Source organism: Natronomonas gomsonensis, from assembly GCF_013391635.1.
Classification (GTDB): Archaea; Halobacteriota; Halobacteria; order Halobacteriales; family Haloarculaceae; genus Natronomonas; species Natronomonas gomsonensis_A.
The window spans coordinates 707,009-816,763 of sequence record NZ_JACAWU010000002.1; the positions used below are offsets into that span (position 1 = coordinate 707,009).

Annotated in this window: 113 protein-coding genes and 6 tRNA genes (2 of these 119 only partly in view); 60 read left to right on the forward strand and 59 right to left on the reverse strand. The window is 64.2% G+C overall.

The window, feature by feature from the left end:
* The 4 genes from HWX69_RS12085 to HWX69_RS12100 form a co-directional block, all read right to left on the reverse strand.
* Positions 1-449, reverse strand: the 5' portion of a protein-coding gene (locus HWX69_RS12085; RefSeq protein WP_178917353.1) for a nucleoside phosphorylase. The gene continues 376 nt to the left of window position 1, outside the view; only the first 449 of its 825 coding nucleotides appear in the window; its start codon is at positions 447-449; the stop codon falls past the left edge of the window.
* Complete coding sequence (gene cdd / locus HWX69_RS12090) at positions 446-838, reverse strand: cytidine deaminase (RefSeq protein WP_178917354.1); 393 nt, start codon at positions 836-838, stop codon at positions 446-448. The genes HWX69_RS12085 and cdd overlap by 4 nt, the downstream gene beginning before the upstream one ends.
* 55 nt (positions 839-893) lie before the next feature.
* Positions 894-2,249: a phosphopentomutase/phosphoglucosamine mutase gene (locus HWX69_RS12095; RefSeq protein WP_178917355.1), complete on the reverse strand. Its 1,356-nt coding sequence runs from the start codon at positions 2,247-2,249 to the stop codon at positions 894-896.
* A 168-nt stretch (positions 2,250-2,417) separates the two neighbouring features.
* Entirely contained in the window at positions 2,418-3,044 is a 627-nt protein-coding gene (locus HWX69_RS12100; protein ID WP_156708149.1) for an RAD55 family ATPase, read from the reverse strand.
* Positions 3,045-3,198: 154 nt separating this feature from the next.
* On the opposite strand from HWX69_RS12100, the gene pyrB reads away from it, so the two are divergent.
* From pyrB to HWX69_RS12115, 3 genes are all read left to right on the forward strand, one after another.
* Positions 3,199-4,101: an aspartate carbamoyltransferase gene (pyrB, locus tag HWX69_RS12105; protein ID WP_178917356.1), complete on the forward strand. Its 903-nt coding sequence runs from the start codon at positions 3,199-3,201 to the stop codon at positions 4,099-4,101.
* Entirely contained in the window at positions 4,098-4,559 is a 462-nt protein-coding gene (gene pyrI, locus HWX69_RS12110; RefSeq protein WP_156708147.1) for an aspartate carbamoyltransferase regulatory subunit, read from the forward strand. Before pyrB ends, pyrI begins: the two co-directional genes overlap by 4 nt.
* Before the next feature lie 198 nt (positions 4,560-4,757).
* Entirely contained in the window at positions 4,758-5,624 is an 867-nt protein-coding gene (locus HWX69_RS12115; RefSeq protein ID WP_178917357.1) for an alpha-amylase family protein, read from the forward strand.
* Here the strand turns inward: HWX69_RS12115 and HWX69_RS12120 are convergent, their stop codons facing one another.
* Positions 5,625-6,191 carry an NUDIX hydrolase gene (locus HWX69_RS12120; RefSeq protein ID WP_348643014.1) on the reverse strand — a complete coding sequence of 189 codons (567 nt, stop codon included), beginning with the start codon at positions 6,189-6,191 and terminating at the stop codon, positions 5,625-5,627.
* A 152-nt stretch (positions 6,192-6,343) separates the two neighbouring features.
* Between HWX69_RS12120 and HWX69_RS12125 the strand changes: the two genes are divergently transcribed.
* Together HWX69_RS12125 and HWX69_RS12130 are read left to right on the forward strand one after the other, a co-directional pair.
* Complete coding sequence (locus HWX69_RS12125; RefSeq protein ID WP_178917359.1) at positions 6,344-6,541, forward strand: DUF1918 domain-containing protein; 198 nt, start codon at positions 6,344-6,346, stop codon at positions 6,539-6,541.
* 4 nt (positions 6,542-6,545) lie between these two features.
* On the forward strand, positions 6,546-6,986 hold the full coding sequence (locus HWX69_RS12130) for an RNA-binding protein (RefSeq protein WP_178917360.1): 441 nt from the start codon (positions 6,546-6,548) through the stop codon (positions 6,984-6,986).
* On the opposite strand, the gene HWX69_RS12135 is transcribed toward HWX69_RS12130, so the two are convergent.
* On the reverse strand, positions 6,987-7,649 hold the full coding sequence (locus HWX69_RS12135; RefSeq protein WP_178917361.1) for a helix-turn-helix domain-containing protein: 663 nt from the start codon (positions 7,647-7,649) through the stop codon (positions 6,987-6,989).
* 87 nt (positions 7,650-7,736) lie between these two features.
* Here HWX69_RS12135 and HWX69_RS12140 point away from each other — a divergent pair, with 87 nt between their 5' ends.
* Both HWX69_RS12140 and HWX69_RS12145 read left to right on the forward strand, forming a co-directional pair.
* Complete coding sequence (locus tag HWX69_RS12140; RefSeq protein WP_178917362.1) at positions 7,737-9,374, forward strand: NADH-quinone oxidoreductase subunit D; 1,638 nt, start codon at positions 7,737-7,739, stop codon at positions 9,372-9,374.
* A gap of 42 nt (positions 9,375-9,416) precedes the next feature.
* On the forward strand, positions 9,417-10,295 hold the full coding sequence (locus tag HWX69_RS12145; protein WP_178917363.1) for a winged helix-turn-helix domain-containing protein: 879 nt from the start codon (positions 9,417-9,419) through the stop codon (positions 10,293-10,295).
* 1 nt (position 10,296) lies between these two features.
* On the opposite strand, the gene HWX69_RS12150 is transcribed toward HWX69_RS12145, so the two are convergent.
* The 3 genes from HWX69_RS12150 to HWX69_RS12160 all read right to left on the reverse strand — a co-directional run bounded on the left by HWX69_RS12150 (position 10,297) and on the right by HWX69_RS12160 (position 13,269).
* Positions 10,297-10,908: a sterol carrier protein gene (locus HWX69_RS12150; RefSeq protein WP_178917364.1), complete on the reverse strand. Its 612-nt coding sequence runs from the start codon at positions 10,906-10,908 to the stop codon at positions 10,297-10,299.
* A 149-nt stretch (positions 10,909-11,057) separates the two neighbouring features.
* Positions 11,058-12,353, reverse strand: coding sequence for a phosphoribosylamine--glycine ligase (purD, locus tag HWX69_RS12155; protein WP_178917365.1), 1,296 nt, complete (start codon positions 12,351-12,353; stop codon positions 11,058-11,060).
* Between the two features lie 136 nt (positions 12,354-12,489).
* On the reverse strand, positions 12,490-13,269 hold the full coding sequence (locus HWX69_RS12160) for a hypothetical protein (protein ID WP_178917366.1): 780 nt from the start codon (positions 13,267-13,269) through the stop codon (positions 12,490-12,492).
* A 139-nt stretch (positions 13,270-13,408) separates the two neighbouring features.
* Here HWX69_RS12160 and HWX69_RS12165 point away from each other — a divergent pair, with 139 nt between their 5' ends.
* Positions 13,409-15,514, forward strand: coding sequence for a thioredoxin domain-containing protein (locus tag HWX69_RS12165; RefSeq protein WP_178917367.1), 2,106 nt, complete (start codon positions 13,409-13,411; stop codon positions 15,512-15,514).
* 17 nt (positions 15,515-15,531) lie between these two features.
* On the opposite strand, the gene HWX69_RS12170 is transcribed toward HWX69_RS12165, so the two are convergent.
* Genes HWX69_RS12170 through HWX69_RS12180 form a run of 3 tightly spaced genes read right to left on the reverse strand, consistent with a single transcriptional unit; the run spans position 15,532 to position 18,145 of the window.
* Positions 15,532-15,903 (reverse strand): TlpA family protein disulfide reductase, encoded by a 372-nt coding sequence (locus tag HWX69_RS12170; protein ID WP_178917368.1) that lies wholly within the window; start codon positions 15,901-15,903, stop codon positions 15,532-15,534.
* Between the two features lie 55 nt (positions 15,904-15,958).
* Complete coding sequence (locus HWX69_RS12175) at positions 15,959-16,633, reverse strand: HD domain-containing protein (protein WP_178917369.1); 675 nt, start codon at positions 16,631-16,633, stop codon at positions 15,959-15,961.
* A gap of 36 nt (positions 16,634-16,669) precedes the next feature.
* Entirely contained in the window at positions 16,670-18,145 is a 1,476-nt protein-coding gene (locus tag HWX69_RS12180) for an HTTM domain-containing protein (protein ID WP_178917370.1), read from the reverse strand.
* 110 nt (positions 18,146-18,255) lie between these two features.
* Between HWX69_RS12180 and HWX69_RS12185 the strand changes: the two genes are divergently transcribed.
* Complete coding sequence (locus HWX69_RS12185; protein WP_178917371.1) at positions 18,256-19,236, forward strand: PLP-dependent cysteine synthase family protein; 981 nt, start codon at positions 18,256-18,258, stop codon at positions 19,234-19,236.
* Here the strand turns inward: HWX69_RS12185 and HWX69_RS12190 are convergent.
* The 5 genes from HWX69_RS12190 to cyaB all read right to left on the reverse strand — a co-directional run bounded on the left by HWX69_RS12190 (position 19,233) and on the right by cyaB (position 23,067).
* Positions 19,233-20,096 carry an alpha/beta fold hydrolase gene (locus tag HWX69_RS12190; RefSeq protein WP_178917372.1) on the reverse strand — a complete coding sequence of 288 codons (864 nt, stop codon included), beginning with the start codon at positions 20,094-20,096 and terminating at the stop codon, positions 19,233-19,235. The genes HWX69_RS12185 and HWX69_RS12190 overlap by 4 nt on opposite strands.
* Before the next feature lie 53 nt (positions 20,097-20,149).
* Positions 20,150-20,602 carry a DUF5804 family protein gene (locus tag HWX69_RS12195; RefSeq protein ID WP_178917373.1) on the reverse strand — a complete coding sequence of 151 codons (453 nt, stop codon included), beginning with the start codon at positions 20,600-20,602 and terminating at the stop codon, positions 20,150-20,152.
* 64 nt (positions 20,603-20,666) lie between these two features.
* Entirely contained in the window at positions 20,667-21,215 is a 549-nt protein-coding gene (locus tag HWX69_RS12200) for a hypothetical protein (protein ID WP_178917374.1), read from the reverse strand.
* A 40-nt stretch (positions 21,216-21,255) separates the two neighbouring features.
* Positions 21,256-22,461: a methionine adenosyltransferase gene (locus HWX69_RS12205; RefSeq protein WP_178917375.1), complete on the reverse strand. Its 1,206-nt coding sequence runs from the start codon at positions 22,459-22,461 to the stop codon at positions 21,256-21,258.
* A 72-nt stretch (positions 22,462-22,533) separates the two neighbouring features.
* Positions 22,534-23,067, reverse strand: coding sequence for a class IV adenylate cyclase (gene cyaB, locus HWX69_RS12210; RefSeq protein ID WP_178917376.1), 534 nt, complete (start codon positions 23,065-23,067; stop codon positions 22,534-22,536).
* Positions 23,068-23,160: 93 nt separating this feature from the next.
* Here cyaB and HWX69_RS12215 point away from each other — a divergent pair, with 93 nt between their 5' ends.
* Entirely contained in the window at positions 23,161-24,147 is a 987-nt protein-coding gene (locus HWX69_RS12215) for an FKBP-type peptidyl-prolyl cis-trans isomerase (protein WP_178917377.1), read from the forward strand.
* A gap of 69 nt (positions 24,148-24,216) precedes the next feature.
* On the opposite strand, the gene HWX69_RS12220 is transcribed toward HWX69_RS12215, so the two are convergent.
* Entirely contained in the window at positions 24,217-24,432 is a 216-nt protein-coding gene (locus HWX69_RS12220) for a hypothetical protein (protein ID WP_178917378.1), read from the reverse strand.
* Positions 24,433-24,491: 59 nt separating this feature from the next.
* Here HWX69_RS12220 and HWX69_RS12225 point away from each other — a divergent pair, with 59 nt between their 5' ends.
* Together HWX69_RS12225 and HWX69_RS12230 are read left to right on the forward strand one after the other, a co-directional pair.
* Positions 24,492-25,214 carry a hypothetical protein gene (locus HWX69_RS12225; RefSeq protein ID WP_178917379.1) on the forward strand — a complete coding sequence of 241 codons (723 nt, stop codon included), beginning with the start codon at positions 24,492-24,494 and terminating at the stop codon, positions 25,212-25,214.
* 40 nt (positions 25,215-25,254) lie between these two features.
* Positions 25,255-25,338 (forward strand) — tRNA-Ser (locus HWX69_RS12230).
* A 56-nt stretch (positions 25,339-25,394) separates the two neighbouring features.
* On the opposite strand, the gene aroC is transcribed toward HWX69_RS12230, so the two are convergent.
* Positions 25,395-26,582 carry a chorismate synthase gene (aroC, locus tag HWX69_RS12235; protein ID WP_178917380.1) on the reverse strand — a complete coding sequence of 396 codons (1,188 nt, stop codon included), beginning with the start codon at positions 26,580-26,582 and terminating at the stop codon, positions 25,395-25,397.
* Positions 26,583-26,669: 87 nt separating this feature from the next.
* Complete coding sequence (locus tag HWX69_RS18285) at positions 26,670-26,804, reverse strand: hypothetical protein (protein ID WP_281361573.1); 135 nt, start codon at positions 26,802-26,804, stop codon at positions 26,670-26,672.
* Positions 26,805-26,869: 65 nt separating this feature from the next.
* Between HWX69_RS18285 and HWX69_RS12240 the strand changes: the two genes are divergently transcribed.
* From HWX69_RS12240 to HWX69_RS12250, 3 genes are all read left to right on the forward strand, one after another.
* Complete coding sequence (locus HWX69_RS12240) at positions 26,870-27,904, forward strand: guanosine monophosphate reductase (RefSeq protein WP_178917381.1); 1,035 nt, start codon at positions 26,870-26,872, stop codon at positions 27,902-27,904.
* Between the two features lie 122 nt (positions 27,905-28,026).
* A complete protein-coding gene (locus tag HWX69_RS12245; RefSeq protein ID WP_178917382.1) occupies positions 28,027-29,217 on the forward strand; it encodes a thiolase domain-containing protein in 1,191 nt (396 codons plus the stop codon).
* Entirely contained in the window at positions 29,214-30,587 is a 1,374-nt protein-coding gene (locus HWX69_RS12250) for a zinc ribbon domain-containing protein (protein ID WP_178917383.1), read from the forward strand. Before HWX69_RS12245 ends, HWX69_RS12250 begins: the two co-directional genes overlap by 4 nt.
* Here HWX69_RS12250 and HWX69_RS12255 read toward each other — a convergent pair whose 3' ends face one another.
* Positions 30,588-31,142, reverse strand: a complete 555-nt coding sequence (locus tag HWX69_RS12255) for a hypothetical protein (RefSeq protein WP_178917384.1) — start codon at positions 31,140-31,142, stop codon at positions 30,588-30,590.
* 101 nt (positions 31,143-31,243) lie between these two features.
* Here HWX69_RS12255 and HWX69_RS12260 point away from each other — a divergent pair, with 101 nt between their 5' ends.
* The 7 genes from HWX69_RS12260 to HWX69_RS12290 all read left to right on the forward strand — a co-directional run bounded on the left by HWX69_RS12260 (position 31,244) and on the right by HWX69_RS12290 (position 38,663).
* On the forward strand, positions 31,244-31,720 hold the full coding sequence (locus HWX69_RS12260) for a YbaK/EbsC family protein (RefSeq protein WP_178917385.1): 477 nt from the start codon (positions 31,244-31,246) through the stop codon (positions 31,718-31,720).
* A gap of 96 nt (positions 31,721-31,816) precedes the next feature.
* Entirely contained in the window at positions 31,817-32,902 is a 1,086-nt protein-coding gene (locus HWX69_RS12265; protein WP_178917386.1) for a metal ABC transporter substrate-binding protein, read from the forward strand.
* Positions 32,899-33,639 (forward strand): metal ABC transporter ATP-binding protein, encoded by a 741-nt coding sequence (locus HWX69_RS12270; RefSeq protein ID WP_156708114.1) that lies wholly within the window; start codon positions 32,899-32,901, stop codon positions 33,637-33,639. The genes HWX69_RS12265 and HWX69_RS12270 overlap by 4 nt, the downstream gene beginning before the upstream one ends.
* Positions 33,639-34,676, forward strand: a complete 1,038-nt coding sequence (locus HWX69_RS12275; RefSeq protein WP_178917387.1) for a metal ABC transporter permease — start codon at positions 33,639-33,641, stop codon at positions 34,674-34,676. The genes HWX69_RS12270 and HWX69_RS12275 overlap by 1 nt, the downstream gene beginning before the upstream one ends.
* Positions 34,677-34,735: 59 nt before the next feature.
* The gene (locus HWX69_RS12280; protein WP_178917388.1) at positions 34,736-36,829 is read left to right on the forward strand and encodes an acetate--CoA ligase family protein; all 2,094 of its coding nucleotides are present in this window, start codon (positions 34,736-34,738) and stop codon (positions 36,827-36,829) included.
* Positions 36,826-37,884, forward strand: coding sequence for a phosphotransacetylase family protein (locus tag HWX69_RS12285; protein ID WP_178917389.1), 1,059 nt, complete (start codon positions 36,826-36,828; stop codon positions 37,882-37,884). The genes HWX69_RS12280 and HWX69_RS12285 overlap by 4 nt, the downstream gene beginning before the upstream one ends.
* Positions 37,885-37,946: 62 nt before the next feature.
* Entirely contained in the window at positions 37,947-38,663 is a 717-nt protein-coding gene (locus HWX69_RS12290; RefSeq protein ID WP_178917390.1) for a class I SAM-dependent methyltransferase, read from the forward strand.
* A gap of 185 nt (positions 38,664-38,848) precedes the next feature.
* On the opposite strand, the gene trxA is transcribed toward HWX69_RS12290, so the two are convergent.
* Positions 38,849-39,238, reverse strand: a complete 390-nt coding sequence (gene trxA / locus HWX69_RS12295; protein WP_178917391.1) for a thioredoxin — start codon at positions 39,236-39,238, stop codon at positions 38,849-38,851.
* 114 nt (positions 39,239-39,352) lie between these two features.
* On the opposite strand from trxA, the gene HWX69_RS12300 reads away from it, so the two are divergent.
* Positions 39,353-39,640 carry a PRC-barrel domain-containing protein gene (locus tag HWX69_RS12300; RefSeq protein ID WP_156710423.1) on the forward strand — a complete coding sequence of 96 codons (288 nt, stop codon included), beginning with the start codon at positions 39,353-39,355 and terminating at the stop codon, positions 39,638-39,640.
* Here the strand turns inward: HWX69_RS12300 and HWX69_RS12305 are convergent.
* Positions 39,637-41,097 (reverse strand): DHH family phosphoesterase, encoded by a 1,461-nt coding sequence (locus HWX69_RS12305; protein WP_178917392.1) that lies wholly within the window; start codon positions 41,095-41,097, stop codon positions 39,637-39,639. The two genes, HWX69_RS12300 and HWX69_RS12305, sit on opposite strands and share 4 nt — an antisense overlap.
* A 123-nt stretch (positions 41,098-41,220) precedes the next feature.
* On the opposite strand from HWX69_RS12305, the gene HWX69_RS12310 reads away from it, so the two are divergent.
* Positions 41,221-41,294 (forward strand) — tRNA-Lys (locus HWX69_RS12310).
* A 176-nt stretch (positions 41,295-41,470) separates the two neighbouring features.
* Here HWX69_RS12310 and HWX69_RS12315 read toward each other — a convergent pair.
* Both HWX69_RS12315 and guaB read right to left on the reverse strand, forming a co-directional pair.
* Positions 41,471-42,187: a class I SAM-dependent methyltransferase gene (locus tag HWX69_RS12315; protein WP_178917393.1), complete on the reverse strand. Its 717-nt coding sequence runs from the start codon at positions 42,185-42,187 to the stop codon at positions 41,471-41,473.
* A gap of 451 nt (positions 42,188-42,638) precedes the next feature.
* Positions 42,639-44,117 (reverse strand): IMP dehydrogenase, encoded by a 1,479-nt coding sequence (gene guaB, locus HWX69_RS12320; protein ID WP_178917394.1) that lies wholly within the window; start codon positions 44,115-44,117, stop codon positions 42,639-42,641.
* A 262-nt stretch (positions 44,118-44,379) separates the two neighbouring features.
* Between guaB and HWX69_RS12325 the strand changes: the two genes are divergently transcribed.
* From HWX69_RS12325 to HWX69_RS12335, 3 genes are read left to right on the forward strand one after another with little or no spacing between them, the layout of a single operon-like run.
* A complete protein-coding gene (locus HWX69_RS12325; protein ID WP_178917395.1) occupies positions 44,380-44,577 on the forward strand; it encodes a hypothetical protein in 198 nt (65 codons plus the stop codon).
* 3 nt (positions 44,578-44,580) lie between these two features.
* Entirely contained in the window at positions 44,581-45,492 is a 912-nt protein-coding gene (locus tag HWX69_RS12330; RefSeq protein WP_178917396.1) for a DUF5794 domain-containing protein, read from the forward strand.
* Positions 45,493-45,524: 32 nt separating this feature from the next.
* Complete coding sequence (locus HWX69_RS12335) at positions 45,525-45,749, forward strand: DUF5795 family protein (protein ID WP_178917397.1); 225 nt, start codon at positions 45,525-45,527, stop codon at positions 45,747-45,749.
* On the opposite strand, the gene HWX69_RS12340 is transcribed toward HWX69_RS12335, so the two are convergent.
* On the reverse strand, positions 45,746-46,072 hold the full coding sequence (locus HWX69_RS12340; protein ID WP_178917398.1) for a 2Fe-2S iron-sulfur cluster-binding protein: 327 nt from the start codon (positions 46,070-46,072) through the stop codon (positions 45,746-45,748). The genes HWX69_RS12335 and HWX69_RS12340 overlap by 4 nt on opposite strands.
* Before the next feature lie 81 nt (positions 46,073-46,153).
* On the opposite strand from HWX69_RS12340, the gene HWX69_RS12345 reads away from it, so the two are divergent.
* Both HWX69_RS12345 and HWX69_RS12350 read left to right on the forward strand, forming a co-directional pair.
* Positions 46,154-46,334 (forward strand) — tRNA-Trp (locus HWX69_RS12345).
* Between the two features lie 244 nt (positions 46,335-46,578).
* A complete protein-coding gene (locus tag HWX69_RS12350) occupies positions 46,579-47,139 on the forward strand; it encodes a hypothetical protein (protein WP_178917399.1) in 561 nt (186 codons plus the stop codon).
* A 182-nt stretch (positions 47,140-47,321) separates the two neighbouring features.
* Here the strand turns inward: HWX69_RS12350 and HWX69_RS12355 are convergent, their stop codons facing one another.
* The 5 genes from HWX69_RS12355 to rdfA form a co-directional block, all read right to left on the reverse strand.
* Entirely contained in the window at positions 47,322-48,677 is a 1,356-nt protein-coding gene (locus HWX69_RS12355) for an outer membrane protein assembly factor BamB family protein (RefSeq protein ID WP_178917400.1), read from the reverse strand.
* Between the two features lie 58 nt (positions 48,678-48,735).
* Complete coding sequence (locus HWX69_RS12360) at positions 48,736-49,890, reverse strand: pyridoxal phosphate-dependent aminotransferase (RefSeq protein WP_178917401.1); 1,155 nt, start codon at positions 49,888-49,890, stop codon at positions 48,736-48,738.
* Positions 49,891-49,942: 52 nt separating this feature from the next.
* Positions 49,943-50,290, reverse strand: a complete 348-nt coding sequence (locus HWX69_RS12365) for a hypothetical protein (protein WP_178917402.1) — start codon at positions 50,288-50,290, stop codon at positions 49,943-49,945.
* Between the two features lie 348 nt (positions 50,291-50,638).
* Entirely contained in the window at positions 50,639-52,579 is a 1,941-nt protein-coding gene (locus tag HWX69_RS12370; RefSeq protein WP_178917403.1) for an archaea-specific SMC-related protein, read from the reverse strand.
* 71 nt (positions 52,580-52,650) lie between these two features.
* Positions 52,651-53,277, reverse strand: coding sequence for a rod-determining factor RdfA (gene rdfA / locus HWX69_RS12375; protein WP_156708853.1), 627 nt, complete (start codon positions 53,275-53,277; stop codon positions 52,651-52,653).
* A gap of 238 nt (positions 53,278-53,515) precedes the next feature.
* Here rdfA and HWX69_RS12380 point away from each other — a divergent pair, with 238 nt between their 5' ends.
* The 9 genes from HWX69_RS12380 (at position 53,516) to HWX69_RS12420 (ending at position 61,627) form a co-directional block, all read left to right on the forward strand.
* Positions 53,516-53,692 (forward strand): DUF7560 family zinc ribbon protein, encoded by a 177-nt coding sequence (locus HWX69_RS12380; RefSeq protein WP_178917404.1) that lies wholly within the window; start codon positions 53,516-53,518, stop codon positions 53,690-53,692.
* Between the two features lie 191 nt (positions 53,693-53,883).
* A complete protein-coding gene (locus HWX69_RS12385; protein ID WP_178917405.1) occupies positions 53,884-54,519 on the forward strand; it encodes a helix-turn-helix domain-containing protein in 636 nt (211 codons plus the stop codon).
* Positions 54,520-54,608: 89 nt separating this feature from the next.
* The gene (locus tag HWX69_RS12390; protein ID WP_178917406.1) at positions 54,609-55,013 is read left to right on the forward strand and encodes a winged helix-turn-helix domain-containing protein; all 405 of its coding nucleotides are present in this window, start codon (positions 54,609-54,611) and stop codon (positions 55,011-55,013) included.
* A gap of 93 nt (positions 55,014-55,106) precedes the next feature.
* Positions 55,107-55,358, forward strand: coding sequence for a HalOD1 output domain-containing protein (locus HWX69_RS12395; RefSeq protein WP_156708856.1), 252 nt, complete (start codon positions 55,107-55,109; stop codon positions 55,356-55,358).
* Between the two features lie 87 nt (positions 55,359-55,445).
* Positions 55,446-55,865, forward strand: a complete 420-nt coding sequence (locus HWX69_RS12400; protein WP_178917407.1) for a universal stress protein — start codon at positions 55,446-55,448, stop codon at positions 55,863-55,865.
* Positions 55,866-56,125: 260 nt separating this feature from the next.
* On the forward strand, positions 56,126-58,135 hold the full coding sequence (locus HWX69_RS12405; RefSeq protein WP_178917408.1) for a hypothetical protein: 2,010 nt from the start codon (positions 56,126-56,128) through the stop codon (positions 58,133-58,135).
* Positions 58,122-58,925 (forward strand): hypothetical protein, encoded by an 804-nt coding sequence (locus tag HWX69_RS12410; protein ID WP_178917409.1) that lies wholly within the window; start codon positions 58,122-58,124, stop codon positions 58,923-58,925. Before HWX69_RS12405 ends, HWX69_RS12410 begins: the two co-directional genes overlap by 14 nt.
* A 69-nt stretch (positions 58,926-58,994) precedes the next feature.
* Complete coding sequence (locus tag HWX69_RS12415; RefSeq protein WP_178917410.1) at positions 58,995-60,104, forward strand: AI-2E family transporter; 1,110 nt, start codon at positions 58,995-58,997, stop codon at positions 60,102-60,104.
* Between the two features lie 137 nt (positions 60,105-60,241).
* Positions 60,242-61,627, forward strand: coding sequence for a sodium:calcium antiporter (locus HWX69_RS12420; protein ID WP_178917411.1), 1,386 nt, complete (start codon positions 60,242-60,244; stop codon positions 61,625-61,627).
* Here the strand turns inward: HWX69_RS12420 and HWX69_RS18290 are convergent, their stop codons facing one another.
* Positions 61,628-61,762 (reverse strand): DUF7128 family protein, encoded by a 135-nt coding sequence (locus tag HWX69_RS18290; protein ID WP_255453933.1) that lies wholly within the window; start codon positions 61,760-61,762, stop codon positions 61,628-61,630. It abuts the gene before it with no gap.
* An 87-nt stretch (positions 61,763-61,849) separates the two neighbouring features.
* On the opposite strand from HWX69_RS18290, the gene HWX69_RS12425 reads away from it, so the two are divergent.
* On the forward strand, positions 61,850-63,979 hold the full coding sequence (locus HWX69_RS12425) for an AAA family ATPase (protein WP_178917412.1): 2,130 nt from the start codon (positions 61,850-61,852) through the stop codon (positions 63,977-63,979).
* 27 nt (positions 63,980-64,006) lie between these two features.
* Here the strand turns inward: HWX69_RS12425 and HWX69_RS12430 are convergent, their stop codons facing one another.
* The 4 genes from HWX69_RS12430 to HWX69_RS12445 all read right to left on the reverse strand — a co-directional run bounded on the left by HWX69_RS12430 (position 64,007) and on the right by HWX69_RS12445 (position 70,594).
* Complete coding sequence (locus HWX69_RS12430) at positions 64,007-66,847, reverse strand: DEAD/DEAH box helicase (RefSeq protein ID WP_178917413.1); 2,841 nt, start codon at positions 66,845-66,847, stop codon at positions 64,007-64,009.
* Positions 66,848-67,010: 163 nt separating this feature from the next.
* Positions 67,011-67,745, reverse strand: coding sequence for a metallophosphoesterase (locus tag HWX69_RS12435; RefSeq protein ID WP_178917414.1), 735 nt, complete (start codon positions 67,743-67,745; stop codon positions 67,011-67,013).
* The gene (locus HWX69_RS12440; protein ID WP_178917415.1) at positions 67,746-69,320 is read right to left on the reverse strand and encodes a hypothetical protein; all 1,575 of its coding nucleotides are present in this window, start codon (positions 69,318-69,320) and stop codon (positions 67,746-67,748) included.
* Entirely contained in the window at positions 69,317-70,594 is a 1,278-nt protein-coding gene (locus HWX69_RS12445) for a Single-stranded DNA binding protein (RefSeq protein ID WP_178917416.1), read from the reverse strand. Before HWX69_RS12445 ends, HWX69_RS12440 begins: the two co-directional genes overlap by 4 nt.
* Before the next feature lie 176 nt (positions 70,595-70,770).
* Between HWX69_RS12445 and HWX69_RS12450 the strand changes: the two genes are divergently transcribed.
* Positions 70,771-71,274 carry a halocyanin domain-containing protein gene (locus HWX69_RS12450; protein WP_178917417.1) on the forward strand — a complete coding sequence of 168 codons (504 nt, stop codon included), beginning with the start codon at positions 70,771-70,773 and terminating at the stop codon, positions 71,272-71,274.
* Between the two features lie 54 nt (positions 71,275-71,328).
* Positions 71,329-71,916 (forward strand): uracil-DNA glycosylase family protein, encoded by a 588-nt coding sequence (locus HWX69_RS12455; protein WP_348643015.1) that lies wholly within the window; start codon positions 71,329-71,331, stop codon positions 71,914-71,916.
* Here the strand turns inward: HWX69_RS12455 and HWX69_RS12460 are convergent.
* Positions 71,913-72,809: a haloalkane dehalogenase gene (locus HWX69_RS12460; protein WP_178917418.1), complete on the reverse strand. Its 897-nt coding sequence runs from the start codon at positions 72,807-72,809 to the stop codon at positions 71,913-71,915. The genes HWX69_RS12455 and HWX69_RS12460 overlap by 4 nt on opposite strands.
* A 107-nt stretch (positions 72,810-72,916) precedes the next feature.
* On the opposite strand from HWX69_RS12460, the gene HWX69_RS12465 reads away from it, so the two are divergent.
* The 4 genes from HWX69_RS12465 to HWX69_RS12480 all read left to right on the forward strand — a co-directional run bounded on the left by HWX69_RS12465 (position 72,917) and on the right by HWX69_RS12480 (position 75,292).
* Entirely contained in the window at positions 72,917-73,525 is a 609-nt protein-coding gene (locus tag HWX69_RS12465) for a VOC family protein (RefSeq protein ID WP_178917419.1), read from the forward strand.
* 90 nt (positions 73,526-73,615) lie between these two features.
* Positions 73,616-73,927 carry a ubiquitin-like small modifier protein 1 gene (locus HWX69_RS12470; protein WP_178917420.1) on the forward strand — a complete coding sequence of 104 codons (312 nt, stop codon included), beginning with the start codon at positions 73,616-73,618 and terminating at the stop codon, positions 73,925-73,927.
* Entirely contained in the window at positions 73,924-74,967 is a 1,044-nt protein-coding gene (locus HWX69_RS12475) for an MBL fold metallo-hydrolase (protein ID WP_178917421.1), read from the forward strand. Before HWX69_RS12470 ends, HWX69_RS12475 begins: the two co-directional genes overlap by 4 nt.
* Before the next feature lie 64 nt (positions 74,968-75,031).
* Positions 75,032-75,292, forward strand: a complete 261-nt coding sequence (locus tag HWX69_RS12480; protein ID WP_156708870.1) for a helix-turn-helix transcriptional regulator — start codon at positions 75,032-75,034, stop codon at positions 75,290-75,292.
* 10 nt (positions 75,293-75,302) lie between these two features.
* Here HWX69_RS12480 and HWX69_RS12485 read toward each other — a convergent pair whose 3' ends face one another.
* The 4 genes from HWX69_RS12485 to tatA (HWX69_RS12500) all read right to left on the reverse strand — a co-directional run bounded on the left by HWX69_RS12485 (position 75,303) and on the right by tatA (HWX69_RS12500) (position 76,670).
* Positions 75,303-75,569 (reverse strand): hypothetical protein, encoded by a 267-nt coding sequence (locus tag HWX69_RS12485; RefSeq protein WP_178917422.1) that lies wholly within the window; start codon positions 75,567-75,569, stop codon positions 75,303-75,305.
* A gap of 288 nt (positions 75,570-75,857) precedes the next feature.
* Positions 75,858-75,931: transfer RNA gene (locus tag HWX69_RS12490), tRNA-Arg, on the reverse strand.
* Between the two features lie 51 nt (positions 75,932-75,982).
* Positions 75,983-76,333 (reverse strand): twin-arginine translocase TatA/TatE family subunit, encoded by a 351-nt coding sequence (tatA, locus tag HWX69_RS12495; RefSeq protein ID WP_178917423.1) that lies wholly within the window; start codon positions 76,331-76,333, stop codon positions 75,983-75,985.
* An 85-nt stretch (positions 76,334-76,418) separates the two neighbouring features.
* Complete coding sequence (tatA, locus tag HWX69_RS12500) at positions 76,419-76,670, reverse strand: twin-arginine translocase TatA/TatE family subunit (RefSeq protein WP_178917424.1); 252 nt, start codon at positions 76,668-76,670, stop codon at positions 76,419-76,421.
* Positions 76,671-76,768: 98 nt separating this feature from the next.
* Here tatA (HWX69_RS12500) and HWX69_RS12505 point away from each other — a divergent pair, with 98 nt between their 5' ends.
* The 3 genes from HWX69_RS12505 to HWX69_RS12515 all read left to right on the forward strand — a co-directional run bounded on the left by HWX69_RS12505 (position 76,769) and on the right by HWX69_RS12515 (position 79,442).
* Positions 76,769-77,248, forward strand: a complete 480-nt coding sequence (locus tag HWX69_RS12505; protein WP_178917425.1) for a redoxin domain-containing protein — start codon at positions 76,769-76,771, stop codon at positions 77,246-77,248.
* A gap of 41 nt (positions 77,249-77,289) precedes the next feature.
* Entirely contained in the window at positions 77,290-78,117 is an 828-nt protein-coding gene (locus tag HWX69_RS12510; RefSeq protein ID WP_178917426.1) for an HD domain-containing protein, read from the forward strand.
* A gap of 77 nt (positions 78,118-78,194) precedes the next feature.
* Complete coding sequence (locus HWX69_RS12515; protein WP_178917427.1) at positions 78,195-79,442, forward strand: MFS transporter; 1,248 nt, start codon at positions 78,195-78,197, stop codon at positions 79,440-79,442.
* Between the two features lie 15 nt (positions 79,443-79,457).
* Here HWX69_RS12515 and HWX69_RS12520 read toward each other — a convergent pair whose 3' ends face one another.
* The 11 genes from HWX69_RS12520 to HWX69_RS12570 form a co-directional block, all read right to left on the reverse strand.
* A complete protein-coding gene (locus HWX69_RS12520; RefSeq protein WP_178917428.1) occupies positions 79,458-80,042 on the reverse strand; it encodes a DUF7504 family protein in 585 nt (194 codons plus the stop codon).
* Complete coding sequence (locus HWX69_RS12525; RefSeq protein ID WP_178917429.1) at positions 80,039-80,641, reverse strand: response regulator; 603 nt, start codon at positions 80,639-80,641, stop codon at positions 80,039-80,041. Before HWX69_RS12525 ends, HWX69_RS12520 begins: the two co-directional genes overlap by 4 nt.
* 147 nt (positions 80,642-80,788) lie before the next feature.
* Positions 80,789-82,378 carry an invasin domain 3-containing protein gene (locus tag HWX69_RS12530; RefSeq protein ID WP_178917430.1) on the reverse strand — a complete coding sequence of 530 codons (1,590 nt, stop codon included), beginning with the start codon at positions 82,376-82,378 and terminating at the stop codon, positions 80,789-80,791.
* 4 nt (positions 82,379-82,382) lie between these two features.
* Entirely contained in the window at positions 82,383-84,407 is a 2,025-nt protein-coding gene (locus HWX69_RS12535) for a type II secretion system F family protein (RefSeq protein ID WP_178917431.1), read from the reverse strand.
* Positions 84,404-86,260, reverse strand: coding sequence for an ATPase, T2SS/T4P/T4SS family (locus HWX69_RS18380; protein ID WP_218644787.1), 1,857 nt, complete (start codon positions 86,258-86,260; stop codon positions 84,404-84,406). The genes HWX69_RS12535 and HWX69_RS18380 overlap by 4 nt, the downstream gene beginning before the upstream one ends.
* A 325-nt stretch (positions 86,261-86,585) precedes the next feature.
* Positions 86,586-87,014: a universal stress protein gene (locus tag HWX69_RS12545; RefSeq protein ID WP_178917433.1), complete on the reverse strand. Its 429-nt coding sequence runs from the start codon at positions 87,012-87,014 to the stop codon at positions 86,586-86,588.
* A 284-nt stretch (positions 87,015-87,298) separates the two neighbouring features.
* Positions 87,299-87,369, reverse strand: a tRNA-Gly gene (locus HWX69_RS12550).
* A 187-nt stretch (positions 87,370-87,556) separates the two neighbouring features.
* Positions 87,557-88,192, reverse strand: coding sequence for a class I SAM-dependent methyltransferase (locus tag HWX69_RS12555; RefSeq protein ID WP_178917434.1), 636 nt, complete (start codon positions 88,190-88,192; stop codon positions 87,557-87,559).
* 73 nt (positions 88,193-88,265) lie between these two features.
* Positions 88,266-90,362: a type II secretion system F family protein gene (locus tag HWX69_RS12560; protein WP_178917435.1), complete on the reverse strand. Its 2,097-nt coding sequence runs from the start codon at positions 90,360-90,362 to the stop codon at positions 88,266-88,268.
* The gene (locus tag HWX69_RS12565; protein ID WP_178917436.1) at positions 90,363-91,988 is read right to left on the reverse strand and encodes a type II/IV secretion system ATPase subunit; all 1,626 of its coding nucleotides are present in this window, start codon (positions 91,986-91,988) and stop codon (positions 90,363-90,365) included.
* Positions 91,989-92,100: 112 nt separating this feature from the next.
* A complete protein-coding gene (locus tag HWX69_RS12570) occupies positions 92,101-92,601 on the reverse strand; it encodes a DUF7549 family protein (RefSeq protein WP_178917437.1) in 501 nt (166 codons plus the stop codon).
* 140 nt (positions 92,602-92,741) lie between these two features.
* Between HWX69_RS12570 and HWX69_RS12575 the strand changes: the two genes are divergently transcribed.
* Positions 92,742-93,197: a DUF5793 family protein gene (locus HWX69_RS12575; RefSeq protein WP_178917438.1), complete on the forward strand. Its 456-nt coding sequence runs from the start codon at positions 92,742-92,744 to the stop codon at positions 93,195-93,197.
* Between the two features lie 43 nt (positions 93,198-93,240).
* On the opposite strand, the gene HWX69_RS12580 is transcribed toward HWX69_RS12575, so the two are convergent.
* Positions 93,241-93,891 (reverse strand): helix-turn-helix domain-containing protein, encoded by a 651-nt coding sequence (locus HWX69_RS12580; protein WP_178917439.1) that lies wholly within the window; start codon positions 93,889-93,891, stop codon positions 93,241-93,243.
* A 128-nt stretch (positions 93,892-94,019) separates the two neighbouring features.
* Between HWX69_RS12580 and HWX69_RS12585 the strand changes: the two genes are divergently transcribed.
* From HWX69_RS12585 to HWX69_RS12595, 3 genes are all read left to right on the forward strand, one after another.
* Positions 94,020-94,322 (forward strand): DUF5785 family protein, encoded by a 303-nt coding sequence (locus HWX69_RS12585; protein WP_178917440.1) that lies wholly within the window; start codon positions 94,020-94,022, stop codon positions 94,320-94,322.
* A 97-nt stretch (positions 94,323-94,419) separates the two neighbouring features.
* Positions 94,420-95,178 carry a GTP cyclohydrolase IIa gene (locus HWX69_RS12590; protein ID WP_178917441.1) on the forward strand — a complete coding sequence of 253 codons (759 nt, stop codon included), beginning with the start codon at positions 94,420-94,422 and terminating at the stop codon, positions 95,176-95,178.
* A gap of 175 nt (positions 95,179-95,353) precedes the next feature.
* Positions 95,354-96,592 (forward strand): ABC transporter substrate-binding protein, encoded by a 1,239-nt coding sequence (locus HWX69_RS12595; protein WP_178917442.1) that lies wholly within the window; start codon positions 95,354-95,356, stop codon positions 96,590-96,592.
* Between the two features lie 30 nt (positions 96,593-96,622).
* Here HWX69_RS12595 and HWX69_RS12600 read toward each other — a convergent pair whose 3' ends face one another.
* From HWX69_RS12600 to HWX69_RS12615, 4 genes are read right to left on the reverse strand one after another with little or no spacing between them, the layout of a single operon-like run.
* Positions 96,623-97,372 (reverse strand): ABC transporter ATP-binding protein, encoded by a 750-nt coding sequence (locus HWX69_RS12600; RefSeq protein ID WP_178917443.1) that lies wholly within the window; start codon positions 97,370-97,372, stop codon positions 96,623-96,625.
* Positions 97,369-98,226 (reverse strand): ABC transporter ATP-binding protein, encoded by an 858-nt coding sequence (locus HWX69_RS12605; RefSeq protein WP_178917444.1) that lies wholly within the window; start codon positions 98,224-98,226, stop codon positions 97,369-97,371. Before HWX69_RS12605 ends, HWX69_RS12600 begins: the two co-directional genes overlap by 4 nt.
* The gene (locus tag HWX69_RS12610; protein ID WP_178917445.1) at positions 98,219-99,520 is read right to left on the reverse strand and encodes a branched-chain amino acid ABC transporter permease; all 1,302 of its coding nucleotides are present in this window, start codon (positions 99,518-99,520) and stop codon (positions 98,219-98,221) included. Before HWX69_RS12610 ends, HWX69_RS12605 begins: the two co-directional genes overlap by 8 nt.
* Positions 99,517-100,659, reverse strand: a complete 1,143-nt coding sequence (locus tag HWX69_RS12615) for a branched-chain amino acid ABC transporter permease (protein WP_178917446.1) — start codon at positions 100,657-100,659, stop codon at positions 99,517-99,519. Before HWX69_RS12615 ends, HWX69_RS12610 begins: the two co-directional genes overlap by 4 nt.
* A 126-nt stretch (positions 100,660-100,785) precedes the next feature.
* Here HWX69_RS12615 and HWX69_RS12620 point away from each other — a divergent pair, with 126 nt between their 5' ends.
* The 5 genes from HWX69_RS12620 (at position 100,786) to HWX69_RS12640 (ending at position 104,001) form a co-directional block, all read left to right on the forward strand.
* Positions 100,786-101,976, forward strand: a complete 1,191-nt coding sequence (locus HWX69_RS12620; protein ID WP_178917447.1) for a phosphoglycerate kinase — start codon at positions 100,786-100,788, stop codon at positions 101,974-101,976.
* Complete coding sequence (locus tag HWX69_RS12625) at positions 101,973-102,479, forward strand: GNAT family N-acetyltransferase (protein WP_178917448.1); 507 nt, start codon at positions 101,973-101,975, stop codon at positions 102,477-102,479. The genes HWX69_RS12620 and HWX69_RS12625 overlap by 4 nt, the downstream gene beginning before the upstream one ends.
* 11 nt (positions 102,480-102,490) lie before the next feature.
* Positions 102,491-102,564, forward strand: a tRNA-Thr gene (locus HWX69_RS12630).
* A 239-nt stretch (positions 102,565-102,803) separates the two neighbouring features.
* Positions 102,804-103,529 carry a high-potential iron-sulfur protein gene (locus HWX69_RS18385; RefSeq protein WP_178917449.1) on the forward strand — a complete coding sequence of 242 codons (726 nt, stop codon included), beginning with the start codon at positions 102,804-102,806 and terminating at the stop codon, positions 103,527-103,529.
* A 265-nt stretch (positions 103,530-103,794) separates the two neighbouring features.
* Positions 103,795-104,001 (forward strand): hypothetical protein, encoded by a 207-nt coding sequence (locus HWX69_RS12640; protein WP_178917450.1) that lies wholly within the window; start codon positions 103,795-103,797, stop codon positions 103,999-104,001.
* A gap of 196 nt (positions 104,002-104,197) precedes the next feature.
* On the opposite strand, the gene HWX69_RS12645 is transcribed toward HWX69_RS12640, so the two are convergent.
* Positions 104,198-105,613: a two-component system sensor histidine kinase NtrB gene (locus HWX69_RS12645; protein ID WP_178917451.1), complete on the reverse strand. Its 1,416-nt coding sequence runs from the start codon at positions 105,611-105,613 to the stop codon at positions 104,198-104,200.
* 105 nt (positions 105,614-105,718) lie between these two features.
* Here HWX69_RS12645 and HWX69_RS12650 point away from each other — a divergent pair, with 105 nt between their 5' ends.
* From HWX69_RS12650 to HWX69_RS12660, 3 genes are read left to right on the forward strand one after another with little or no spacing between them, the layout of a single operon-like run.
* Positions 105,719-106,510: a hypothetical protein gene (locus HWX69_RS12650; RefSeq protein ID WP_178917452.1), complete on the forward strand. Its 792-nt coding sequence runs from the start codon at positions 105,719-105,721 to the stop codon at positions 106,508-106,510.
* Between the two features lie 54 nt (positions 106,511-106,564).
* Positions 106,565-106,804: a hypothetical protein gene (locus HWX69_RS12655; protein WP_178917453.1), complete on the forward strand. Its 240-nt coding sequence runs from the start codon at positions 106,565-106,567 to the stop codon at positions 106,802-106,804.
* Positions 106,801-107,697 carry a DMT family transporter gene (locus HWX69_RS12660; RefSeq protein ID WP_178917454.1) on the forward strand — a complete coding sequence of 299 codons (897 nt, stop codon included), beginning with the start codon at positions 106,801-106,803 and terminating at the stop codon, positions 107,695-107,697. The genes HWX69_RS12655 and HWX69_RS12660 overlap by 4 nt, the downstream gene beginning before the upstream one ends.
* Positions 107,698-107,998: 301 nt before the next feature.
* Here HWX69_RS12660 and HWX69_RS12665 read toward each other — a convergent pair whose 3' ends face one another.
* A protein-coding gene (locus HWX69_RS12665; RefSeq protein ID WP_178917455.1) for an acetyl-CoA carboxylase biotin carboxylase subunit crosses the window boundary here: on the reverse strand, positions 107,999-109,755 show its 3' portion. 91 nt of this gene lie beyond the right edge of the window; the window shows 1,757 of its 1,848 coding nt (coding positions 92-1,848); the start codon falls outside the window, past its right edge — the gene reads right to left on this strand; its stop codon occupies positions 107,999-108,001.

Sequence of the window (109,755 nt, forward strand, 5' to 3'; positions counted from 1 at the left end):
TCGGCGGCGGTCACGAGCGCCGTGACGACCTCGTCGGCGGCGGCCGCCGGGTAATCCTCACGGACGTACTCGTCACTCGTCCCCTCCTGTCGGACCGCTGCCGTCGTGATGACGAGGTCACCGACGGACGCCTCTTCCTGTATGGCCCCACAGGAGCCGACCCGGATGAACGATTCGGCACCGATGCGGGCGAGTTCCTCGACGGCGATAGCGGCCGACGGCGAGCCGATTCCGGTCGACGTGACCGCGAGCGGTTCGTCGTCGTACGTTCCAGCGAGCGTTCGGTACTCGCGGTGGGACGCTCGCTCGCGATACTCGTCCCAGCAGTCCGCGATTATCTCGACGCGGTCTGGGTCGCCCGGGAGGAGTACAGGTCCTTCGATGTCCCCGTCGGCGAGTTCGACGTGATACTGCTCGTCGTCGTTCGGGTCCTCGCTGTCCCCAGTCATTCGAGATGCTCCATCGTGATGGTGTTCGGGAGCAGTTCACCGAGCGTGTACGTCGTCGGTCCATCCTCTCCCTCACAGATAACGCGGAAATCAGCGGCACAGAACTCCGACAGCGACTGTCGGCACATCCCACAGGGTGTGACGCCGTCCCGGCGGTCCGAACTGACCGCGACCGCTTCGAACTCCCGGTGGCCCTCCTCTATGGCTTTCGACAGCGCCAACTCCTCGGCGTGGACGCTGTTGGAGTAGTTGGCGTTCTCGATGTTACAGCCGGTGTACACCGATCCGTCGTCGGTTTCGAGGGCTGCCCCGACGTAGTACTCCGAGTACGGCGCGTAGGACCGCTCGACGGCCTCGCGGGCGATTTCGAGTAGTTCCCTGTCGTCCATACGCCGGGTCTCGGCCGCCCGGCGCAAATACCTGCCGTCGAAAGCGACGGCGGGGCTACGACACGTCGTCGATGGCGGCGGTAACGACGTCTGTGACCTCATCGACGAGCGCCTCGACATCCTCGCTTTCGGCGTAGATACGGACGTACGGTTCGGTGCCGCTGGGACGAACGAGCGTCCAGGCCGCGTCGTCGAAGGTCAACCGGACGCCGTACTCGGTGTCGACCGATGCTTCGGGAAACGTCTCCGGGAGCCGAGTTTCGAGAGCGTCCATCGTCGCCGCCTTTCGGTCGTCGGGACAGTCGACGCTCACCTTCCGGTAGGGGCGTTCGGTAATCGGAGCTTTGAGGTCGGGGAGGCCGTCGCGGGCGACCAACGCACCGACGACCGCGGCGCTGGCGACGCCGTCTATCCACGGTCCGAAATCGGTGTGGACGTGTTTCCACGGCTCCGCTGCGAAGACGACATCTGTGTCAGCCGTCCCCGTATTCCGGGCAGTGGCGACGCCTTCGTGAAGCGCGCCGAGCCGGACCCGTTCGATTCGGCCACCGTGTGACTCGACGTGTTCGTCGATGCGCGCCGAGGCGTTCGGCGTCGTCACGACGACCGGGTCGGCGGCGTCGCTTTGGCGGGTGTAAAAGCCGGCGAGCATCGCGAGGACGGTGTCCTCGTGGACGACCTCGCCCCGCTCGTCCACGATCACGATGCGGTCTGCGTCACCGTCGTGGCCGATGCCGAACTCGAAGTCGCCGTCGGCCACGAACGCCCGAAGGTCTTCGAGGCTCTCGGGTGTGGGCTTCGACTCGCGTCCTGGGAAGTGGCCGTCGACGTTGGCGTTGAGCGCGACGACGTCGGCACCGAGCGCCCGGAGGACCTGGGGGGTCGCGACGCTCGCCATCCCGTTGCCGCAGTCGACGGCGATTTTCGTGTTTTCACAGTCACCGACGGCTCGACGCGTGTACTCGACGACGGCGTTCCGATAGTCGTCGAGAACCTCCTCGCGGGTCGAATCGCCCCACGTGTCCCAGTTGGCCAGCTCCGTTTCGGCGTCGACGCGTGACTCGACCGCCTCCTCGGCCGTGCGGTCGTACTCCGTTCCATCGACGAACAGTTTCAGACCGTTGTCTTGCGGCGGGTTGTGACTCGCCGTGACCATCACGCCGCGACGCCCCCGGGAGGCGTAGGCGAGCGCCGGTGTCGGGACGCGACCGACCCTGACGACCTCGGCACCACCGCTTGCTATTCCGGCCTCAACCGCTGCGACGAGCGCCTGGCCGGATTCGCGGCCGTCGCGGCCGACGACGAACGTCTCGCCGTCGACGGCCGCGGCGCTGCCGACAGCGAGCGCGAGCGACGGCGTCACTGTCGTCGTCACGTCGCCCCGAATCCCGGCGGTCCCGAACAGTTCCATACCCGGAGTTGTGCGGCGGGTACACTTCAATAGTGGCGAACGACAGTTCTCCCGTCCGAGGACCCTCACGCTGTGCTTCGACCTCGGCGGACTGCCGGCGTTCGTTCAGAGCACGGGCTCTCTGGCTTCGGTTTCGTATATAAATCGTCGGCTGCCCGAGCGGCCGCCCTATGCGATGTCGCGGCTGGTGTCGATGTCGACCTCGTCGGACAGTTCCAGTTTGATGACGTCCGAAAGTGCCTGTCCGCCGCGGAACTTGGGGACTGCGAGGCGGTTCTCGATGCGGTCACCCTTCACCGAGGTGTCGAGTTGAAACACCAGATCCGCCATGTGTTCGGTGGTGTCCCGGAGGTCGGGGACGTTGCGGCCGTCGAGACAGTGCAGGACGGCGAGCCCACCGGTGTTGTAGATGTGGTTCTGCAGTTCGTTCATGAAGTTCCGATAGCGGGTCGGCTCCTGGCGTTCGAGCACGTCGGCGGGGTCGATAATGAGGTTTGAGGACTCCGGAAGCGCGGAGACGAGTTTCGTCGCGTTGTCGAGCGGTGCATCGCCGGTCACGTCCCGGACGGTCGGGTCTCCCGTCATCGTGTTCGAGTTGTCGATGCTGTTGGAGACTGAGTCGCCTGTTCTATCGAGGGAGAGATACAACGTCCCGCGAGTGGCCGTGAGTTCGTACAGGAACAGTTCCGCTTGGCTCGCAGGCTGGGCGGTGAGCGCCACAATGCTCCCGGCCGGAATCCCACCGTTGAGCTTCCGGTCGAGAACGTTGATTCCGGTCCTGAGGCGCTCGCTCATCTGTTGCTGTTTGCATGTCCACCTGATTAAACCTTCTGGCAAGGTTGTGTGTTGATTCGGCAAGACAGCGGTTGGGACTGCAAACCACGGGAGCGGTGTGCGGAGTCCGGTCGGGTCGGGAGATTCAAGAGCGTCCGGGGCGGGTCTTTCGGTAATGCGCCACGATTACCTGATAAGCGCGAAGCAGCTGTCGCGTGGCGATATCGAGGCGGTGTTGGACCGCGCCGCCGAAATCGCCGACGACCCCGGCGCGGTCGCCCACTCCCACGACAACGACCTCCTCGGGTTGTTGTTCTTCGAGCCGAGCACGCGGACGAAGATGTCCTTCGACACCGCGATGAAGCGGCTCGGCGGCGACACCGTCGACATGGGGAGCGTCGAGTCCTCGTCGGTCAAAAAGGGCGAGTCGCTGGCCGACACCGTTCGCGTCATCGAGGGGTACACCGACGCCATCGTCCTCAGACACCCCTCCGAGGGCGCCGCGAAACTGGCCAGCGAGTTCGTCGACGTGCCCGTCATCAACGCGGGCGACGGCGCGGGCCAACACCCCACACAGACCCTGTTGGACCTCTACACCATCCGCGAGAACGCCGGCTTCGACGACCTCACCATCGGCATCATGGGCGACTTGAAGTACGGTCGGACGGTCCACTCGCTTGCCCACGCGCTGACGAACTTCGACGCCAGCCAGCACTTCATCAGCCCCGAGAGCCTGCGCCTGCCGCGTAGCGTTCGCTACGACCTCCACGAGGCAGGCGCGCAGGTCCGCGAACACACGGACATCGAGAACGTCCTCGAAGCACTCGACGTGCTGTACGTCACCCGTATCCAGCGGGAGCGGTTCCCCGACGAGAACGAGTACCGGCAGATAGCGGGCGAGTACCGCATCGATGCCGAACTGTTGGAGCAAGCCAAGGACGACCTGACGGTGATGCACCCGCTGCCGCGCGTCGACGAAATCGCACCCGAAATCGACGAAACGGAGTACGCGACGTACTTCGAACAGGCACACAACGGCGTCCCCGTCCGAATGGCACTGCTCGATTCAATCCTATGACCGACACAGAACTCCGCGTCTCGAAAATCGAAAACGGCACCGTCATCGACCACATCGCCGGCGGGCAGGCGCTCAACGTCCTCGCCATCCTTGGCATCGACGGCTCCTCCGGCGAGGAGGTCTCCGTCGGGATGAACGTCCCCTCCGACCGCCTCGGCCGCAAGGACATCGTGAAGGTCGAGGGGCGAGAACTGAGTCAAAACGAGGTCGACGTGCTGTCGCTCATCGCGCCCGCTGCGACCATCAACATCGTCCGCGAGTTCGACGTGGTCGAGAAACACCGCGTCTCCCGCCCCGAGAGCGTCCTCGGCGTGCTGTCGTGTCCGAACGCCAACTGCATCACCACGGAAAACGAACCCGTCGAATCGCGCTTCGACGTCCTCGATGAAGGCGTCCGCTGTGCCTACTGCGACACCATCATCAGGGAGTCGCTGGCCGCACACATCAGCGTCGCGTAGGGCGCGACGGGCCGACCGCAGTCTGCCGGGGGAAAGACTATGCCGTTCGGGTTCGTCCGTGATACTGTATGTCGAAGAAAGCCATCGCGCTGGTCCTCCTCGCTGCAGCAGTCCTGCTGTACGTGAAGAAACAGTAAGCGTACCGCCACCCAACTACTCTTCCGAACGACTTACCCACGCCGAGTGCCGACTACGTGTATGTACGGCGTCGTCACGCGAAACGAAGAGGAGGCGCGCTGGCCGGAGTTCGACCGCGCGTTCTACGAGGTGAAAGACGTCTCGGGACGCTCTGCGGACCCCATCGCGGATGCGGTGAGTATGGTGTCGTGTTTCGGTGACAACGCTGCCGCCGAGGGCAACGAGGATATCGTCCCCGTCAACCCCGATGGCCAACGCGCAACCCGCGAGCGGACGTACTTCGATTGGGCCTACGTCTGTCCGACCCACGAGGGCTACCGAGACGGCCTACTGGAGATAATCGAGGACTGCGCCGAAGTCAACCCCGACGTTCGGCTCGACGACATCGGCTTCCCGCGGGCGGAGTACTGCTACTGTGACCGCTGTAACGCGGCCTTCGAGTCGTGGGTCGAGACGCGGCACGGAAACGGGGAGGGCCCGCCGCCCGAGGAGACGACCGTCGAGGACCGCTACGAGTGGCGCGCAGCGGTCATCACCGAGTTCGTCGAAGCGGCCGCAGACCGGATTCCGGGAACCACCTACATGACGCTGTATCCGGACCCCTACGAGGGCCACCTCTACAAGCGCGCCGGCATCGACCTCGACGCAATCGAGGAGTACGTCGACGAGTTCGTCGTCCCGCTGTACGACACTCACTACGGGACGACATACTGGCTCGAGACCATCGCCAGCGGGTTCGCCGACCGCCTCGAGACGCCACTCAGCATCGAACTCTACGCTGTCGACGTGGACATCGACGATTTGATTCACGCCGCGGAAGTCGCCGGCGAGTACGGCGAGTCGGTGCTGTTCGGCTACGACGCCTCGACGGCGCGGGCACTGTTGCGACGAATGGACGCCGACGAGAGCGACGGCGTCGAGTGGTAGTCAGGCGACCGCGCGTGCGGCGTCGATGAGGTCCTCGCGGTCGCGGGTGTCCTCGGGGACCGACGGCGGGTCGAACCACCGCGCCGCGCTGATTTCGTCGTCGGGGTCGGCTATCGCCGTGTCCGTCGTCTCCGCCCGCGCACAGAACACCGGGAGGACGCCCCACGTCCGGTGACCCCCACAGGTAATCTCGACGCGGTTGAGCATCGCCAGGCCGTCGTAGACCGCATCGACGCCGGCTTCTTCCTGCAGTTCCCGCTCGGCTGTCTCGCGGAACGACTCAGCGCCGTCGACGCCACCGCCCGGGAGAACCCACAGATCGACGCCCTCGTGACGAACGAGGAGAACCTCCCCCGACGGACGGTACACGAGCGTGTGGGCACCGTAGGGTGCGCCGCTGCGCTGAATGCGTTCGGCGAGCGTCCGGAACCGCCCGCGTGAGACGTGTTTGCGGTAGGTCCGTTCGAGGAGACCTTCGCCGTAGGCGTCGACGGTTCGATGGTAGGCCTGTGCGGCGCGCTGTTCGGCCTCGTCGGCGAGATACCAGAGGCCGTCGACAGTCGTCACGGCCTCGTCACCTCCTCCGAAGCGGGGAGAGAGGGAGGGCGGCGTGTACGAACGGCAGGGACGGTCATACACGGCCGTTCGTGCCACCGTCCCAAAAGCCGTTCGAACCGGGAAACGACGGGCTTTTTCCGCACGGGCGAGAATCCGCGGGTATGGCATTCGAGAAGGGCGACAACGTCGTCTTCCACGACAAGCACAGCGAGTACGACGGCGAGACCGGTGAGGTGACGCAGGTCTCCGAGACGATGTTCGGCGACAACACCTACATCGTCCAGTTCGAGGAAGGACAGGAAGCGGGTATCCCCGAGGATTCCTTGGAAGCCGCCGCTGACGAAGACGACGAGGAGTGAGCCGATGAGCGCCGTCCCGTTCCACTACGTCGACCTGCGCGCGTTCTGTTATGCGACGGAGGACGAAAAGCGGGTCGAGGCGGCGCTGCGGACGTTTCTCCCCGAAGACGTCGATATCGAACGCGAAGAGACCGAGGGCCACCACGGCGACCGTATCCTCGTGTTGTCGGTGCGACTCGAACGCGCCGACGAGGTGCGGCACGTCCTCTCGGCGTTGGCGCGGCTGGAGGACTTCCAGCGACTCATCGACGAACTCGACCAGCGCGTCGACGACAACTGCGCCTTCTTCATCCAACTCGACAAGCAGGCCGCCTACAAGGGCGACGTCGAACTCGGGACGGGGCTGATGCTCCGCGGCAAGGTCGAAGCCTACCCCGCCAAGAAGGAGAAGGCGGTCGAGACGGCCGAGGAGGCGCTTCAGGAGTTGGCCGAGGCCAGCGACTGACTACGCGTTGCGGTCCATCAGGGCCCCCATCGCGGCCCGCTCGGCTTTTCTGAGGTGTTCGGAGGCGGTGCCCGGCGCACAGCCGAGCCGTTCGCCGACCTCCTCGACGGTTCCCGCCCGCGGAACGTCGTAGTAGCCCACGTCGAACGCCGCGACGACGGCCTCGTACTGCCGGTCGGTGAGGTCGACGCCCGAAGTCAGTTCGGGCGTGTCGTACTCCCCGACGCGTTCGATATCGACGCTGGCGGCCGCCGGGACGTCTTCCAGAGCCGTCTGCAGCGCCTCGGGTTCGCCGACCGCGGTCAGTCGGGCCGTGCCGTCGCTGTGGAACTCCACCGGCGGAATCACGAGCAGCCCCGGCCGCTGGAAGGCGTCCTCCAGTCGCATGTCGAATTCGCTGGACTGCTCTCTGATGTAGGCGTAACAGGACTCCTCGTCGAGTGGTGTGATTCGATACTCCACGATGCGGTCTGTCGCCTCCAGCGCGTCGGCGTAGGCTTCGCGGTCGCCCTCGACGTAAAACAGCATCGTCGCACGGCCGTCATCGGTGCGGTGGCTGTGGAGCAGTTGGTCGTTGACGAGCGCCTCGTCTCGCGTGAGTCGACGGTGGACCGGGTGCATCGCCCGTTCTTCGAACCGCAGGGTACAGCGGAGGGACTTCATCGTTGCGGGACGTTCGCCCGCGCTCAACTTAAAAGACCGAACTCGTGAGGCTGTATTCACGCCCCGATGCCGCCGGTATCCTCGCGTATGTCGACCGACGCCGTCGCCCAACAGCGCTCGAAGATACCCGTCCCCGAGGCGCTTTCGGAGTTCGCAATCGGCTACGAAACCCACGAGAACGCCCCAGCAGTCGTCGTCCGCGCCGACGAGGTCGCGGACGCTCTCGAAGCGGCCCGCTCGCTCGGCTACGACCACTGCGCCTGCGTCACCGCCCAGGCCTACGAGGACCGCTACGAGACGGTGTATCACCTCCGTAAGTACGACGACCCGACCGAGGAACTCGGCGTCGTCGTCCCGACGACCAGCGACGAGTCGGTCAGTGAGTCCGGTGCGTCGGTGTATCCCACCGCCGAGTGGCACGAGCGGGAAGCCTACGACCTCGTCGGTATCGAGTACGAGGGCCACCCCGACCTGCGCCGCATCCTGCTGCCGGAGACCTGGCAGGGCCACCCGATGGCGCCCGACTACGACCCCGAAGCGTCGCAGGTAGTTCCCTACCGCGAACACGCCAACCCTCTGCAGGAAGACGAGCGGCGGGGCGATACGATGCTTATCAACATCGGACCGCATCACCCGGCAACCCACGGCGTCTTACATCTCGCAGTCACACTGGACGGCGAGACGGTCGCCGACGTGGAACCCGACATCGGCTACATCCACCGCTGTGAGGAGCAGATGTGCCAGCAGGGCACCTACCGCCACCAGATTATGCCGTATCCCGACCGCTGGGACTGGGGCGGTGGCGGCATCCTCAACGAGTGGGCTTACGCCCGCACGGCCGAGGACCTCGCCGACATCGAGGTTCCCGAGTACGCACAACTCATCCGGACGATGGCCGCCGAATTGAGCCGCATCCTCTCGCATATGCTCGCCGTCGGCGCCTACGCACTCGACGTGGTCGGCGATTTCAACGCCACCTGGCAGTACGCCTTCCGGGACCGCGAACTCGTCCAGGAGATTCTCGAGGATTTGACCGGCCAGCGGCTCATGTTCAACTACTTCCGGTTGGGCGGGGTGTCGTGGGACATCCCGGGTGACCGGGAGGCGTTCTTCGAGAAGGTTCGGTCGTTCACACAGGGCCTGCCGGCGAAGATGCGGGAGTATCACGACCTGCTGTCCTCCAACGAGATACTCCAACTCCGGACGGTCGGCGTCGGCGAACTGCCGCCGGAGATGGCGAAGGCCTACGGCTGTACCGGCCCCGTCGCCCGTGGGTCGGGAGTCGATTACGACCTGCGCCGGGACGACCCCTACGGCTACTACGAGGAGTTGGATTGGGACGTGGTGACCGAAGACGGCTGTGACAACCTCAGCCGACTGCTAGTCCGTCTCGGAGAGGTCGAGCAGTCCGCGAAAATCATCGAGCAGTGTGTCGAACTGCTCGAATCGTGGCCCGAAGACGAGCGGACGATTCAGGCCAACGTCCCGCGGACGCTCAAGCCCGACCCCGACACCGAAATCTACCGCGCCGTCGAGGCCGCGAAGGGCGAACTCGGCATCTACATCCGTTCGGACGGCACCGACAAGCCCGCCCGGTTCAAGATTCGCGGACCGTCCTTTTCCCACGTCTCGGCGCTGCCGGCGATGACCGAAGGCGAGTACGTTCCGGACCTCATCGCGACGCTCGGCAGCCTCGACACTATCATGGGCGAAGTCGACCGTTGACCACCCAAAGATTCCTTATCCCTCCGTGACTGCGGACAGTCGATGACGGACGGCGAGACGTCGGAAACGACCGCCGAGGAGGCCTTCGCGCTCGTCGGCAACGAACTCCGGGCGGGCATCCTCCGTGTCCTCGGGGAGACACCACACGAGGGCGTGTCGTTCTCGGAACTCCGCGAGCGCGTCGACAGCGACGTCGATAGCGGCCAGTTCAACTACCACCTCCAGAAACTGGTCGGCCCGTTCGTCGAGAAGACCGACGACGGGTACGTGCTCCGCCCGCCGGGCCTGGCGCTGTATCGCGCAATCAAAGCCGGGGCGTTCAGCCGAAGTCTCACGGTCGAGGGGTTCGACGCCGAGTTCGACTGTTACTTCTGTGAGTCGCCGGTCGAGGCCGCCTACGACGACGGCCTGTTCACGATGACCTGTTCGGGGTGCGGACACCTCTACGCGCGGACGACGCTCCCGCCGAGTGCCGTCGAGGGCGACCGGAGCGAACTGTTGACGCGAGTCGACCAGTACAACCGCCACGGGATGGGGCTGTCGGCCGACGGCGTCTGTCCGGTCTGTGCGAACCCGATGGCACTGGAGTTCCTCGACAGCGATACGGTCGCGTGGGCCGACGGGACCGAACGCCTCGACGTGTTCTGCCATCGCTCCTGTGACCACTGCGGTCGAGAGCAGTACATGACAGTCGGGTTGGCGTTGCTGCATCATCCCGCCGTTGTCTCCTTCTTCCACGACCACGCTGTCGACGTGACCGCGATTCCCCACTGGGAGTTGGAGTTCGTGATGACGGACAACTATCTGACCGTTCGCTCGAGGGACCCCTGGGAGTTCGAACTCGCGGTTCACTGCGAGGGCGAGACGCTGACGCTTGTGGTCGACGACGAGTTGAACGTCATCGACGAGGAACGGTCCTGAATCAGAACAACTCCAGCGTTCGCTTGACGCTTCGGTGCGTCTCCCGTTCGGCGACCATCCGTCCCCGCATCGCGGTATCGAGAAGCGGCGTCGAGGTGGACTCGCCGCCATCGAAGAGATGCGTCGTCTCCACCTCGCTGGCGACCGAGCCGAGCAGCTGGAACATCGGGGCATACCGCAGCCGCCGAAGCCGATTGCCACTCACCGACAACTCGCCGGTCACGACGGCCGACGACGAGGGGCGGCCGTCGACGATGTCACGCCACACCTCGTAGGGGCCGCGCATGACGAAGCCCGTCTCGCGGGCCTCGGGACCGTCGAGGACCTGGAACTCGGTACAGCGGCCGTCCTCCAACCCGACGTAGGCGTACACCGTCCCGTCGACGACGTAGGACTCCAGTTGGTCGAGTTTGTCAGCTAAATCCTCGCGGATGCCGGACTGAATAGGCGCGAACGTCTCCGGGGCGTCGGCGACGGTCACGTCCGAAACCGTCTCGTAGACGTGGTCGGGGAGGCCATCGAGCGTTGCCTCGGGCAACTCACCGAGCGTCGTCTCGTCGATGGGAAGGTCGGTGATGACGTACAGCACGTCGCCGTCGAAGCCCTCGCCCATCCCTCGCCGAGTTCCGCGAAGGCATCGCTGTCGTTGAGGTGGCGTCTATACTCTTCTAACCACTGTTCTGTCGGAAACGGTGGCATTGGTCTTGCCGCGAACGACGACCGACCGTATAAAAAGGCTGCTGCCGCGTTTACGCGGGTTCCCTACTCGCCGCGAATCTCGCTCATGTGGTCGATGCGCTGCTGGAGGAGTTCGGCCTTGCCGATGTCGTGGCGGACGCGAAGCCCCTCCTCGCCGGCCTTCGCCAGCGCCTCCTCGGCGATGGCTTCCGCGCCGGTGATGGTTTCGGCCAGTCCGACGACGGCAAAGGAACGGGAGGTCGTCGTGTAGACGCCGTCGTCGCGAGCGTCGACGCTGGCGTAGAACAGCAGCGCCTCGCCGGCGCTGTCTGGGTCGATGTTCACTTTCGCGCCGGCCTCGGGGTCGGTCGGGTATCCTTCGGGGACGGCGTACTTACAGACGGTCGCCTGATTCGAGAAGGTGAGTTCGGGCAGTTCCTCACCCTCCCGTGCGGCGACGAGCAACTCGACGAAATCCGTCTCCAGCACCGGCAGCGTGTTCATCGCCTCGGGGTCGCCGAAGCGGGCGTTGAACTCGACGACCTTCGGACCCTCTGCCGTGAGCATGAACTGGCCGTAGAGGATGCCCTTGTAGTCGGGCATCGCCTCGACCACCGCGTCGATGATTTCGACGGCGTCGGTGTAATCGCCCTCCGTCATGAACGGCAACTCGAAGGTGGCGTCGGAGTACGACCCCATGCCGCCGGTGTTCGGCCCCTCGTCGCCCTCGTAGGCGCGTTTGTGGTCTTGGACGGCCGGGGAGACGCGATACTGGCCGTCGGCGACGAACGCCTGCACGGTGAACTCCTCGCCGACGAGCCGTTCCTCCAGGATGTAGGCGTCGTAGTCGCTTTCGAGGACGTACTCGACGCCCTCCTCTTTGGTAATCTGGTCGCCAGTGACGCGGACGCCCTTGCCGCCGGTGAGGCCGCGCGGCTTGATGGCGAGGTCGCCGTCGTACTCGCGGATGTAGTCGGCGGCGGCCTCGCCGTCCTCGAAGACCTCGAAGTCGGGACAACCGGGGATAGCGTGGTCCTGCATGAACTCCCGCTGGAAGGCCTTGTCCGTCTCGATGCGCGCCTCGGCCTCTCGGGGGCCGAAGGCGTAGACGCCGGCGTCGTCGAGAGCGTCGGCCACACCCGCGTTCAACGCGGACTCGGGGCCGATTGCGGCCAGCGTCGCGCCGACGGATTCGGCGAACTCGACGATGGCATCGGGGTCAGTCTCGTCGACTTCCTCGAACCCCTCTGCGAGGTCGGTGATGCCGGGGTTGCGGTTCGACGCACAGGCGTACAGTTCGGCGTCGTCAGCCTCGGCGACGGCCCGGGCGATGGCGTGTTCGCGTCCGCCGCCACCCACGAGGAGTACGGTCTCTGTCATACGCGAAACCGGTGGGCAAAGAAGTGTAAACGTTGCTGTTGGGCGCCGACGAAGTGTGCAGGAACGTGAGTATCCGGCGGCCGCGCGGCGGCTTTGCCGCCACGGTATCGGTTGCGCGCTCTGCGCGCAACCCCACTCAGACGTTCTCGTCGAACTGGTAGGCCGCGCCGACCGTCCAGAAGAAGTCGTGGTCACCGGTTCGGCGCTCCTCTAAGACGCCGTTGAGCGACTGGATGCCATCGACGCTCCCGGTCCACTCGGCGCTGAACGCGCCGTTCTGGGTGCGGTCACTGTTCGTCTCGAGGTTCTCGGTCGTCTCGTTGAGCGGGAACGTCGCCGACGGCGCCCCGCCGAGGGAGACAGTTGCCTCACCGCCGCTTCGGGAGAACTGCGCGCTGTCGGCCACCGTTCCGTCCCGGAGTTCGACGTTCGCCGAGAGCATCGCCAAGTCGACGTTGCGCACCAGACGGTCGTCGGCGGCGTCGGCGGCGACCCACAGCCAGTAGCGATAGCGGTTCTCGCCGATTTCGTACACCGACACCGACGCGTCGACGTACAGAAGCGGCGCGTCGGGGTCGACGTCGTCGGGGTTCAGACTCGACTCGCTGCCGCCGGGGTCGGCGGGCGTCTCCCGGGAGAGCGCCAGCCGCTGGACGTAGGCGGTGTCCAGTGTGTCCGGTGTCTCGCTTTCGATGCCCCAGACGCCGCTGTCGCCGTAGCGGTCGGACATCGAATCGACGTAGTTACCGAACGCCGCGCCGTCGAGTTCCGCGCCGACACCCGGGTTCAACACCCACGCTGTCGACGTCTCGACTCTGGTCTCGCGGCGCGTCACGCGCTGCTCGATACAGCCGGCGAGGCCGGCCGCCAGCAACCCACCGCCGGCACGGAGGGCGTCCCTACGAGAGAGCTTCATATCGCCCACGACAGGCCGGTGACTCAAATAACCCGCTAATCGCTCGCGGCTCCGTTCGTCGCCGCTCCCATCGAGACCTCGCTTCGCTCGGCGTCTCGCAAGCCACGCCGTTTACTACCGTGGCGACCCGACTGTCGGTATGGACAACCGCCTCGACGAGGCGTCTTCGCCGTACCTCAAACAGCACGCCGACAACCCCGTCGCATGGCAACAGTGGGACGAGGAGGCCCTCGAACTCGCCGAAGAGCGCGACGTCCCGATATTCCTCTCTATCGGCTACGCCGCCTGCCACTGGTGTCACGTCATGGAGGACGAGAGCTTCTCGGACCCCGACATCGCCGAGCAACTCAACGAGAACTTCGTCCCAATCAAGGTCGACCGCGAGGAACGCCCCGACGTTGACTCGGTGTACATGACCGTCTGTCAGTTGGTCCGCGGCAACGGCGGCTGGCCACTATCGGTGTGGCTCACCCCGGAAGGGAAACCGTTCCACGTGGGGACGTACTTCCCACCCGAGCCGAAACAGGGGATGCCCGCCTTCGGGCAGGTGCTCGACGGCATCGCCGAGTCCTGGAACGACCCCGAGGGGCGCGAGAAGATGGAGGACCGCGCCGAGCAGTGGACCGACGCGGTTTCGGGGGAGTTAGAGGACACCCCCGACACACCAGGGGAGGTGCCGGACGCCGAGTTCGTCGATTCGGCCGCCAGCGCCGCCGTCCGCGGCGCGGACCGCGAACACGGCGGGTGGGGTCGCGGCCAGAAGTTCCCCCAACCCGGCCGGGTTCATCTGCTCCTGCGAGGCTTCGACCGGACCGGACGAAGGGAGTACCGGAAGGTTGCGACGGAGGCACTCGACGCGATGGTCTCCGGCGGCCTCTACGACCACGTCGGTGGCGGCTTCCACCGCTACTGCGTCGACCGCGAGTGGACTGTCCCACACTTCGAGAAGATGCTGTACGACAACGCGGAGATTCCGCGGGCGCTGCTGGCCGGCTACCAACTGACCGGCACCGAACGCTACGCCGAGGCCGTCCGGGGGACGTTCACGTTCGTCCAGCGGGAACTCACCCACCCCGACGGTGGCTTCTACTCGACGCTCGACGCCGAAAGCGAAGACGAAGACGGCGAGCGCGAGGAGGGCGCCTTCTACGTGTGGACGCCCGAGACGGTCGAGGAGGCCGTCGAGGACGACACCGACGCCGCAATCTTCCGTGACCGCTACGGCGTCACCGAGGCGGGGAACTTCGAGCACGGGACGACTGTCCTCACCGAATCGGCGTCCATCGAGGAGTTGGCCGAACGCCACGAGCGGACGCCGGGTGAGATACGCGACCGACTCGAGCGCGCCCGCAAGCAGGCCTTCGACGCCCGAAGCGAGCGCCCGCGCCCGCCGCGTGACGAGAAGGTACTCGCCGGCTGGAACGGGCTGATGATTTCGGCGTTCGCGGAGGGTGCTTTGACCCTCGACAGCGAATACGCGGCGGCGGCCGAGGACGCGCTCACCTTCTGTATGGACCGGCTGTGGGACGCCGAGGAATGCCGACTGAACCGCCGACTGAAGGACGACGACGTGGGGATTCAGGGCTACCTCGAAGACTACGCCTTCCTCGGCCGTGGCGCACTCGACACGTATCAGGCCACCGGCGACGTGGCGTTTCTGAAATTCGCGCTCGAACTCGGGCGGGTCGTCCGGGACGCCTTCTACGACGACACGGAGGGAACGCTCTACTTCACGCCGGTCGACGGCGAGTCGCTGGTCGCGCGACCGCAGGAACTCACCGACACGTCGACGCCGTCCTCGAGTGGCGTCGCCGTCCAGTTGCTCACCAACCTCGCCCACGTCGCCCCGGAGGAGGGGTTCGACGAAATCGCCGAAACCGTCCTCGAGACCCACGCGTCGAAGCTGGATTCGGACCCGCTGTCGCACGCCTCGCTCGCGCTCGCGGCCGACGACCGCGCGGTCGGCGCCCTGGAGTTGACCGTCGCAGCGGACCACCTGCCCGAGCAGTGGCGAACGTCGCTGTCGGAGCGGTATCTCCCGACTCGATTTCTCACCGTTCGACCGCCCTCAGAGGACGGTGTCGAGCAGTGGGTCGACACGCTCGGACTCGAAGAAGTGCCGCCCATCTGGGCCAACCGCGAGGCTCGCGACGGCAAACCCACCGTCTACGCCTGTCGGTCGTTCACCTGCTCGCCGCCACAACACGACATGGGCGCGGCGCTGGAGTGGGCGGAAGACCTCTAAGGGAAAATTAGCCGCGGTTATGCCAACTGCTCTGCGAGGTACACCGCAATCGGCACGTCTTCTTCCTCGACGAAGCGAGCGAGTTCCTCGCCAGTCTCGGCGTCCTCGACGACGACGGTCGGAATCAATTCGATGCCGTACTCCTCGACGTTCGGGCCGGTCTTGCTCCCGTCGTCTTCCTTCTCGACGGGGTAGTGCTCGACATTCTCGATGCCAGCGGCGTCGAGTGCCGCGCCGAAATCGGGCAGTTGCGAGCGGCAGTCCTTACACCAGTCGCCGCCCCACACCTTCACCACGATGTCGTCGGCGCGTGCCTCGAAAGTCGCGACCGCATCGTCGTAGGACTCGGCGTCCCACACCGGGTTCGGCCGCATCGTTTCCAGTTCCATATCTATCGATTCGTCGCACGCTTCTTAAGGAACGCGCTCCCCGGTCCTGCCGGCGTCAGCGCCGGCCATACCACTCCGCTTCGAACCGTTCGAGGAAGGTTTCGAGGAAGGCGTGGCGCTCGGCGGCGCGTTCGCGGGCTGCGTCAGTGTGCATCTCCTCGCGGAGGTTCAGCAGTTTCTCGTGGAAGTGGTCGATAGCGGAGGGTTCCTCGGAGTCGGGCGTCCACATCGGCCGGTCGTGGGCGCCGGAGTAGACGAAACACCGAGCGACGCCGACGGCGCCCATCGCATCGAGGTTGTCGGCGTCCCGCAGGAGGTCGACCTCGATGCCGTCGCCGTCCCGTCGATTTCCACGGAACTCGTACTCCTCGTGCAGCGCGACACAGTGGTGAACCGCATCCCGTTTCTCCACCGGAAACTCCGCGGCATCGAGGACGGCTTCGACCGCTTCGAGGGAGTCTTCGGGGTGGACGAACTCGCCCGACTCGGCGCCCATCGCGCGGTGGATGTCGTGGACGAGGGCGGCAGCACCCAACACCTCACGGTCCGCGTCGGGGTAGTCGTCGGCCAACTCCAAGGCGGTGTGGAACACCCGCCAGCCGTGGGCCATGTCGTGGCCGGTGGTGTCGTCGCCGAGCCACGATTCCATCTCGGCGGCGACGGATTCGAACAGCGGGTCGATGTCGTGAGGGACAGCACGCTCGTGGACGGACTGGGAGGGATCGGTCATACGAACCCCACCGACGCCGTTGGCTTCAAACCGTCGTCACCGGCCGACTGTGGAACAGTCGTAGGTCCCGAACTCGACGTACTCGGTCGGGTTGGGATCGTCGAGTCGAATCTCCTCGCGGACGAAGCCGACGGTGACCGATTCGACGGGGCCGTCCGTGCTCCGACAGAGATAGGCGGCGAACGCCCGGCGTTCCGTCTCGCTACCACTACGGACCTCCGAGAGGTACTTTCGCCATCTGGCGTTGGGGTACGTCGCAGCAACGTCCGGCGGCCGGTCCAATCCGGTGTCGGCGTGGGGGTAGGCGTCGACCGTCTCGCCCGATTCGAGAGTGGCCTCGACGACGAACCAACCGTCGGTCGTCGGGGGGTCCGGCGCGAACAGCTTCCAACTGTGGTCTTCGGGGTCGACGGGGGAATCGTTGGGTACCGAGAGGTAGCCGACCGACGCGGCTTGCCACAGCAGTCCGACGACGAGTATCGTCGCCGTCGCAGCAGGGGCAATGCGGTGGACAGAGCGTCGAACCGAAGCCGGGAGCGACGGCCCGAGGGGAACCCTCGGGTGACCCTCCACGGTCGTCAGTCGCCCCTCCAGTTGCCTCATCACACCCGAGAGCAGACGCTCGATTCGGTCCCACACCGACGGTGGCAGGAACACGAGCAGGCAGGCCACCATGACGTGGGGGAACAGCCCCAACTCCATGGTGAGGAACATCCCGACGTGGGCCGCGAGGAACGCGGCGGTGAGCGCCGTCCGGGCGCGGCCGACGAGGCCGACGAGCAGCGGTGCGACGAGCAGCAGGCCGACCCACGCCCAGTTGATCGTGACGAGCAACGGCTCGATACCGGCGAAGAAATCGCCGAGTCGAACGGTGAATCGGTCGAGGGCGAAGACGTACCGGACGGCCGTTCCCTCCATCCACAGCGACCCCCGGAGCTTGAAAATCGCGTTCGTCGTGTAAATCGACACGACCTGTGAGAGCAGCGCGGCGGTGCCGAAGCCGACGACGACCTGCCGAGGGGTTCGCGACTCGCGGCCGAGGGCGTCCAGCGACCACCGCTCGCCGAGCGGGAGGAACAGGCCGACGAACAGCGCGACCAACAGGACGGTGTCGCCGCCGTTGAGGACGAGGTAGTTCCGCAGTTGCAGCGACGCCAAGAGTAGCCACAAGATAGACGCAACGAACCGCGTTCGGTAGCCGATTACGAGCAGGACTGCGAAGACGCCAGTGACGACGAAGAGCGTAGCCTGTACCCACAGCTCTCCCGAGAGGCCGTGCAGCGACAGCCGCGAGAGCGTCGGATACAGCACCGCGTTGGCCGCCCGCGGGAGAACGCCCGCGTCGGTGTAGAACGCCCGTAAATCCCCGGCACGACCCAGCAAATCCAAGAGGAGGAGACATCCCAGCGCGATTCGGAACGCAGCGAGTCCACGGGCGTCGATGCCGAGTCGACGCTCCAGCGCCGGCCGAACCGCTTCGAGCGTTCGCGGAATCGATAGCCCCGACGCCATTCGTTGCTGGGGGATTCACCTGGCGGCCGATAGCTCTTGTGCTGTCCCCGACGACGGCAGTCCCTCCCGCGTTCAGGGAGGTTTTATACCGCGACGGTCAATCGCCGGCTATGAAACGGGGCATTCTCGGTACGGTCGGGTCGCCGCTGGTGCAGGTCGAGTCACCGCCGGGAGCGGTCATCGCGGCGAAAATCGAATCGAAGAACCCCGGTGGCTCCGCCAAGGACCGCCCGGCGCTGGCGATGGTCGAAGCCGCCGAAGCCGCCGGCGAATTGACGTCCGGCGACCGCATCGTCGAACCCACATCTGGCAACACGGGCATCGGGCTCTCGATGGTCGCCGCGGCGAAGGGCTACGACATCACGGTCGTGATGCCCGCCTCGAAGTCCCCGGAGCGCCGCGCCATCATGAACGCCTACGGTGCCGATTTGGAACTGGTCGACGGAACCATCTCGGAGGCCAAGGACCGCGCCGACGAACTCGAAGCCGAGGGGATGGTCCAGGTCCGGCAGTTCGAGAACCCTGCCAATCCGGAGTCCCACTACCGGACGACGGGCGCCGAAATCATCGAACAGGTCGGCGATCGGACGGTCGACGCCCTCGTCGCCGGTATCGGTACCGGCGGCACCATCACGGGCACCGGCCGCCGACTCAAGGAGGCGTTCCCCGAGATGGAGGTCGTCGGCGTCGAACCCGAGGACAACGCCGTCCTCTCCGGCGGCGAACCGGGCGACGACGACTTCCAGGGAATGGGCCCGGGCTTCGTCAGCCCGAACCTCGACCGTGACCTCCTCGATAGCGTCGAGACGGTCGACATCGAATCGGCCGAAGCCGAGTGTCGCCGCCTCGCCCGCGAGGAGGGCATTCTCGTCGGACAGTCCTCGGGCGGCAGCCTGCTGGCCGCAAAACGGGTCGCCGAGCGACTGGCCGAAGACCGCGGCGTCGAGTCCTGTCCCGGCCCGGACAACGAGGTCGGCATCCTCTCCGATGACCCCGCCGACCCCGAACCGATTCCCGACGATTGCCCGCTCGTCGTCACCGTCTTCTGGGACTCCGGTGAGCGCTACATGTCGACCGGGATGTTCGATTAACCCCGCTGGAGCCACGCGTCCAGCCGTGCGACGAACGCCTCTGGGTGTTCCCGCGGCGGCCAGTGTCCACACGCAGCGAGCGTGAACAGGTCGGCGACGGGCGCGGCGTCGGCCGCCGCCTTCGACTGTTCGAGCGGGATGAGGTCGTCGTCCTCGCCGTGGACGAAAAGCGTCGGGACCGGCAATTCGGACATGCGGTCGGCGTAGTTCGTCCGGAGGCCACGCCAGCCGACCTCCGCGCGCTGGAAGCGGCGGTAGGCGTCGCCGGCGTTGGGGCGTTGAACCTCTCGAACCGCGTCGTCGACGAACTCCTCGTCGAGGTTCGCCGGGTTCACGAGGTTCTCGATGGAGGCTCTCGTCACGCGCCGGCTTCGCTTCATCGCCCACCACGTGGCCTCCAGTAGCTTCGGCGCCTTGACGTACGCGGCACCGATTTTACCCCCCGGAACCTCGCCACCGAGACCATAACTGTCCACGAGACAGAGCCGAGAGACACGCGCCGGCCGGTCGAGCGTGTAGCCGAGGGCGATGCCACCTCCCTTCGAGATACCGACGAGCGTCGTCTCGACGAGGTCGAGTTCCGAGAGGACGGTACCCAGAACGTCGACGTAGTAATCGACGTGTGGGGTTTTCTCGTCGGGAACGGGGTCGCTCTCGCCGTATCCGGGCCAGTCGAGCGCGTAGACGCGGTGGGTCTCCGAAAGCGCCGGGAACGCTTTTTTCCAGGAGACGCCGGTGGCGTCCATCCCGCCGCCGTGCAGCAACAGTATCGGGCGTCCCTCGTCGGGGCCGGCCGCATACACGCGAACGTCCGTTCCGTCCACGGAGATATCTCGCGTCGTCGCGTCGAGTTCGCTCATACCGTCCCGTCGGGGGCCGGCGTGAAATACCGTCGGCTACGCACCGAACTCCGTTACGCGCCGAACTCGTCTTCGGTGACGCGGACGACGAGGGTGTCGTCGACCTCGTGGAGGTCGTACTCCGGTAGTTCGTGGCCGGTACGGGTGACGAACATCGGTTCGAGCAACTCGCCGTCGCTGACGCCGAACACCTTCAGGAAACGCTCTGAGTCCTCGGCCGCAACGTCGTTGTCCCGGATGGCGGCCGCGAGGTCACGGGAGAGCCACTCTTCGTCGCTGACCGAGGGTTCGAGGACGAGCGACTCGTCGGCGAAGCGGACCAGATACCAGTTGAGGTCGTTCAACAGGGCGACGGCCGCACCGAGAGAGACGGTCTCCAAGGCGACGGTGTTCCGATACGGCTCCCGAAGGTCGTAGGTCGCGAGTGCGTTGCGGGCAGTCTCGCGGCTGACGAGTTCGTAGCGCAACTCCACGTCCTCGCTGCCGACCAGACACACCCTCGTCATGGGTTTCCATTCGGGAGGCATCAAAAAGCGGTTTCGGACCGACGCTTGGCCGGTTCGGAGACGGTCAGCAGTCGTAGGACCGCGACCCCTCTTGGACGGTCACGTTTCGAGTGGTGCGTGTGACCCGTGAGCCATCGATTCGGACGCGAACCTGAACCGTCTCGGTGTCACCGACCGAGAGCGTCTCGTCGTCTTCGATTATCCAGAACACGTCCATCGTCTCTTGTCCCGGTCCCTCGACCGTCGCTGTCGTCGTCTCGTCGGTGTGGGCGAGGCTCACCTCGACTGTCGCCGAGCGCTCGGCGGCGTATTCACGGCCGGAGTCGGGCGGTATCTCGACGACCACGTCGCCGAGAACACTGATGGAGTCGCCCGGCGTTCCGCTCGCCATGCATGTCTGTACGGTTCCGTTTTCACCGTCGGGAAACGACAGCTCGTCGTTCAACGCCACCGTGAGATCGACTTCTTCGACGGTGACGTTCTCGTCCGTTCCGTCGTCGACGACGCCACCGAACACCACGAGCGTGCCGACGCTGAGCGTCGTCAGGACGACGAAGACGGCGACCGTCGCGGGGGAGGGCGGCCAATCGAGCAGCCAGGGCAGCAGATTCACGTCCGAAACTAACAGGGGGACCTATACAGTTTTTCCGTGCTCAGAAGGTCGTCAGTTCGCCGTCGATGACGCGCTTCGTAATCGAGGTGACGTTCGCCAACTCGCGGTCGATGATGGCTTCGACCTCGTCTTCGATGTCGCCGACCTCGACCCCGTCTTCGGTGACGAGGCTCGCGTCGGCGACGTGGGGTTTGTCGATGGGTTGGCCGATTTGGCTGAGCAGTCGGATGCGAATCTCGCGGATTCCGGAGACCTCCTCGACGACGGATTCCGCGATGTCCGTCGAGAGGAGGTTGTAAATCTTCCCGATGTGGTTGACGGGGTTCTTTCCGGAGGTGGCTTCCATCGACATCGAACGGTTGGGCGTGATGAGGCCGTTAGCGCGGTTGCCGCGGCCCACGGAGCCGTCGTCGCCCTGTTCAGCGGAGGTACCCGTCGTCGTCAGGTAGATGGAGCCTTCCTCGTAGTCGTCGGCAGTGTTGACGTGGACGTTTACTTCGCGGTCGGTGTACTCCTCGGCGAGGTCGGTGACGAACTCACGGATGCCGCCGACGGCGTCGTCGTAGTCGTCCAGTCCGTCGATGTATCGGTCGACCATCGCGGCGGCGACGGTTACGTCGATCTCGTCGCCCTCGCGCTTGCCCATCACCTTGATGTCCGTGCCGACTTCGGGGTTGTCGACGCTGTACCTGCCGTTGAGTTGTCGTTCGGCCTCGAGGACGATGTTCTCGGTCTCGGTCAGCGGCGCGTGGCCGACGCCGAAGGACGTGTCGTTGGCCATCGGCACCTGTTGGCCCTCCTCGCCGAACACTTCCTGGAGGTCCCCGGAGCCTTCGCCCAACTTCACGTCGACGATGATTTCCGTCCCGAAGTCGACGAGCGGGAAGTGCTTCTCGAAGTACTCTCGGGCGGCACGGAGTGCGATGGTCTCCGTCGGGATTCGCGTCCCCTGATACTCTTTCGTGGCGCGGCCGGTGATTAGGAGATAGATGGGTTCGATGACTTCGCCGCCCTCGAAGGCGGGCGCTGAGGTGCCGGCGACGAGCTGTGTCTCGTCGGTGTTGTAGTGGAGGACTTTGCCGACGCGGTCGATGTAGGCCGACGCAAGCGCCTGTGAGACGTGTTCTGCGATACCGTCACAGATAGAGTCGGGATGTCCCAACCCCTTTCGCTCGACGATTTCGACCTCTTGGTCCTCGACCGCGCGGCCGACGACCGGCTCGACGCGGATGTTTCGCTCGCTCATTACTCGCAGTAGCTCTCCGGCGGTTCTATAACTTACGGAAACCAAATCAAACCGACAAATTACCGCGAAGCATTACACGTCGTCGAGTAGCAAGCCGAGATACGACGTTCGAATCTGGTCTGCGGCGTCGAGACCCAACTCCGACAGCAGGTCCTCCGCACCCTCTCGGGCCGGTTCGACGGTTTCGGCTTCGGTCTCGACTTCGACGTACTCGTCGAGTCCGACCACAGAATCTAGCGTCACGGTGTACTCGCCGTAGGCGAACCGTTCGCGGCGCTTTTCGACTGTCGCGGCGGCCTCGAATCCCAGCGCCTCGACGATTCCGGCCATCGTTTCGCCGTCGGCGACGCCGGTCTCCAGTTCCTCGCGAGTCTTCGAGGCCGCCTCGACGAGCGGTCCCTTGTAGGTGACCCGAGTGTCCGTCTCCTCGTCGTGTATCTCCCGGCGGATGCGGAACGCCTCGTCGGTTTCGGCGAACTCCCGGACCGGGTGGTCGTAGTAGGTATCGACCTGTTCGACCGCCCCCAGCGACTCGGCACCGAGCTCCGAGAGCCGTTCCCGAACTGATTCGTGCTCGGCTCGGACCTTCAACTCGACTTCGTACATGGACTTTCGGTGTCTCGGCGTCGACTAAAGCACCTCGGCTCCGGGCGGACGGGAAACGTGATTGTTAAGGGTGCGACGGCTGACGTAGCGAGTATGAGCGACGAACCCGATGAGGTCGAGGAGACCGACACCGAGGCCGAAGCGGCCGAGGAAGAAGTAACAGACACCGAGACCGAGGAGCAGGACGAAGCGGAAGCCGAAGGGCTGCAGGACGGCGCCTTCATCCGACTGGCCTACACCGCCCGCACCGTCGAAGACGACAACCTCGTCGACACAACCGACGAGGAAGTCGCAGAAGAAGAGGGCGTCGGCGATCAGGGCACCTTCGAACCCCGCGTCATCGTCCTCGGCGAGGGTCACCTCTTCCCGCAGGTCGAAGACGACATCCGCGGCAAGGAAGTCGGCGACGAGGGCAGCGTCGTCGTCCCCGCCGCGGAGGCCTTCGGTGAGTACGACGAAGAGCAGGTCCGCACCGTCTCGGCCGACAAGATCGGTGAGGACGACCGATACCCCGGCGCTCGCATCCAAATCGACGGCGAGCAGGGCGTTCTCGAGACCATCATCGGCGGCCGCGCACGCGTCGACTTCAACCACCCGCTGGCCGGCGAGGACATCGAATACGACTACGAGATTCTCGAAGAGGTCGACGGCGACCTCGAACAGGCCAAGGGCCTGCTCGGCATGTTCCTCGACCTCGACCTCGAGATGTGGGTCGAAACCGACGAGGTCGAAGAGACCCGCGTCGAAGAGCCCGACGACGAAGACGACGAGGACGCCGAACCCGAGACTGTCACCGAGACCGTCGAGAAGCGCACCCTCTACGTCGAGTCGACGCCCCAGCTCTCGATGAACCAGCAGTGGATGATGCAGAAACAGCAAATCGCCCAACAGGTCATCGACCTCACCGACATCGACCGGATTCTCATCCAGGAAATCCTCGACGGCGGCGGCATGGGGATGGGCATGGGCGGTATGATGGGCGGTATGGGCGGCGGCGGTGGCGTCCCCGACGATGTCGACATCGAGGAGGCCCTCGAAGAGGCCGACATCGACGCCGACGAAATCGCCGACGAACTGTAACGGCGGTCCGTTTCAGCGGTTTTTCGAGACGCACAGCACGGACGAACAAAAAAGCGTTTTCCGGCGATTCTACCAGTACGAGTCGGGATTGCTGAGCCACTGTCGGTTTCGCGCACCGACGACGACCATCCCGATGACGGCGACGGCGACCAGCGCAATCGTGGCGATAGCCGCGACGGCGAAGTCACTGGCGAACGTCGAGCGGAGCAGTTCTACGACCGCGCCGACGGCCAACAGCGCGACCAGTGCGGCGAGTGCGAACGACAGCGGTTTCGTCGATTCCATACCCGACACTCCGAGCGCCGGATTATAAAACTCAAGACCTTCCCGCGAGTGGTGCCAGTATGACCACGACCGCCGTCCTCGTCGACCCGCCACGAGCGGGCGAAGTTCTCGACCGACTCGTCGAAACGTCGCCGCTCACGGAGAGCGAGGCGGCCGACCTCTACGCCGCGATGACGAAGGATGTCGTCTCGGCCGTCGACAAAAGCGGCGGGCCGCTGTTGGTGAACTTCCGCTCGGCGGACGCCGAATCCGAAATCCGCGACCTCCTCGACGGCGTCGTCGATTCGGATGCCGACGACGTTCGCTTCGAGGTGCAGGTCGGCGAGACCTTTTCGGGGCGGGCGGGCAACACGGCGACGCACCTCCTCGATACCGAAGACGAGGGCTCGGTCGCCATCACGCGCCCCGAGGCCGCGTTCCTCGCCCGCACCGAAATCGACGGGTCGGCGATGAAACTCCGCAGCAGCGAGGTCGTACTCGGCCCCGCACCGGGCGGCCGAGTGTACTTCGCGGCGTTCAAAGAGACAATCGACTACGCCGACGCCTTCGCCGCGCCGGCCGTCGAGACGCTCACCGACCGCGGACTCGACGCCGGCTACGAGGTCGACTTCCTCGAATCCAAGCCGTTCGTCGAGACAGGTTCGGACCTCGCGGAGACGATTACGACCGTCCGGACCCGCCGGAAGGCCGACCGCATCGTCCCGCGGCATCTCGCGGAGTGGATTGCGGATTCTGACCTCGCGGTCGAAGCCGACGACGACGGCTTGACGCTCGTGCGGTGACCGACAACGCTTAGGGCCGTCCGTCGATAGGACGAAACGCGGTGGGGTGGCAGAGTGGACTATTGCGTCTGCCTTGAGAGCAGATGGCCTCACGGCCTCCTGGGTTCGAATCCCAGCCCCACCGCTCCTGAAACGAACGTGAGTGACGGCGATGGATTCACTGCTACGAAGAGGGCGACCCTACTCGTTGCGCGGACTGGAGGGGTGGTAGTCGGTGTCGTACTCGCCGGGTCGGTCGTCGATTCGCTCGGGGTTGATGCGGCCGCCCAACAGCATGAAGTCCAACACGGTGAGATACAGCATCGCCTCGACGACGGGGACGCCACGCGGCGGGAGGACGGGGTCGTGGCGGCCGATGACCTGTGCGTCGTCGACGATTTCTTCGGTCTCCCAGTCGGCGGTCTGTTGCTCCTTGGGAATCGAGGTCGGTGCGTGTAGCGTCACTTCGCCGTAGATGGGGAGGCCGGTCGTGATGCCACCCTGTAGGCCCCCGTGGTCGTTCTCGACGGGGATGGGGTCGCCCTCCTCGGCGACGACGTCGTCGCGGCCGCCCTCGTAGAAGGTCCACTCGTCGTTTCGGTCCTTGCCGGTGTAGGTCCGGGCCTCCCGACCGAGACCGAACTCGAAGGCCGTCGTCGCGGGGACGGACATCATGGCCTGTCCGAGGCGGGCTTCGAAGGCGTCGAACCGAGGGGCGCCGAGGCCGCGTGGGACGCCGCGGACCTCGAACTCGATGGAGCCGCCGATGGAGTCGCCTTCCTGTTGGTATTCGTCGATGCACTCCCGCATCTGCTCGGCCGTCTCGGGGTGGCCACACCGGACTTCGTTGTCCTCGGAGTGTTCGACCATCTCCTCGAAGGTGATGTCGGGGGCCTCGATGTCGCCGATTTGGTTGACGTGAGCCTTGATTCGCACGTCGTAGTCGGACTGTTCGAGTACCTGCTTTGCGACGGCGCCGGCGGCCACCCAGTTGACGGTTTCGCGTGCCGACGACCGGCCGCCACCGCCCCAGTTGCGCGTGCCGAACTTCGCGGAGTAGGTGAAGTCGCCGTGGGAGGGCCGCGGTGCGGTGATGAAGGGTTCGTACTTCCCGGAGCGGGCGTCTTTGTTCTGGATGACCATGCCGATGGGGGTGCCGGTGGTGTAGCCGTCCTGCGTTCCGGAGTTGACCGTCACCTCGTCGGGTTCCCCGCGGGAGGTGGTAATCTTCGATTGTCCGGGTTTTCTGCGGTCGAGTTCATACTGGATGGCCTCCTCGTCCAACTCGACGCCGGCGGGACAGCCGGAGACGGTGACGCCCATCGCGTCGCCGTGGCTCTCGCCGAACGTGGTCACCTGGAAGAGCCGACCGAAGCGGTTGCCGTTCATTGTCGGACTCTGGGACCGCCGGGGGTTTAGGTTTTGCAATTACGCAACGCACGCTGTGTTCGGCAGGTGGCTGCTCCCCGACCGCCTTCACATCCCGTCGTCCCGGACCGTCATGATGACGCCGCTTGCGAGCATCAGCGCGGCGATGACGACCATTCCGGGGTCGGGGCCCATCATCCCGACGGAACAAAACCGTTCGGCGGTGGTGGAGCCACAGCCCACGGTCGCACGCTGCCGAAACCGCTGGGCTTATACGGCCGTATCGGATACGCTTGGAAGGTTTGCGTATGCCCTACGAAACGGGACTCTCGTACGACGACGTGTTGCTCGTGCCACAGCGGTCATCGGTCGACAGCCGCTCGGAGGTCGACCTCTCGACGGAGTTGGCCGATGGCATCGAACTGCAGGTGCCGATAACGACGGCGGCGATGGACACCGTCACCGAAGCTGAGATGGCCCACGCGGTCGCCGAATTCGGTGGGCTGGGCGTCGTCCATCGGTTCCTCCCAATCGACGAACAGGCCGCGGTGGTTCGGTCGGTGGCCGACGACGGCCACTCCGTCGCCGCCGCGGTCGGCATCGCCGAGGCACACCTCGAACGGGCGCGGGCGTTGGTCGAGGCGAGCGTCTCGATGCTCGTCGTCGACGTCGCTCACGGTCACATGGAACGGACGCTGGAGGCGACGGCCGACCTCGCCGAAGCGTTCCCGGAGACTCCGCTGTGTGCCGGCAACGTCGTCACCCCTGAAGCAGTCTCCGACCTCGCGGCGGCGGGCGCCGACTGCGTGAAGGTCGGCGTCGGCCCCGGGTCACACTGCACCACCCGAGAAGTGACAGGCTTCGGGATGCCGCAGTTCACAGCCGTCGAGCGCTGTGCGGCCGCGGCCGACGAGGCCGGCATCACGACCATCGCCGACGGGGGCATCCGGACTTCCGGCGATGCCGTCAAGGCGCTGTTGGCGGGCGCCGACGCCGTGATGATGGGCGGATTTTTCGCCGGATGTGCGGAAGCGCCGGGCGAAACCGTCGAAATCGACGGCGAGCGGTACAAGCGTTCCCGTGGCATGTCGACGGCGGCGGCCGCCGAGGACCGCGACGACAAGGAGGGCGACGTCGACGCCGACGAGGGCGTCGAGGCTGTCACCGAGTTCGTCGGCCCCGTTGCGCCGCATCTCGAGGAGTTCGTCGCCGGCATCCGGTCGGGCTTTTCGTATGCCGGCGCTCACGACCTCTCGACCGCCCAGGAGAACGCCCAGTTCATGGAAGTCAACGCGACGACGAAGGGGCGAAACGGCGCCCACGGGTTCGCGCGCAAGAAGTGATCCGTCGGAGCTGACTACCGACTGGTGGCAGGGCACACTCCAAACCCTCAATCGACCTGCTCCTCGTACAACCCCTATTCAGTTGTCGTCGGGTTTATGACTGGCCCAACCCAGCCACGGGTATGCGCGATGCCTACGTCGTCGGGGCGGGCCAATCGAAGTACGGCTCCTTTCCCGACGAGAGTTACCGGTCGCTGTTCCAAACTGCTGTCGAGAACACGGTAGACTCCGTCGACCACGGAATCGACACCGCCGAAATAGACGAGGCCTACGTCGGTACCCTCGGCGTCGGGGGCCGCCAACTCGGCCTCCCCGGTCCGGCTGTGACCGAACACGTCGGACTCCACGGCGTGCCCGTCACCCGCGTCGAGAACGCCTGTGCGGCCTCGGGATACGCCGTCCGACAGGCCGTGATGGCGGTTCGGTCGGGGATGGCGGACGTGGCCCTCGCGGGAGGCGTCGAAGTGATGACAGACCTCTCCGGCGACGCCGTCCGCTACTGGCTGGGCGTCTCCGGTGAAACCGAGTGGGAGCGGATGTCGGGGACCACCTTCGCGGGCGTCTACGCCCAGATGGCCTCCGCTCACATGCGAGAACACGGGACGACGAAAGAGCAACTCTCCCACGTCGCGGTGAAGAACCACGCGAACGGCTCGAAGAACCCGAAGGCTCACCTCGGGTTCAGTTGCACGCTCGAAGACGCAGTGAACGCCCCGGATGTCGCCGAACCGCTGAACCTGTATCACTGCTGTCCGACGACCGACGGCGCTGCAACCGCACTCATTGTCAGCGAAGATGTCGTCGACGAGTACACCGACGACCCGGTCCGTGTGGCGGGCGTCGGTGCCGCCTCCGACCGCGTTGGTCTCTTCCAGCGTGACACCTACAACTCGGTGCCGGCCTCGAAGAAGGCCGCCGAATCCGCCTACGAGGAAGCCGATATCGGCCCTGACGACCTCGATTTCGCCGAGGTCCACGACTGCTTCGCCATCGCGGAACTCATGGCCTACGAAGATTTGGGCTTCTGTGAGCGCGGCGAGGCCGGCCCCTACGTCGAATCGGGGGCGACCCGCATCGACGGCGAACTCCCCGTCAACACCTCCGGTGGCCTGAAATCGAAGGGTCATCCCATCGGCGCGACGGGTGCCGGACAGGTCGTCGAGGTGTTCGACCAACTGACCGGACGGGCCGGCGAGCGACAACTCGACGAGCCAGCCGTTGGGTTGGCACACAACGTCGGCGGGTCCGGCGGCGCGGCGGTGGTCCACGTCTTCGAGCGTGAAGACCGGACGGACACGGAGGTGGACGCATGAGCCGCGGCATCCTCGCCGTCGGCGCCTATGCCCCAGAGAACCGAGTGCCAGCCGAGGCCTTCGAGGAGGCGTGGGGCCGCTTCGACGCTCCGGGCGTCGAGACGAAGGCCGTCCCCGACGCCGACGAGGACGCGCTCACGATGGGCGTCCAGGCCGCCCGGCGGGCGCTGTCAGCCGGCGATGTCGCAGGCGAGGCCGTCGACCGACTGACCTTCGCGACGACGACCCCGCCGCTTGAAGAGGAGGACCTCACCGCACGCGTGGGGTCGTACCTGAACGTCCCGGCCGACGCGGTCCGGCGGACCTACGCAGGCAGCACACGCGCGGGCGTCGACGCTCTACTGGAGTCTATCGACGGCGACGGCACGGCACTCCTCGTCGTCGCCGACTGCCCGGAAGGCGAACCGGACGACAGCCGCGAACACGCCGCCGGGGCGGGCGCGGCAGCGTTCCTCGTCGGCGAAGACGCCCCGGCAGTCGTCACCCAACGGGCGAACCACGCCGACGTACGGCCGGGAACGAGATTCCGACAACACGGTAGTGAGAACGTCGAAGGACTCGATATCGGCACCTACGACCGCGCCGCCTTCACCGAGCCAATCGAGGCAGCCGTCGATTCCATCGAAGACGCCGACGCTGAAGCCATCGCGCTGCAGGCCCCCAACGGGAAACTTCCCTACCGGACGAACCTCGACGCCGAGGCCATCGCGGCGGTGGAGACGGTTTCCTCGCTGGGCGACACCGGCGCCGCGAGCGTCCCACTGTCGCTGGCCGAATCCTTCCGGTCGGGCCACGAGCGGACCCTCGGCGTCGCGTGGGGGTCGGGCGCCGGCGCGACGGCGTTCGTCGTCGAGGGAACCCCGTCGGTCGAGGCGTCGCTGGACGGCGACCGGGAACTCGACTATCCGGCGTACCTCCGCCGGCGCGGCGACATCGTCGGCGAGAAACCCGACGGTGGCGCGGCACACGTTCCGGTGCCGACGTGGCGTCGGAGCCTCCCGCAGCGACACCGCCACGAGGCGGGTGTGTGTCCGGAGTGTGGCGCAGTCGCGTTTCCGCCGGACGGCGCCTGCCCCGATTGCCTGTCGCTCGTCGAGTTCGAGCCTGTCGAACCGGAACTGGAGGGCGTCGTCGACGCCGCGACGACTATCGGACAAGGCGGTGCGCCGCCGGAGTTCGCCGAACAGCAGGCCCGACAGGGCGCCTTCGGCGTCGCTATCGTACGATTCGACGCCGAAGGCGGCGAGGTGTCGCTGCCGATGCAGGTCGCCGGCGGTGCATCCGTCGATGACCGCGTCCGCGCGGTTCCGCGACGTGTCTACGTCGAAGAGGGCGTGCCACGCTACGGGCTGAAGGCCATCACGCTGTAATTAGGCGTCGTCCGACGGCGTCCGAGTTGGCGTGCCGGTCAATTCCGGCGTCTCGGTCTCGGGACTGGCGCTCACCGACTGGCTGGCGCTCGAGGACCCACTTCTGTTGCCCGATTGATCGACCCGCACCGACGACGGTTCGCCGTTCTCGAAAGTGAACGTCGCCACGTACTCGATTTCGACGATACACTGCGCCGACGCACCTTCGTCGTCGCCCTCGACGCTCTCGACTTCGACGTACAGTTCGTCGGCGTCGCGGTCGTATTCGCTCGTGACGAGCTCTGCGGTGTATGAGGAATCCCGTCCGTCGAGGACGCCCTCGACGGTGACGACGCCGTCTTCTTTGGTCACCTCGTGGCTGCCGTAGTCGTCGCCGCACTCGACGCGTTCGACCTCGAAAGACTGGTCGACGAGTCGGGGTCCGGTCGGTGTCTCGGTCGGATCATCGCTCTCGTCGTCGTTTTCCGGAGCGGTTCCGGGGCCGCCACCGAGACAGCCGGCGATACCAGTCGTGGTCGCGGCCGCCGCGGCCGCGAGGAGGGAACGTCGTTTCACGGTAGCGGCTACTGGGGAGAATACAAAAACCGTGCCGAAGGTTCAAACGAACGTTTGACTCTCATCGGGGGATTCTTGCACGCCGGCCGACACCCCCCGCTATGCACCCGAGTGCAGCGGAGTTCCGGGCCCGTGCTGCGGACCGTTACGGCTTCGAAGTCGACGTACACGAGTTCCCCGAGGGAACGAAGACGGCGGCCGACGCCGCCGCAGCCATCGGCTGTGGCGTCGCCCAAATAGCCAGCGGAATCGTCCTCTCGGCCGACGGCGACCTCGTCGTGGTCGTCACGAGCGGCGCAAACCGCGTGAGTGAGGCGAAGGTCGCCGACCTCGTCGGCGTCGACGCCGAGAGCGTGTCGATGGGCGACGCCGACGATATCAAATCGACGTTGGGGTGGTCCATCGGTGGTGTGCCGCCGTTCTGCCATGATGCGGATGTCCCCGTCTTCATGGACGAGACGCTCTTGGAGTTCGAGGAGGTGTGGGCCGCCGCCGGAACGCCGCAGGCGGTGTTCCCCATCGACCCCGAGACGCTCCGGGAGCTGGCGGGCGCAACGGTCGCCGATATCGCGGAGTGAGTCGATTAACAAGACAGCGCTGTATTGGCACCAATATTATTAACTAAGGCTGGATAAATAATAACATTTTTAACTGGAGATGGGTAACTGGTGGGTATGAACCCGACGCGACGACAGGTACTCGGCGGAACGGCGGCGGTTGTCGGCGGGAGCCTCGCTGGCTGTCTCGGAAGTCCAGACACCGGCAACGGTCCCGAGGGTGGGGAAGGCGTGTTTACTTCGTTTTTTACGCTAGCCGACTTCGCTCGCCACGTCGTCGGCGACGTGACAGAGGTACAAAACCCCATCCCGCCGGGAGAGATGGGCCACCAGTACGAGGTCGGCTCGCAGGCACAGGTCGACGCCGCTCGGTCTGCCGCGTTCGTCTACCTCGACATCCCGGGGTTTCAGAACTGGGCCCTCGACAGCGCAGAAAACCTCGAGGCGAACCACGAGTCCGTCACCGTCGTCGACGCCCTTGCAGACGTAGAGCTTCGAGAAATCGGGGCTGGTCACGAACACAGTGGTGAGGACCACGAGGACGAACACACCGATGAGCACACCGACGAACACGACGGCGAGCACGAGGACGAACACACCGATGACCACGACGACGAACACGAGGATGAGCACACCGACGAGCACGAGGACGAACACGTCGGTGGTGACTTCGACCCCCACTACTGGACCGACCCAGTCCGGTCGGCCACGAGCGTCCGGACCATCGGTGAGGCGCTGGCTCAGGCCGACCCGGACAACGCCGAGACCTACCGCTCGAACACCGACGCCTACGTCGGGGAACTCGAAACCCTCGACGAGACCTTCGAGTCGGAACTCTCCGAGCGCGCTATCGACACCGTCGTCGTCGCGGGCCACGACTCCTATCAGTATCTCGCCGAACGGTACGGCTTCGAAGTTCACTCACCGGTCGGCGTCTCCCCGAACGCCGAACCCGGGTCGGCGGAAATCAGCGACACCATCGACGTGGTCGACGACAACGGCATCGACGTCATCCTCTATGACACCTTCTCCTCACCACGACTCGCCGAAACCATCGTCAGCGAATCGAACGCCGAGGAAGCGGTCGCCATCTCCTCGGCGGAAGGGACGAAAGGGGAGTGGCTCGACGACGGCTGGGGGTACGTCGAACAGATGAAAGAGCTAAACCTACCGGCATTCAAAGCCGCACTGAAAGCCGAATGACCGACGCCGTCCGCATCGAGAACGTCTCGTTCAGTTACGGGGAGGCCCCCGCCCTGCGAGACGTGTCGCTGACCATCGCGGAAGGCGAATTCCTCGGACTCATCGGCCCGAACGGCTCGGGGAAGACGACGCTGTTGAGCGTCATGTTGGGGCTCGTCGAACCCGACGAGGGCTCCGTCGAGTTGTTCGGCGAGCCCATCGAGTCCTTCGAGGACGGCCACCGAATCGGCTACGTCTCCCAGAAATCGACGGAGAAGGGAACCGCGATGCCCGTCACCGTCGAGGAAGTCGTCGAGATGGGTCGCTATCCACACGTCGGCTCCGGCCGCCTCCGGGAGGAAGACCATCAGGCCGTCGAGGCCGCTATGGCACGGGTGGACATCACCGATCTCGCCGACCGAAAACTGAACACCCTCTCCGGCGGTCAGCGCCAGCGGGCGTTCATCGCCCGCGCGCTCGCCAGCGACGCCGACCTGCTCGCACTCGACGAGCCGACCGTCGGCGTCGACGCCGAGTCACGTGACCGCTTCTACGGCCTGCTCGACGAACTCAACAGTGAGGGTATCACCATCGTCCTCATCGAACACGACATCGGCGTCGTCACCGACCGCGCGAGTCGCATCGCCTGTCTCAACACGGAACTGTACCACCACGGCGACCCCGAGTCCTTCCACGAGAGCGACGCCCTAGAGCGTGCCTACGGCTCGACCGGACAGGTCGTCGGCCACCACCACTGATGGCGGTGCAACGTGCTGCTCGGCGAGGGATCGTCCGGGTCGGTATCGGCGTGACGGCGATTCTGGCCGCCGTTTCGGGGCTGTATCTGCTGGCGACGTTCGCCGAAGCATACGGCCCCGGAACCCTCGGCGGCCTCGGTGCGACGCTCGCGACGACGCTCGTCGATACCGGCCACCTTCTCGGCCTCCTCGTCGGGACCGACCTGCTTCGTTTCCGGTTCGTCTGGAACTCGCTTGCGACCGGCGTCCTCATCGGCATCGTCGCACCGCTGGTCGGCACCTACCTCGTCCACCGCGAGATGGCGCTCATCGGCGAGACACTGGCCCACACGGCGTTCGCCGGGGTGGCATTCGGCCTGTTCTTCGCCGCATCGACGGGCTGGTCGACGCCCATCCTACTTCCAGCGCTTATCGCGGGCATCCTCGGGGCCTTCGCGGTCCAATGGCTGACTGAACACACCGACACCTACGGCGACGTGCCCATCGCCATCATGCTCACGGGGTCGTTCGCCGTCGGCACCATCATCATCTCCATCGGCGGCGGGTTCTCGGGGCTCAACATCGAGAGCTTCCTGTTCGGCAACGTCGGCTTCGTCACGCCGAGCGGTGCGTGGCTGATGGGTGCGCTGTCGGCAGTCGTCGTCGCCGTCATCGCGGCCCGACACAAGCAACTGCTGTTCATCACCTTCGACGAGCAGGCCGCCCGCGTCGCCCAACTCGACGTGGGGCTCCACAACACGCTGTTAGTCGTCCTCACGTCGTTCGTCGTCGTCGGGGCGATGCAGGTACTCGGCATCATCCTCGTCGCGGCGCTTCTGGTCGTCCCGGTCGCGGCGGCCACCCAAATCGCCGCCGACTTCCGCGAATCGATGTATCTCGGTGTGCTGTTCGGCGAACTCTCCGTGTTGGTCGGCCTCTCGGTTGCCTTCCCGCTGAACGCCCCGCCGGGCGGCACCATCGTCGTCGTCGCCATCGGAATCTACGCGCTGTCGGTCGCCGCTTCCACCGGCGAGTTCCGAGCGGTTTCGACGCACTGACAGCGAGCAGCTCACTACGAGGTACAGCTATTTACGCCGGCGCCGAGAACCGACAGCCGATGAGCGAACTCTCGGGACTGTTCGCCCCGGAGCGGGTCGCCGTCGTCGGAGCGACCGACCGCAAGGGGTCGGTCGGGCGAGCCGTGATGGAGAACCTCGTGGCGGATTTCGAGGGGTCGGTCGTCCCGGTCAACCCGACCGAGGACCGGCTGTTCGACCGCCCCTGTTACGACGACGTAGCCGAGACCGGCGCCGACCTCGCCGTCGTCGTGGTGCCGGCCGCGACGGCCCTCGAGGTCATCGAGTCGGCAGGCGAGGCAGGTATCGAAAACGTCGTCGTGATTACCGCTGGGTTCGGCGAATCCGGCGGCGACGGCACCGCCCGCGAGGAGGCACTCGTCGACCTCGCGAACCGCTATGGGTTGAACCTCGTCGGGCCGAACTCGCTGGGTATCATCTCGACGCCGTCGGGACTGAACGCCACGTTCGGTCCGCGGAACGCCGACCCGGGTTCCATCTCGTTTATGAGCCAATCCGGCGCGTTCGTCACGGCCGTCCTCGATTGGGCCGCCGACCGCGACATCGGCTTCAACGACATCGTCTCCCTCGGCAACAAGGCCGTCCTCGACGAGACGGACTTCATCGAGGCGTGGGGGGCGGATTCGGGGACCGACGTGGTGTTGGGGTACCTCGAAAGCATCGAGGACGGCGAAGCGTTCGTCCGAACCGCACGCGAGGTGACTGCCGAGACGCCCGTCGTCGTCGTGAAGTCGGGGCGAACGGAGGCCGGCGCCCACGCCGCGGCCTCCCACACCGGCGCCATCGCCGGCAGTGAAGCGGCCTACGAGGCCGGATTGGATGGGGCGGGCGTCCTCCGCGTCGAGTCCGCCGAGGAGTTGTTCGACTTCGGCGCGATGTTGGCCGGCCAACCCATCCCGAACGCCGATGGTGTCGCCGTCGTGACCAACGCCGGCGGGCCGGGCGTGATGGCGACCGACGCCATCGGTGACGCAGCCCTCGACCTCGCCTCGCTCGGCGGGGAGACCCGTGCGGCGCTGGCCGACGTCCTCCCCCAGTCGGCGAGCGGGCAGAATCCGGTGGACATCATCGGCGACGCGCCGGTCGAACGCTTCGAGCGAGCCTTGGAGGTCGTCCTCGACGACCCTGCCGTCGGCGCGGCGGTCGTCATCGCCTGTCCGACCGCGACGCTGTCCTTCGAATCGTTGGCCGAGCGGCTGACCGCACTCGGAGAGACGCGAGAACAACCGGTCGCAGTCTGTCTGATGGGTGGTTCCTCGACCGAGGCGGCGGCGGAGACGCTCGCGGCGGCCGGCATGCCGACGTACTTCGACCCCGCTCGGGCCGTCCGGAGCCTCGAGGCGCTGTACGACTATCGGGAGATTCGGCGGCGCGAGTACGAAGCGCCGACGACGTTCGACGTCGACCGCGCCCGCGCCCGCGAGATTCTGGAGCGCGTCGAGGGCGCACGGGACAACCGACTCGGCATCGAGGCGATGGGACTGCTCGACGCCTACGGGATTCCGACCCCCGAAAGCGACATCGTCGACTCGCCGGGAGACGCCCGACGGGTCGCCGAAGCAATCGAGGGCGACGTGGTGATGAAAATCGTCTCGCCGGACATCCTCCACAAGACCGACGTCGGCGGGGTGGAAGTCGGCGTCGCGGACGCCGACGTAGCGGACATCTACGAGACCCTCCTTACGCGCGCTCGAAACTACCAACCCGACGCCCGCATCCTCGGCGTGCAGGTACAGGAGATGGTCGACCTCGACGACGGCGTCGAGACGATTCTCGGGTTGAACCGCGACCCGCAGTTCGGCCCGCTCGTGCTGTTCGGCCTCGGCGGCGTCTTCGTCGAGGTGTTCGAGGACACCACGCTCCGGGTCGCCCCGGTCTCCGAACCCGAGGCGGCGAGCATGATAGACGACATCGACGCGGCACCGCTGTTGCGGGGCGCACGCGGCCGGACGCCGGTCGACGAAGACGCCGTCGTCGAGACCATCCAGCGACTCTCACAACTCGTCACCGACTTCCCCGCTATCGTCGAACTGGACATCAACCCGCTGGTGGCGACGCCCGAGGGCGTCGTCGCCATCGACATTAGACTCACCGTCGACCCAGAAGCACTATGACCCTACTCGTCACCTCGACCGAAGAGAGCACAGGCAAGACCGCCGTCGCACTGGCGTTGGCCAAAGCCGCCCAGGAGCGCGGCGAGCGCGTCGGCTACATGAAACCCAAAGGGACACGACTGCAGTCGTCGGTCGGCAAGACCCTCGACGAGGACCCGCTGTTGGCTCGCGAGGTGTTGGACATCGACAGCCAGACCCACGAGATGGAGCCGGTCGTCTACTCCTCGACGTTCATTCAGGAGGCGATTCGCGGCCGCGAGGACCCCGAGGCCCTCCGGGAGCGAATCACCGAGGAGTTCGAGGCGCTGGCCGAAGACAGCGACCGGATGATACTCGAGGGCGGCGGGTCGCTGACGACCGGCGGTATCGTCGGATTGACCGACCGCGACATCGCCGAGTTGCTCGACGCGACGGTCGTCCTGGTCGTCCCCTACGCCCAACCGAGCGACATCGACGAGGTGTTGGCCGCCGCCGAGTACCTCGGCGACCACCTCGGTGGCGTGCTGTTCAACGCGGTTTCCGACGCGGCGTTCGACGGCCTCGCGAGCGACGTGGTCCCCTTCCTCGAAGGGCGGGGCGTCCGGGTGTTCGGAACCGTCCCGCGTGACCGCGACCTCGCGGGCGTCACGGTCGCGGAACTGGCCAGCGAACTCGGCGCCGACGTGCTGACCAGCGAGGCGCCGACCGACGGGCTCCTCGAGCGATTCGTCGTCGGTGCGATGACCGCCGGCGAGGCGCTCGGACAGCTCCGCCGGGTCCGCGACGCCGCGCTCATCACCGGCGGCGACCGGACCGACGTAGTGACAGCAGCCCTTGAGGCCTCCGGCATCGAGTGTCTGCTGTTGACTGGCGGGTTCAGGCCGCCCGAGGCCGTCCTCGGTCGTGCCGAAGCCGCCGACGTGCCGGTGTTGCTCGTGGGCGCCGACACCAAGACGACGCTCGACCGCGCCGAGAAGGTCATTCGCTCGGGACGGACCCGCGACACACACACCGTCGAGCGGATGGGCGAACTCCTGCGGGACTACGCGGACATCGACGCGATGCTCGAAGCGTAACTCAGTGTCGTTCGTCACCGTGTCACAATAAGTCACAATAAGCCGCGGTCGGTGCCACCCGTATGGACGAGATGGACGCCTTCGGTCGGATGGTCCTCGACTTCCACCGCGACGACTACGACGGCAGCGGCCGCTACCGGAGCCACACCGGCGCGACCCGCGACGGCCACCCCGAGTGGTACTTCGGTGACTCCTTTCCGCCGGAGAGCGAAGCGGCTCTGAAGCGAGTTCGCGAGACCGGCGGCACCGTCGTCGACGCCGGCTGTGGCGCCGGTTCGCACGCGCTCGCCCTCCAGCGGGAGGGAACCGACGTGGTGGCGACGGACGTGAGCGCGGGCGCACTCCGGGTTGCCCGCGACCGTGGCGTCGAACGGGTCGCCCGCGCAGACCTCCGGTCGCTACCGGTCGTCGCCGACTGCGTCTTTCTCGCCGGGACGCAGTTCGGCGTCGGCGGGACCGTCGGGGCGCTCCAGGAGACGCTGTCGGCGCTGGAAGACGCCACGACCGAAGGGGGTCGTGTCGTCGGTGACTTCAAAGACCCCTTCGCCGTCGCCGACGACCACGTCGCCGGACGGGAGGAACTGCTCGATTTCGACCGCGAAGCCGGGGTCGCGCGCCGCCGAATGCGAACCGAGTATCGCGACCTTGCAGGGCCGTGGCTGGACTTGCTCTGTCTCACGCCCGCGGCCGCTCGAGAAGCGATCGATGCGACGGCGTGGTCGGTCACCGACATCATCGAAGGCGACAGCGCGCGCTACTTCGTCGTCTGTGACCGTTGAGGACGCAATCGACGGCCGACCACAGAGTTAAGCCGGTTGCTATTGTTTAACACAGTGGAGCCGAACGGCTCCGTAGTGTCACACGGGGGTCACTCCCCCATCAGTCTGTGTGCGGGCAGGTGGGTTCCGGGGACTTATTGCTGAATCGAGGTTGACAAACTGGTCGAAACGCCTGTCGCGTCCACTCAGGCGTGCTGTTCGATTTTGTTCGCCAGCGTGGCCTTCTCTTGGACGCCGACCATTCGGTCTGCGGGTTCGCCGTCGACGAACAGATACAGCGTGGGAACGCCCTGGACCTGATACTGCTGGGCGATGTTCTGGTGGGCGTCGACGTCGACTTTCAGGACGGCTGCGTTCGTCTCGGCGGCGAGTTCCTCGACGGTCGGTTCGAGCATCTTGCAGGGCCCACACCAGTCGGCGTAGAAGTCGACCAACGCGACGCGGTTCTCTTCGAGGAGTTCCTCGAGGTGGCCGGCGCCAGTCACGTGGACCGGTTCGCTCGGCGAGCCGGCTTTAGCCGCCAGTTCCTCGCGTTTCTTCGCTCGAATGTCTTCGATGTCTTCGGCATCGCTCATGGGCTTACTAGTGGAATCGTGGTTTTAATCTCTTCGGGGGTGTGTCCGATGCACACGACCGGTGGTCGTCTGCAAAGCAGTTAATAGGTGTCGTCACGACCGGCCGCTATGGAGATGGAGTCCGTCCCCCAAGAAATCACGTCGCTCGTCGGTCGAGAAGTCTACTCGAACAAGGGCGTCTTCGTCGGTGAGGTCGAGGACATTCGCCTCGACCTCGACAGCGAAGTCGTCACCGGACTGGCCCTCGGTGAGGTCAACCGCGACCTCTTCGATACGCGCGTCAGTGGCTCGAAGGGCGTCATCATCCCGTATCGGTGGGTCCGAGCAGTCGGCGACATCGTCCTCGTCAACGACGTCGTCGAACGACTCCGAGAACCCGAAGAGGAAGAGGCACCGGCTTAATTCCCGTTCGTCCCTTCTCCCCCGCCGCTTCCGCCTTCGACACCCATCGCTTCGAACAGTTTCGTCCGGACTGCTTCCTCGGTGAGCGACAGCAGCGTCTCCCGGTTGTCGCCGGTTATCTCCAGTCCGGTGAAGATGCCGAGCGGGATTTCCGCGGAGGCATCCGTCGAGTGGCCGACCACTTCACCGATCTCCCCGAAGGCGTCCTGCAACACGTTGCCGATGTTCATCCGGATGTCCTTCGACCGAGCGGCGAGGTAAATCGTGTCGTCGGCGATGGCGAACACCGCCGAAGTCGTAATCCCCTCCAGATTGAGCAGGTGTTGGGCGGCCTGTGACAGCGCATCGCGGTCGCGGATGAACCCGGCGTTGGAGACGAGGTGACTCCCCTTGACCTCGCGATTCCGAATCGCCTCGGCGAGTACGTCCAGCGTCTCGGGACTCATCGACGGCGACTCGACCTGTTCGAGGGTGTCGTGGTTGGCGAACGGATAGAGATACGCCGCCGCGGTGAGGTCCGCCGGCGTCGTATCGCGTTTGAAATCGAGTGTTTCGGCCCGGATACCGTACAGTAGGGCAGTGGCGACCTCCTCCGGCGGCGTAATGTCGAACTCCTGAATGTACTTCGTTAGAATCGTCGACGTCGAGGAGACGTTCGGCCGGATGTCGGTGAACTCCGCGTCGTACTCGACTTCGGGTTCGAAGTGGTCGATGAAGATGTCGACGGGTCCGTCGACGACGGGGTCGGCAGCCTTCGCACAGTCGACGAGTGCGAGGTTGTCGTACCCCATGAGGTCGGCTTCCGACAGTGGCGTCAACTCGATACCCAAGAGGTTGACGAACGCGCGATTCTCCTGGTGTCCGATTTCGCCCTCGTAGAGGATGTCAGCGGAGACGTCGCGGGCGTTCGCGATAGCCTGCAGCGCGACGGCCGAGGCGATGGAGTCCGGACCGGGCGAGCGGTGGGCGAGGATGGCCAGCGACTCGCCGGAGTCGATGACGTCGGCCAGTTGCGTGGCCTTGAACTCCAATTCGCCCTGTTCGAGTGCGCGAAGCGCCGAGTCCGCGATGACCGCCGAGGGGTTGATGACCACGTCGGCGCCGGCTTCGGTGAGTTCGTCGGCGGTGACGGGGTCGGAGGCGCGGACGATGATGAACTTGTCTTCGGCGCGCTCGCGGATGGTTTCGACCGCCACCTTGTTGGCCTCGACGTCGGGCGAGAGGATGAGGATGACATCGCGGTCGGAGACAGCTTGAGCCGCCGCCTCCTCGGCGATGTCGGCGGTGCGGGCGTCGAGGTCCTGGTCCCGAAGCGCCTCCACGCGACCCTCGTCGCGGTCGAGAATCAGTACGTCTTTTCCCTCCGCGACGAGTTCCTCCGCGACGGCGTGGCCGACGCTTCCGCAGCCGAGAATCGCATACGTCGACATCGAAGCCATCGAGATGGCGCTGCTCATGATAGCCGCCTCGACGGCCGGGACGTACTTAATTTGCCCGTACCGTCCGAACCGTGTGATGGCGTCCCGCTGGGGCGTGGGAACGCAACCTATTTGAATCAACCGCGGTTACGTGGATTTGCAGGGCCGATAGCTCAGCCAGGGAGAGCGTCTGGCTCTTAACCAGACGGTCGGGGGTTCAAATCCCCCTCGGCCCGCTTTTACGAGGAGCAACCTACCGAGCAGTGCCGAGCGACAGCGAGGCCTGCGAGAAACCACGTGACGAGCAAAGCGGCACAGGGATTTGAATCAGGGAGGAGCTCTGCTCCGACCGTGGTTCAAATCCCCCTCGGCCCGCTTTTGTGAGAAGCAACCTATCGAGTAGCGCCACCTCTCACCGCCCGACGAACCAGCGCCACTGCTCTTCGAGCGGCCCCTCGACATCCGCGAGTAACTGCTGGGCGCGTTCGACGCGGGCCTCGCTGTCGAGACGAGGGTACAGTCGTGCGGCGATTGCGGGGATGGCGTGGAACAGCCGAAGCGTCTCGCCGGTCGCTTCGAACGTCCACGTACCCGTTTCGAGGTCGAATTCGCTCGCGAGTGCGGCCTCGACCTCGGTGGTGTCGGCCGGGGAACGGGAGTCACGGTCGAGTTCCGCGAAGACGTCCTCGCCCGCTGTCGTCCGCCATCCCAGCGGGGCGACCGCACCGACGGTGCCGCCCGCCCGAAGCACGCGTCGCGTTTCAGCGACGGTTCGTTCGGGGTTCGGCGCCAAAAACAGCAATGCGGTGAACGCGACGGCGTCGAAGGTATTCGAGCTGAAGGGTAGATTGTCGAAATCACCCTGAACGCGTTCGGGGACCGTACACTCCCGGAGCATCTGTCGGCTCAAATCCAAGGCGACGGGGGTCGCCCCACGCTGTTCGAAGGCACGGGCGCTGATGCCCGACCCGGCGCCAGCGTCGAGGATAGATTCGATACCACCCGACCCCTGGTCGGCCATCCGGTCGTACAGCCGCAGTGCGAGTTCCCTGAACCGCCCCGTTCGAGTCTCGTACTCCGCATAGGAGACGGTACTGATGTCGAAGTTCTTCTGGATGTGCTCTTTCATACGCCGGGATTCAGCGGCCTGCTAAATGTGTGTGATGGGCTGTCGCCCCGAGCCGTCATCCGTACGTCAGACGCAGGGCCGGATATTACTGTGGATTAAGGTGTTGCCTGATATATCAGGAATCCGTTTTTTATTCCAATCTTCCCTTGGTAACAGTAGTCACACTACCAAGGGTGTGACTCGGGGCACACCATGAGCATGAACACCTACGTTTGCAGTCGATGTGGAGAGCAGTTCGATGCACACGCTTCGGCCGAAACCGCACGGTTGGGGTACTGCAGCCGGCGGTGTATGAACGCGGTACGGCAGTAAGTGAACGGCGCGTCGGGGCAGCGAGTGGGCCACGCTATCGGAGACAATTCCGTCACCGCTGTTTGGCGCAACCGCCCTGCGGCACCCCAAAGAGTACGCCACAGCCAGTGGACTGTTCGAACGGGTCCGTCCGGCAGCGTCAGTTATCGGGACTGTAGTTCGGCGCTTCGTCGGTGATGACCACGTCGTGGGCGTGGCTCTCTGTCTGGCCGGCCGAGGAGACGCGAACGAACTCCGACCGTTCCTTGAACTCCGGAATCGTCTCGGCGCCGACGTACCCCATGCCGGACTGCATTCCACCGACGAGTTGGTGGAGTTCGGATTCGAGCGAACCTTTGTACGGCGTGGCGGCTTCGACGCCCTCGGGGACGTACTCCTCGTCTTCGGGGTCGTCTTTGAGATAGCGGTCGCCGCCACCGGACTTCATCGCGCCGACAGAGCCCATGCCGCGGTACTGCTTGTAGCGCTTGCCGTTCATCGTGATGACGCGGCCGGGTGCCTCGTCGGTGCCGGCGAAGTACGACCCGAGCATCACGGCGTCGGCGCCGGCTGCGATGGCCTTGATGGCGTCACCGGAGTAGCGAATCCCACCGTCGGCGATGACGGGCACGTCGTGTTGGGTCGCAACGTCGGCGACCTCGGCGACGGCCGTAATCTGGGGCATTCCGGACCCGGAGACGATGCGAGTCGTACAGATGGAGCCGGGACCGATCCCGACCTTGACGCCGTCGGCGAAGTCGACGATGGCCTCGGCGGCCTCCCGCGTGCCGACGTTGCCGACCACCACGTCGGCGTCGACCTCGGCTTTGATTTCGCGGGCGGAGTCGATGACGTCGAGGTTGTGCGCGTGCGCACAGTCGATGAACACGATGTCGGCACCGGCCGCGTCGGCCGCCAACGCGCGGTCGGTCTCGAAGGGACCGACGGCGACGCCGACGACGAGCGAGCCGTCGGAGGCCCGTGCGGCGTTGTCGTACTCCCGTCGTGCGAGGATGCCCTGCATCGTCACCAGCCCCGTCAGGCGCTCTTCCTCGTCGACGATGGGAACGCGCTCGATTTTGTGTTCGTACATGAGTTCGAGCGCCTCGCGGGCGGTTACGTCTTCGCCGGCGGTGATGACCTCGTCGGTCATCGCCTCACGGACTTCGTCGCGGTCGCCGACCTCGAGGTACGGCCGGATGTCCGTTCCCGAGATGATGCCGAGGACCACGTCATCGTCGTCGACGACCGGCGCCCCGGAGACGCCCTCTTTCCCCATCATGCGGTCGACCTCCCGGACGGTCTGTTCGGGCGAGGCCGTGACCACGTCGCGGATGATGAGTTCGTCGGCCCGTTTGACCGTCTCGACGTGTTCTGCGGTCTCCTCGACGGTCATGTTCCGGTGGAGGACGCCGAGGCCACCTTCGCGGGCCATCTCGATGGCCAGTTCGGCTTCGGTGACGGTGTCCATCGCCGCCGAGAGAACGGGAATGTTCAGCGTGACGTTCGTCGACACGCGGGTCGCCATGTCGGCGTCGTCCGGTTCGACGCGGCTCTCCTTGGGACGGAGGAGTACGTCGTCGAACGTCAATGCCTCAGGTACGCGGAGTTTCTCCGAGAAGGGTTCGTCGCTCGCCATGTAAACCGTCGGAATCCCCCGCCCAAAAGCGTTGCGAGAGCGCTACCGTCCGTCACCGACACACACGGCCGGCCCGTTCCGTGGCTTTGTCGACACCGATGTCCGAACGTGTACATCGGCGCCCGATGGTGGATGTTCGTCCGACTCACGTGTGAATGTCGGACGATTCGTCGGGGAATCCCGCTGGTCTGTACCCACTCGTCAGATGCATGCGGACAATACTCACACAACACTTATGATTCAGTCAACTGTTGCCTCATGTATGGACTCCGCCAGTCCCATCGCACAGCGTATCGCCGGGCAATCCAGCCTCGCTACCGGCATTTTCTTTACATTTGCGATGTGGACAAATAAAGCGGAGAACGTCGCACCCATCCGGACCCGCAACCGCTCCGGACACGTCAGAGGGTATCGCGACATCCACCGCCGTTCGTCCCATGGTGAGGGTCGCCCCGCCTGACGAATGAGCGCATCACGCCACCCGATTGCGTTACGCCTCGAGCGACAGGTCGGTGAAGGGACGCGCCTGCTCGCGACTGTCATGGCGCTGCCGCTCATCGATGGTATCTTTACGGCGCTCATCGTCGCCGGCGCGGTTTCAGACCTCCTCGGTATGGTCGAGGTCGGGCTGCTTATCTTCGGTGGCAGCGCGACGCTCGCCGTCGTCCTCGCCGAGATGGAGGGCTCCCGACGCGACCGCATCAAGAACGTCCTGCTCGTCGGCGCGCTCGTCGTCCCCCTCGCAGCACTGCAGGCCACTATCGCTCCGACCATCGCCTCGGTGCTCGATATGGTCATCTTCGAGCGCTTCGCCGCACTCGTCATCCTCGCCATCGCGGCGAAGACCGCGAGTGCGACCGTCGGCGAATACCTTCCCCGACCCAGCGTCATCATCGGCCTCGGTCTCGTCGCGAGTTTCCGACCGACGGCCTTCGAGTTCGGCTTCGTCGCCGACCCGATGTTCGTCGTCTACGGCACCGGTGCCGCCGTCGTCGGCGTCGCCTTCGCGCTGGCCGTCGCCGGACTCGGCCCCTGGCTCCGTGGGAACGTCGACATCGACCGCTTCCGCTTCGGCAGCGCGGTCGCTCTGGGCGTCCTCCCGCTGACCATCCTCGAAGTCGGCCCAATCACGGGCGAGGAACCGCTGGCACTCATCGTCCTCGCGGTCACCGGCCTCTTCGCCTTCAACCCCGAGGGGGCGATGGACGCGTCCTCCGAAGACGCGGATGCTGCGGCCGCAACCGACGGTGGTGACCCCGACCCAGACGCCGATGACCCCTTCGAGGAAGACGTCGAAGACGCCGTCGAACGCGTCGACGAAGAAGAGTCCTCCGCCCCCGGTAGTCCCGAGGGCGACCGCGCTCCGTGGCTGTAAAGCCTTAGGGCCCTCGGCGCCACTCCTCCTGTATGGCCGACAACCGCGTCGTCGAGGGTCGCATGGTCACGCCCGGAAAGCTCGCCGAACTCATCGAAGGCGAGCGCGTCATGGACACCGAAGGCATCGAGGACACCGACCGGGACTGTCCCGACTGCGGTGGCGATGTCATCTCGGTGGGCTACATGCCGAGCGTCACCGAGTTCGTCACCGGCTACAAGTGTCAGGAGTGTGGTTGGAGCGAAACCGACCGCTAATCCGGGAGTATCTGCCCCCAGAGGACTTTTTCGAGTAGTTCGACTCGGAGCGGTTCTTCTACTCGAATCTGACAGGACAGCCGCGGATACCCCCACCGTTCGGCGGCCGCGTCGTGCCACTGCGACGGCTCGGGAGCGTCCTCGATTCGGACGCCACAGGTGCCACACAGCCCCCGGCCGCCGCAGTTCGCCACCCGTGACACCGAACCGTACACCTCGAAGCCCCGCTCCAGCAGGGCGTCCCGAAGCACCGTTCCATGCGGCACCTCGATGGTCGTCTCGTACTCTCCGTCGACGACGGTCACTGGAACGCGCTCAGGCATACCCTCACTTCGTGCGGCACCGCCAAAGTCGATGTGCCGAATCGAAACCCCTTTAGGAAGAAGGGAAGTACGGGGAATCGAGGGGACGTGGCCAAGCCAGGCATGGCGGCTGACTCCAGAGGCCACGCGCCCGGTGACGAGACTCCAGACTGATATACCGAGCGGACGACTGATCATCGCTCCGCGTTGACGACCCTCTGGAGGACCGAGGCGCTACACCGGAGATATCAGTAGATCGGGGGTTCAAATCCCTCCGTCCCCATACTCATCTTAAAGAAACTGACTGCATACTAATATGTTTATACTGCGGCGAGAGTATCAAATCAGACCTATCTGTGAAAATCGTGGGAGGATAAGGAAACCGTCGGAACGACTGCAAGCCGGGATAGATGCTTGAGGAGGCGTTCTCCGGGCCGATTAAACCGTTTGAACGGTAATGAAATCGGTAGAACGCCGTCCAACGGTTTCCCTGATTTATGCCTCTCACAGCCGTCGCGTCGAATGCAATGTCAGTCTCAAAAACGATGGTGGCGGTGCTGGCAGTAATGCTCGTTGCTGGAAGCGGTGCCGCAGTAACGGGTCTGGCCCAAACGGATGGCGGCGCGTCGTCGGCGTCCGTATCCGACTTGGAGATGGATGCAACGCTCGATAACGAAACCGTCACGGTGACTGTGACTGACGACGGCACGCCCGTAGAGAACGCCTCGGTCACCGTCGAAGGGGAAGAAGAGGTAACTGTCACAACCGACGCGGACGGGACCGCGACAGTCAATCAGTCAGCGCTCAGTGAAGACGACGAGTCCCTCGAGGAGCTCGAAGTCGAGTACGAGTCCGACCACGCGGAGGGCGAACTGGAGTACGTCGTTGCAGATGACTCGCTAACCCTCGTCGAAGAGAAATACGAATACGATGTCGATGAAGGAGAGGACGAGGCGGATGACGATGAGAGCGAGGACGACGAACGCGACGAGTCCGAGGAGGATGACGATGAATCCGAGGAAGAAGAGGACGAAGAGGCAGATGACGACGATGATGAGGAAGACGACGAAACTGAAGAAGACGCCTAACCGTTTGTAAGGTCTCCCACTCTACGGACGGCAAGCAGAGTTTTTTCGCCGACCCACTTCATTTTCCCACGTTTTAAGAAAGAAATCAGGCTATCGGCCACTTGTAGAGGCGTTGTTCTCCGTTCCGTTCTCAACTGAAGATTATTTCTAAAAAGAGGGAGGGGATGTGCTAAGGTAGAGTGTCAAGATGTGGGCTGGAGACAGTAGGCGTGCCCCGGCGTTTCGACGACGGTTTCGGTGTCGTCGTTCCAGTATCCCGAGATATCCGCCCGTTCGGCGTAGTAGATGCGGCCGTCGTGTGGCACCGCTTCGCTGGTCACGTGGCCGATGTTCCCGACGCGCCAGCGGACGTCGCCGGTGTCCTTTTCGAGGGCGTACAGATTGGTGTCGTAGGAGCCGACGAGGACGGCGTCGGCGGTGACGGTGAGCGAACCGATGACGTGTCCGCCGACGTACGTCGACCATAGTTCCTCACCCGTCTCAGTATCCAGCGCGTGGACGTGTCGGTCGTCGCTGCCGACGTAGACGACGCCCGAGTCGGGGTCGATGCCTGGGTTCGACATGGTGACGGCACCGGTCTCGAAGGACCACTCCTCGCTGCCGTCTTCGAGGTCGAGCCGATAGAAGTAGCCGTCCCAGGACCCGACGAAGGCGCCGCCCTCGTAGGTCGGGATGGTGCCCTTGATTTCGGCGTCGGTTTCGAACTCCCACACTGGTTCGAGGGAGGGAAACTCCCAGCAGTAGCAGACGCCGTCGTTAGAGCCGGTGAGCATTCGCTCGGTGGCGGGGTCGATAGCGGTCGAGGGGTGTGGCATCCCCCAGAGCCGGTCGTCGTGCCACAGCGGTCGGCCCGTTTCGGCGTCGAGTGCCCACATCGTCCCCGAGGGCTCCTGCCAGGGGTAGTTGTACTCGGCGACGACGTAGAGGACGCCGTCCCAGTAGGCGGGGCTGGAGCCGATGGCGATGGCGCCGTGGAGCCGCCAGTTCGAGGTCTTCCACACCATCTCGCCGCTTTGTACGTCGAAGGCGTACATCGAGCCGTCGTAGCCGCCGATGTAGCCAGTGTCGCCGACGATGGTCGGCGTGCCGTGAAAGCCGAGGCTTGTCGAGGCACCTGTCTCGACAGTCCACTGTCGGTCGCCGTCCGGCGTCACCGCGTGCAGTTTGCCGGTGTCGTCGGGGATGATGAGGCGGTCGCCGGCCGGCGTCGGTCGGGGACTGGATTTCGCGGCGGTATGGCCGATTTCGTTCATCGGTATCGACCACTCGACGTCGACCGACTGGGGGACGACCGCGTCCGGGTAATACCCCAATCGTCGGGTTCCGCGGCGGAACATCGTCACGTCGTCTCTGGACGGGTACGTCTCGTCGTACGGGAGAATCTCGGGGTCGAACGACGACTGGTCGCGGTCGTAGCCGAGCCCCGGAAGGCTCGTACAACCGGCGAGGGCGGCGACCGCGGCGGTACCGGCGCTTCCGAGAAACCGACGCCTCCCGACTCGACCGCGCTCGCTCGGACCGTCTCCGGATTCGGACATCTGCCGGCGGTTCGACCCGACTCGACATAGATGCCTCGGTTACCCCATCGAGGCGCACTCAGTACGCTGCGATGCCGGCTTCGATGCGGTCCAATCCGGTTTCGAGGCGGTCCATCGAGTTGGCAAAGGAAAGCCGGAGTCGACCTTCGCCGGCCGTACCGAAGCCGCTTCCGGGCGCCAGAACGACACCGTGTTCCTCGAGGAGGTACTTCGCGAACGTGAGGGAGTCGGCGTCGACTGCCGGGTCGAGAAACGCGTAGAAGGCTCCTTCCGGCCGGGGCGCCGACAGGCCGTCGATAGCCTCGATTCGGTCGCCGACGTAGTCGCGGCGACGCCGGAACGCCTCGTACATCTCCTCGAAGGGCTCCTGTGGACCGGTTAGTGCCGCGATGGCGGCGTGCTGGGAGATACTCGACGCACACGCTGTCGTCGATTCCCGCACCTTCAGTACCTCGTCGACGACGCTTCTATCCCCCGCGAGCCATCCGAGACGCCAGCCGGTCATCGCGTAGGTCTTCGAACAGGACCCGACCGTGAGAACATGGTCGGGATGGTCGGTGAGTGCTGCGATGCCGCGCGGTTCGCGGTCGTAGGTCAATCCGGCGTACACCTCGTCGGCAATGACGTAGACGCCGTGGTCGGCGGCCGCCTCGACCACCGTCCGAATCGCTTCCGGGTCGTACACCCGTCCCGTCGGGTTCGAGGGCGTCGTGAGAACGACCGCTGCCGTCGCCGGCCTCATCCGGTCGATGAGTCGGTCGGCGTCGAGGTCGAAGCCGGTTTCGGGCGCCATCGGCACCTCGACCGGTTCGCCGTCGGCGAGAAACGCCTGTGTCGCGTAGTTGGGCCACGCCGGCCCAGGGTACAGCAACTCCTCGCCCGGTCCGACGGTGGCCAGCGTCGCCAGGTGGAGGGCCTCCATTCCGCCGACGGTGACGACGACCTCTTCGGGATCGTGTTCGACGCCGTAGTCGGTGGCCATCGCGTCGCATATCGCCCGTCGGCACTCGGGAAGACCGGCGTTGGAGGTGTAGTGGGTCGCCCCCTCGCGAGCCGCGGTCGCGGCCGCCTCGACGACGTGGTCCGGTGTGTCGAAGTCCGGTTCGCCGACCTCCAGACGGACGATGTCGCCCTCCGTCCGGTCCGCGAGGTCGTACATCACGCGAATCTGCGAACGCTGTGCTCGCCGGACCCGGTCAGTCGGTTCGTGCATGGCGACTCCTCGAACCGGGTGCAGTAAACTCGCTCGTTCCGTGGGTCAGCAATCAGTTCGCTTCGTCGAGGATCTCCTTCAGGCGGCTTTTGCCCAGTTCCTCGATGAGGACGGAGAGTTCGAGGATTTTCTCTTCGCCCAACTCCTCGACCAGCGCCTCTATCTCGTCGGGAGTGAACGTTCGTGCGAGACTCGCCATCGTCTCGACGACCTCGGCCGTCCGGTCGGCGACCTCCGACGACGGCGCCACCGTGAGGGGACGGTTCACGAACTCCCCGTCCTTGTAGTAACAGAACCGGAGTTGGTTCTCGTCGCTGGACTCCGGGGTGACGATTTGGACGACGCCGTAGCCGTCCTCCCACTCGTCGACTTGCTGCTCCAGCAGTGTCCTGTATCTCATCGTCCCAACGGTTCTGCCGTGTGTAATTAAGCGTTTTCGCTTGGAACCATCTTGGATTTACTCGGCTGAGACACAGTTTACGGTCCCGGGGGGCAACCATCGAGCAGAGAGCTACATCTCCGCACCGACCGCCATTATCAAGTATATCATACCCTTGTTCGCTTATGTATGCAAGTGATAACGGTTGTAAAAGTGTGAATTTCATTCTCGAAAGTTTCTCGGGCAGAACTCTCGACCCCATAGAATCGCGTTCCCCGGACGATACAGATAACAAATTTAACTATGTTATTTTTAGACGGTCAAAATCGAGCCCAAACCGCCGGATACCGCGGGAAGGAGCGGGGGCTTTCAGAACGATTCGATGCGACGGTCCGCCTCGACGTTCGCTGCGTCTTCGGGAAGCAACGCGACGACGAGGTACTCGCTGTGCTCCGCGACGTACTCCACGAGCGTCGCGATTCGGTTCGCGTCGATGGCCTCCAGCGAGTCAAGAACCATGAACGGGACGGTCTCGTACACCTCGTGGGCTAGATAGCCGGCGAGCGCGAAAATGAGCCCGGTCACTTCGCGTTCGCTCTCCGAGAGATGGTCGACGGTGTCCTCGTAGGTCGTCCCCGACTCCGTCTGCCGGATGATGTGTAAATCGAAGACGCTCTTGGTGACCTTCCGACGACCCTCCCGTACCTGCTTTTCCGTCCGCTCCAGCCAGATGCGGGCGAGGTTGTCGTACTCGAGGAGGTCCAACACCGTCTCCATGTGTTCGTTGAACGCCTCGATTGCCTGCCCTTCGATGCGTTCGATTTTCGTTCGCAACTCCTGGATCTCCTCCGAAACCGCTTCTTTTCGCGTTTCGAGTTCGGTCTCCTCCTCGAGTCGTGCTTCGATCGTCTCGATGTTGTCCTCGACGCGTTCGAGGTCGTTTTCGAGTGTCCCGAGGTCGTATTCGAGCTGATTGGCCTCCTTGTGGAGGTCGAGGACCTCCTCGTAGGAGTCGTCCTCGAGTTCTTCGATTTCCGCTTCGACGCTCTCGATCTCATCGCGGAGCTCTTCTCGACGCTCGGAGAGCCGTTCGATACGGACCTCCGTCTCCTCGATTTCGTCTTCGAGTTCCCGTTTGCGGCGGTCGAGACGTTCACGCTGGCGCTGTTGGTCCTTTCGGTCCCGGCGCTTCCCCTTCAACTCCTCGAGTTCGTCGTCGATGTCGTTGATTTCGCTGACCGTCTCTTGGCTCAGGCTTCGCAGTTTTTCGATGGTCGACTCGATTTGAGCGGCGTCGACTTCGCTCCCACAGGTCCAACACGTCACGCTGTCGTCGGGCAGGAGTTCGTCGGTCACGCCCGCACCGCCGTCACCGTCGCGGAGGGCATCCGACACCTCGTCGCCGGACTCTTCGAGCATCTCCTGATTGAACCCGATGACGCTCTGGAGTTCGTTCAACTCGGACTCCAAGCCCTGTTTTCGGGTCCGCAAGGTGTCGATTCGACTCTCGATTTCCTCTAGATCCCCTGCCGGTGTCTCCGGGAGTTCATCGTACTCCGCCTCGACATCCTGTTTTTCGCTCCGGAGTGACTGGAGGCTGTCCTCTTCAGTTTCCAGTTCGTACCGGACGTCTTCGAGGTCCGAACGCGTCTCACGCAGCTCCTCCAGTTTCGCCTCGAGTTCGGCCTGCTCCTCGCGGCTCTGTTCGACGTCGGCGTCCTTGGATTCGATTTGCTCTTCGAGCGCTTCGAGTTCCGACGTCGTCTCCTCGATTTGGTTTCGAAGCCGGGTGCGCTTTTCCTCCAGGGACGGCAGTCGGTCCTTGAGCGAATCCAACTCGTCGATCTCCTCCGAGAGTTCCTGTCGCTTCTCGACGAGTCGGTCGATTTCCGCCTGAATCTCGTCGGTGTCGACGGGACGCATGATGAGGTCACGGAGGTCCGCGTCGGTCACGACGGCCCGACGGGCTTCGTTGGACTCGAGCAGGAACGCAAAGAGGTCGGCAACCGTGGGGTCATCGAGGTATGGGTCGCCTCCGGTCTGTATCGTTCCGTTCCGACGTTGGAGCGTTCGCGTGTACGTTTCTCCGCCGATGGCCAACTCCACGCGGGCCTCCTCGGCGTCGCCCTTCATCGAGACGTTGTCGCTCCCGAGCGCGGCCATGATGGCCTGCAGCAACGAGGTTCTATTCGTCGCATTGCGGCCTGCCAGTACCGTCACCCCCGGCTCGAAGTCGACATCGGCCTCGTCGATGCCTCCGATGTTACGGACCGAAATTCGGCTACCGGGTTCGGTCTGCTTCGTACTCATATATCAGTTCAATCGATTGAGTCACATATCAAGGTTTGGGACCCGTCAGGAATCGAACGGGACGCCGACTGTCACTCAGAATCGCAGTTACAGCCACCACGGTCGAACAGTTCGAGAACGTCGAACTGGGTGTTGCAGTCCTCACAGATGACCTGAATCTCCGCCAGCGTCCGGAACTCACCAAGCGTGAGGTGGCCGCCATCTCGGAGTTGTTCGAGTTTCCCCTCGGTGACCGAGACCATTCGCCCGCGCAGTTTCTGGACGTTCGTCGCTTCCCGCTCTAGAGGGTCGGTCTCGGCGGGCGTGTACTCCGCGCCCCGGTGCTCCTTGAGATACGTCCGAATCGCCTGATAGGTGACGAAATCTCGTTGCAGAGCGTCGACGTCGACGCCGTCGCGTTCGAGCCGCCGCTGAATCCGTGTCGATTCCGCACTGCTCACGTCGTCGTCCGTCAACAGCCGGTAGGTGTTCTCCAGCTCCCCATCGAGGTGTTGAACGTTCGCCGCTTCGAGGGCCTCTCGGAGGAGTTCCTGATTGAACTGTGCGGCCAATTCCCGGAGGCTGCTCCGGTCCTCGTCGGCGGTCCAGCGCTGTTCGAGTTCCGCGCCGAGACCCTGGAGGTCGTACTCCTCGATGAGTCGGGCGACCTTGCTCCGCCGGCCACGCCCGGACCCCGGTGTGTCGTCGGACTGGTCCATATCCACCTCAACGGGAGTGGGCTGGTTGTACCTTTCGTCTTGTGAACAGAACACCCGTATCGGGTCCGATACGGGGCCGAAGGTCGATACTTCTCTGTCGCCACACAACAGATAACGCTTATAGACATAAGCGGATGATATTGGTATAGCATTGTGTAGATGGTGGTTCGAGATGCAGTTCTCACTGCGCTGGAAATATGGAGCGTGCTTTATCCGGTCGCGTTCTACACCGAACACGATGAGTCCCGACGAGGGGAGCCGATACGCTTTCGTCTGCCCGGGGTGTGCGGAGTCCATAGCGGTAGACGAGTCGATGAGAAACGTGCTCCTCGAGCGGGGCTGTGTCATCTGTGAGACCACGGTGACGACCGCAGCGTTCAGGCGAATCCGGTCGATTGATACGCGAGAGCTGTGACAAAGCCCGACCCTCGCAAGCGACGACCGAAACGAACGCGGCGTCACCCAGTACGCCGAGCTTACTGTCGGAGGGCGGACCTCCCGGTGTGCTCCCGAACCGTATCGACGCGTCCGAGGAGGTAGCGTCCGCTTTCCCGTCGGTTTCGGCTGCATACTGAAGTGATTCCTTTCGAATCGTAGGAGACGTACATGCCGTCAGGGATTCGAGCCACAGTGGAGTTCACACGTCGCGACGTTTGCCCGGTGGTAAATCTCTCGGAGGCGGCAGAGACGACGGTTCACTCCTTGACGGCCAACGTCTGTCCCTCGGGCTGTTCGGAGAGCGTGACCGAATTCACGCTGGAGGCCGACCGCGCTCCGGACGGGGACCTCACGCCGATTTTTTCGCGGGGCTCGACACACCGGTATCGGCTGTCCCACGACGGTGACGCGAACTGTCCGTGTGAGTGTCTCGGAGAGATCGGTTGTCCGGTGACCCGGTACGTCGCCCGGGAGGGGACGCTTACGGTGGTGTTCCACGCAGCCGACTACGACCAACTGCAGGCGGCAATCGGCGAACTCCGCGAGCGGTTCCCCGAGGTGAACGTCAAACGGTTCGTTCGGTCCCCGCCCGACGGCCAGCCACGGGACACCGTCTCCGTAAACCGCAGCAAACTCACGGCCCGTCAACTCGAAGTGGTGGAGACGGCTTACGAACGGGGCTACTTCGAGCGGCCGCGTCGGGCTAACGCCACCGAAATCGCGGCCGAACTCGGTATCAATCCATCGACGTTCAGAGAACACCTCACCGCAGCGGAGTCGAAAATCCTCGGCGACGTACTGTGACGGTCGAAAGCGGCTGGCGCGGGAGATAATAAACGTGCCCGGATACTGTGGGTGTGGGTTCCTGCCGTCGGCCGGTGACAGAATGAAGTATGAGCCAGTCATCGAAATCGTTTCCGAGCGACGACACCGACCGGTCGTCCCAGCGGGTTCGTGCAGTCGACGCCGAACCGGCGAAACAGCGGCTGCTCGATGCGCTCGACGACCGCGGCTGTCGTGCGATTCTCGATGCGACGAGCGACGAGGTGCTGTCCGCAAACGAGGTTTCCGAAACCTGTGACCTCCCGCTGTCGACGACCTATCGGAAACTCGATTTGCTCACCGACTCCGGACTGCTCGAAGAGCGGACTCGCATCCGACGGTCCGGGAAACACGCGAGCGAATTCTACCGGGCAGTCGAGGACGTTCTCGTCTCCCTCGGCACCCACGGTGGGATTTCACTGCACGTGATACACCGAGAGCATGCCGAGAAAGTCGTCCCGACCGTCCCTCGTTGAGGTCGGCAACGTGTTCAGCTGCCCCGTAGTGGTCGCCTTACCAGTCATCCGGAGTCGCGAGACTTATACTATCCCCAATCATGGACCCCTATAATGGACTGTACGAATTTTACTGAGGGGAACGTGATTTCACTCGAAGACCGCCTCCCCAGTGAAGCCGTAGTGAACGCGGTCGCCGATGTGGAGGATTCGGATGCGACGGACCTGCCGCCGCTGTACGGCGCCATCGACACCGATGCGTTGGACGCCATCTTCGCCGGGAACGCCGCCGCGAGCGTCACGTTCGAGTATCACGGATACACGGTCACCGTCGAGGATAACGAAGTCGTCTTCGTCCAACAGTAAACGAACGTTCGTCTCAGCACGCCGGACTGATTCTTATTCGATGAGAAACGGGGCGAGGGATTTCCCCGCGCTGGCCGAAGCGAGACCATGTACGAGAGAATCCTGGTCGGAACCGACGGTAGCGAAGCGGCAAACCGCGCGATAGCCCACGCGCTCGAGCAGGCGGAGCGCCACGACGCCACGCTTCACGGTATCTTCGTCGTGGACACGTCTCGCTACGACGAGCCGGCGCTGAGCAGCGAGGAGTTGGTGACCGACGACATCGAGGACAAGGGGCGAGAGTACCTCGAAGCGCTCGAACAGCAGGCGCGTGACCTCGACATCGAGTTCGTCCGACGGTCCTGCCACGGTCGGCCACACGAGGAGATTATTAGTTACGCCGACGACATCGACGCCGACCTGATAGTGCTGGGCTATCAGGGCCAATCACACACCCAAACCGACACCATCGGAAGCGTGACCGAGCGCGTGGTTCGAAGCGGCGTTCGCCCCACGTTCGTCGCCTGAGGGAGCCTACAGCCGTTGCGACGGAGCGCAACTGCTCGACGGTCTGGAAACGGTGGCGAAGGCAGGGACCTGCCATATCGAGATTTCCTGCCCTCGCCTACGGAACACCCACCAGCAAACGAAAATAGCACTACTGCCGGACATTGCCCGTGTTTTATTTCTGCGGCCGTTCCGTGGTGTTCGCGGGCGACACATTGCGGTGGCCGGGGGCAACGGGCCGACGAAACGTTTTTTCGCCCCCGCTGGGAGTCGGATATCGTATGGGGGGCGACTCCGAATCCGACGGAAGTGACGAGGATAGCGAGGTGTCTCGACGGGTCGTCGTCGGAACCGGCCGTGGACTCGACAAGCGCGACCGCTTCGAGACGCGAAAGCACGTCAGCACGGACTGGGACTTACAGAAACTCTCGTTGCTCGGTCCGATTCTGTGGAGCGTCGTCTTGGTGGTGTTCATCGCCGGAACGGTCTGGTACGTCGTTTTCTCCGCCGGCGGCTACCTCGATTTGCTTCTCGGATTACTCGGGGACCTCGCGTCGTTCCGGCTTCCGGAAATAAACGCCTTCGCGCGGTCTCGAAGCCTCGAAGTCGTCTCCGTACTCGCGGTGACCGCGTGGATTGCGCCTCGCGTCGTCGCCTTGGTGCGTGAGGAGGTCGCGAGCATCCGCGACAAGGCGCTGGCCGGACTGTATCAGGTCCGACACCTCGGCGTCCTGTTGGACATCGACACGTGGTCGAACCACAACTACTGGCACCCGTTTACGTCGCATCTCTCCGACCGCGACCCACTCGTGATGTTGGCGAACGCCGACCTCGACGCGACGGTCAGCGGCGTCTTCACCGACGTGCCGTACTACCGGAACGTGTTCGTCGACAGCGTGTACGTCACGTTCGATTCGCTGCCGGACCGGACGACGCGATTGGAGTTGGGCTGGTTCGACTGGCGACTCGCCTACCCGCGACGGTACGTCATCGGGGCGGCCGTTCTGCTGCTCGTCGTCACGCGGTTTCCGACGACAATCGGTGTCATTCCGGCCCTCCCATCGGTGCCGTGGTCGACGCTGGAGTTGGGCGCGCTCTACGGTCTCTCCGGCTACATCGTCGTGACGGCCTTCACCGACTACGTCGGCTTCCGGCGGCGGTTCTTCGGCAACTCCGCCGGTTTCTCGGAGTACGGTCTCCTCCAGAGCACCGAAAAGTCGACGCTGTTCGACGACGAGGCGAAGACGGTCGACCGGCTCGGCAATTCACTGGCTGGCTACGGACTGTTCTACGTCAGCGAGTTCCTCTGGAGCGTCCTCGGCCGCGACCGTTCCTATCGCGTCGAGAACGCCGTCGAAGCCGACGAGGACAACCGAGAAATCGCCGGTGAGGCGGGAACGGAACTGCTGGAACGTGCGATACCGACGCCGAATACCGCTGAAACGGAGGCCGACGACGAACCCATCGAGATGCGCCTGCAGGGCGTCGATTACCTCCGACAGGACATCCACCGGCGACGACTGCTCGAACGCGTCCCGGCCGTCGGCAAGCGCTACGGTCGCTCGGTCGGCGAGGGCAACGACCGGGGGTTGGACCACGCCGGCGCGAAACGCGGCGTCAGACTGCCGGTGAAACGGTTCGTCAGCGTTCCACACCCGTTCTTCGCCGATTACAACCTCGAAACTGACGAGGAGTTCCCGTTTTACTTCGACCGGACCTGGGACGAAGACGAGACCCACTACCTGCTGTTAGGCGGTGCCGAACATCAGGAGGCGCTCGTGAAGTTCATCCAGTACCTCCGTTCGCCCGATGGTGCCGGTTTCGAGAACGTCGACCTCATCGAGAACGCCTTCACCGACGAGGACGACCTCCAGTTCGTCTCGGAGTACTTCGTCTCCTCGGTGCTGCGCGGCGACGACGACTTCCGCGGGTCTCGCGACGAGGACGGCAAGGTGTTCCTCGTGTTGCGGCACCACGTCGACGACGAGCGAACCGTCCACGTCGTCTACGGCATGGGCGCCCTCGAGAGCAAGATGGCGTTTCTGTTCTGGCTGGACTCCTTCCCGGAGGCTCCCTACGACGACGACGTGCTGTACCGAGTTCGATACCGGGACAACGTCGACGACGTGGGACGACTGTACGCCGACCCCTCGTGGCTGGACGACCCCACGAAATCGGTCACCTTCGACTGGCAGACCGACACCGAAACGGCCGTCGTCGAGGGCGGAGAATCGACGCTCGACTGCCGGCAGGTAGACGTGGAGGTGCGCTTTGAAGATGGCGATGAATGACCACGTCCCGTCGGCGTACGACGACCGCGTCTACTACTACGCGACCCGAATCGTCCACGACACCGCGGTCGGCGAGTGGGACGTACACGTCGACCCGGAGAACTGTCTGGTGGCTCTGAACGATGCGGTGAACGAGCGGTTCGGGACGGCGTTTCCGACCGTCGAAACCCTCGTCGACGAACCGGTCGAGCGTCGCGTTGCGGGCGACCGCGAAATATACGAGGGCCGACTGCTGTTGGGGGCGGGCGTGATTCCGATGGTCGGCGACGACCTCGTGCTCATCTTCAGGGACGCCGACGCGCCGGCGGACCCGCTCCGGTGGACCGCGGCCGACGGCCGCGTCGACGCCACCCCCACGCGGACGGCCTTCGAGGAGTTCCACGAGGAGTTGCTGGTGTTTCGGGAGGGGACGCCGGTGTACGTCGACGTACCAGGAGCGCCGTCGATGCGTGACACCTACACCGAGGCGCTCCGTGAGAACGGTTACGAGGTTCCGAATCCACTCCCGACCGTCTCGGGGAGGGTGCCGGAGCGCTACGGCGGGTCGTTCGAAACCGTTCGGACCCACTTCGGTGAGGAACAGACGAGTGGCTCGTTTTTCGTCGATTGGAACTCCAAAACAGGGACTCTCGACGCCGCGAAAATCGTCGCAATCGAGCAGTCGGACTTCACCTTCGCCGACGGGGAGTTCGGCCGTTGCGTCCAGCGGTTCCCCCTCGAGGTGGCCGCCGACCGCCCCGCGGGGATGTACGTGGGAACCGTTGCAGCGTTTCTCGAACACGCTATCTGACGTCGCAGCGCTGAATCGAAACGCTATACCGTCGCCGAATTTATATTAGTCGGGAGAAACTGCCGAATTATGGATGAGAAGCGCGCAGTGGTCGCCCTCTTCGGTGTTGCCGTGGCCGCAGTCATCGCCTACGTCGCCTACCGGTTCATCGCAGCACTGACCGTCGCGGTCTTCCTGTACTACTCGACGCGTGGCTTCTACAAGGCACTCACCCGGCTTCGACTCCCGAAGCGGATTCGTGCCGTCACGGCCATCTCGGTGATCGCGTTGCCACTCATATTGCTCATCAGCTACACCGTCGTGTTACTCGTGACCGAACTACAGACGTTCGTCAATCAGTCCGCACTCATCGAGTCGACGGCGAGCAACGTCTCGTGGCTGCAGGGGTTGGAGGACCCACCGGAACTCACACCGGGCGGATTGTACGAAGCGTACCAGAACGGCCAGTTCGATACCATCATCGCTTTTCTCTCCGACAACGCCTCCTTCCTGACCAGCGCCATCTCCGGGTTCTTCCTCAACCTCCTCATCGTCATCATCGTCACCTACTACCTGCTCATCGACGGCTCGAAGATTCACGCGTGGCTGTTGCGCTTCGACGACGACGCAATCGTCCGTGAGTTCCTCGAGGACGCCGACGCGGAGTTGGAGGCCGTCCTCTTCGGGAACCTACTCAACGTCATCGCCATCTCGATTATCGCCATCGCCTCCTATCTCGCGTACAACGCCGTCGTCCCGGCCGCCGTCGAGGTTCCCTACCCCGCCCTCGCCGGCGCCCTGACCGGCATCGCGAGTCTCATCCCCGTCGTCGGGATGAAAATCGTTTACCTCCCGCTGGCCGCGGCGACGGCGCTCCCGACGGTACTCGGCGGCGGTGACATCTCGTTACTCGTGTACACCGCCGGGTTTCTCGTCGTCGCGCTCGTCGTCGTCGACACCATCCCCGACCTCGTTCTCCGGCCGTTTTTGAGCGGCGAAAAGACCCACGTCGGCCTGCTGATGCTCGCGTACATCCTCGGGCCGGTCGTCTTCGGATTCTACGGCCTGTTCTTCGCGCCGATACTGCTCGTGTTGGGACTGACGTTCTCCGACATCGCGCTCCCGCGACTCCTCGGCGCAGAGCCACAGGAAGACGGCCTCCCGGACGAACAGACCGTCCTCGACGAGTTCCGGACCTGAGAGCGGTATCGCGGTCAACATCTTGTGGATTATAAGTCAGCCTCGCGTGGTGACGAACATCTCCAGACCGACTCGGCTCTCGCAGCGGGCGTCGAATTCCCGCTCGGCCGTGGGCGGGTCGGCGGCACTCACAAAGCATGAAACGACAATCTCTCGGTGCGATTGCGGCGGCCGTCTTCCTGACCGTCCCGTGGCTCACCATCTGGATGTTCACGACGGTTCTCCCGAGGGTCGCCGCGCTGGCGGGTGTCCAATACACTCCACCAGCCGTCCTGACGAGCCTCCCGACGCTCGCGATAGTCGGCATCAGCGGGCTGTCAGTACTCGGTGCGGCGTTCCTGTTGGCGTGGGGCGCCGAAACCGCCGAGAAAGACGTTCCGCGTGCCTTCGCCATCGCCGTGTTGGCGGTCCTCGCCGTGGCTCCGGAGTACGCCGTCGACGCGCTGTACGCCTGGAACGCCGGGCAGTTCGCGGGGACACCTCGTGGCATCGAAGCCGGTAACCTCGCGGTCGCGAACATGACCGGCGCGAACCGCATCCTCATCGGCATCGGGTGGGCCGGTATCGTCCTGTTCAGCGTCTATCGGAGCGGGTCGACGGCGGACCCCGCAATCGAGTCACGGCCGGGATTTCTGGCCGACACCGTCCAACTCGACCGTGACCTCAGCCTCGACGTCGTGTTCCTGCTCGCGGCGACGATGTGGGCGTTTCTGGTTCCGGTCAACGGCGGCATCGACATCCTCGATATGGTCGTCCTCGTCGGACTGTACGTCGCCTACATCGCAATCATCATCCGAGGCGACGTCGACCCCGAAGAGGAACACGTCGGGGTTCCACAGTACCTCCAGTCGTATCCGAAACCGAAACGCGTCGCGACCATCATCGCGCTGTTCGCCTACTCCGGATTGATGATATTCACCGCCGTCGAGCCGTTCGCCCACGGTCTCGAAGAACTCGGCACCGAAATCGGCATCCCCTCGTTCTTCATGATTCAATGGATTGCACCGCTGGCCTCCGAATCACCCGAACTCATCGTCGTCGCCTACCTCGTGAACAAGGCCCGTTCGACGGCGGGGTTCAACGCGCTCATCTCCTCGAAACTCAACCAGTGGACGCTCCTCATCGGGACGCTCGTCGTCGTCTACTCCCTCGGCCTCGGCCAGTACGGTCCCCTGATGTTCGACCAGAAGCAGGCCGGCGAAATCTGGCTGACGGCCGCCCAGTCGTTCTTCGCTATCGCCCTGCTCATCAACTTCGAACTCTCGGTCCGGGAGGCGCTGGCGCTTCTGTTCCTGTTCAGTTCGCAGGTACTTCTGGAGTTCTCACTGATACGCGGGTACGTCGAACTCCCGGTGACAGACTACGAACTCCTCCTCGGGTTTAGCGTCGTGTACATCGTCCTCGGGGTCGGCCTGTTCGTCTATCGAAGGGAGCAGTTCCAGTATCTCCTTCGGCGGACGGCCGGAACGGTCAGCGACGCCATCTCCGGCACCGAGTCGCAGCCCAAAGGCGCCGGCGACTAACTACTGAATGTAGGAGGGTCCCTCGGCGTCACAGTTGGCCTCGTGTTGCTTCGCGTCGGATTGGTCGTCGAACAGCAAGCCGCACTCCTCACACTCGTACCACGTCGACCCGTCCCGTTGTGTGGTCGCGACCATACCAGATAATGTGCCGTGGTAACGTATAGTCGTTTCTCCGAGCGGGTCCGGCGGAACGATAAAGCCGCCGGCGGCCCCACGTCGGGTATGGACAGGCGGGTGACGCTGACTGTGAAAGGGGCCGAGAAGCGGGATGCGGGGCGCGGCGTCGCCCGGCTTCCCGAATCGGCCCGACGAGCCCTCGGCGTTCTCAGCGGCGACACCGTCGTCATCGACGGAGAGCGCCCGACCGTCTCGAAAGTGTGGCCCGCAAGCGGTGCCGACGGCGTCGTTCGCATCGACGCCGACACCCGAGCGAACGCCGGCGTGAACATCGGGGAAACCGTGACCGTCCGGCCGGTCTCCGTCGCCGAAGCCAATCGAGTGGTCGTCGAACTTCCCGTCTCCGTCGACGACGAACTGCTCGATGCCGTCGCAACGGACCTCCGTGACCGCCCCCTCCAGACCGGCGAACAGGTCCGCCTCGAACGACCCGGCGTCCGGGCGACCGTCGTCGAGACGACGCCCGACGGCACAGTCCGCGTCACCGACCGGACGAACGTCCGCGTTCGGGAGGCCTCTAAGAGGGCCGACGTAGACCGAACGCCCACCGCGGACGACGCGGGTGGAACCGACGGCGAACTCGCGCCGACGCCCGAGCCGACCTCCGAGGCCACCTACGAGGACATCGGGGGGCTCGACGACGAACTCGAGCAGGTTCGGGAGATGATAGAACTCCCGCTCTCGGAACCCGAACTGTTCCGAAAACTCGGGATCGACCCGCCATCGGGCGTCCTGTTGTACGGCCCGCCCGGCACCGGCAAGACCCTCATCGCCAAAGCGGTCGCCAACGAAGTCGACGCGCACTTCGAAGTCATCGACGGCCCCGAAATCGTCTCGAAGTACAAGGGCGAAAGCGAAGAGAAACTCCGAGAGACGTTCGAACGCGCCGTCGAGAACTCCCCCGCCGTCGTCTTCATCGACGAAATCGACTCCATCGCCGGGACTCGCGACGACGACGCCGACATGGAGAACCGCGTCGTCGCCCAACTGCTGACGCTGATGGACGGCCTCGATTCCCGTGGGCAGGTCATCGTCATCGGGGCGACCAACCGCGTCGACGTAATCGACCCCGCGTTGCGCCGTGGCGGCCGCTTCGACCGCGAAATCGAAATCGGCGCCCCCGACGAGACCGGCCGCCGGGAGATACTCGACGTCCACGCCCGGGGGATGCCGCTCGCCGACGACGTCGACCTCGATTACCTGGCCTCGCGCACCCACGGCTTCGTCGGTGCCGACATCCACTCGCTCGTCACCGAGGCTGCGATGCGTGCACTCAGGGACCGCGAGGAGCGCGATGACCTCCTCGTCACCGCCTCGGATTTCGAGGCCGCCCTCGCCGCCGTCGACCCCTCCGCGATGCGGGAGTACGTCGCAGAGACGCCACACGTCACCTTCGAGGACGTGGGCGGCCTCGCGGAGGCCAAACAGATACTCACCGAGGCCGTCGAGTGGCCGCTGTCCTACGGCGCGCTGTTCGAGGCGACCAACACCGACCCGCCGTCGGGTGTCCTCCTGTACGGCCCGCCCGGCACCGGCAAGACGCTTCTCGCCCGCGCACTCGCCGGCGAGAGCGACGTGAACTTCGTCAGCGTCGCCGGGCCCGAACTCATCGACAAGTACGTCGGCGAAAGCGAAAAGGCCGTCCGGGAGGTGTTCGACCGTGCCCGACAGGCCGCCCCGTCGATAATCTTCTTCGACGAAATCGACGCCGTCGCCGGGGTTCGGGGCGATTCCAGCGACGCCGTCGAACGCGTCGTCTCCCAACTGCTGACGGAGTTGGACGGCCTCACCGACAACCCCAACGTCGTCGTCATCGCGGCGACGAACCGCCGGGAGGCACTCGACCCCGCGCTGTTGCGGCCCGGGCGACTGGAGGCCCACGTCGAGATCCCGAACCCCGACGAGGCCGCCCGTCGCGAGATTCTCGCCGTCCACGCCCGTGGGAAACCGCTCGCCGACGACGTCGACCTCGACGAACTGGCCGCCGACACGGAGGGGTTCTCCGGCGCGCAACTGGAGGCGCTGCTGCGTGAGGCCTCGATGCGAGCGATTCGCGCGTTGGCGACCGACCTCGGGCCGGAGGAAGCGACCGAACGAGCCGACGAAATCGAGATTCGAAGCGACCACGTCGAGGCGGCCCTGGAGTCGGTTCGCCGTGCCGAACGCGGCGCCTGAGACTGCCGGCCCGACCGACGCCGTCCGTCAGTCCCAGAAGGACTTCGTCTTCGCGTACTGCCGTTCCCGCTCGAGGATGTCTCGGTAGAAATCCGTCTCGTCCTCGCGGTGGTTGTTGATGATGTAGGCGGCGTTTCGCGGGCCGACGCCGCGGGCAGCGAGTGCGACGACGGCCTTCTTGCCGTGGCTCTGGACCAAACTGGCCGCCTTGTAGGCGCGTTCGGTCTGTTTCTGCTGTTCGTCGTCCTTCTCTTGGCTTCGGACCGCTTCCAGCACCTCGTCTGCCCACGGGTTCAGCGCGGCGACCCGCGTCGACCCACAGTTCGGACACTCCGGTTGCTCGGCGACGCGACGTACCTGCTGGCGGCGGTCCCACTCCTTACAGTGGAGACACGCTAACAGCACCCGGTCGCTCTGGATGCGTTCCTTGACCGTCTCGATGACCGACGCGTCGGCGTTCTCCGGTGACAGCAACTCACGCCCCGACGAGCGGCCGTCGCGACCGATGGGCGTCCGTTCGCCGACCGTTTCGAGGTCGAACTCGCCGGAGTGGAGCCGCCGCAACACGTCGGCGGCGCCGTCAGCGTTCAACTGTTCGTGGAGGACGACCCTGACCGCCTCGTCGTAAATCGGCGTGTCCTCCAGTGCCTTCAGCAGGCGGTCCTTGCCGAAGCGGTTCTGACTGGAGCCCTTGCCCTTCCAGCGCTTCAGCGACCCGAACTTCGCGGCGACCTGTGCAAGCGTGAACTTCAGCGCGTCGCTGTTCTTCAGACTCAACTCCACGAGCGTCCCGACGTGGTCGGGGTCGGTCGTCTCCAGTATCTCGACTACGTCGCCTATCGTCGTCCCGCCCGGCACCTCCAACTCGATGCGATAGGGGTCGGCTTCCATCGCGACCGACGACCCGGTTCGCTGACCGATGAGCGCCGACAGCAAGCGGCCGAGCGTCTCGTTTATCGTGTGGCCGAAGGCCGCGTTGACGACGACTTCCCGGCCGTACCCCTCGACGACGACGCGGTTATCGGAGGGAAACGCTACATCATGTCGTTCGACCGGGTCGAGCGCCCGACTGGCGGTGTACTCGTCCGTCGGAAAACGGTCGGCGAGGCTGCGAGCGACGAGTTCGCGGCTGGCGCCGTCGTTGAACCGTGTTCTCGCTTCGGCCCGTGTCCGACCGACGTGTTGGGCCACGTCGTAGGGAACCGGAATCTCCTGGCCGACCCACGATGGAACCTCCCCCGTCGGGTCCTCGATGGGCGTCACCAACACCTCCTCTTCCTCGTCGTCAATTTCGGTGATGCGCCACATCTCCCCGCGCTGGATGAACGTCTCACCCGGTTGAGCGAAGGTGACGACGAACCGCTCGGCGAGGGTGCCGACGGTCCGCCCCGATGCCATGTCTTTCACCGTGTAGTTGGCCTCGTCGGGTATCATCGAGAGGTTCGCATAGAAGTACTGCCAGGTGCCGCCGGATTTCTCCAGTCGGTCCTCGGCTTCGTCGAGCCACAGTACCCGGTTCTCCGAGAGTTCCCGGACGACCGCCTTGAAATCCGCTTCCGTGAGGTTTCGGAACGGGTACGCCCGAGTGACGATGTCGTAGGCTCTTGCCGCCGACAACTCGCCGAACCCCATCAACAGGCCCGGAATCTGATTCGCGACCGTATCGAGGCTGGCGTGGTGGATGCCCGCTGCCTCCACCTCTCCGCGTTCGGCGCGGTCGACGATGGCCAGCGCCTCGAAGGTGTCGTCGGGGTGAGTCGTCAGTACCGTCCCCGAGGACACCTCGTCGCGGCGGTGACCCGCCCGTCCGACCCGCTGGAGCAGTCGCCGAACTTCTCGGGGACTCGAATACTGCACCACGTGGTCGATGCGGCCAACGTCGATGCCCAGTTCCATCGACGAGGTACACAGCAGCGCGTCGATTTCGCCGGCTTTGAACCGGTCTTCGACGTCGATGCGTGCGTCCTTCGACAGCGACCCGTGGTGGATGCCCACGTCGGTGCCGTAGGCCTTCAGTCGCGACCCGAGTCCCTCCGCGGTCTGTCGTGTGTTGACGAAAATCAGCGTCGAGTCGTTCGAGGCGACGAGTTCGTCGATAGCCCGGACGTGGCTGGCGACCGTCGCGTCGGTCAGCAGCTCGCCAGCGGCGCTTTCGTCTTCGGCTTCGACCTCCGGCTCCCGCACCCGTACGTCGATGTTCGAGCCGGCTTCGACCTCGACGACTCGACAGCCCCTGTCGCCGGTCAGGAACCGGCCGACCTCCTCGGGATCGCCGACGGTCGCCGAGAGACCGATGCGCTGGAACGGCCCCGCGTGCTCTCTGAGGTGCTCGAGGCCGATGGTCAACTGCGCGCCGCGTTTCGAGGCAGCGAGCTCGTGGACCTCGTCGACGACGACGTGTTCGATATCCTCCAGCGCCCGCCGGAGTTTCTCGCCGGTGAACATCGCCTGGAGCGTCTCCGGCGTCGTCACGAGCACGTCCGGTGGGCTCTCCGCTTGCTTGCTTCGCTGGTAATCCGTCGTGTCACCGTGACGTACGTCGATCGTGATGTCGAGCGTCTCGCCCCACCACTCGAGGCGCTGGCGCATGTCGCGGTTCAGCGCCCGCAGCGGCGTGACGTACAGCGCCTGTATCCCGTGGCGGTGGTCGCGGCCCCGGATGGCCGACAGCACGGGCAACATCGCCGTCTCCGTCTTCCCCGACCCCGTCGGCGCGACGACTAACGCGTGCTCGCCCGCTGCCAGCGGCGGAATCGCCTTCCGCTGTGGCGCCGTCGGCGTCGAGAATCCACGCTCCGACAGCGCCTCGCGCACGTCGGCGTGGAGTCGCGAGAAGGCGTCCATCCCGGCGGCACGGCCCTCACTCATTGTCGACCGTTGGAGCGCGAGCAGATTAAGCGCCGCGCTCGCGGACGCCGGATATAAAAGACCGGCTGTGCCCCGCGATGGTGCTTTGCAGCCGTATCGACCACGAACGGATACGGAGAGCGGGATGCCCCGAGTCCCGTTCTCCGATGTCTCCTGTCTCCGACTACACCGACCGATAGTCGCCAAGTCGCGTCCCGTCGAGCAGGTACGCCTCGCCGTCGGCCAACCCCTCGGGCAGAAACGGCGAGAGAAAGCCGTCGTTCTCGTTGACGAGCGTTCCGCCGGAGAGGTCGTTGAACGCCGGACAGACGACGATGCGCTCACCGACGCGGTCGTAGTCGGAAAAGCCCGCCCCATCGAGGCGGCCGCGGAGCCACACTCGCTCTCGACGCGACCCGCCCACGTCGTCTTCCAGTCTGACCATCGGGTGTTCGTGGGCGGTACACAGCGTCGGCGCTGCGACTATCTCCTCGCCGGGCCAAGTGTGACCGTGACAGAAGCCGATGTCGCCGATTCTGACGCCGGGGCCGTCGACGACTTCGACGCCGTCGATTCCTCCGACGACCGACTCGATGCGACCATCGTGGTTTCCCTTCGTCAGCGTCACCGGTACCCGCTCGGTGACGGCCCCGAACAGCGCCGACAACTCCTCCCGTTCGGCGCCGCTCGGTTCGCCGATGGCGTCGCCGGCGTCGCCCAACAACACCAGTCGGTCCACGTCGGACTCGGTCAGCAGTCGGAGCAACGACTCGCGGCGCTCGGCCGCGTGGCTTCGAATCTCGACGCCGTCTCGCCTGAGTCCGACCTCCAAGCCGGCGTGGTAATCCGCGACGACGAGGGCCCGCTCGGGCCCACAGTCGGCGATTGCCACCGGTCGACCGGACACCGGTTCGAGCATTCAGATGGACTTCAGGACGCCGTCGGAAGGCTCGTAACACCGACCGCTCATCAGCGCATCTTGAATGGCTTCCTCGACTGCGTCGGCGGCGACACCGTGTTCCTCGACGAGTGCCGAGACGAGTTCCTCACGGTCGGCGCCGTCGCCGTCGTCCAACGCTTCCATCGTCTCCATGACGGCGTCTTCGAGGTCTACGTCGTCGGCCCCCGCAGCGTCTTCGGCGTCTTCAACCCCTTCCGGTTCGGCTTCCGGTTCCGGTTCGGTGTCGCCGTCTGCTTCCTCTTCGGGCGTTTCGAGTTCGTCTTCGGGACCCGGTGTCTCGATGTCCGCTTCCTCGACTTCGCCCGCAGTCGAGAACTCGGTGCCGTACTCCTCTTCGACCTCGCGACGTTCCTCCTCGTCGAGTTCGAACTCGCCGGGGTCGAAGTCGTCCAACTCCTCTTCGACTTCCTCACGAACGTCCTCGTCGGCGCCGGCCGTCGGTTCGGTGGCCGCCTCCGTCTCATCTACCTCGGATACGGTTTCGTCGACCGGTTCCGAGTCGGCAGTCGCCTCGACCGATTCGGCGTCGGGTTCGGGTTCTTCGTGTTCGTCGGGGGCTTCGACCTCGTCAGGTTCGTCGGCTTCGAGACCCTGCTCGGGTTCTTCCTCCGATTCGGTGCTCGTGTCGGTGTCGGAGACCTCCGGTTCGGCGTCCGGCGTCGACTCCGTGTCGGCGCTCACTGAGTCGGTCTCCACCGTCTCGGCTGACTCGCCTGCGTCGTCGGTGTCGTCGGCCTCGGATGTCGATTCGGCATCACCCACACCCGCCGCAGCGGCGGCCGTCTCCGGTGACGGCGCCCCCGAGAGGTCGAGCGTCGCGAGCGCGCTCGCATCGCCCATCCCCTCGTCGGGGGCTACGTCGAGTCGGCCCACTTCGTCTTTCTCGCCGGCGACGACGCGGAGCGCATCGAGGGCGGTTTCACGGAGGGCGTCGAGGTACGCCGGCGTGGTGCCGTAGTAATCCAAGGCGAGTGCGACGCCGTCGGCGAGTCGTTCGTCGACGCCTGCCTCCAGAAGTGCGGCGCGTAACTGCTCGCCTGCGAGGCCCGATTCGATGGCCGAGGCCATGATGCCGATTCGTTCGAGCGTCCGCTCGGCGGTCGTGACGACCCAGCGGTCGCGGGTCTCCGCGTCGACCTCGCTGACCGACTCCGGGCGGACCGAGGTGTATATGCGGTCGCCGTCATCGGGTTCGAACGTTCGGGCCTTCCCGGAGAGCGCGAGGAACGTCGGCGGGTCGGCGCGTTCGAGGAACGTGAGCGCGTCGGGTTGATACTGGCCGGCGTAGGTGACGAAGGCGCCGGTCGGGCCGACGACCCGGCCGCGGACCATCTCGGGGTTGACGTCCTCGACTTCGGTGAGGACGCCGACCGCAAAGAGGCGATTGACCCGCGCTCCGGTCGGCGTGACGACGTAGTTCGGTGCCCGTTCCTCGTCGGATTCGCTGTAGTCGAACTCCGAGTCGTCGAACTCCGCCGCGAACAGTCGGTAGGCGACCTCCCGGCGTCCGGGCCCGTCGTCGCTGGAACTCATCGACCCACCTCCGCGAGCATGGCTTCGGCACGTGCGGCGGGGTCGTCACCGCTTTCCTCGAACTCCGTCGCATCGAGATTCGCGCCGTACTCGTCGACCGACAGCGCCCCGCGGACGCGGTACTCCCGCCCGACGACGCCCGCTGCGATTTCCTCCGAGACGACCTCGCGGTCCATCGCGTCGCGGGCGTGGTCCAACGCCTCCTCCAGCGTGCCGCCGTACACCTCCTCGGTCAACTCCCGGCCGAGAACGACCGTCACCGTGTCGGTCCCGTCGTCGAGGATGGCTTTCACCCGCATGTCGTCTTCGGCCTCGACCTCGCCGTGGCTGCGACACTGGCCGTTCTGGACGACCCGGCCACACTCGGGACAGCGCTGGATGAGGCCGGACCCGTCCCGGACTTCGATGACGTTGCCGACCAACGCCACGTCGAAGACGCCGCCGGCCTCGACGGCCTCTCGGACGCCCATCTCCGTCGCCGAATCACTCACGTCCACGTCGGCGGTCGGTTCGACCGTCGAGAACTCCGTGACGTTGACCGAGGGGACGCCACGGAACTCGCGGATGTAGGCGTCCTCGATGCGGACCGATGCCCCGGCTTCGATGTCGGCGTGTGGGTCCCAGTCGGTGAACGGCAGTCGGGCGGTTTCGTCGCCCACGACGCCGCTGAGGATGTCGGTTTCCCCGTCGCGGCCGTCGATGGTCTTTTCTTCGACTTCGAGGACCTTCACCTCGACCGTCCGGCCACGGTCGCCCGGCCGGAGGTCGATGAGGTCACGCTCGCCGCCGACCTCGTAGGGGACCTCGAGGGACTCCTCTTCGAGCGTCACCGTCGTCGACTCCCCGAGGTTGAGTTCGGGTTCGCCTTCCCACTCGCGGACGCCCGCGTTGCCCGCAGTGATGGTGTCGCCGGGCGACAGCGAGAAATCCGTCCACGCGGTGTAGGAGATTTTTCCCGTCTCGTCGGCCAACTCGCCCTCGAAGATGACTTGATCGTCGCCCTGATACCGGATGGAGCGCTTGCCGACCGTCAGCACGCGCGCGGTAACGCTGACGTTGCCCATGTCGGGTTCGATGTCGACGATGTCGGTCGCCGGGGGCTCGCCGCCACCGCCGCCTCCGCCGCCGGAATCGCCGTACTTCCGGCGAAGGCTCTGTTTGGCCTCGTCCATCGGCACCGAATACGAGACGAGTTTCTCCAAGTCCTCTTTGACCTCCGCTTTGTCTACGCCGAGGGTGGAGGCGAGCTCCTCGGCCGCGTCGTCGAGACTCATTTCAGTCGGGGGTTCGTCGCCGTGGGTCAAAAGCGTTCGCCGCACGGACGAATCTCCACGCGCTCGGCGACGAGTTCGCGCAGTCGAGTGTCGTGGGTTTGGGTACGCATTTCACAGTAGATGTTGACACACTTCGTGTGCCATTTATGTTGCTTCGGCTCCAACTTTAAGTCGTTATGAGAGATGTGAGCCGACGACGATTCGTGCAGGCTACCGGCGCCGCAGTCGCGGCCGGTACACTGGCGGGCTGTACCGGTAACGGCGGCGGAAACGGGAACGGAAACGGAAACGGCAATGGCAACGGCGGCGGTGCCGAAGTTCCCCAGGAGATCGACGACTTCCTCTCGGAAGCCAACCTGTACGACGGCACTATTACCGACATGACCGGCGAGGACGAAGTGACCATCATGGTCGGTGCCGGCGACGGTGGATTGGCGTTCGACCCCGCCGCGGTTCGCATTACCTCCAGTACGACCGTCGTCTGGGAGTGGACCGGCGAGGGCGGCAGTCACAACGTCGCCTCCGTCGAGGACTCCGAATCCGACTTCCAGAGCGAAATCGTCGGTGAGGAGGGCCACACTTTCAATCAGTCCTTCGACAACACCGGCATCCAACTCTACGTCTGTCAGCCCCACGAGACACAGGGCATGAAAGGCGCCATCGAAGTCGTCGAAGAGTAAGCCGCGACGAGCCGCGACCGCGTTCTTTTATTCACCGCTCGCCTACCACCCGGTGTGAAGCGCGTGACGGACCGGGTGTCGAACCCTTTCGGAATGACTGCCCCGGGCGAACCCGCCGTGTACGGCTACGGTGACGCCAACGCCGACTTTCACGTCCTGGGCCTCGACGGCGAGACTCACGGCGGTACCGAGACGGGCGTTCCATTCACCGGAACCCTCACAGGCCGTCGGTTACAGGAGGCTCTCCACACTGTTGGCTTCGCCGCCGAGCCGTACAGCGTCGCCCCCGAACTGTCGAACTGCTATCTCTCGTACCTGTGGCTCTCACCCGGCGACCCCGCGGACCTCGAACGATACGCCGACGCCGAAATCCGTGCGGTGAACGCCCACATTCTCCTCCCGGTCGGCGACGAGGCGCTGTCGTACGTCCTGACGGAGTTCACGACGCAAGCGCGAAAGCTCCCACACGACGCCGCCCGACTCCACGCGACCGAAGTGCGGGGCCGCGGCTTCCTCGTCGTTCCCGTCCGCGAGCCCGCCGAGTGGGAACCGGGAGACAGGGCGGCGCTCGTCGACCGACTCGAGGCGCTGCTGGACAGCGACTATCGGCAGACGAAAGGCGTCGCGACGACCGTCGGTTAACTTCGCTCGACGAAGGCGGCTATCTCGTCGGCGATTTCCTCGCCTTTGTCCTCCTGGAGGAAGTGCATCGCGCCCTCTATCCACGTGTCCGGTTGTTCGCTCGCAGTCGGAATCAACTCCCGAAGCGGGTCACGAGCGTTGCGCGTGATGGGGTCGGAATCCGAAAACAGGACGAACGCCGGCTTTTCCCACTCGCTCAACCGCTGTTTGGCGGCTTGCATCGTGTCGGCGCCCTCGTCGTCCGGTGAGTGCGGGATGAGGAAGGGCAGCACCCGAGCGCAGGCCTTCGACTCCTCGGTCGGGAACGGCGCCTCGTAGGCGGCGATGACCTCCTCGGACAGTTCCTCGGCGGTGGCGTTCTGAATCAACATTCCGATGGGCAGTTCCTCGACGTTCTCGACGAAGTCGGCGAACTGGTGCCACGCGTCGGACATCTCCTGTGTGCCGTCCGGAACGCCCGTGTTCATCGCTACGAGGCGGGCGAACCGCTCGGGGTTGTGGCCCGCGAGTGCGAGGCCCAGAATACCGCCCCAGTCCTGACAGACGAGGGTAACGTCGGAGAGGTCCAATTCCTCGAACAACAGCGTCTCGAAGGCGTCGTAGTGGAGGTCGAAACTGTAGGCGTCGGGGTCGGTGTACTTATCGGAGCGGCCGAGACCGAGCATGTCCGGAACGATGACGCGACCGTGCTCGGAGAGTGTGGGAATCATCTTCCGGTAGAGGAAGCCCCACGTCGGTTCGCCGTGCATGAGCAGGAACGTCTCGTCTCCATCGCCCTCGACGTCGACGTAGGCCATCTCTGCGCCGTCGTCGGTAACGGGAACCTTCTCGTGAGGATACTCGTAGTCAGGTACGTCTTCGAACCGCTCCTCGGGTGTGGTGGTGAGAGTCACGGGCGCAACTCCCGCGGCGCGCCCAAAAGGGTTCGGGTGACGTTTGCGTCACCCGGTATCATCGAGGGCAGAGGGGTCTATTTGAGGCTCGACCGCCTATCGGAGATATGGAACACACACCCGAACACGAAGTCACCGCGGAGAAACCAAACAGCCCCGTCCACACCATCGGCACCGACCACATGACTGTGATGGGCGGCGACGCCGCGAGCACGCTCGCCTTCTATCGGGATTTGCTGGGGATGCCGCTAGTACTCGAACAGCCGAACCTCGACGCCCCGGAGTTGACACACCTGTTTTTCGACACCGGTGACGGCCGCATCCTCACCTTCTTCGTCGGTGAGAACCGCTCGCCGCGGCCCTACCGCGGTGCGGGCAACGTCCACCACCTCGCCTTCTCTATCGCCCCCGAGGAGTTCGACGACACGAAGAACGCACTCCGCGCCGCCGACTACGGCTTCAACGAGTTCGACCGCGGGGCGTTCCACTCGCTGTACACCCAAGACCCCACCGGCCTCGTCATCGAGTTGGTCGTCGAGAAATATGACTTCCCGGCCGAACGCCGTGGCGAAGTGCTCGCTCTCGCCCACGAGAAACGCGTTGAGGACGGCTCGGGGTTCGTCGACGACGAGCACATGCAGGCGGCCTTGGAGGAATTGGGTCTGGACCCCGAACCGCGGTTCGAAGGCGACGCACCGACCGGGGCAGGCGTGTAATCGGACCGTCAGGAATCGACAGGGTCGACGCTACTGACCGACATTGCTGCCGAGGGAAAGCTTTTGTCGGACAGGCGACCACCGTGTGGTATGCAACTCGAGTTCGAGTTCTACGCGACACTTCGCGATGCTGTCGGTGAGAAATCCGTGGTCCGAACCGTTCCAGACGGGACCACGGTCGCGGAGGCTCTTCGAGCCGTCGCCGAGGACTACGACGGCCTGCAGTCGCTACTGTTCCGCGAGAATGGCGCGCTGCGCTCTCACATCACCGTCGCACGCAACGAACACCCGCTTCTCGAAGACCGCGACGACGTGGTGCTCTCCGAGGGCGACACGCTCGTGTTGTCGCCGGGCGTCTCGGGCGGAACGGCGATGGCGCGACTTGCGGAGGTCCCTCAATGACGGACCCCGCCCTCGGTTTCGAACTCGGACTCGTCGCGCTCGGTAACCACGCTTTCGAGGGGAACAACAACTGCTACGTTCTCGGACTCGAAGACGGTGCGACGACGACGCTCGTCGACACCGGCGTCGCGTCCGACGACACCCGGAGACAACTCCAGGAGGGGTTGGCCGAATACGACCTCGAATTCGCCGACATCGAGCGAATCCTGCTCACGCATCACCACGCCGACCACACCGGCTTGGCCGGCGAGATACAGGACAAAAGCGGCTGTCCGGTCAACGTTCACGAGGCCGACGCGCCGCTCGTCGCCCAAGACCCCGACGCCACCGCCGCACAGGAGGACCGACTCCGGAACGCCATCGACGAGTGGGGGATGCCCGAGGCGAAACAGGAGGAACTGCTGGCGTTCCTCGACGGCAGTGCGGGCATGGACGGCGAGGCGCCCGAGGTGACGGCGTTCGAGGACGGCGCCACCTTCGACCTCGGGAGCGTCGAACTCGAAGCGGTCCATATGCCGGGGCACGCCGCCGGACTGGCGGGCTTTGCCTTCGGGGGCCGTGATGGCGAGGAGTTGTTCAGCGGCGACGCGCTGTTGCCGTACTACACCCCCAACGTCGGCGGCGCCGACATCCGCGTCGACGGCGCCCTGGAACTGTACCTCGACGCACTCCTCGACATCATTTCACGTCAGTACACCCGAGCGTGGCCGGGCCACCGCGGCCCAATCGTCGACCCGCCGGGACGGGCCGCCGACATCATCTCCCATCACCGCGACCGAACCGAACGCGTCGTGGCCGTGTTGGACGACGGGCCTGCGACGCCGTGGGAGGTCAGCGCCGAACTGTTCGGCTCGCTGTCGTACATCCACATCCTTCACGGGCCGGGAGAGGCGTTCGCCCACCTCGAACACCTCCTCGACGCCGGTGTCGTCGCACGGACCGGTCGTGCGTTCGAACTGCTGGAATCCGAGCCGGACCTCGATTCGCTGTTCCCCGACGTGCCCGCCGCCCTCGACGTCGGTCGCCATCCCGGACACTAACGGGTGTGCGCGAGGGGTACCAAACCGACCCGGGATTAAGCGGTATCCGCCCGTCGATAGCAGTATGTCTGATGCCGAATCCGTGGTCAAGGACCTCCCGCCGAGCGCGAAACTCGTCTACAAGACGCTCGAGTACGAGGGTCCGATGACCCAATCGCAACTCGCCGAGGAGTCGCTGCTGCCACAGCGGACGGTCCGACACGCCCTCCGAAAACTGGAGGACGCCGACATCGTCGACGAGTCGGTGTACCTCATGGACGCACGAAAGTCGACGTACGCCGTCCAGACAGGTGAGGAACCCGACGCGGCGACGCCAGCCGCCTAAGTCCCGCTTTTTACAGTTCGACGACGCGTTTGACTCGACCGACCAGTAGGTCACCGTCCGTCCCGCGAAACGCCCGAACGACGCCGTCGCGTTCGCGTTCTTTTAACCGAACCGTCGCGTGATTCTCGCTTTTCCCGTCATCGAGGCGCAGTCGCAGTTCCTCACCCTCGGCCACGACAGTTCCGACGAGCCGTTGGTCCTCCCGGGGCTTCGGAACCGTAAGTTCCACACGGGAACCGGCGAATACCGCGATATCGTCGAGCGTCGGTCGGCTCATGGAAAACCGTAACGCAGCAGTGAGAGTAAACGTCTCGGTAGCGTCGATTTGAGCCATCGCGATTTCCAGTGTCGAGAAGGTCGTAGAATCTCCTGCAGGGCATGACGGGAGTGAGAAAACGTGAAGCGTTTTCGAACTACGTCACGCGCGTCGAGCGAACGAAGTGAGCGAGACGGGCGTGACGGGATTCGAACCGGAGAAAGACGGTCGCCTCGCTACGCTCGGCGCTGCGTCTTTCAGGGTTCGAACTCCGTGCCCGTTCGCTCGTCGCGTCCGCTCCTCGCAGAACGGGCGTGACGGGATTCGAACCCGCGCTCTAGAAGTTAGGAACCTCTCGCCGTAGTCCGCTTGGCCACACGCCCTTGCCGAATGTGGGCGCGGGAGGCTGAAAACGATTGCTGTCCGACGGTTCGTCAGTTCGTCTCGGTCTCGTCGTCCGATTCCGCCTCCTCGATTTCGAAGTCCTCGTCGTCTTCGTCTTCCGCGGCATCGGTCGTCGCGTCGCTGTCAGCTTCGGTCGCCGATTCCGTTGCCGATTCCGTCGACGAACTGCTCGTCGACTGCCCCGTCGCGCCGTCACGCATGTCCTTCAGTTCATCTTCGACCTCCTGGCGGCCTTTCTGGAACTCGCCCATCGCTTCGCCGGTCGAGCGGGCGAGTTTGGGAATCTTGTTCGCGCCGAACAGCAGCACGGCGATGAGCAGGATTATCAGCACCTCGGGCCCACCGGGAAGCCCGAACTGCAGTGGAAGCAGGTCCATCATTGCTACCCGAGGCTAGCCTAGTGTTGATTATAGGCTTTTTCCTCGGAAAGCGGAATCGAGTCGGCGAAAAACGGAGTTCGGGAGTTCAGGCGTTCGAGCGCTCGGTGTCGCCGGACGTTTCGGCGTCGGCCTCCGCGGAGACTTCCTCGTCGTCGTCCTGTATCTCTTCGAGTTCCTCTTCGACCTCTTGGCGGCCCTTCTTGAACTCGCCGGTCGCCGACCCCATCGACCGTGCGAGTTCCGGGAGCTTGCTCGCTCCGAACAGGAGAATCAGGATGCCGGCGATTAACAGCAGTTCGGGTGGACCCAGCCCACCGATGAACAGTGGCGTCGTCATACCTGTTGCTTCGCGTGCCCACTTGTAGGCTTTTCGCCACTCGTCGCCCGGTCGCCGGAAGCCGGAGATTCAAACGGGAGGGTCACAAGGGGCCACATATGGTCGATGTAGGCGACGACGCCCCGACGTTCAGCGCACCGATGACGACACCAAGTGGCGACATCGAGGAGTTCTCGCTGGCCGACGCCACCGATGACGGGCCCATCGTGTTGGCGTTCTTCCCCGGCGCGTTCACGAGCGTCTGTACCGACGAGATGACGACGTTCAGCGACCGACTCGATAGTCTCACCGAGGACGGTGCCTCGTTGTACGGGGTCAGCGTCGACTCGCCGTTCGCACTCGAGGAGTTCGCCACACAGAACAACCTGAACTTCCCGCTGGTCAGCGACATCGCCAAGGAGGTCATCGACGCCTACGACGTGTCGATGGACTTCGATGCCCTCGGCGTCGAAGGCGTCGCAAAGCGCGCGGTGTTCGTCGTCGACGAAGACGGCACCGTCACCTACGAGTGGGTCTCCGACGACCCCGGAATCGAACCTGATTACGAGGAAGTCGAGTCGGCCGCGGCCAACGCCTGACTCGCCGGACGTTTTTTCTCGACACCGGCCCTTGTCGCGGTATGAGCGACTCCGAGACAGCCGACAGAGGGGAATCCGGTCGCGTGTACGACCCGGATGCAGACCACGACTTCCCCGACGAACGCCTCAACACGGTGCTCGAAACCGTCCAGAGCGACACCGAAATCACAACGTACCTCGAAGCCCAGAACGTCAACCCCGTCGACCGCAAGGGGTACAACGACCACGGCACCAAACACATCGAAATCGTCCGCAATCGGGCCCTCTGTCTGTACGAACTGCTGAAAGCCGGTGACGTCGCGTTCAACGGTGCCGAACAGCAGGGCCTCGAGGAGGCCGACGAGTCGGTCATCATCGCACTGGCCGCGACGCTACACGACATCGGCCACGTCGTCCACCGCGACGACCACCCCTACTACTCGATTCCGCTGGCGGCGGACGTACTCGACCGACTCCTGACGGAGTTCGATTTCTACGACGCTGCCGAGCGCGTCCGAATGAAGGGCGAAGTGCTGCACGCCATCCTCTGTCACCACACCGAAGAGACGCCGCTGACGACCGAAGCCGGCGTCGTCCGCGTCGCCGACGCCCTCGACATGGAGCGAGGCCGCTCCCGAATCCCCTACGAGAAGGGCGGTCGAGGCATCAACACGATTTCCAGTCGAGCGATTCGGAAGGTGTCGCTGCAACCCGGCAACGGCATGCCCGTCATGGTCGAAATCGAGATGACCGACGCCGCCGGCGTGTATCAGGTCGACGAACTCCTGAAGCACAAACTCCACGACTCCCGACTCGAAGAGTACGTCCGTATCGTCGCGCTCAACACCCACAGCGACGACGGCGACCTCGTCGAACGAATCGAACTGTAGGGTGAGTCGCCGTCGGAGTTCCTTCTCCGTCGTCGGGAATCACCTCGCTTTTGGGCCCCGATTTGCTACCCCGAGACGTGTCGAGTACCCTCCGTGCCTTCCGCGACCCGGAGTTCCTCTCGCTTTCGGGGACGGCGTTCGCCCGCGCACAGGCGTACTCGACTATCGCTATCGCGTTGGCGCTGTATGCGGACCAGTTCGGAACGACGAGCACCGTCGAAGGACTGTTCGGCACCGTCTTCGCGCTCACGCAACTGCTTATCGTCCTCCCGCTCGGCCGGTACATCGACACGCACAACGCGAAGCGGGTGTTGCTCGTCGGATTTCTCGTCAACATCGCCGTTTTCGTCGGGTTCGCACTCGTCGAAGCCGTCTCCCACGTCATCTTGGTCCGGATGGTACAGGGAGTTGGGGCGAGCCTACTGTGGATTACCGGTTCGACGGTGGTCGGCGACATCGCTCCCGATGGCGAGCGGGGTCTCTGGTTCGGCACGTACAATCAAGTCGGCGCGTTCTCCAGTCTCGCCGGCGACATCGTCGGCGGCGCGCTGCTCGCCGTCTACGGCTTCACCGAAACGTACGCCGTCCTCTCGGCGATTACCCTCGGGGCGTTCCTCGCCGTCGCCGCCGTCCTGCGAACCAACCCCGGCGGCCGCTCGATTGACGACCGCAGCGGCCGGGAGACGTTCCGCGACCTCCTCGGTCGACGGACGCTTCAGGCCCTGACGGCGTTTCGGCTCGGAACCGGCTTCGGAAAGATGGGCGTGCTGCTGTTCCTTCCAATCTACGCCCGAACGGGGTTCGGGATGAACCCACTCGTCGTCGGTATCGTCCTCGCGGGCGGGAAACTCACCAAAGCGCTCACACAGGGATACGTCGGCGAGTTGACCGACAGCATCGGCGGCAAGAGCCGCTTCATCGTCACGGGAGCGCTGCTGTACACCGTCGGCACGCTGGCGATTCCCTTCGCGGAGTTCGCAGACGACCTCATCCCCTCGGTCGCCGTCAGTTTGGTCGGGCACTCGCTCACGTTCCCGCCGGCGTTCGCCGTTCTCTTCGGCGCGTTCGCACTCTGTGGCGTCGCCGACAGCATCCGTCTCCCGGCGAGCATGTCGCTGTTTATCGAGGAAGGCGAGGCCGTCGACGCGACGGCGGGAAGTATGTCCCTCCGTTCCGTGTCGTGGAAAATCGGGCAGGTCGTCGGTCCGCTGACGATGGGCGTCGTCTGGGACGCCTCCGGCGTGTTCGCCGCCTTCGGGGTTGCAGCCGGCTGCATCCTCGTCTCGACTGCGGCATTTGTCGGCCTCAGTTCCCGCAGTCAGTGACCGCCGAAGGAGACGCTACTGTGAGAACCCGCTTCCGCGTAGCGTGAGTTCCTCGCGGCCGACCGACACCTCGGAGTCGAAGACCGCACGAATCGTGTTGTGCGCCTTGTCGTCGTGCATGCTCGGGTCCATCGTGAACACGCCCAGCATGTCGCCCGAACGGATGCGTGCGGTGAACACGTGCAGGAACCTGAACATCGTTCGCAGTTCCGCGTACATCAGCGCCGTCGACACCGTCGCGAACCCTACACGAACCGGCTTCGTGTCGTCTTCGTCGAGCAGTTTCGCGAACTCGAGGCTGATGCCCGTCAAATCGCCGGGAGAACTCAACTGCTTGACCGGCACGCCCTCGACGTCGCTGTCGTGGTTGGTGCACTCGATGACACCGAGTTGTTCGCGGGTGGCACCCCGGTCGAGCAGTTCATCGACGACGGTTCCAGCGTCCGTGTTCGTCGTGATGACGATTGCACGTTCGCCGGAGGCGGGTGTGACGGCGTCGAACAGCCGCTCGTTGGTCTCCGGCGACGGCCCGGACACCAACACGCTCGTTCCGGCGTCGAACGTCGCGAGTCCGCCGAACCCGTCGACGCGGTAGCTCACCTGTCCTCACCCCCTCCCTCGTCGGATTCGCCCTCGATGTCCCGGACCATCGCCACGAACTCGTCGCTCTCCATCTCCGGCAGCGTCGCGTCGATCTCCGAACGCAGCTCCGAAAGCCGATTTTCGAGGTCCGCGTACTCCTCGCTCTCGGCGAGTTCCTCGTCGGGTTTCGAGGACCGAAGCGCCGCCTGCTTGGCTGACAGCGAGTACAACTCCTGTTCGAGGTCCGCGAAATCCGACCGCGAAAGCAGTCGCTGGACGGTCTCCAACAGCTCCTCGCGCTCGACGGGCTTCGTGAGATAGTCGTCGAAGCCCATCGTAATCACGTCGAAATCGGGTTCGACGGCCGTCACCATCGCCACCTTACATTCGGTGGTCTGCTCCCGCAGTTCGGCGAGCACTTCGTCGCCGCTCATCCCCGGCATCAATCGGTCCAGAAGCACCACGTCGACCGAATCGTCGAATTGTTCGAGTGCCGCCTCACCACCCTCCGCCGTCAGAACCTCGTAGTCGTCCTCCAGCCACCGAACGTACAGTTCGATGAGCGCCCGTTCGTCCTCGACCACGAGGACCGTCGGTTTTTCATCTCCCTCGCTCATTAGATATCTCGTCTTTTGGTGGGGGGCACGTATAGTTTGGCGTGGAATACGATTGAAATACTTTGTGAGACTGTATCGAATCGGGTATCCTGAAGATTGTGTTTAAATTCACAAACATGAACTCATAAGGATTTATTTTAACCTAAGTCACAAAGCACAATCAGAATTCACAGACTTTGTTTGAGAGTCTGGCTGATTTCCGGTTGATATAACTATGAGTTCGATTTTATAATCATTGTCACACGAGTCTTCCCCTCTCGGGTCTTCAAGACGAGTTGTTTCCGGCCCCTGCTGAGTAACATCTCCGAGACTGTATTCTGCACTATCAACGATTCGACCGTCACTACTGGTACCAGTATCGTCAACCATCCGCAGTTCAACCGTATCTAAGAATATATTTGGTACTGCATTCCCATCGAAATCGACTTCCCAATCTACATCAAAGGCAGCAGTTCCGTTTCCTGGAATAATTACTAGGAAGTTTCCACTATCGCTCTCATCCGTGATATCCATTTGGTCGATATTCGGCTCAGGTCCTTGAGGGATACTTGAGGAAACTACTTGCAGCTCGTACTGCAAGTCTTGGGTCCTATTCCGGTCAAAACCATAGCCTGCATTCGCAGGATTACCCTCATAACTGGCGTTTACTTGGACAGTCCCAAGCGTTGGTGGGGCATTGAATTGTACTTCTGCACGACCCTCCGAATTAGTCGTGACCTCTACATTCGTGACAGAATTCGGACCGAGAGTACCATCAGAAACAGAGATATTTACTTTTTCACCACGAACAGGATTATTGTATTTATCTCGGATTTCAATGGATAGGTCGGAAGCCTGGTCTCGTGGGACCGTTGTGTCGCCAGGCTTAGCATTAATCAGATATTTCGGGTTAGGCTGATTAACCCCACTACCAACACCGATTTTCGGCATTCGAAGTGTGTACCGATTTACGCCCGGATCAAGGTCAATGATGACGGTCGTGTTCGACTCATTGCGGACACCGAGAACGTTCCCATTCTGTATCTCGTCGTCGAGGATTTCTTCCCACTTCTCTTCGGACAGTCGAGTCGGGAGGCGAATGGTCACGTTGTCCGAACTGTTTGGTGCCACGGTCACCGTCCGTGCTGGTGCACTCGTCGGGCGTGTATCGACCGACACCGAACTGGCCGACGAACGGGACAGATTCCCGGCAAAGAACATGAGATTGATGCTGTTCCCACTGACGACGCTCCCGCGGTTCTCAATGATTTGTTCGTCGCCGAAATCATTGTACAGTACGCCGTATTCGAGGTGTGTCGTCGGCGCGTTATTGTACTGATTGTACGCGGGGTCGTACTGGATGCGCTTCGTCGAGAGGTTCGCCGTCGAACCGTTGATGTACTTTCGGACGGTCGGGTCCGTCGCAGTAATATTCTCGACTGTCGCGTTACGCTTGTCGACCGTGCTTATCCTCCCAGCGGGGTTTCTCGGGTTGAAGAACAGCAATCGACTCGGATAGGTTGTTCCGGTTCGAACACCGACGGATTCAGATGTTCCTTGCGCCCCGGTCCGGGAGGCGCCTTCAAGCAATCCAATCATGTCGCTTTGGAGCTCCTGATTGTGGTTGTACTCGACCTCCTCGTTCGCCGCCGGTATTGCTGTGGTCTGGAACACAGCCAACAGCGCGACGAACAGTCCGAACACCAGTATCGCGCCAACGACTTCCGATACACCTCTGTTGTCTGTTGTGAACTTCATTGTTCTAGATGAGGATGAACACACTGAGCGTGAGCACCGCCAGTATGATACTGAACTTCAGCCCGGCGAGGACGTTGTTCTCCGCGAGTTTCCCTGCGAGAAGCCCGCTGCCGATGCCCTGAATCAGTGCCGAGTGGAAGAACACCGTCCGGTAGATGTCGACCGGAACGTCGCCGACTGAAAGCGGCGTGCCGGCCGCACCGCCGGCCTGCTCGCCCGCTGGCGGTGCAGTATCGGCCAACTGACCAATGGGTGTCAAATAGCTCGTATCGAGCATGACGATGACCGCGAGGTACACGAGGAAACCGATGATGACGATGGCCGTGTAGGCACCCATCTCGCTGCGGCGCTTCCGTTCGATTTGATACCGGTTTCGGGTGTCCTCGGCGGCGATGGAGATGATTTTCGAGAGGTCACTGGAGGAGTGATTGCCCTTCGCGATGAGCTTCATCGTCCGAGTGACCTGCGGAACCTTCAGGCGGTTGGCGAACTCCAACAGCGCCCGTTCGATGTCGCCGTTCCAGCGGATGTCGTTGCGAACCTTCCGGAGTTCATCGGAGAGGGCGCCCTCGGACCACCGCGAGACGAGGTTCAAGGCGTCGACGAGTCGAATGCCCATCTGGTTCGCACTCGAGAGGATGTTCAGCGTGTCGGGGAACCGCTCTGCGATTTTCTTCTCGCGGCGACGCTGACTCTCGTAGAACAGCGTCAGCGGCACCGACGCGATGAGGAACGGCACGACGAACAGTCCGATGGTCGCCCGAATCGGCACCTCGAGGATGCCCTCGATGGATGCCGGGACGGCACCGGAAACGAAGGCGAAGCCGACCGCCAGCAGTGCAATCGGGACCGTCACGAGGAGCGACAGCAGGGGGTTCCGGTCCCGAATCTGGTCGATGGGGTTGTACAGCATCTCGAGGCGTTCGTCGCGTTGCTTCTTCTGTTCGTACGTCTCGTACTGTGGGTCTTCGGTGACGCGGGGACTCCACTCGCGGTCGAATTCGACGTCTTCGATTTCGAGTTCGTCGGTATGTTCGGCGTAGGGCTTCGAGAGGATGTCGACGGCCGCGAGGAAGCCGAGCATTCCCAACGGGAGGCCGACGTAGACGAGGAAGTACGTCTGCAACAGCGCCTGTCCGCCCAGCAAACTGATGACGAGAAGCGTGACAATGAGGAACAGCGGTGCGGCGACGAAGGCGACGACGAAAATCTCGGAGAGAATCGACAGCGTTCCGAGGAAACTGTCCTGTTCGTCGCGGGCCTCGTCCATGTACGTCTCGGCTTCGTCTTCGAGGAACACCGAGAACTCGCTGCCCGAGTCCAGCACGGAAATCATGTCGTCGAGGAACTGTTCGAGGTTCTCCGACGGCGTGAGGTTGCGGGCGTCACGCAGCGCCGTAAAGAGGTCGTTGCCGAACAGTTCCACGTCGCGAACGACCATGTCGAACTCGTTGGACACTTCGCCGTACACCTCGTCGGCTTCGGCGAGTTCCTTGATGACCTCGAAGGTGTTCATCCCGCCGTAGCTCAGCGCGTACATGTAGACGATGGCGTGCGGGAGCAGGATGTTGATGCTCCGTTCGCGCGTGCTCGTCCGCATGCGGGGGTAGTAGTACCCTGTCGCGAACGCACCGCCAGCGAACAGCCCGACGGAGAAGACGACGACTGCGATGCCGAGGAGGGCCTGAAACACTGGCTCGGTGACGCCGAGTTGAGAGAACCCACCGAGGAACGCCAACTGGACGCCGAGCAGTGCGCCGAGGAACAGTCCGACGGCGGCCGCGATGAAGGTGTAGCCCGTGATGCGGGTGAGGTAGATGTCGTAGGTGTAGCCCATCCGCGCCTGATTGAGCCACCGCTGGAGGTCACGGAACCGTTCGGGATGGGTGAGAAACCACGTCCGCAGGTAGCCGTGTTGGTCGCGGAGTCGCTCCTTGTCGGCCTCCGAGAGGTCGTGACGTTCCGGGAAGTACTGCTCGAGTTCGTAGTCCGGAATCGGCGTCGCGTCGTCGATGTTTCCCTGGCTCATTCTGTGTCTTCGAGGTCGCCGGGCTCTAAGGTGCCCTCGTTGACCATCTTCAGCAGTTTCTCCTTGTTGCTCCCGAACATGTGAATCGCGCTCGTGACCTCGTTGTAGCCGGAGATGTCGTTGTCGACGAGATACTGGAGGAACTCACGGCGCTGGCGGAGTTCCTCGGCCAACTCCCGGCCGCTCCAGCCTCGGTCGTCCGCGATTTCCTGTAGCACCTGGGAGTTGTTCACTCGCTGGATCGTGTCAGAATCGGCGTCGCGTGCGAAGATGTCGATAGCGCGAATAGACTCCTCGGCGTCGCTGCCGGGGAGGATTTCGGTGACGCCGTCGTTGCGCCGGACGCGGTCGCCGTCCTTGAACGTCTGTTTCTGGACGGAGATGATGTCCAGCTCCAACACCATCTGGGCCGGAACGTTGAGCGGCTTGTTTTCGAGGCGGTTCAACACGCCCTCGACGCTTTCGGCGTGAATCGTCGTGTAGGCGGTGTGGCCCGTCCCGATGGCCTGGAAGAACGTGAACGCGACGTTCTGCTCGGTTCGAATCTCACCGACCAGCAGGTACTCGGGGCGCTGTCGGAGTGCGGCCTGCAGCAACTCGTACATCGACACTTCGCCGCGGCCCTCGGAGGTGATGGACTCCCGCGTGAGGCTCTGGACCCAGTTGTCGTGCGGGAGCGTGATTTCGCGGGTGTCCTCGATGGAGACGACTTTCGCGTCCTCGGGGACGAACATCGAGACGGCGTTCATCGAGGTCGTCTTCCCGGATCCGGTGCCGCCCGAGAAGATGAGCGAGCGGTTGTTCTCGATGGCGAGCCAGAAGTACGCCATCTGCTCGACGGAGAACGTCCCGCGTTCGACGAGGTCGACGGGCGTGAAGGGGATGTTGGCGAACTTCCGGATAGTGAAGTTCGACCCCCGGGTCGCCACGTCCGACCCGAAGGTCAACTGCACGCGGGAACCGTCGGACAGCGTCCCGTCCATCAGCGGTTCGGAGACCGACACCTGCTCGCCTGCGCGTTGGGCGAGTCGCAGCGCGAACGATGAGAGCCGCTGTTTGCCGAAGGTGATGTTCGTCGGCATGTCGCGGTGTTCGGCGTGGTAGACGTAGACGGGGATGTCGATACCGTCACAGGAGATGTCCTCGATGTTGGGGTCCCGCATCAGCGGGTCGATACGACCCAGGTGGACGAAGTCCCGCAGGAGGTAGTATTTGAGCTTCAGAAGCGAGCCGTCCTCGATGGTCGCGGCGGCGTGGTCTGAGATGATTTCCTTTGCCTTCTCCTCGAAGATGGCCTCGCGGTCGTCGTCGGCCTCCAGGTCCTGATACATCAGGCTGTTTCGGAGAATCTTCACGAGGTCCTCGCGGACGTACTCCTCGAACTCCGTCAGTTCTGGCTCGTGGACGTGGTATCGGAGCCGTTCTTCGTCGTCACGCCGCAGGATGGAGACGTACGCGTAGGGCTTGTTGACCCACAGCCGCTCGATTTCCTCGTGGTTGTCGAGATACGAGAAGTCGAAGAACTGGCCTTTGATGAACTCGACGTCCGGTCGCTCGGCGAACGATTCGTCGATGTCCGCCGTCTCGAAGTGCTCGTGGACTTCCCGAAGAATCTCGCCCTTTATCGGGTGGTCGGAGACGATTTGTCTGTCTTCCTCGCGCGGACGGCGGGCCTCGGCGACAGCCGGAGAGTTCTCTCCGGTGTCTGACTCGACTGACGACGCTTCGCCCCCCTCGTCCGTCGCGTCGGCCGCCCCCTCCTCGGAAGCCGACTCTTCGGGTCGTTCCGTCGTTTCGTCGTTCCACTCGAACTCCTCGACCTCGCCGTCCGAGGAGTCGCTATCACTGCTCACGGTTCCTCCGTCTGTCGCCGGTGTGTCGGCCGGCGAACCGTCGTTTTCGTCCCCCATTTAGCTCGAACCTACGTGTGCCGTTTTTGTGTATCATCATTAGTGTTATACCGGGTTTGTACGGGGCTACTTATGTGGCTGGTCCTTGGGACCACGTCTCAGAGTCTCACGGGGAGTGTCATCGGGACGCGACAGAGACGTGTGTTAACTCAGGCCTAAAAGCGAACGGTGTTATTACTGACGCACGAAACGAACAGTGAATCTACCGAAAGTTTTCATCAGAGATCGGCCACGGTTCGGCGGATACCGGGTGTCGATACCGCGAAAGTCACGCGTCGAGGCCGACGGTCATCACGGGAACGGGTGACTGCTCGACGACTCGCTGGGAAACGCTGCCGACGATGTTCCGCTCGTAGCTCCCGCCGCTGGTTCCCATCACCACGAGGTCGATATCGGCCTCGTCGATGTAATCGAGGATGGCCGAAGACGGGTTGCCGACATCGACGTCCGACGCCGTTTCGATTCCGTGTCCGTCCGCCGTAGTCACGGCCTCATCGACTGCGGCAAGCGCCTCCTCTTCCAGTTCACGGCGAACGGTTTCGACGCGGTCGTTGTCGAGGGTCAGAAACGCGCGGTCGTCGACGACGGATAGCACGTGAAGCGTCGCATCCCGCGTCTCGGCGATATCGAGTGCGTACTCCAGTACCTTTCGGGAGTGGTCGGTGCCGTCCGTTGGAAAGAGAATCCGGTCGAACATCAACAGTAATACCGAAACGTTTCGGATACATAAGTCCGCCGTGAACCCGCCGACACGGACGTGCTAGCGTGGTTCTCGGTGACAAAGTGATGACTCGCTGTTGAGCGCAGGAACTGCATTCGCGGGTCGCTCGACTGTACGAGGCGCGACCAGAGGGAGCACCTCGCTATCGCTCCCCGTTCATATTCTCGAGGCCTCACTACGTTCGGCCTCGCTATGCGCCGGCCGGGAGTGAGAAAACGCGAAGCGTTTTCGAACTACGGGCGGCGCGCGACCGCAGGGAGTGCGCCGGCCGGGATTTGAACCCGGGCCATGAGCTTGGAAGGCTCAGGTCCTGCCACTAGACCACCGGCGCTCACTTCGTTCGCGCCGAGACTCGCGGTTCCGACGGAACCGCTCACCATCGGCGCACTCGATACCCCACAACGGGGCGTATCTGGACCTATATCCGCCACCCCCTAAGGAGTTTTCCGTTCCAACCGACTACCAATACCGGTTTGGGGACGGCAAACATGTTGTCCGTATGACTGTCCTCGTCACTGTCACGCTGGTGTGACGACGGCGTAGCAGTTCCCACTCGAAATCCGCGAGTCGACGACTTCGAGGTCGCTCGCCGCAATGTCGGCGTCGAACTCCGTTGGCGCATAGATGTGATAGAACCGCGGGACGGTCTCCCCGCCGGGGAGCGTCCAATCCACATCCGTATCGAACCCCTCCGTGGCGTCGGCGGAGGCATCGAAGGCGTCGTGGGCGGTACTCCACGCGCTCACGAGCGCCTCACCGTCCTGAATGAGGATGCGCGCCACCTCGTCGAGGCTCTGTCGGCGCAACTCCCGCGTGGGAAGGTGATGCAGCGTCGCGACGTACACCGCCAACTCGGCGCAGTCGTCGGTCAGAGGGAGCGCCGAGGCGTCACCGGCGAGAAACGACCCCTCCGGCGCCCGCTCCCGAGCGAGGCCGAGCAGTCGCCGGCTCACGTCGACGCCGACCACCGTCTCCGCGTGGTCGGCCAAAAGCGCCGTGTGCCGGCCGTTTCCACAGCCGATATCGACCGCTCTGTCGGCGTGGCGGCCCGCACAGAAGGATTCGACCTCCGGCCATGGGTACTCCCGGGTCGCCGCGAAGTGGTCGGCGATTCGTTCGTACGTCGCCCGAACCGCCGCCCGGTCGTCGTCCATACCGCGCGTTCGACGAGGACACACAAGAGCGCGACGGTGAACGGTTCCTCTCCCGACAGCGCGGGATAGCGACTCAGCCCAGAAGCGTCAACACGAGATACGTCACGGTGAGCATTATCGTCGAGTGCTTGACACCGTCTTTCACCGACCCACCGCCCATCATGCCGCCGACCAGTCCCGAGAGCGTCGACTGTATCAACGCGGTGTGGAAGAACACCAACCGGTAGGCGTCCTCGTTACCGCCTTGGAACCCCCCGAGAACGCTCGGAGCGTTCTGTGCGAAGTCGCCATCGACGGCCCCAGTATCCGGGAGGTTCGGGATGAGAACGAAGTCGAGGGCGACGATGACGATGAGGAAGACGACGAAGGAGACGTAGATGACGACGAGGTAGGTGAACATCTCCTGTCGCCGCTGGCGGCGGAGTCGCTTGTCAGACCGGGCCTGTTCGGCGGCGATGCGGAGCACCGGCCCGATTTCGTTCGAGGCCCGCATCGCGTTCGTGATGAGCGTGACGACCCGGGTGACCGAGGGCGTCCGAACGCGCGTCTCGAACCGATCCAGCGCCTGTGCGACGGTCGCTCCCCACTGGATGTCCCGCCAGATACGGTCGACCTCCTCGTCGAGTGCGCCGATGTCGCTGCGTCGAACCCGGTCGAACGAGGAGACGACGGCGATGCCTGCCTCGTTGAGACTCGCCAACCGTTCCAGCAGGTCGGGGACGGCGTCTTCGAGGCGTCGAAGCCGCCGTTGCTTGATCTCGTAGACGACCGCGAACGTCCCCATGAGGAAGATGGCTGCTTGCACCAGCAAGTCGTCGAACAGTCCGACCTCGATGGCGCCGTCGACGACCACCGAGGGCGCCCGATACGCAGTCACCAGCACCGCGATCGGAACGGTGACCAAGAAGACGAGCGTCGGTCGCTGAATGACCGACTGCAGTGGGGTAGTAATCGTCTCGCGAATCGACCGGAGGCGGTCGTAGGCCCGCAGACGCTGATGGTTGGTTTCGGAGTTCGGATAGTTGTAGCCACCGTCAGATTCGATGCCGACGTGCTCGGCGGTCACGTTCGACTCCGCCTGGAGGATTCGGCTGCTGCTCCCGGTCGTCTGTAGCGGTTGCAGTACCTCGATGAGGTACGCGAGAAACAGGAGGTTCCCCGCCGGGAGGACGACGTACGCGATTGCGCGCATCAGAAACAGCGTATCGCCGGCGGTCAACCCGATGATGAGGAGGATAGTCACCAAGAACAGCATCCCGGCGACGACGGTCGTGACGTACACTTCCGCGGTCGTTGCGAGCAAATCGAGGATTTCCTCCTGCTGTTCTTCGGCCTCCTCGCGGTACCGTTCGTACTGCTCTCTGAGGAACTCCGAGATGTTCCGTCCGCTCTGGAGGACACTCGAGAGGTTCTCCGCGAACTGCTCGAACTGCTCGGAGGGCGTCCGCTGGGAGAGGTCCCCGATTGCCGACACGAGGTCGACGTTGAACAGGTCGATGTTGCGGACGGCGACGCCGACCTCGGCGGCCCCTTCACCGAAGACGTCCTCGTTTCGCGACAGCGCTCGCATCACGTCCGGAAACGCCATCCCACCGCGGGTCAGGGCGTACACGAACGCGACCATCCGCGGCATTCCAGCGTCTATCTGCCGCCGCCGCGTGTCCGCCCGGAGCGACGGCAGCCGCCAGCGGACGGCGTAGGCACCGCCCGCCGCGAGCAATCCGACGAGGCTACTCGTCGCCAGCAATACTGCGAACACGAAGCCGTCGAATACCTCGATGCCGAACGTCGCCCCCGGGAGTTCCGAGAGAATTGGTACGTCGGCGATGCCGTCGAAGAGACCCAACGAGGGCACCGTAATCGTCGTCGAAAGCCCCACCTCCCGAAGCACGGCCAACAGGCCGACGCCGACGTACACGCCGAGGATACCGCCGGCCATCGCCGAACCGAAGACGTACAGGTACGTCTTGGCGGTGTACTCCCGATACGGCGTTCCGATGGCGGCGCTGCGGAGCAACCGCTCTCGTCTGACGCTCGGTTCGATGCTCTTGCCGTCGAACAGTCTGAAACTCGTTCGTGACAACAGCGACGAGAGGCCCTCGCTGTACGACGCCGCGAGGAACAACCCCACGAGTGCGAGCGCTCCGAGCAGCGGGAGAAACTCCAGCATCTATTGGCTCGGCGTCTCGACGGCGTCGGCGTCCATTTGGGTCGCCTCGATTCGGTCGATGACCTCCTCGGGGGTCGCGTAGTAGCGGTTCACCATCGCCGTGAACTCCTGATACTGGTTTACCCCCTGCTCCCAGAGGTACTTCAGGAACGTCCGGCGGCGCTGCATTTCCCGGAGCAGTTCGGATTGGGACCACCCTCGCTCCTCGCGTATCTCGTCGAGTAGCTGCTTGTTCCCCTCCCGGAAGGAGTCGTTGGCGGAGTTCCACTCGTAGGCACCGGTGTAGTCGAGTTCACCCGTCCGCTGGTCGATGCCCTCGATTTCGGCGATTGCGTCCGCTCGGCGAACTCGCTCGCCGCCGAAGCGCGCGAGCGTCTGGACACACAGCACGTCCAGCGACTGAACCATCGGCCGCGGAACGTTGATGGGTTCGTTCTCCAGTCGATTGATGACCGTCTGCACCGAGTCTGCGTGCATCGTCGACAGCGTCGTGTGTCCGGTGTTCATCGCCTGAAACAGCGTAATCGCCTCCTCACCACGAACCTCGCCGACGATGATGTACTCCGGGCGGTGCCGGAGGGCACTGCGGAGCAGGTCGTACATCGTCACGTTCGAGGCTTCGTCGAGACGTTCGCGGGTGACACACGATAGCCAGTTGTCGTGATACAGCGCGAGTTCGCGGGTGTCCTCGATGGTGATGAGTTTCGAGCGGGGCGGAACGAACATCGAGATGGCGTTCATCGAGGTGGTTTTCCCCGATGCCGTCCCGCCGGCGAAGATGATGTTCTTGTTGTGTTCGATTGCCATCCACAGGTACGCCATCTGGTGTAGCGAGTACGTGCCGAACTCCAGGAGGTCGATGGGCGTGAACGGTTCTTCGCTGTACTTCCGGATGGTGAACGCCGACCCCCGTGGCGTCACTTCCTCCCCGAGTGCCAACTCAGCCCGCGAGCCGTCCTGGAGCGTCGTTTCGACGACGGGGTTGCCGACGGAGATGTGTCGGCCCGCCTGCTGGGCCATCCGGACGATGTAGTTGTCGAGTTCCTCCTCGGCGAAGGAGATGTTCGTCTCGATGTCCTGATACCCGTCGTGGTAGGCGTACAGCGGGATGTCGTAGCCGTCACAGGAGATGTCCTCGATCGAGGGGTCGTGCATCAGCGGGTCGAGACGGCCGAATCCCTGAAACCGCCGGTGCAAATAGTAGTAGAGCCGATAGAACCCCGCAACGTCGATTTCCATGCCGTACTTCTCGAGGCGGGTCCGGATTTCCTCGGCCAACACCTCCTCCGGCGTGCCGTCCCGGGAGCCGTACAACAGCGGCGTTCGTACGTCGTCGTACAGCGTCGAGAGGAGTTCGCCCTCGAACCGGTCGAGTTCCGGTTCGATGACGCGGTAGAGGTGTTTGTCGTCGGTGTCGCTGTAGGTCACGACCGCGTAGGCAAACGGCGCGTTCAGCCAGTAGCGCTCGATTTCCCGGTCGTCGAACTGGCGGTCACCGACGACGTCGCCGTGATGGCCGGGTTGGTACTGCGTCGCCGGAAGTTGAGAGCCGCTGAACGTCTCCGCCGTCCGACGAATGCTGTTGCGGATGGCTTCGAGCGGACCACCGGCGTGATTGCCTGACATTTGTTAGTACCCTCCTAACGGCGGTTATAACTCCGTTATCGTCGGGTCGGCATAAAACCACGCCGCAACTCGCGGTGTGTCCCGCCGTCGGGCGGCCACGAAACGTCGGGCGTCAGGTCCGTTCGACGACGAGCAACAGCCCGCCCAGCAGGTACATGAAGAGAATCCCGACGGGAACCGTGATGCCGGCGAATCCGGTGAAGAGGAGGTACGTCGACGCGGTCAACGGCACCGCGGAGAGAAGCAACAACCCGCCCATCAGCCTGACGGGGTCGACCGGCGACTCGGCTTCGAGCCGTTCGTCGTAGACGTAGTAGACGGCGCTCAGTGCCAACGCCACGGTGAAGACGGCGGCGGCGAGTATCCACAACTGGTAGCCGAAGGCGACACCAGCGTTGTCGGGAAAGCCCGGCGCGCGATAGACGAGGAGATACGGCGTGTCGTACTGGCCGAAGTCGACGCCGGGGATGAACTGGAAGAACAGATAGAGGAAGTGGATGCGGTACAGTCGCAGCCCACCTTGGCTCGCATACGAGACGCTCCACGGCAGCAGCGCACACAGCCACGCGGACAGCACCGCGAGTTCACCGGCGTACTCCGAGCGGACCCACATACCACCTCACCCACGCGGGGGCAAATAAAAGATACCGCATGACGGTCGCCGAACGATTCGCTTCGATGAGTGTGTACTGAACGTCTGACGCTGGCGTTACGTTCATCACTACGGCGACCCTACGTCGTAGTAGCAAAGGGATGCGGCGTGACTACTTCACTCTGACCGTCGACGGGATGGATGCGGACGACCCACAGCGGCCGGTCGTCACGATCACCTACGAGGGACCGGCCGGTCAGCTCGAATCGAGGCTGACCAAAGCCGACAGCGTACTCGAAAGCGACGAAATCGACGTCGCCTTCCGCCTCAAAGAGCCGCTGGACTCCGAGGAGGCCAACGGCGTCGTCGCCATCGCCGACCGCGTCACCGGCGAGTACGTCTTCGAACTCAACGCCACGGCCGGCGACGTGTTCTCCTTCGTCGAAGCCGCCCGCGAGTTCGGCCAGCGAAGCGACTCCGAGAGCCGATACCGAATCGTCCTCGAAACCGAAGACGAACATCTCGCGACCTACGACAAGTCCACACTGCTCGTCTACGACGCCGACGGCGAACTCCTCCGCGGGCAGAGTCTGATTCCCAGCGGCGTCGAACTGTAACCGTCGAGGCCGTTTTCACCCGGCGAGAAAGCGAACGAAGAGATTACTGAACGAGGCCGGCGACGACCCGTGATTCGGCCTTCCGGAGGTGTTCGTCGACCGTCGACGGCGCACAGCCGAGATTGTCGGCGATGTCCTTGTGCGTGGCTTTGCGCGGAACGTCGTAGTACCCCTCCTCGATAGCCGTCTCGAACACTTCGAGTTGTCGGTCGGTCAGCGGCGACAGCAGGTCCTCCGAGCCCGGGACGTACGTGCCGGCGTCGCCGACCGAAAATTCGAGCGAATCGGGCATCGCTCCCAGTGCCCCACGGAGGTTTTCGTGTGTTCCGACGAGTGTCGCCCGCAGTCCGCCTTCGGTGAACTCCAGTGGCGTGTCGATGATGAGCGCGTACTCGTGGGCGATATCGAGCAGGGCGTTTCCGCGTGTCGTCGAGTCCGCCTGGATGAACGCGTGATACCCCTCGCCGACGATGTCGACGACCTCGTGGTCGTAAACCGATGGTTGATCGTCGAGGGCATCCCCGAAGGCGTCGCCGTCACCAACGACGCGGTACAGCAGGACGGTCGTCCCGTCGGCGCGGGAGTCGACGTGCAAAAGCGACTCCCGGGAGACGGCGTCGTGGCCGGCTACGAACTCGTCGATGGGGTGAATCGCCCGTTCCGTGGGTGAGATATCGAGTTTGAGGTATTTCATAGGGTCTCCGCTCTACCGAGTTCGGGCCGTGTTGGGGATTTAAGCTTCTGACAAAACCATCCAAACGAAGCCGGCGTCGAGAAATCCAGAGCGGAAACGCTTTTGGGACGGGTCACCGAGTGCCCCGTATGGACTGGCCCCACGACCCCGACGGCGAGGAAGGCTCCGAGGGGATGCGCAAGTACGGGCAGGCGATACTCGCGAAGAAACTGGACGAAGAGGAGGGTTTCCCTCTCTCGAAAGCCGACTTCGTCGAGGAACACGGCGACGAGCCGATTCGACTGAACCACGAACGCGTCGTCAGCGTCGACGACATCTTCGAACACGTAGAGGAAGACGAATTCGAGGACATCGTCGCGTTCCACAAGGCAGTCGGGCGCGCGATGCGCTCGGCTGGGATGTGGGAAGTCGAACTCTCGAAGGGCGCCTGACTTCGGCGATACCCCCTTTTTTCCAAGGCATGCCACGCTGCGAGCATTGCCGCCGTGGATGGTAAGGCAAATACCGGCGCGTCGAGAACCGTCTGTCGTGACGAACACGCAGGTAACGCTCATCCAGATAGACAACTACGGACCGTGGACTGTCACGCCGGAGCCACGTCGCGAAGTCGACCTCCAGACGCTGCAGTCGCGACTGTACGCCGACCTCTCGCAACTTTTCGGCAACCGCGAAGGATACGTTTTCTTCACCCGATTCGACAACATGGTCGCGGTGACGAACGGCCTCGACGCCGACGCCCACGCCCTGATTCAGGAGTCCGTCGGGAACCGCTATCCGGTGTCGATTAGCTTGAGTATCGCCGTCGACTCAGCCCCCGCCGAGGCCCTCGGAGTCGCGACGGACCAACTGCAGGACGCCGGCAGCGCACAGGACCGCGGTCGAACCGAGGTACTCCGCGGAGACACCCTCGCCGACGACGAACGCACCGACGACGACGTCCAAATCGCTCACTTCGACGTCAACGACGCGACCGAGAAGTACACCGACCAACTCAACGAGTTCGACTCTTTCATCAACATCGAACAGGGGTACGCCGAGTTGATGCGCTACATGCGGAAGGCACACGACTCGCTGTCCTTCTTCGTCGGCGGCGACAACATCATCGCCGTCTGCGATGCCGTCGATCGCGAGGGATACGCCGACGCCATCGAACACGTCAACGAAGCCGTCGGGGTCGAGTTGAAAGTCGGCGTCGGTCGGGCCCGGAACGCCCAATCGGCCGGAATGGCCGCCAAACACGCCCTCGAGACGTGCCGCGAGGAGAACACCGACGTGGAGTTCGAGTGACAGTCGACCGAGACGACACGAACCGCCCGCTCCCCGCAGGCGTGAAAGAACTGAACAGCTGCCGTGTTCATCCTTCGAGAGCCTGAATATCGGTTACAGACGGACTATCGCGGTTCTCTTCGTGGGAGTTACGGTGGACACTTTTATATCAGCCCGGTAGCTAATGACGGTCGGTATGAAACGAAATATCCAGCGACGCGATGTTCTGAAGGGCGCCGGTGCGGCCGGACTCGCCGGACTCGCCGGCTGTCTCGGCGGCAACGGCAACGGCAACGGCGGCAGTGCCGAAACGATACAGTACGGAATCCTGATGCCGGAAACTGGTGACCTCGGTGACCTCGGTGTTACCATCCGAGATGGAGCCCGATTGGTCAGCCGTCAGCTGGAGGGAGAGGTCGACTTCGAGTTCGATACTGCGACGCGAGACACCCAGACGGACCCACAGACGGGGCTCAGCGAAGCCGAAGACCTGATCAATGAGGGCTATCCTGCCGTCGTCGGTCCGGCGGCATCGAACGTGAACCTCCAGGTGACCGAGTCGGTGTTCATCCCCAACGAGGTAGTCGGTATTTCGCCATCCTCGACGGCTCCGGCCGTCACCGACCTCGACGACAACGACTTCATCTTCCGAACCTGTCCCAGCGACGCTCTCCAGGGACAGGTGATGGCGAACGTCGCCCTCGACAATCGCGGTGCTTCCACGTCGGCGACGTTGTATCTCAACGACGACTACGGACAGGCACTCGAAGAGGAGTACGTCGCCGCATTCGAGGACGGTGGCGGCGAGGTTACTGCACAGGTCTCTTTCGAGCCCGAACAGTCGTCGTACTCCTCACAGCTCGGTGAGGCACTAGGCGACGACCCCGACGTGTTGATGGTCGTCGGCTTCCCCCAGAGCGGTATCCAGCTGTTCCGCGATTACTACTCGGAGTACGATACCGGCGCCGAGATTCTCGTCCCCGACGGCCTTCGCTCGTCGTCGCTCCCCGACGAGGTCGACAATCCGATGAACAACGTCTACGGTACCTCGCCGTCCTCGCAGGGGCCGGGTGCCGACGCCTTCGCCAGCGCGTACGAAGAGGAGTGGGGTAACCCACCCGAAGTGTTCAACGGGCAGGCCTACGACGCTGCAGCGGTCATCACGCTGGCTCGCGTCGCCGCAGGCGAAAACAGCGGTACGGGGATCCGTGATTCGCTCCGCGATGTCGCTAACCCTGACGGAGACAACTACGGCCCGGGGGACCTCGCAGACGCCGTCTCCGCGGTCGCCGACGGCGACGCCATCGACTATCAGGGTGCCTCTTCGAGCGTCGACTTCGACGACAACGGCGACATGCGTGCCGTCTTCTACGAGATATTCAAATACGAGGAGGGCGACATCGAGGCACTCGACACTATCGAGTTCGAGGCGTAACACCGCAGAACCTTTTTTTGACCGCGTGTGTCAGCCGCCGAGGAAGTCCTGTCGCACCTGTTCGTCGGCCAACAGTGCGTCCCCGGTGTCGACGTAGCGGTTTTTGCCGTCGACGAGCACGTAGCCCCGGTCACAGCGTCGGAGCGCCTCTTTGGCGTTCTGCTCGACCATCAGTATCGCGGTCCCACCGTCGTTGATGCGGTCGACACGGTCGAACATCTCATCGACGAGATCGGGTGCCAATCCCGCGGAGGGTTCGTCCAGCAGCAACAGGTCGGGGTCGAGCATCAGTGCCCGGCCCATGGCGACCATCTGTCGTTGACCGCCCGACAACGTACCCGCCTTCTGTCCTTCGCGCTCGGCGAGGACGGGAAAGCGGTCGTAGACGGTCTCGATTCGCTCCTCGGGGACCGAATCGAGGATGTATGCCCCCATCTCGAGGTTCTCGCGGACGGTCAGTGTCTCGAAGACGTTGTCGTTCTGGGGGACGTAGCCGATACCCGTTCGGATTATTCGTTCGGGGGGAAGTCCGTGGATCTCCTCGCCGGCGAACCGTATCGAGCCATCCATGTACGTCGTGAGGCCGAAAACGCTCTTCATCACCGTCGATTTGCCGGCGCCGTTCGGACCGACGATGGTGACGTACTCTCTGTCGCCGACATCAAGGTCGACGTCGGTGAGAATTTGCAGATCTCCGTAGCCGGCATCGAGCCCTTCCACCTCGAGGAGCACGCCGGTCGACTCCGTCGCGGCACCGTCGACAGCGTCGGTGTCGCTCATATGTCCTCCCCGAGATAGGCGTCGATAACCGCTTCGTTTTCCCGAATCGATTCGGCGTCGCCGGTGGCAAGTACCTTCCCTTGATGCATCACGATTATCGGGTCGCAGTTCTCCATGATGATGTCCATGTCGTGTTCGACCAGGAGGAACGTGTAGCCGTCGTCTCGGAGGGCGTGGATGCGCTCGAGGAGTTTCTCTTCGAGCGTCGGGTTGACCCCCGCAAGCGGCTCGTCGAGCAGCACCATGTCGGGGTCGGTCATGAGAACGCGCGCCATCTCCAGCAGTTTTCGCTGGCCGCCGGAGAGCTCGCCGGCGTACTGGTGGGCGACGTGATCGAGTTCGAACAGCTCTAACGTCTCCCACGCCCGCTCGCGTACTTCCCGCTCCTGTTCGATCACGGCGCGTCGAGCGCCAGGTGCGACAGAGCGCCACAGCGACTCGCCGAGTTGTCGCTGTGGTGCGAGCATGACGTTCTCGAGGACGGTCATCTCCTCGAGTTCGCGGGCGATCTGGAACGTTCTGACGAGGCCGCGCTGGGCGATTTCGTGGGGTGCGTATCCGGTGATATCCTCGCCCTTAAAGTACACATGACCGTCAGTCGGCTCGTGGACCCCGGTGATGCAGTTGAACGTCGTCGATTTGCCGGCGCCGTTTGGGCCGATGAGTCCCGTGAGAGAACCCTCCTCGACTTCGAAGGAGGCGCCGTCGACGGCGGTGATACCGCCGAATCGTTTGACGAGACCGTCGACGCGCAGCGGGAGACTCGATGGGACCTGCTGGGCGGCCTTCTCTGTCGGTGAGTCGTCGGTTTCGGGCAGTTCCTCCGGGGCCTTGGCGGACGGTGCGTTACTCATCGTTCTCACCTCGGTTCGAGAGGTCGACCGCTGCAGCGGACTCGGTGCGATGGCCGAGGACGCCGTCGGGCCGGTAGCGGATGATGGCCACGAGGACGACCCCGAGGATAATGAATTGAATCGCACCGATGTTGTCGGCCGTGTACGCGAGGAACTCCAACGGCCCGGCGACGGCCTCCGCGAAGGAGTTCGGCGTCGATTGGACGAGGTTGGCGTTACTAATCGTACCACCGATTCGCCGGGGCGCCTCGAACAGCAAGCTCGCGAACAGGAACCCGCCGACGACGCTGCCGGTGTTCGAGCCCGAGCCACCGATGATGACCGCGATGAACACGTAAAACGTGAGGACGGGACGGAACGACGTGGGACTTACGAAGCTCTGACTGCCGTGCCACAGCATGCCAGCCAGTCCCATCAGCGCACAGCCGACCATGAACACCTTCACTTTGAACAGATTTGTGTCCTTGCCGAGGGACTTCGCCACGAGTTCGTCCTCTCGGATGGCTTTCAGGACGCGCCCGAACGGCGAATTCCCGATTCGGAACAGCAATGCATAGAACAGTGCGAGCGCGACGACGAGGACGCCCAGGTAGGTGATGTCGACGAGTAGCGGATCACGGAGTCCGACCGTATCGCCGAACCCGAATACGATATCGCCGAGGAACGTCGTCCCTGCCGAGCTGTCACCGCCGGTGTAATACAGGTAGTCGACGAGTACCGAAGGGGCGACCTCGATTGAGAGACCGCTCCCGCCGTTCGTTCCGACGCCAGTCTCGCCCGTGACGAACCGGGCCGTGTTCGACTGGAGCCAGTCGTCGACCGCACTCGAGAGCGTCACGTAACGGATGATCTCGGAGAGACCGAGCGTGACGATAGCCAGGTAGTCGGCTTTGAGGCGGAGAGCCGGCAGCGCCGCGAGCAGGCCGACGACGGCCGAGGCGGCCATGCCGACGATGACGCCGACCCACAGCGGTAATCCGAACCCCGCTGGGTCCGCGTCGGGAGCCCGAGTGAGCATCGTCATTGTGTAGACGCCGACCGCCATGAATCCCGCAACGCCGATGTTGAACAGTCCGGCGTAGCCCCAATGGAGGTTCAGTGCCAGCGCCGTAATCGCGTAGACGAGCATGAAGAACGTCACCGTCTCTAGAGCACCGATAGCGCTCGACGGCGTCCGGCCCAGCAGGATGACGCTGAAAACGAGATAGATACCCGCGACAGTAGCTAGGATGATGTAGATGTCCCGCTGCCCGATGGCGTCGAACAGTGGTTCGAGTCGGCTGCTTACGCTCATGCTGTCGACACCCCCTTGAAAATCCCCTCGGGGCGAAGCACCAACACGAGAATCATGATGGCGAACGCCGCGGCGGCGTTGAGGTCGCCCGGAATCCACACCAGCGACACCTCACGAACGAGGCCGATTACGAGGCCGCCGGCGATGGCCCCGTAAATCGAACCGATACCGCCGAGGATGACCGCGGCGAAGATGAAGAGCAGCAATAGCCAACCGAAGTCGAAGCCGATGCCACCGCGGAACAGAACGACGAGGTAGCCTGCGGCCCCGGTGAGGCCACCACCGATGAGCCACGTCGCACGGACGACGCGTTCGGTCGGGATGCCGGTCACGAGCGCGAGGTCCTTGTTGTCGGCCATCGCTCGCATCGCCTTCCCGAGTTTCGTCCGTTGGAGCATCAGGTGGAGACCGAGCATTAGCGCCACCGTGAGAATGACGATAGTCACCGCGTGTGGACTCACGGAGACCGACTCCGCCCCGAGCGGGATTTCATAGGAGTCAACCGCGGCGGTGACCCCGCGGCTCGAGGAGTCGTAGACGAACGACATGACGTATCGTAACGCGAGGGCGACACCGATGGAGGCGATGAGCAGCGAGATACCTCCGCGGTCACGCATCGGTTCGTAGACGATTCGGTCGATGAGTACGGCGATGGCCATCGTCGCGAGAATCGCGGCGATCAGACCGACGACCAGCGCTCCCGGCGTATTGATGGCGTTAGCACCGATTTCGCCGGTCGAAACGGACGCCGAACGGGGTCGGACCAACAGTAGCGAACTGAGTTCGACGGAGCCGAACCCAGCCACGAGGTAGGCGACGCCCCACCCTGCGAAGCCGCCGGTCGTAATCAGGTCGCCGTGAGAGAAGTTCGCGAAGTTCAGGATGCTGTACGTCATCGACAGGCCGATTCCGGCGAGGCCGAACAGGAGTCCGACGACGATTCCAGTTCGGACCTGTGAGACGAAGCGGGCAGGACTGTACACCCCACCTAAAGAGACGGGGCCGAGCGGAATCGTGACGGCCAGTAGTTTCGCCACGAGGTCGATCAGAAGGACGACCCCGACGAGTGCAGCGGCGACCGCAATCGGGTTGTCCACTGCGGCCTCTCGTCCGTTTGTTATCGTTTCTGCTACGCCCATTTACAGTTCACTGGCGGAGTAGGTGCGCCGAGCGGTAAATAAATCTTTGTTACGCGTCTGACGTTGCGACCCCGTCGATGCGCCCGAACGGAAAGGCCTTTGCTACGGCCGGCGGGAGAACCGAGCATGATACGGACGCTCGACGACCTCGACGCCGAGGGGAAGGCGCTCGGGGTTCGCGTCGACATCAACAGTCCGATTGACGGGGACGGACTCGCCGACGACGCCCGGATTCGGGCCCACGTCGACACCATCGAAGAACTGTGTCACCGCGGGGCCCGCGTCGCCTTGCTCGCCCATCAGGGGCGGCCCGGCGGCGACGACTTCTCGGACCTCTCGACCCACGCCGAACGGTTGGACGAACTCCTCGAGGCGCCAGTCGGCTACTGTGACGCCACCTTCACCGCGGCCGCACGCGAGCGCGTGACCGACCTCGAGGACGGCGAGGTCGTTCTTCTGGAGAACACGCGTTTTTACTCCGAGGAGTACATGTCCTTCGACCCCGCCGAAGCCGCCGAGACGTATCTCGTCGAGAGACTCGTCCCCGCACTCGACGCCTACGTCAACGACGCCTTCGCGGCCTCTCACCGTCGACAGCCATCTATCGTCGGCTTTCCGAAAGTGCTCCCCTCCTACGCCGGCCGCGTGATGGAACGCGAACTGGACGTGCTCGGCAACATCTCCGAGAGCCCGGAACCGCGCGTGTACGTCCTCGGCGGTGCGAAGGTGGACGACTCCATCGAGGTCGCTCGGTCGGTACTCGAACGCGGCCTCGCCGACTCGGTACTCACCGCCGGCATCGTCGGTAACGCCTTTTTGCTCGCCGACGGCGTCTCGCTCGGGGCGGCCTCGGCGGCCGTCGTCAACGAGCGGAGCCACGACGCAGTCAAGGGGGCCGGCGACCTCCTCGACGACTTCAGCCACCGCATCTACATGCCACGGGACGTGGCCATCGAACGCAACGGCGAGCGTGTCGAACTCGACCTCGAGGACCTCCCAGCCGAGAACCCCGCGATGGACATCGGTGCTCGGACGCTGGCCGCCTACGCCGACATCCTCGAAGACGCGGGAACGGCCATTCTCAATGGCCCCGCGGGCGTCTACGAGGACGACCGCTTCGAGGTCGGTACCCGAGAACTGTACACCGCGGCCACGCGCTCGGAGATGAGCATCGTCGGCGGCGGCGACACGGCCGCTGCGCTTCGGCGCCTCGGCGTCGACGGGTTCGACCACGTCTCCACCGGCGGCGGCGCCGCGCTCAACATGTTGACCGGCGGGTCGCTCATCGGTGTCGACGTGTTGAACGACCAGTCGTGACCGCGACGTGTCCGTCGGACGTGACCATCGGGGGTGCCGAAAGCGACGACGCTACTCGATTGGCCGACATCTGGGTCGACCTCGCAACGGACCAGCGGGCACACGGCTCGAATCTCCTTCCGGCGGAGAACCGCAACCGCGTCCGCGAGGCGATGCTCCAGCACATCGTCACGGATACGGTTCTCGTGGCTCGACGCGAGGGTACCGTCGTCGGCTTCGTCACGTTCGGCCGGGAAACCGAATACTACGAGCAGGACGTCCACCGCGGCGTGATTCACAACATCTACGTCACCGAAGGCAACCGCGGGGCGGGAATCGGGACCGCGCTGCTGGCCCGCGCCGAGGCGGCGCTTTCGGAGATGGGCGTCGACGCCGTCGCGCTGCAGGCGATGGCGAAAAACGACGACGCCCGTCGGTTCTACCGACGGCACGGCTACCACCCCCACCGAATCGAGTTCGAAAAGCCGACCAAAAGCGACACTCTCACTACGGGCGACGAATAAGACGCGAACGCGCCAGGGGAGCTTGGGTGGTTCAAGCACCCGACTTGTAATCGGGAGTTCGAGGGTTCAAATCCCTCCCCTGGCTTGTTTTCTCGCGTTCGAAGCCCCCGAAAGGCTGTTTGCTGCACTTCAGAGAAGTCGAGTGTAATGAGTACCTCACAACGTCTCTTTGGTCGACTGTTTTGAATAGCGCGGACGTTTTCATTTCTTGAGAAGTACCCACTCGGATTTGATTTCGAGGAATAATCGTTTAGTATGTCAAAGAGGGCTTCTTGGCGGCGTCGAGCATCGAATTACGACATGTGGAGTCGGCGGAATTACCTCGTGGCGACGGTCGGGGTAGCAGCACTAAGCGGGTGTACGGGCGACACTGGCAACGGGACAACCGAACCGGAAGGCGAGGAAGAAGAGGAAGAAGGGGAAGGGGAGGAAGAACGACCAGAGGGGGTCTCAGCTGAGGAATTCGAAAACGGCCCCGTGCCTGACGTGTACATGTCTGCGACGTCGCTGGGAAACGAACAACGCAATCCCGACGAGTTAAGCTCGAAATCGGACGTCGGTTTCTCCGAGTACGAGGAGGCTCTGGAGAACGACGCACACCAGCCTGGGACGTGCTGTGCGAACTGTGCCGACTACATCGTGGACAAGAACGGCGACACGTTCGGTGCCTGTGTGGAGGTCGAGGGGTACATCGACGGTGCGGACTGGTGTGTGATTTACGAGGAGTTGCCCGAACCTGAAGTCCCCGAGGGGATGTCCGAAGCGGAGCTTGCGACAGCCGAGGTGCCTGAGGAGTACCGGACGGCGAGTTCGCAGGCTGGTGAGGAGCGCAATCCCGATGAACTGCAGAGTCAAGAAGCCGTAAGCCTGATCGAGTCCGTCGATGCCATCGCGGACGGCCCCGCTCGACCGGGACAGTCCTGTGGGAACTGTGCGGAATTTATCCCGGACGAGAACGGCGACATGTGGGGCGCCTGTGCGAAGGTCGAGGGGTACATCGCAGTCGAAGATTGGTGTACTATCTGGGAACACGTCAGCGAAGAGGCCTGAGTGCCGTCGTGGGAGACGGAGTGACGATTCGAGGGCAGGAACCGACGACCGCGAACGGAGGCGACCGTCCCGGGCGAACCCGGAGCGGTCGGACGCCGACGGCAGCACGACGGTGGTAATGGTTATCTGTGGTGTCGACGCCCAGCAGTAGTTAGAACCCGAGCGCCCTAATTCTCTTGCCACGCATTGACGGCTGTTTAATCGACGAGTCGCTTGCCGGGCCGGAATCGGTCCGGTTTTGAACGCGGCCGGCGGAGTCGACGGTATGACAGCGGACGACGACCAACCGGAGATACCCATCGTCTGTTCGGACTGCGGGACGCGGACGAAGATACCGTTCTCGGAGGTCGAAGACGCGGTCGCACGCCACAACGAACAGCTACACGACGGCGACGCCGTCGCGGAGGTCGACCCCGACGTGTTCGACCAACTGGCCGACTACGTCGCCGAGGACCTCGGGCTGCTGGAGTAGTCGGGCCGGTTACTCTTCGTCCGTTTCTCAGGCCGTGAAAACGCGAGAGACCCTTAACCGGCTCCGAACCTCACGTTCGGGTATGCATCTGGTGGCGAAAGCTGGGTTGTTCGTGCTTACAATTGTGGTCGTGGCGTCGGTTCTCCTCGCGGTGACGTATCTCGGAACGACCCTCTCCTGAAAACGGGGAGTTACATCAGGCGGTCACGTCGGCGAGCGTCTGGACGCCCCGGATTTCGAATCTAGCGCCCCCGTTGGCGCCCTCGGCTGCGGAGATCTCCCAGCCGTGGGCCTCGGCGATGCTCTGGACGATGGCGAGGCCGAGGCCGGTGCCGTCGTCGCCGGTCGTGTAGCCCGCTTCGAAAATCTCGTCGCGTTTGTGTTCGGGAATGCCGGGGCCGTCGTCTTCGACGTAGAACCCCTCGTCGTCGAGCATGCCGACGCGAATCGTGGCGTCGTCGCCGCCGTGTTCGATGGCGTTTCGGAAGAGGTTCTCGAACAGGCGCCGGAGGCGTTCGCTGTCGGCGGTCACCGCCGGCAGGTCGTCGTACTTCACTTGCGCCCACATCTCGTCGACGCTTCCCCACGCGAGTTGGACGACCTCTTCGAGTTCCACGCGCTCGAACTCGTCGACGTCTTTGCCCTGTCGGGCCAGCGTCAGCACTTCCTCGATGAGCCGTTCCATCCGTTCGAGTGATTTCTCGGCAGTTTCGAGTTGGTCGGCGTCGTCCTCGCGGCTCTTTGCCATCCCGATGTTGCCGATGGCGACGTTCAGCGGGTTCCGGAGGTCGTGGCTGACGACCGAGGCGAACGCCTCCAGTTGCTTGTTCCGCCGTTCGAGCCCTTCGATGTGTTCGCGCTCCTCGCTGCGGTCGGCGAGAACGAAGACGTAGCCGAGCAGCGACTCCTCGCCCTCCACGGCCGAGAGTGTGCCCGAGCCGTTAAACGTCGTTCCGTCGGCACGCTGGAACGCCCCGTCGAGGTCGACGCCGTCGGTTCGGAGCGCCCGCTGGAGGTGCTGTTTGGCCTCCTTGTCGTCGTCTTCGGGGTAGAGCGCGTCGAGCCGAGCGCCGACGATGTCGGCGTCGGCGTAGCCGAATATCTCGGCCGCACCGTCGCTCCACTCCTCGATGTACCCTTCGGGGTCCAGTCGTGCGACGGCGAACCCGTGGGCGGCGTCCAGGGTTCCCTCGGCGACGGTCACCCGCTCGGAGAGGTCTTCGACCGTGTTCCTGCGTCTGGTGTCGACGAACGCGGCGGCGGCGGCGCCCGCGGTACCGACCGAGGCGACCGCGGCGACGACCAAAAGCGGGTCCAGCGGGGCGCCGAACGCCCGCGTTCGAAGCAACACTGCGTCGGCCGTCCCACCGACCGCGATACCGCCGACGACAGTCCACAGGAGGATGCGACCAGCGTCGCCGGAGAGCGTGGTGACGCGGTAGCCCAGCGTCAACAGCACGCCCCCTGCGAGGAACATCGGCGCGAGCGCGAGTACGAAAATCGGGTCGATGGTCTCGGCGGCCGTGGCTCGCTGTCCAGCCACGCCGATGGCGACGACGCCACCGAGCGCCAGCAGGATACCGACCGGAACTGCATCCAGGGAGCGTTCCATCGACACGTGTTTCCGCGCCATGGGGTATAATGGCTCGCATCGGATAACGATTCGACCCGCACCCGCGGTCGAAAGGGCTTTTCACCACCGGGTTCCCCCACCAGTATGGTCGAACCGACGGTCCAGTTGGTCGCCGCCGTCGCCGTCGGAGCCCTCGCCGTGGCTGTCGCCGGCTGGGTGGAGAGTCTCCCGTTCTCGGAGGCGACAGTCCTCGCGACGGGGCCGTGGACCGTCGCTGCCGGCGGTGTCGTCGTTGCCGCAGAAGTCGGCGTCTACGACGGGGTGCCGTTCGTCACGGTGCCGACGCTGTTAGTGAGCCTCCTCGTCGTCGCACTCGGGATCTGGTTTGCCTTCACCGGAATCGCGGAACTCCGAAAGCGGCCACACAGCGAGCGATATCTCGCAGCGTCGGGGACCGGGACGGCGGCGGTGGTCCTCGGTGGGCTGCTGTACACTGCCCCCGCAGTGTCGGCAGTCCGTCTCGCATGGATTGCGTTGGCCGTCGTCGCCGCCCCCGTCGTCGCCGTCGGTCCCTATTTCGTCTTGTCGTTGGTATACACCGACGCGGTTGCCCGACTCCGGTTCGCGGGACTGTACGCGGTCGCGGCCGTCGTCTTCGACGGCGTCGCCTCGGCTATCGCCACGGAGACGCTCGGAACCGGCCGCGAAGCACTCGTGACCTCGGGGCTGTCCCTTACTGCCGAAGCGGCCGGCGTCTCGCCGTCGGGCTGGCAACTCCTCGCGGCACACGCGTTTGTCGGCGTCGTCGCCGTCGCGGCGTTCGGTCGAATCGGACGGTGGCGGCCCGCAGTGGGCTACGCCGGCGCCGCCGTTCTGTCGGTCACTGCGTTGGGTTCCGGGACGGCCGTCCTGCTTTCGGCGGTGCTGTTCGGGTAGCGACGCGTCGTCCGTGACCGCGTCGATGGGGCGGTTTCTTCACGGCCGCGGCCGATGCAGCGACAACGCATGCAGATACGAGATACCGTCGGGACCGGGTTCGCGCTCCTCGTCGGGGCGTTGGTCGGCGTCGTCCTCTCGGCCCCCGCCCTGCCTCGGACGGTTCCGTTCGGCGTAACCACAGTCACGGTGAGTCCCGCGGGTGCCGCGCTGTTGGCCGGCTCGTTCGTGGTGTTGGTCATTCCGATGGTGATGCTCCTGTTGTACCTGGTCGTCGCCGGGAGCGAACGATGACGCGGGGGCGAAGCCTCGGACTCTTCGTCGCGCTGGCGGGACTGTGGGGGCTGTCCTTCCCGGCGATTCGAGCCGGGCTGTCGTCGCTGCCACCGCTCCTGTTCGCTGCGGCCCGATACGACGTCGGCGGGGTGCTCCTGTTGGCCTTCCTCGTCGTCCGGGGCATCGAGTGGCGACCGCGGACACGTGAGGACGGCCTCGCCATCCTCGTCGCCGGGGCGTTTCTCATCGCTGGTAACAGCCTGCTGTTCGTCGGCCAGCAGTCGATACCCAGCGGCATCGCCTCGATACTGTACGGCCTCGTCCCCATCCTGACGACGGGCTTCGCCGCGGCGTTCCTCCCGGAGGAACCCATCGGCATCCGGCGAATCGCCGGCGTCGTCGTCGGCCTCCTCGGCGTCGGCATCATCGCGCGACCGGACCCCGAGAACCTCCTCACCGCCGAACTCGTCGGAGTGGCGTTCGTCGTCGCCGCGGCCGGAAGCGTCGCGTTGGGGAGCGTCCTCCTGCGGAGTCGCCGACCGACGCTCGGTACCGCGGGAATGACGGCGTGGGCGATGATTGTCGGTGGGCTCATGCTCCACGGCGGAAGCCTCGCCATCGGTGAGCGTGCCGCAGACGCGACGCCGTCGCTCGTCGCCGTCGCCGCAGTCGTCTACCTGGGCGTCTTCGCCAGCGCCATCGCCTACGTCATCTACTTCACGTTGCTTGCTCGCTTCGGCCCGCTGGAAATCAACCTCGTCTCCTACGTCGTCCCGGTGTTCGCGACGGCAGGGGGAATCGTCCTGCTCGACGAGACGGTGTCGCTGCCGATGGTCGGCGGGTTCGCTCTCATCACGGGCGGGTTCGTCGTCCTGAAGGCTCGCACTATCGCTGAAGAACTCGGCAAATAGGGTCGACCGCGAACGGCGAACTACTCGAGGAGTCTAAAGTCGTTACTGCCACACTGACAGTTGGGGTTTCCGACCGCGTGGACACCTCCACCGGGCCGGACCTCCACCGGTTGGATGGAATCGCATTTCTCGCAGATGCCGATTCCATGCCTCGCCTCGTCGGTACTCGACATACGCGTTGGAACTGGGTCCGCCGTGTAAGTGATATGTTATCATACACCGTCCGAGTCCGGCAGAAAATATAAATAATAGAATCGGCACCCGTAACACTCGGGTCCAAAAGAACGGATACCTGGTGTCGTCAGTCGAGGACGACCAGCGGGTCGCCCTGGTTGACCGACTGTCCTTCCTCGATTGCGACTTCCTTGACCGTGCCGCCGAGTTCGGCGATGACGTCGTTCTCCATCTTCATCGCCTCCAGCACGCAGATGACGTCACCGGATTCGACGGTGTCGCCCTCCGCGACGTTCACTTCGAGGATTGTCCCCTGCATCTCGGCGTTGACGACTTCGCCTTCGGCGGAAACGGCGGGGGCGCTGCCGCCGCCACCGCCTCCCCCTCCGCCACCGCCTCCGCCACCGCCTCCGCCGCCTCCGCCAGCTGCGCCCGGTGCGGGACGGGCTGCGGCCATCTCGGCGCGCTCTTCGAGGTTCACCTGGAAGCGCTTGCCGTTGACCTCGACGGTGAACTCCCGTTCGACGACCTCCTCGTCGGTCTCGCTTCCGGTGTCGCCGGTGCCCCACTTCTCTTGGGCCTCTTCGAGGCGGTCGCGGTCGAGGTGGTGGTCGAGATACTTCGTCGTGTGCGTGCCCGCGGTGAACTCATCGTCTTCGAGCATCAGCCGATGGAACGGGATGATTGTCGGGATGCCCTCGATGTCGTACTCGGCGAGCGCCCGCGCCGAGCGGGCGAAACACTCCTCGCGGTCCTCACCGTGGACGATGAGTTTCGCTATCATCGAATCGTAGTCGGTGACGAGGTCGTCGCCCTGTCGGGCCGCGTCGTCGAGTCGGACGCCGATACCGCCCGGCGGGTCGTACACTTCGAGTTCCCCACCCGACGCGGGAGCGAAGTCGTCGGCCGCGTTCTCGGCGTTGATGCGGTACTCGATAGCGTGGCCTTCGAGTTCCACGTCGTCCTGTTCGAAAGTCAGCTCCTCGCCGGCGGCGACCCGAAGTTGCCACTTGACGATATCGATACCCGTCAGTTCCTCGGTGACGCAGTGTTCGACCTGAATGCGGGTGTTGACTTCGAGGAAGTAGAAGTTCGCGTCGGGACCGAGCAACTCGCCGTCCTCGCGGTCCTCTTCCTCGACGAGGAACTCGAAGGTGCCGGCGTTGTAGTAGTCGGCTTCGTCGGCACCGCGGCGAGCGGCCTCGCCGATTTTCTCCCGGAGTTCCTCCGAGAGCGCCGGCGAGGGTCCCTCCTCGATGACCTTCTGGTGGCGGCGCTGCAGCGAACAGTCACGCTCGCCCAAATGCCGGACGTTGCCGTGTTCGTCGGCGAGAATCTGTACCTCGATGTGTCGGGGTTCCTCGAGGTACCGCTCGAGGTACACTGAGTCGTTGTCGAAGTACGCCTCACCCTCTCGCTTGGCTGTTTCGAGTTGCTCTTCGGCTTCGTCGGGGTCGCGGACGATTTTCATCCCGCGGCCACCGCCGCCACCTTCGGCCTTGATGGCGATGGGGTAGCCGTTCTCCTCGCCGAACTCGTGGACCTCCTCGACGGAGGTGACGGGGTCGGTCGTCCCGGGGACGATGGGCACGTCGGCGGCGCTCATCACCTTCCGGGCCTTCGTCTTCTCGCCGGCCTGCTCCATCGACTCCGAGGAGGGGCCGACCCACGTGATGCCCTCGGTGTCCTCTACCTTCCCGGCGAACTCGGCGTTTTCCGCGAGGAACCCGTAGCCGGGGTGGATGGCGTCAGCGTCGGCCTTCTCGGCAGCCTCGATGACTCCCTCGTGGTCGAGATACGAGTCGGCCGCCCGCGCGGGGCCGATGTTGTACGCTTCGTCGGCGTAGCGGACGTGGCCGCTGTGTTTGTCGGCGTCGCTGTAGA

What these genes read in the sequence shown, in the direction of transcription:
- HWX69_RS12570 (WP_178917437.1), bottom strand. Translation starts at nt 92,601, where the DNA reads ATGTGGGTCCGCTCGGAGTACGCCGGTGAACTCGCGGTGCTGTCCGCG.
- HWX69_RS12370 (WP_178917403.1), bottom strand. Translation starts at nt 52,579, where the DNA reads ATGAGTACGAAGCAGACCGAACCCGGTAGCCGAATTTCGGTCCGTAAC.
- HWX69_RS12565 (WP_178917436.1), bottom strand. Translation starts at nt 91,988, where the DNA reads ATGTCAGGCAATCACGCCGGTGGTCCGCTCGAAGCCATCCGCAACAGC.
- HWX69_RS12585 (WP_178917440.1), top strand. Translation starts at nt 94,020, where the DNA reads ATGGACTGGCCCCACGACCCCGACGGCGAGGAAGGCTCCGAGGGGATG.
- HWX69_RS12150 (WP_178917364.1), bottom strand. Translation starts at nt 10,908, where the DNA reads ATGGGCGAGGGCTTCGACGGCGACGTGCTGTACGTCATCACCGACCTT.
- HWX69_RS12330 (WP_178917396.1), top strand. Translation starts at nt 44,581, where the DNA reads ATGAGCGCATCACGCCACCCGATTGCGTTACGCCTCGAGCGACAGGTC.
- HWX69_RS12380 (WP_178917404.1), top strand. Translation starts at nt 53,516, where the DNA reads ATGAGTCCCGACGAGGGGAGCCGATACGCTTTCGTCTGCCCGGGGTGT.
- HWX69_RS12600 (WP_178917443.1), bottom strand. Translation starts at nt 97,372, where the DNA reads ATGAGCGACACCGACGCTGTCGACGGTGCCGCGACGGAGTCGACCGGC.
- HWX69_RS12290 (WP_178917390.1), top strand. Translation starts at nt 37,947, where the DNA reads ATGGACGAGATGGACGCCTTCGGTCGGATGGTCCTCGACTTCCACCGC.
- HWX69_RS12390 (WP_178917406.1), top strand. Translation starts at nt 54,609, where the DNA reads ATGAGCCAGTCATCGAAATCGTTTCCGAGCGACGACACCGACCGGTCG.
- HWX69_RS12465 (WP_178917419.1), top strand. Translation starts at nt 72,917, where the DNA reads ATGGAACACACACCCGAACACGAAGTCACCGCGGAGAAACCAAACAGC.
- HWX69_RS12605 (WP_178917444.1), bottom strand. Translation starts at nt 98,226, where the DNA reads ATGAGTAACGCACCGTCCGCCAAGGCCCCGGAGGAACTGCCCGAAACC.
- HWX69_RS12525 (WP_178917429.1), bottom strand. Translation starts at nt 80,641, where the DNA reads ATGAGCGAGGGAGATGAAAAACCGACGGTCCTCGTGGTCGAGGACGAA.
- HWX69_RS12615 (WP_178917446.1), bottom strand. Translation starts at nt 100,659, where the DNA reads ATGGGCGTAGCAGAAACGATAACAAACGGACGAGAGGCCGCAGTGGAC.
- HWX69_RS12360 (WP_178917401.1), bottom strand. Translation starts at nt 49,890, where the DNA reads ATGCACGAACCGACTGACCGGGTCCGGCGAGCACAGCGTTCGCAGATT.
- HWX69_RS12595 (WP_178917442.1), top strand. Translation starts at nt 95,354, where the DNA reads ATGAAACGAAATATCCAGCGACGCGATGTTCTGAAGGGCGCCGGTGCG.
- HWX69_RS12660 (WP_178917454.1), top strand. Translation starts at nt 106,801, where the DNA reads ATGACGCGGGGGCGAAGCCTCGGACTCTTCGTCGCGCTGGCGGGACTG.
- HWX69_RS12645 (WP_178917451.1), bottom strand. Translation starts at nt 105,613, where the DNA reads ATGGAACGCTCCCTGGATGCAGTTCCGGTCGGTATCCTGCTGGCGCTC.
- HWX69_RS12480 (WP_156708870.1), top strand. Translation starts at nt 75,032, where the DNA reads ATGTCTGATGCCGAATCCGTGGTCAAGGACCTCCCGCCGAGCGCGAAA.
- HWX69_RS12385 (WP_178917405.1), top strand. Translation starts at nt 53,884, where the DNA reads ATGCCGTCAGGGATTCGAGCCACAGTGGAGTTCACACGTCGCGACGTT.
- HWX69_RS12180 (WP_178917370.1), bottom strand. Translation starts at nt 18,145, where the DNA reads ATGGCGTCGGGGCTATCGATTCCGCGAACGCTCGAAGCGGTTCGGCCG.
- HWX69_RS12275 (WP_178917387.1), top strand. Translation starts at nt 33,639, where the DNA reads ATGGCGGTGCAACGTGCTGCTCGGCGAGGGATCGTCCGGGTCGGTATC.
- HWX69_RS12405 (WP_178917408.1), top strand. Translation starts at nt 56,126, where the DNA reads ATGGGGGGCGACTCCGAATCCGACGGAAGTGACGAGGATAGCGAGGTG.
- HWX69_RS12225 (WP_178917379.1), top strand. Translation starts at nt 24,492, where the DNA reads ATGACCACGACCGCCGTCCTCGTCGACCCGCCACGAGCGGGCGAAGTT.
- HWX69_RS12270 (WP_156708114.1), top strand. Translation starts at nt 32,899, where the DNA reads ATGACCGACGCCGTCCGCATCGAGAACGTCTCGTTCAGTTACGGGGAG.
- HWX69_RS12325 (WP_178917395.1), top strand. Translation starts at nt 44,380, where the DNA reads ATGGACTCCGCCAGTCCCATCGCACAGCGTATCGCCGGGCAATCCAGC.
- HWX69_RS12575 (WP_178917438.1), top strand. Translation starts at nt 92,742, where the DNA reads ATGCGGCGTGACTACTTCACTCTGACCGTCGACGGGATGGATGCGGAC.
- HWX69_RS12580 (WP_178917439.1), bottom strand. Translation starts at nt 93,891, where the DNA reads ATGAAATACCTCAAACTCGATATCTCACCCACGGAACGGGCGATTCAC.
- HWX69_RS12450 (WP_178917417.1), top strand. Translation starts at nt 70,771, where the DNA reads ATGAGAGATGTGAGCCGACGACGATTCGTGCAGGCTACCGGCGCCGCA.
- HWX69_RS12510 (WP_178917426.1), top strand. Translation starts at nt 77,290, where the DNA reads ATGAGCGACTCCGAGACAGCCGACAGAGGGGAATCCGGTCGCGTGTAC.
- cdd (WP_178917354.1), bottom strand. Translation starts at nt 838, where the DNA reads ATGGACGACAGGGAACTACTCGAAATCGCCCGCGAGGCCGTCGAGCGG.
- HWX69_RS12250 (WP_178917383.1), top strand. Translation starts at nt 29,214, where the DNA reads ATGAGCCGCGGCATCCTCGCCGTCGGCGCCTATGCCCCAGAGAACCGA.
- HWX69_RS12220 (WP_178917378.1), bottom strand. Translation starts at nt 24,432, where the DNA reads ATGGAATCGACGAAACCGCTGTCGTTCGCACTCGCCGCACTGGTCGCG.
- HWX69_RS12245 (WP_178917382.1), top strand. Translation starts at nt 28,027, where the DNA reads ATGCGCGATGCCTACGTCGTCGGGGCGGGCCAATCGAAGTACGGCTCC.
- HWX69_RS12280 (WP_178917388.1), top strand. Translation starts at nt 34,736, where the DNA reads ATGAGCGAACTCTCGGGACTGTTCGCCCCGGAGCGGGTCGCCGTCGTC.
- HWX69_RS12470 (WP_178917420.1), top strand. Translation starts at nt 73,616, where the DNA reads ATGCAACTCGAGTTCGAGTTCTACGCGACACTTCGCGATGCTGTCGGT.
- HWX69_RS12640 (WP_178917450.1), top strand. Translation starts at nt 103,795, where the DNA reads ATGACAGCGGACGACGACCAACCGGAGATACCCATCGTCTGTTCGGAC.
- HWX69_RS12475 (WP_178917421.1), top strand. Translation starts at nt 73,924, where the DNA reads ATGACGGACCCCGCCCTCGGTTTCGAACTCGGACTCGTCGCGCTCGGT.
- HWX69_RS12410 (WP_178917409.1), top strand. Translation starts at nt 58,122, where the DNA reads ATGGCGATGAATGACCACGTCCCGTCGGCGTACGACGACCGCGTCTAC.
- HWX69_RS12165 (WP_178917367.1), top strand. Translation starts at nt 13,409, where the DNA reads ATGGACAACCGCCTCGACGAGGCGTCTTCGCCGTACCTCAAACAGCAC.
- HWX69_RS18290 (WP_255453933.1), bottom strand. Translation starts at nt 61,762, where the DNA reads ATGGTCGCGACCACACAACGGGACGGGTCGACGTGGTACGAGTGTGAG.
- HWX69_RS12145 (WP_178917363.1), top strand. Translation starts at nt 9,417, where the DNA reads ATGACGGACGGCGAGACGTCGGAAACGACCGCCGAGGAGGCCTTCGCG.
- HWX69_RS12530 (WP_178917430.1), bottom strand. Translation starts at nt 82,378, where the DNA reads ATGAAGTTCACAACAGACAACAGAGGTGTATCGGAAGTCGTTGGCGCG.
- HWX69_RS12130 (WP_178917360.1), top strand. Translation starts at nt 6,546, where the DNA reads ATGAGCGCCGTCCCGTTCCACTACGTCGACCTGCGCGCGTTCTGTTAT.
- HWX69_RS12335 (WP_178917397.1), top strand. Translation starts at nt 45,525, where the DNA reads ATGGCCGACAACCGCGTCGTCGAGGGTCGCATGGTCACGCCCGGAAAG.
- tatA (WP_178917423.1), bottom strand. Translation starts at nt 76,333, where the DNA reads ATGATGGACCTGCTTCCACTGCAGTTCGGGCTTCCCGGTGGGCCCGAG.
- HWX69_RS12195 (WP_178917373.1), bottom strand. Translation starts at nt 20,602, where the DNA reads ATGACGAGGGTGTGTCTGGTCGGCAGCGAGGACGTGGAGTTGCGCTAC.
- HWX69_RS12260 (WP_178917385.1), top strand. Translation starts at nt 31,244, where the DNA reads ATGCACCCGAGTGCAGCGGAGTTCCGGGCCCGTGCTGCGGACCGTTAC.
- purD (WP_178917365.1), bottom strand. Translation starts at nt 12,353, where the DNA reads ATGACAGAGACCGTACTCCTCGTGGGTGGCGGCGGACGCGAACACGCC.
- HWX69_RS12115 (WP_178917357.1), top strand. Translation starts at nt 4,758, where the DNA reads ATGTACGGCGTCGTCACGCGAAACGAAGAGGAGGCGCGCTGGCCGGAG.
- tatA (WP_178917424.1), bottom strand. Translation starts at nt 76,670, where the DNA reads ATGACGACGCCACTGTTCATCGGTGGGCTGGGTCCACCCGAACTGCTG.
- HWX69_RS12435 (WP_178917414.1), bottom strand. Translation starts at nt 67,745, where the DNA reads ATGCTCGAACCGGTGTCCGGTCGACCGGTGGCAATCGCCGACTGTGGG.
- HWX69_RS12175 (WP_178917369.1), bottom strand. Translation starts at nt 16,633, where the DNA reads ATGACCGATCCCTCCCAGTCCGTCCACGAGCGTGCTGTCCCTCACGAC.
- HWX69_RS12655 (WP_178917453.1), top strand. Translation starts at nt 106,565, where the DNA reads ATGCAGCGACAACGCATGCAGATACGAGATACCGTCGGGACCGGGTTC.
- HWX69_RS12185 (WP_178917371.1), top strand. Translation starts at nt 18,256, where the DNA reads ATGAAACGGGGCATTCTCGGTACGGTCGGGTCGCCGCTGGTGCAGGTC.
- HWX69_RS12650 (WP_178917452.1), top strand. Translation starts at nt 105,719, where the DNA reads ATGGTCGAACCGACGGTCCAGTTGGTCGCCGCCGTCGCCGTCGGAGCC.
- HWX69_RS12170 (WP_178917368.1), bottom strand. Translation starts at nt 15,903, where the DNA reads ATGGAACTGGAAACGATGCGGCCGAACCCGGTGTGGGACGCCGAGTCC.
- HWX69_RS12485 (WP_178917422.1), bottom strand. Translation starts at nt 75,569, where the DNA reads ATGAGCCGACCGACGCTCGACGATATCGCGGTATTCGCCGGTTCCCGT.
- HWX69_RS12315 (WP_178917393.1), bottom strand. Translation starts at nt 42,187, where the DNA reads ATGAAAGAGCACATCCAGAAGAACTTCGACATCAGTACCGTCTCCTAT.
- HWX69_RS12135 (WP_178917361.1), bottom strand. Translation starts at nt 7,649, where the DNA reads ATGAAGTCCCTCCGCTGTACCCTGCGGTTCGAAGAACGGGCGATGCAC.
- HWX69_RS12205 (WP_178917375.1), bottom strand. Translation starts at nt 22,461, where the DNA reads ATGAGCGAGCGAAACATCCGCGTCGAGCCGGTCGTCGGCCGCGCGGTC.
- HWX69_RS12125 (WP_178917359.1), top strand. Translation starts at nt 6,344, where the DNA reads ATGGCATTCGAGAAGGGCGACAACGTCGTCTTCCACGACAAGCACAGC.
- HWX69_RS12285 (WP_178917389.1), top strand. Translation starts at nt 36,826, where the DNA reads ATGACCCTACTCGTCACCTCGACCGAAGAGAGCACAGGCAAGACCGCC.
- HWX69_RS12100 (WP_156708149.1), bottom strand. Translation starts at nt 3,044, where the DNA reads ATGAGCGAGCGCCTCAGGACCGGAATCAACGTTCTCGACCGGAAGCTC.
- HWX69_RS12355 (WP_178917400.1), bottom strand. Translation starts at nt 48,677, where the DNA reads ATGTCCGAATCCGGAGACGGTCCGAGCGAGCGCGGTCGAGTCGGGAGG.
- HWX69_RS12305 (WP_178917392.1), bottom strand. Translation starts at nt 41,097, where the DNA reads ATGAGCAGCGCCATCTCGATGGCTTCGATGTCGACGTATGCGATTCTC.
- HWX69_RS12415 (WP_178917410.1), top strand. Translation starts at nt 58,995, where the DNA reads ATGGATGAGAAGCGCGCAGTGGTCGCCCTCTTCGGTGTTGCCGTGGCC.
- HWX69_RS12265 (WP_178917386.1), top strand. Translation starts at nt 31,817, where the DNA reads ATGAACCCGACGCGACGACAGGTACTCGGCGGAACGGCGGCGGTTGTC.
- HWX69_RS12560 (WP_178917435.1), bottom strand. Translation starts at nt 90,362, where the DNA reads ATGCTGGAGTTTCTCCCGCTGCTCGGAGCGCTCGCACTCGTGGGGTTG.
- HWX69_RS12340 (WP_178917398.1), bottom strand. Translation starts at nt 46,072, where the DNA reads ATGCCTGAGCGCGTTCCAGTGACCGTCGTCGACGGAGAGTACGAGACG.
- HWX69_RS12215 (WP_178917377.1), top strand. Translation starts at nt 23,161, where the DNA reads ATGAGCGACGAACCCGATGAGGTCGAGGAGACCGACACCGAGGCCGAA.
- guaB (WP_178917394.1), bottom strand. Translation starts at nt 44,117, where the DNA reads ATGGCGAGCGACGAACCCTTCTCGGAGAAACTCCGCGTACCTGAGGCA.
- cyaB (WP_178917376.1), bottom strand. Translation starts at nt 23,067, where the DNA reads ATGTACGAAGTCGAGTTGAAGGTCCGAGCCGAGCACGAATCAGTTCGG.
- aroC (WP_178917380.1), bottom strand. Translation starts at nt 26,582, where the DNA reads ATGAACGGCAACCGCTTCGGTCGGCTCTTCCAGGTGACCACGTTCGGC.
- HWX69_RS12365 (WP_178917402.1), bottom strand. Translation starts at nt 50,290, where the DNA reads ATGAGATACAGGACACTGCTGGAGCAGCAAGTCGACGAGTGGGAGGAC.
- pyrI (WP_156708147.1), top strand. Translation starts at nt 4,098, where the DNA reads ATGACCGACACAGAACTCCGCGTCTCGAAAATCGAAAACGGCACCGTC.
- trxA (WP_178917391.1), bottom strand. Translation starts at nt 39,238, where the DNA reads ATGAGCGATGCCGAAGACATCGAAGACATTCGAGCGAAGAAACGCGAG.
- pyrB (WP_178917356.1), top strand. Translation starts at nt 3,199, where the DNA reads ATGCGCCACGATTACCTGATAAGCGCGAAGCAGCTGTCGCGTGGCGAT.
- HWX69_RS12505 (WP_178917425.1), top strand. Translation starts at nt 76,769, where the DNA reads ATGGTCGATGTAGGCGACGACGCCCCGACGTTCAGCGCACCGATGACG.
- HWX69_RS12160 (WP_178917366.1), bottom strand. Translation starts at nt 13,269, where the DNA reads ATGAAGCTCTCTCGTAGGGACGCCCTCCGTGCCGGCGGTGGGTTGCTG.
- HWX69_RS12240 (WP_178917381.1), top strand. Translation starts at nt 26,870, where the DNA reads ATGCCCTACGAAACGGGACTCTCGTACGACGACGTGTTGCTCGTGCCA.
- HWX69_RS12430 (WP_178917413.1), bottom strand. Translation starts at nt 66,847, where the DNA reads ATGAGTGAGGGCCGTGCCGCCGGGATGGACGCCTTCTCGCGACTCCAC.
- HWX69_RS12620 (WP_178917447.1), top strand. Translation starts at nt 100,786, where the DNA reads ATGATACGGACGCTCGACGACCTCGACGCCGAGGGGAAGGCGCTCGGG.
- HWX69_RS12190 (WP_178917372.1), bottom strand. Translation starts at nt 20,096, where the DNA reads ATGAGCGAACTCGACGCGACGACGCGAGATATCTCCGTGGACGGAACG.
- HWX69_RS12535 (WP_178917431.1), bottom strand. Translation starts at nt 84,407, where the DNA reads ATGAGCCAGGGAAACATCGACGACGCGACGCCGATTCCGGACTACGAA.
- HWX69_RS12440 (WP_178917415.1), bottom strand. Translation starts at nt 69,320, where the DNA reads ATGAGTTCCAGCGACGACGGGCCCGGACGCCGGGAGGTCGCCTACCGA.
- HWX69_RS12095 (WP_178917355.1), bottom strand. Translation starts at nt 2,249, where the DNA reads ATGGAACTGTTCGGGACCGCCGGGATTCGGGGCGACGTGACGACGACA.
- HWX69_RS12420 (WP_178917411.1), top strand. Translation starts at nt 60,242, where the DNA reads ATGAAACGACAATCTCTCGGTGCGATTGCGGCGGCCGTCTTCCTGACC.
- HWX69_RS12545 (WP_178917433.1), bottom strand. Translation starts at nt 87,014, where the DNA reads ATGTTCGACCGGATTCTCTTTCCAACGGACGGCACCGACCACTCCCGA.
- HWX69_RS12610 (WP_178917445.1), bottom strand. Translation starts at nt 99,520, where the DNA reads ATGAGCGTAAGCAGCCGACTCGAACCACTGTTCGACGCCATCGGGCAG.
- HWX69_RS12555 (WP_178917434.1), bottom strand. Translation starts at nt 88,192, where the DNA reads ATGGACGACGACCGGGCGGCGGTTCGGGCGACGTACGAACGAATCGCC.
- HWX69_RS12425 (WP_178917412.1), top strand. Translation starts at nt 61,850, where the DNA reads ATGGACAGGCGGGTGACGCTGACTGTGAAAGGGGCCGAGAAGCGGGAT.
- HWX69_RS12350 (WP_178917399.1), top strand. Translation starts at nt 46,579, where the DNA reads ATGTCAGTCTCAAAAACGATGGTGGCGGTGCTGGCAGTAATGCTCGTT.
- rdfA (WP_156708853.1), bottom strand. Translation starts at nt 53,277, where the DNA reads ATGGACCAGTCCGACGACACACCGGGGTCCGGGCGTGGCCGGCGGAGC.
- HWX69_RS12395 (WP_156708856.1), top strand. Translation starts at nt 55,107, where the DNA reads ATGGACTGTACGAATTTTACTGAGGGGAACGTGATTTCACTCGAAGAC.
- HWX69_RS12400 (WP_178917407.1), top strand. Translation starts at nt 55,446, where the DNA reads ATGTACGAGAGAATCCTGGTCGGAACCGACGGTAGCGAAGCGGCAAAC.
- HWX69_RS12445 (WP_178917416.1), bottom strand. Translation starts at nt 70,594, where the DNA reads ATGAGTCTCGACGACGCGGCCGAGGAGCTCGCCTCCACCCTCGGCGTA.
- HWX69_RS12140 (WP_178917362.1), top strand. Translation starts at nt 7,737, where the DNA reads ATGTCGACCGACGCCGTCGCCCAACAGCGCTCGAAGATACCCGTCCCC.
- HWX69_RS12300 (WP_156710423.1), top strand. Translation starts at nt 39,353, where the DNA reads ATGGAGTCCGTCCCCCAAGAAATCACGTCGCTCGTCGGTCGAGAAGTC.